Here is a 114,117-nt window from a genome sequence, read left to right as displayed (position 1 = left end):
CTGCGGGGTGCGGCGATGGCGGGCCGGGGCGAAGGGATCGAGCAGCTGCGCACCGCCCAGGGTGCGCTGGGCGGACTGGTCGCGCAGCACCAGGCGATCACCGTGCACCCCGTGCAAAGGCGCATTGAGCACCAGTTGCGCCAGGGCCGTGGCACCCGGGGCGAGGCTGTCCCCTTCCAGCAGGGCGACGCGCCCGGTGAGATCCTGGGCGCCCAGGTGCACGTGCACCGGCGTCCAGTGCGTCAGGTTGCGCGCCTCGCCCGGCAGGAGGCGCAGTTCGACATCGATGCGGGTGGTGGGCGAGTGCAGCGCCTCGGCCACCAGCCAGTCGCCGCGGGCGAGGCTGTCGGTGCTCAGGCGCTCGCCCGCCAGATTGAGCGATACGCGCTGACCGGCCTGGGCGGTTTCTGCCGCGCGATTCTGCGCATGCAGCCCCCGCACCCGCAGGCGCTGGCCGCGCGGGGTGAGGATGAGCTCGTCGCCAACGGCCACCTGGCCGGCGAAGGCGGTGCCGGTGACCACCACCCCGGCCCCGGCGACGCTGAACACCCGGTCCACCGCCAGGCGAAAGCCACCGCGGACGTTGCGCTGGCGCACCTGGTCCAGGGCCGCGAGCAAGGCGGCGCGCAACGCGGGGATACCGGCGCCGCTGGGGCTGGCCACCGGATACAGCGGCGCCCCGGCGAAGGGCCCGGCAGCCAGCAGCGCACTGACCTCCTGACCCACCTGCGCCAGCCGCTCGGCGTCCACCCGATCGGCCTTGGTCAGGGCCACCCGCAGCCGGGGAATGCCGAGCAATTCGAGGATCGCCAGGTGCTCGCGGGTCTGCGGCATGACGCCATCGTCGGCCGCCACCACCAGCAGGGCCAGATCCAGGCCGCTGGCGCCGGCCAGCATGTTGTGCACGAAGCGCTCGTGGCCGGGCACGTCGATGAAGCCGGTGAGGCCGCCGTCGCCCAGATCGGCATAGACATAGCCCAGGTCGATGGTGATGCCACGCGCCTGCTCTTCACGGCGGCGGTCACCGGCGACTCCGGTGAGGGCCTGGATCAGCGCGGTCTTGCCATGGTCGATGTGGCCGGCGGTGCCGATGATCATGGGGACGGTACCAGGCGGGAGAACAGGGGCGTCATAGGGGCTCCAGGCGGCGGACTGGCGCTCAGGGTAGCGGCGCCCCGCGCGCCCGCCTAGCCGTGATGCTCGCGCAGGAAGGCCACGAAGGCGCGCAGCGGGGCTGGCAGCTGGCGGCGATCCGCGTAGTAGAGCCGCGGACCGGGAAAGGATGTGGACCAGTCCGCCAGCACTTCCACCAGGCGGCCGTCGGCCAGGGGCGCAGCCAGGTAGTCGGCGAAGGAATAGATGAGGCCGACGCCGTCGAGGGCGGCCTGCAGTTCCAGGTCGAGTGCCGAAGCCAGCAGGCGACTACCCGGCGCGACGTTGATGACCTCGCTGCCGCGCTCGAAGCTCCACTGCGCCACCAGGCCACTGGCGAAGCGATGCCCGATGCAGGAATGCCGGACCAGGTCGGCGGGATGCGCCGGTACGCCATGCTGTTCCAGGTAGGCCGGAGTTCCGGCCACGGCGAATCTCTGGGTGACCGGGCCCAGCCGCACGCTGATCATGTCGGCTTCCAGGTGCTCGTCGTAGCGCACCCCGGCATCGAAGCCAGCGGCGAGCACGTCGATCAGCCGGTCCTCGGCCACCACCTCCAGGCGAATGCCCGGATACCGGGCCAGGAAGGGGCCGATCAGCGGTGGCAGCAGCACCCGGGCGACGATGGTGGGCACATTGAGTCTCAGGCTGCCCACCGGGCTTTCGCCCTCGGCATTGATGGCGTCCAGCGCGCCACGCACCTCGCGCAGGGCCGGGGCCAGGCGTTCCAGCAGGCGCTGGCCGGCCGCGGTGGGCGTCACACTGCGGGTGGTGCGGTGCAGCAGCCGCACATCCAGTTCCCGCTCCAGCCGCCGCACCGCATCGCTCAGCGAAGAGGCGGCCACGCCACGCACATAGGCGGCGCCGCGAAAGCTGCGGGCCTCGGCCACGGCGGCGAAGGCCGCCAGGTCATCCAGATTCAAGGCGCCTCCATTGTACGGCTAGGCGAACAGGTCGTTGTGTCAGGACCGGATTATCGCACGGCACCCTGGCGACTAGAGTGAAGCCTCATCCATCTGACGAGGAATCCCTCATGCAACAGCGTCGCTTGGGCCAGCAGGGCCCCTTGGTATCCACGCTCGGTCTGGGCTGCATGGGCATGTCCGATCTCTATGGCGCCGCCGACCGTGACGAGGCCATCGCCACCGTCCAGGCCGCCCTCGAACGCGGCGTCACCCTGTTCGACACCGGTGACTTCTATGGCATGGGCCACAACGAACTGCTGCTGGGCGAAGCCCTGCGCGGTCGGCGGGAGCAGGCGCTGATCAGCGTCAAGTTCGGCGCCCTGCGCGGTCCGGGCGGCGAGTGGCTGGGCTACGACGCCAGGCCGGCGGCGATCAAGAATTTCGTCGCCTACAGCCTCAAGCGCCTGGGCGTGGACCACATCGACATCTATCGCCCGGCGCGGCTGGATCGCCAGGTGCCCATCGAGGACACCATGGGCGCCCTCGCCGAGCTGGTCCAGGCGGGCTACATCCGCCACATCGGCCTCTCGGAGGTGGGCGCCCAGACCCTGCGGCGAGCGGCCGCGGTGCACCCGGTCTGCGACCTGCAGATCGAGTATTCGCTGGTCTCGCGCGGCATCGAGGCCGAGATCCTGCCGACCTGCCGCGACCTGGGCATCGGCATCACCGCCTATGGCGTGCTCTCCCGCGGCCTGCTCAGCGGTCACTGGCGCCAACCCTCGGGCAGCGGCGACTTTCGCGCCCTCAGTCCGCGCTTCCAGCCGGGTAACGTGGAGCGCAACCTGGCGCTGGTAGAAGGCCTGAAGCAATTCGCCGAACGCCGCGGCACCACCCCGGCCCGGCTGGCGGTGGCCTGGGTCGCCGCCCAGGGCGAGGACATCGTGCCTTTAATCGGAGCCCGCCGCCGCGCTCAGCTCGACGAATCCCTCGGTGCGCTGGAGGTGACGCTGAGCGATGCGGATCGCGCCGAATTGGAACGCCTGCTACCGCCAGGCGCGGTGGCCGGCGATCGCTACGGCGAACATCAGCTGCGCGATCTCGATAGCGAACGCTGAACCACCCCCGGCAACAACGGCCCGCCTTGCGCGGGCCTTTGCGTTTCAGCGCTCGGCCGGACGCTCCTGCATCAGCACCCAGGGCGCCACCACCACCGCCCACAGCGCCACCTCGGGCGCCTCCAGCCGGCGCCGCGCGCGCGCTTCGTCGACCTTGGCCAGCTGACCCTGCTGCAGCCACAGACCCACCCGGGCGGCATCGTCCTGGGTCACGGCGATGGCCGCCTCGATCAGGTCCAGCTCGGGGGCCACTTCCAGCAGCACGCCCCGCGCAAAATGCGGTTGCAATTCTTCCCAGCCGATGGCGGCCGTCTGCCCGAGCAGGGTGGCGTAGCGCGTTGCGTGATCGGTCATGGTGCGGGCCTCGCGAAAAGGGCGGATTCTACCGTTGCCCTCCCCGCTTGCCGAGCGCCCGGACGCACGGTCGACAAGTCCGACAAGTTGTCGTCGCCAGCTTTCCAAGACGAACAGACGGTGATTAAACTGCGCGGCGCGTCATAAAGAACAAAATCGGCACATTTTCGCTTCCAACTGCCTCATTAATAAAAGCATTCCGAGTGGAGCACTCATGAAAAAGGCAACTCTGCGTTTCTCCCGCTTGGTCGCGGCCCTGGCCCTGGCCGGCATGGCCAGCCACACCCTGGCAGCCGACACCCTGAAGATCGGTCTGGCCGGCCCCAAGACCGGTCCGGTCGCCCAGTACGGTGACATGGAGTTCATTGGTGCCCAGATGGCCATCGAGCAGATCAACAAGGCCGGCGGCGTCAAGGGCAAGCAGCTCGAAGGCGTGATCTACGACGACGCCTGCGATCCCAAGCAGGCCGTGGCGGTTGCCAACAAGATCGTCAACGATGGCGTCAAGTTCGTCGTCGGCCACCTCTGCTCCAGCTCCACCCAGCCTGCCTCCGACATCTATGAGGACGAAGGCATCCTGATGGTGACCCCGGCGGCCACCAGCCCCGACATCACCAACCGTGGCTACAAGCTGATCTTCCGCACCATCGGCCTGGACAACATGCAGGGCCCGACCGCCGGCAAGTTCATCGTCGAGCACGTCAAGCCGAAGATCGTCGCGGTCATCCACGACAAGCAGCAGTACGGCGAAGGCATCGCCACCGCGGTCAAGCAGACCCTGGACAAGGCCGGCGTCAAGGTCGCCGTGTTCGAGGGCATCAACTCCGGCGACAAGGACTTCTCCTCGCTGATCGCCAAGCTCAAGCAGGCCAACGTCGACTTCGTCTACTACGGCGGCTACCACCCCGAGCTGGGCCTGATCCTGCGTCAGGCGGCCGAGAAGGGCCTAACCGCCAAGTTCATGGGTCCGGAAGGCGTGGGCAACAGCTCCATCTCCGCCATCGCCGGCAAGGCCTCCGAAGGCCTGCTGGTCACCCTGCCGCGCTCCTTCGACCAGGATCCCAAGAACCAGGCCCTGGTGCAGGCGTTCAAGGACAAGAAGCAGGATCCGAGCGGTCCCTTCGTGTTCCCCTCCTACGCCGCCGTTCAGGTCATCGCCGAAGGCATCGCCAAGGCGGGCGACGAGAAGCCCGAGGACGTGGCCAAGGCGCTGCGCAGCAACACCTTCAACACCCCCACCGGCGAGCTGGCGTTCGACGAAAAAGGCGACCTGAAGAACTTCGAGTTCGTGGTCTACGAATGGCACGCCGACGGCACCAAGACTGAAGCCAAGTAAGCCCTGCCTGTAACACCGGAGCCCACCGCCCACGGCGGTGGGCTTCGTTTATCCGCCTCCATCCGAGGCCTGGGACCTGCACCAGAAGTGCACTTGGGTCCCCTGGAGACACCCATGCCCGAGTTCTACCACTACCTGCAACAGCTGGTGAACGGCCTAACGGTCGGCAGCACCTATGCCCTGATCGCCATCGGCTACACCATGGTCTACGGCATCATCGGCATGATCAACTTCGCCCATGGCGAGGTGTACATGATCGGCTCCTACGTGGCTTTCATCGCCATCGCCGGCCTCGCCATGCTGGGCATCCACAGCCTGCCCATCGTCATGCTCGCCGCCTTCGGCGCCAGCATCATCATCGCCAGTGCTTACGGCTACAGCATCGAACGCATCGCCTATCGCCCCCTGCGCGGCGGTAACCGGCTGATCCCGCTGATCTCGGCGATCGGCATGTCGATCTTCCTGCAGAACTGGGTGCTGCTGGCCCAGGACTCCAAGGACAAGTCGATCCCCAACCTGCTGCCGGGCAACTTCATCATCGGCACCGACGCCATGAACGGCGTGGTGATCTCCTATGTGCAGGTGCTGATCTTCATCGTCACCCTGCTCACCATGTTCGGCCTGACCTGGTTCATCTCCCGCTCCCGCCTGGGCCGCGCCTGCCGCGCCTGCGCCGAGGACATCAAGATGGCCAACCTGCTGGGCATCAACACCAACGGCATCATCGCCCTGACCTTCGTCATCGGCGCCACCCTGGCCGCCGTGGCCGCGGTGCTGCTGGGCATCCAGTACGGCGTGATCAACCCGAGCCTGGGTTTCCTGGCCGGCATCAAGGCCTTTACCGCCGCCGTGCTCGGCGGCATCGGCAGCATCCCCGGCGCCATGCTCGGCGGCCTGGTGCTGGGCGTGGCCGAGGCCTTTGGCGCCGACGTCTTCGGTGACCAGTACAAGGACGTGGTGGCCTTCAGCCTGCTGGTGCTGGTGCTGCTGTTCCGCCCCACCGGCATCCTCGGTCGTCCAGAGGTGGAAAAGGTATGAGTGCCCGTCTGCGAACCGCCTTCTTCAGCGCCCTGCTGGTGCTGGCCGTCGCCTATCCCATCCTCGGCCTCAAGCTGGAGACGGTGGGCGTCAACCTCGAAGTGCACGGCGCCACGCCGCGCACCCTCTGGATCGTGGCCCTGGCCGCGGTGCTGATGTTCGTCTGGCAACTGGTGCGTGACCAGGTCACCGCCGGCTGGCGCCGCAGCGGCGGCCTGCCGTTGCCGGCCACCGGCCTGGGCACCAAGCTGACCGAACCCAAGACCCAGCGCTGGGTGATCCTCGGCCTGGTGCTGGTCGCCCTGGTGTGGCCCTTCTATGGCTCGCGCGGCGCGGTGGACATCGCCACCCTGATCCTGATCTACGTGATGCTCGGCCTCGGCCTGAACATCGTGGTGGGCCTGGCCGGTCTGCTCGACCTGGGCTACGTCGGCTTCTATGCCGTCGGCGCCTACACCTACGCCATGCTCTCCCACTACTATGGCCTGGGCTTCTGGGTGTGCCTGCCGCTGGCGGGGCTGATGGCGGCGCTGTTCGGCTTCCTGCTCGGCTTCCCGGTGCTGCGCCTGCGCGGCGACTACCTGGCCATCGTCACCCTGGGCTTCGGCGAGATCATCCGCATCCTCTTGCGCAACCTCACCGAATGGACCGGCGGTCCCAACGGCATCAGCGGCATCGACAAGCCGACCCTGTTCGGCCTGACCTTCGAACGCCGCGCACCCGAGGGCATGACGCCCTTCCACGAGTACTTCGGCATCCCCTACAACTCCGAATACAAGGTGATCTTCCTCTACCTGATCGCCCTGCTGCTGGTGCTGCTGACCCTGTTCGTGATCAATCGCCTCCTGCGCATGCCCATCGGTCGCGCCTGGGAAGCCCTGCGCGAAGACGAGATCGCCTGCCGCGCCCTGGGGCTGAACCCCACGCTGATCAAGCTCTCGGCCTTTACCCTAGGCGCCTGCTTCGCCGGTTTCGCCGGCAGCTTCTTCGCCGCCCGCCAGGGCCTGGTGTCGCCGGAATCCTTCACCTTCATCGAATCGGCCATCATCCTGGCCATCGTGGTGCTGGGCGGCATGGGTTCCCAGCTCGGCGTGATCCTCGCGGCCATCGTGATGATCCTCTTGCCGGAGCTGATGCGCGAATTCAGCGAATACCGCATGTTGATGTTCGGCCTGCTGATGGTCGTGATGATGATCTGGCGTCCGCAAGGCCTGCTCCCGATGCAACGCCCGCACCTGGAGTTGCGCAAATGAGCCAAGCCCTTCTCGATGTCTCCGGCCTGTCCATGAGGTTCGGCGGCCTGCTGGCCGTCAACGGCGTCAACATCCGTGTGGAACAGGGCCAGGTGGTCTCGCTGATCGGTCCCAACGGTGCCGGCAAGACCACGGTGTTCAACTGCCTGACCGGCTTCTACCGGCCCAGCGGCGGCGAGATCCTCCTGCGCGGCGAGGCCATCCAGGGCCTGCCCGGGCACAAGATCGCCCGCAAGGGCGTGGTGCGGACCTTCCAGAACGTCCGCCTGTTCAAGGAAATGACCGCGGTGGAGAACCTGCTGGTGGCCCAGCATCGCCACCTCAACACCGGCTTCCTGGCCGGTCTGTTCAAGACCCCGGCCTTTCGCAAGAGCGAAGCCGAGGCCATGGACTACGCGCGCTTCTGGCTGGAGCAGGTCAACCTCACCGAGTTCGCCAACCGTAACGCCGGCAACCTCGCCTACGGCCAGCAGCGCCGCCTGGAAATCGCCCGCTGCATGATGACCCGCCCGCAGATCCTCATGCTCGACGAGCCGGCCGCCGGTCTCAACCCGCGCGAGACCGAGGACCTCAAGGCGCTCATCGCCCTGCTGCGCGCCGAGCACGGCGTCACCGTGCTCTTGATCGAGCACGACATGCACCTGGTAATGAGCATTTCCGACCACATCGTGGTGATCAACCAGGGTACCCCCCTGGCCGACGGGACGCCGGAGCAGATCCGCAACAACCCCGACGTGATCAAGGCCTACCTGGGCGAATCCTGATGGAGACCTCCATGCTGCAGTTCGACAACGTCTCCACCTTCTACGGCAAGATCCAGGCGCTGCATGGCGTCAGCGTGCAGGTGAACCGGGGCGAGATCGTCACCCTGATCGGCGCCAACGGCGCCGGCAAGTCCACCCTGCTGATGACCCTCTGCGGCACCCCGCGCGCCCATGGCGGCAGCATCCGCTACGAAGGCGAGGAACTGGTCGGCCAGGAAACCGCGCAGATCATGCGCAAGGGCATCGCCGTGGTGCCGGAAGGCCGCCGGGTGTTCGCCCGCCTGACCGTGGAAGAGAACCTGGCCATGGGCGGCTTCTTCACCGACAAGCACGCCTATGACCGCCAGCTGGAGAAGGTCCTCGGCCTCTTCCCGCGACTCAAGGAGCGCTATGCCCAGCGCGCCGGCACCATGTCCGGCGGCGAGCAGCAGATGCTCGCCATCGGCCGGGCGATGATGAGCGAGCCGCGCCTGCTGCTGCTCGACGAGCCCTCCCTGGGCCTGGCACCCATCATCATCCAGCAGATCTTCGAGATCATCGAGCAACTGCGCCAGGATGGGGTGACGGTGTTCCTGGTCGAGCAGAACGCCAACCAGGCGCTCAAGCTGGCCGACCGCGGCTATGTGCTGGAGAACGGCCGCATCGTCATGCAGGACAGCGGCGCCGAATTGCTGGCCAACCCGGACGTGCGCAAGGCCTATCTGGGCGGTTGAGCATGTCCTCGCTGCCCGACACGCTTCAACCTCGGCGCAGCGAAGCCCAACGGTGCCGTAGCGTGGCAAACGGCGCAGCCTTTCCACTGGGGCTTCACAGCGAAGCGCGCCCTCACCCCAGCCCTCTCCCGCAGGGAGAGGGGGCTATCCATGCAACGCGTAGGTTGGGTTGAGACAGCTACACTGTCGAAGCCCAACGGTGCCGTAGCGTGGAAAACGGCGCAGCCTTTTCCACTGGGGGCTTCACAGCGAAGCGCGCCCTCACCCCAGCCCTCTCCCGCAGGGAGAAGGGGCTTTCAACGCGTAGGTTGGGTTGAGACGGCTCCACCGTCGAAGCCCAACGGGGCCGTAGCGTGGAAAACGGCGCAGCCTTTTCCACTGGGGGCTCCGCGGCGAAGCGCGCCCTCACCCCAGCCCTCTCCCACAGGGAGAGGGGGCGATCCATGCAGCGCGTAGGTTGGGTTGAGACGGCTCCACCGTCGAAGCCCAACGGGGCCGTAGCGTGGAAAACGGCGCAGCCTTTTCCACCGGGGGCTTCACGGTGAAGGGTGCCGTCACCCCAGCCCTCTCCCGCAGGGAGAGGGGGCTTTCCGCGCAGGCGTTGAGCTCCATCAACCTCGCTACCCCAACGCCTCCAACCGCTGCCGACTGCGCTCGAACCAGTCGCTCAGGGCTTCCGCCACCACTCTGGTGCGCTTCGGCAACCCACCTTGGTAGGGATGGACCAGAAACAGCGGCTGGCTAGGGGTGCGCCATTCCCGGAGCAGCCAGACCAGGGCGCCGCTGGCCAACTCTTCGTGCACCATGAATGACGGCAGCCGGGCGATGCCCTGCCCGGCCAGGGCCGCCTGCTTGAGCAGGCTGTAGTGGTTGCAGGAAAGACTGGGCTCCACCTGGACGCGGCTGAGCTGATGCTCACGGTGATAGAGCCAGACGTCGCCCTCGGCATAGTGACTGTTCACCAGGCAGCGATGGCCGAGCAGATCCTCGGGCACCCGGGGAACCTCGACCCCAGCCAGATAGGCCGGTGCCGCGCAGGTCACCTCCTGCATGGCGAACAGCGGCCGGGCGACCAGGCGTTCGTCCGGCTCCAGCCGGGCGCGGATCGCCAGGTCGAAGCCCTCGGCCACCAGGTCGCGGTAGCCGTTGTCCAGCACCAGGTCCAGCTGGATGGCGGGATGGGCGGCGCGACAGGCCAGTAGCACCTCGAAAAAGGTGTAGCCCAGGGACACCGGCACGGTCAGGCGCACCGGGCCGACGGCTTGCTCCTGCAGCCGGGCCACGCTCTGCAGGGCCCGCTCGCGCTGGCGCACCAGGGCCTGGGCCTCCGGCAGCAGGGCACGACCGGCGGGAGTGGGATCGAGGCGTCGGGTGGTACGGTGCAGCAGCTGGGTCTCCAGGCGCATCTCCAGCGCCCGGATGCGCTTGGACAGCTGGCCCTTGCTGCAGCCCAGGCGCTCGGCCGCACGGGTGAAGCTACCGCTGTCACAGAGGACGGCGAAGGCGGCGAGATCGGCGAAGTCGTCCTGCATCGTTTCCCCCTGGAAACACTGGATTGCCATTCAGGCGATTTATCCGGGCAATGGGCCATTCTAGGCTGAGGACTCCTTTCCCTTCACGGAGCCACCCCATGAAAATCATCCTCGTCGGCGCCAGCGGCACCCTGGGCAGCGCCATCGCCGAACGCCTGGGCAGCCGCCATGACCTGATCCGCGTCGGCCGCCGATCCGGCGACCTGCAGGTCGACATCACCCAACCCGAGTCCATCCGTGCCCTCTTCGCCCAGGTGGGTCGTTTCGACGCCCTGGTCAGCGCGGTGGGTTCGGTGACCTTCGCCCCCTTCACCGAGATGACGCCCGAGGCGTACCAGAAAGGCCTGCAGGACAAGCTCATGGGCCAGGTCAATCTGGTGCTGCTCGGCCAGCAGCAGGCCGCCGAGGGCGCCTCCTTCACCCTGACCACCGGCATCCTCAGCGAACAGCCCATCGCCCAGGGCAGCTCGGCGGCCATGGTCAACGCGGCGCTGGAAGGCTTCGTGCGCGGTGCGGCCATCGAGTTGCCCCACGGTCAGCGCCTCAACGCGGTCAGCCCGACGGTGCTGCAGGAGTCCCTGGGCCACTACGGTGATTTCTTCCGCGGTTTCAAGGCGGTCAGCGGCGCCGAGGCCGCGCTGGCCTACGAACGCAGTGTGGAAGGACGAGAAACCGGCAAGACGTATCGCGTCTGGTAAGTCCTTGAGCTCGCGGCGCTGTCTGAGTAACGTGTGCCCACCTCAGTCGGAGTCCTGCGATGCCAGCGCCGCGTGCCATCTTTCCCCTAGCCCTGCTCGGCCTCCTCGGCGGCTGCAGCCTGTTCCAGAGCGACGACACCCCGCGTGCACCGGGCGGCGAGCGCCTGCAGGGCGATCTGCGCTGGAGCGGAGACCAGCTGCTGTTCCGCCCCTGCCAGGAACAGCGTTTCTTCGACGTCACCGACGCCAACAACACCGCCATCCTGCGCGATGCCCACGAACTGGCCGCCGACAGCGGCGCCGCTTCGCTGTTCGCCGACCTGCGCGGCAAACTCAAGTCCGGCGGCCGCGATGGTGCCCAGGGCGTGTTCGCCGTCACCGATGTCTACCGCGTGCAATACAGCGGACCGGGTTGCAGCGATCCCAACTTCAAGCGCACCGCCATGAACGCCGGTGGCCATGGACCGGACTGGAGCGTCCAGGTCAGCAACCAGGGCATGCTGGTCAGCACCGCCGGCCAGCAGCGCCGCGCCCTGCCCTTCGTGCAGGAAGAATTGCCGGGCGGCATGCGCGCCCTGTCCAGCGAAGCCAATGGCGAGAAGGTCGAGCTGTGGATCAATCCGCGCCGCTGCGTGGACGGTCGCACCGGCACCGTGCAGTCACTGCAGGCCGAACTGCGCATCAATGGCCAGACCTGGCAGGGCTGCGCCTTCTATGGCGGAGCCGGCAACCCCACCTAACTCGGGCGTTCGCGCGATGCTTAGCGCGATCCCCTTGGCATCTCCCGCTTTACGTTTAGCGTCGCGCGCCCCAAGGGGCTAGTCTAGCGACGGCAAGGTTTCATCCGCTTCGCTTGGTCACTTCCGGGTTCCACCAGGCGAAGGCACAGGAACGCTCATCCAGCCAGGGTCCAGGCATGCCAACATCCCCAGCGTCTCGCAGCGCGCCTCCGCGCCGACGGGGCCATACCGTTCTCCTGCGGCTGTTCCCCGCGCTCTGCGTGCTGCTCCTGGGTCTCATCGGCCTGGGTTGCTATCTGCTGGTCGACAATGCCGTGCGCCAGGATGCCACCGTCGCCCAGCATACCGAGCGCGCCGTTGGCCGCACCTTCACGCGCCTCGACGAAGAGGTCGCCCGCAACCTGATCGACTACAGCAAATGGGACGAAGCCTATCGCCGCCTGCACCAGACACTGGACAGCGACTGGGCCTTCGAACAGGGCAATCTGGGCGAGTCCCTGTTCCAGGTCTATGGCTACGAGGGAGTGCTGGTGTTCGACGGTCAGGATCGGGCCCGCTATCGCCTGCTCGACGGCCAGCTCGCCGATCCCGCTGCCCCTTGGCTGCAGGGCGACATCGCCGGCCTGCTGGCCGCGGCGCGCAGCGCCGACGCCCGCGCCGGCAGCGTGTCCGGCGTGCTGACCGTGGCCGGGATGCCGGCGCTGGTGGCCGCCGCCGCCATCACCCCGGGCGACCAGGCCGGCGTTCGCCCCCAGGACGCGCCGGCCTCGGTACTGGTCTTCGTCAATGTGCTCAGTCCGGCGCGGCTGGCGGCCCTGAGCGAAGCCAACAACCTGCCGCCGCTGAGCATCAGCGCCAACGGCGCCGGCAGCCGCGCCAGCTGGCAACTGCCGGGTTCCAGCTATCAGCTGACCTGGCGCCCACCGCGTCCGGGGCTGTGGCTGATGCAACAGACCCTGCCGCTGTTCGGCGGTGGGGTGCTGATCCTGCTGCTGGGGCTGATCTGGCTGTTTCGCCAGGCGCTGATCGCGATGCGCCAGCTGGATGCCCAGTACGATGACCTGCTGGCCAGCCGCAGCGAACTGGCCATCGGCGAGCGGCGCTTCCGCGACATCGCCGAGGCCACCTCGGACTGGCTGTGGGAGGTAGACGCCACGCTGCGCCTGGTCTATGTCTCGGATCGCTTCGCCGAGGTCACCGGGGAAGCCACCGAACGCTGGCTGGGCCGGCCGCTCGCCGAACTGCTCACCCCCCATGCCGACACCCTGGCGCACTGGCTCGCCGGCCAGGCCCACGACCGCAAGCCGCGCCCGCCGCTGGTCTGTCACTACCTGGACGGCAACGGGCGCGAACGCACCTGCCGGGTCGCCGCCCGGGCCATTCCCGAAGGCGGCTATCGCGGCACCGTCACCGATCTCACCGACGAGATCGAGGCCCTGGCCCAGGTCCAGCACCTGTCCTGGCACGATCCCCTGACCGGCCTGCCCAACCGCCATCGCCTGCACCAGTTTCTCGCCACCCATCTGGAAGGCCCGGAGCCCCGCCCCCTGGCGCTGATCAGCCTGGACCTGGATAGATTCAAGACGGTCAACGACGCCCTCGGCCATGCCGCCGGCGATCAGGTCCTGCAGGAAGCGGCGCAGCGCCTGCGGCAGAACGTGACCGCCACCGACCTGGTGGCGCGCCTGGGCGGCGACGAATTCTGCGTGGTGCTCAGCGGCGATCGCGACCCCGCTGCCATCGCCGACCTCTGCCGGCGCCTGGTGGAACAATTGCGCCAGCCCTTCCGCCTCGGCGAGCAGCGGGTCTTCATCGGCAGCAGCCTGGGCGTGGCCCTGGCGCCGCGGGATACCGGCATCCCGGCGGAATTGCTGCGCCTGGCCGACATCGCCCTGTACCAGGCCAAGGCCGCTGGCCGCGGCACCTGGCGCTTCCACGAACCGGCCATGAACGAGCAGGTGCTCCTGCGCCGGCAGCTGGAACAGGATCTGCGCCAGGCCCTGCGCGATGATCGGCTCAGTCTCTACTACCAGCCACGCCGTTGCCTGGCCGATGGCAGCCTGTGCGGCTTCGAGGCGCTGGTGCGCTGGGAGCACCCGACCCAGGGCCTGCTGGAGCCGCTGGATTTCCTGGCCCTGGCCGAAGACGCCGGCCTCGGGCAGCGCCTGGGGCGCTGGGTGCTGGAGACCGCCTGCCACGACGCCCAGGGCTGGCCGGAACGCCTCTCGGTGTCGGTCAATCTGTCGCCGCAGCAATTCCACGCCAACGAAGATCCGGTGCAGACCGTGGCCGAGGCGCTCTACCAGAGCGGCCTGGCGGCCTCGCGCCTGGAGCTGGAACTCACCGAGCGCACCCTGCTGGATCCCGCCGCCGATGTGGCCAACACCCTGGGCGCGCTCAAGGGCCTGGGCGTGCGCCTGTGCCTGGACGACTTCGGGTCCGGCCTGTGCTCCCTGGCCTACCTGCGCCGCTATCCGCTGGACGGCATCCGCCTCGACCGCAGCTTGATCGCGCGGCACCGGCAAGCGCCGGAAGACAGCGCCCTGGTGCGGGCCATGATCGATCTCGGCCGCTCGCTGGGGCTGAGGGTGACCCTCAAGGGCGTGGAAGACGCCGAGCACCTGCGCCAGCTGCAGCACCTGCCGGCGGACGAGATCCAGGGCTTCCACTGCGGCGCGCCGCTACCGGCCGATCGGCTGGGCGCCTGGCTGGACGAAGGGGTGGCGGAGCCGTTGAGCTGAAGGGGTGCGCCGGGCGCCTAGCGCTCGGCCACCATGCTGCCCTCGCCCGCCGCACCGCGTCGCTGGTTGCGGTCGTCGCGAGGAGTGACGCCAAAGAAGTTGCGATAGGCGCTGGAGAAGTGCGGCCCCGACGAGAAGCCGCAGGACAGGCCGATCTGGATGATCGATTTGCTGGTCTGGGTGAGCATCTTGCGTGCCCGATTCAGCCGTAGCTCCAGGTAGTACTGGCTGGGCACCCGCGCCAGGTACTGCTTGAAGATCCGCTCCAGTTGCCGCCGGGAGACGCAGACGTGCTGGGCGATCTCGTCGGTGGTGAGGGGCTCTTCGATGTTGGCCTCCATCAGCATCACCGCCTGGGTCAGCTTGGGATGACTCGACCCCAGGCGATTCTTCAGCGGAATGCGCTGCCGCTCGCTGCCTTCGCGCAGCCGCTCGACGATCAGCTCCTCGGCGATGGTGCCCGCCTGTTCGGCGTCGCGGTCACGGCCGATCATGGCCAGCAGCAGATCGAGGATGGCCAGGCCGCCGCAGGCGGTCAGGCGATCGCGGTCCCACTCGTAGAGGTGGTGGGTGGCGATGACCTTGGGAAACTGCTCGCTGAATTCCTCCAGCCAGCGCCAGTGCACGGCGGCGCGATGCCCGTCGAGCAGACCGAGCTGGGCGAGGATGTGCACCCCGGCGGAAAAGCCTCCCATCACCACCCCGGCCCGGGCGGTCTGGCGCAGGGCCGCGGCCAGGGGCGGCGGCAGCGCGGGCGAGGGTTCGTCGGCCAGCACGAAGAGGCGATCCAGGCGTTCCAGCTGCCCTTCCCAGTGGCCACCCGGCAGACGCGGCTGCAACTCGCTGCCAGCCTGCAGAAAGCGCACCTCGTAGGGCGTATCGCTCGAATGGCGAGCGGCGAGTTCCAGCGCTTCCTCGACCAGGCCCACGGTCAGCGGACGAACGTCGGGCCACAGCAGAAAGGCGATGCGGATGGTCATCTAACGTCTGGCTTCCTGTCGAGAGCGGCGGGGGCGACCGATCCGGGGCCCGCGCGCCATGAAACCCTTGTGGGGTGGCACGCATGGTACGCCGGAGCGCTGCCCCTGTCCCGGCCTTTGCCCGGGGTAGCGGACCGGTGTGCCCTCCGGTCCGCCGGCTGGCGCGATTCTAGCGCCAGCGCAACGGCCAGGGCTTTTACCCTGGCGACAACTCCTTACAGGACCGCCAAAAACAAACCGCCCGCTACCGGGACGATAGCGGGCGGTTGGCGAAGCCGTCGAATCAGGCGACGGCCTGGCTCATCTGCTGGTGGGTGCCGACCAGATGCTGCACCACGCCCGGATCGGCCAGGGTGGAGATGTCGCCAAGGGCGTCGTATTCACCCACGGCGATCTTGCGCAGGATACGCCGCATGATCTTGCCGGAGCGGGTCTTGGGCAGCCCCGGCGCCCACTGGATGACATCGGGCGTGGCGATCGGACCGATCTCCTTGCGCACCCACTGCTTGAGCTCCTGGCGCAGGGCTTCGTTGCCCTCCTCGCCCTGGTTGAGGGTCACGTAGACATAGATGCCCTGGCCCTTGAGGTCATGGGGCATGCCCACCACCGCGGCCTCGGCCACCTTGGGATGGGCCACCAGGGCGCTCTCGATCTCGGCGGTGCCCATGCGGTGGCCGGAGACGTTGAGCACGTCGTCGACGCGACCGGTGATCCAGTAGTAGCCGTCTTCGTCGCGGCGGGCGCCGTCACCGGTGAAGTACATGCCCTTGAAGGTCTTGAAGTAGGTGTCGACGAAGCGGTCGTGGTCGCCATAGATGGAGCGCGACTGGCCCGGCCAGGAATCGAGGATCACCAGGTTGCCTTCCACGGCGCCGTCGAGCAGGTTGCCTTCGTTGTCCACCAGCGCCGGCTGGATGCCAAAGAACGGACGGGTCGCCGAACCGGGTTTCTGGCCGATGGCGCCGGGCAGCGGGCTGATGAGGATGCCGCCGGTCTCGGTCTGCCACCAGGTGTCGACGATGGGGCAGCGCTCCTGGCCCACGGTCTTGTAGTACCAGTGCCAGGCCTCGGGGTTGATCGGCTCGCCCACCGAACCGAGCAGGCGCAGGCTGCTGCCATCGACGCCGCGCATGGCCGCGTCGCCCTGGGCCATCATGGCGCGGATGGCGGTGGGCGCGGTGTAGAGGACGTTGACCTGGTGCTTGTCCACCACCTGGCCCATGCGGGTGACGTCCGGGTAGTTGGGCACGCCCTCGAACAGCAGGGTGGTGGCGCCATTGGCCAGGGGGCCGTAGACGATGTAGCTGTGGCCGGTGATCCAGCCGACGTCGGCGGTGCACCAGTAGACCTCGCCCGGGCGATAGTCGAAGACCCGCTCGTGGGTCAGGGCGGCATAGGTCAGGTAGCCACCGGTGGTGTGCAGGATGCCCTTGGGCTTGCCGGTGGAACCGGAGGTATAGAGGATGAACAGCGGCGCCTCGGCGGACATCTCCTTGGGCTCGCAGTGTTCCGGGGCCACCGAAGTGATGTCCTCGTACCAGACGTCGCGGTGACGATGCCAGGCGATGTCGGCGCCGGTGCGCTTGCAGACGATCACCTTGCGCACCGAATAGGTGGCCGGATTGGTCAGGGCCTCGTCGACGTTGGCCTTGAGCGGGATCTTGCGGCCGCCGCGCACGCCTTCGTCGGCGGTGATCACCAGCTTGGACTGGCAGTCGCTGATGCGGCCGGCCAGGGATTCGGGAGAGAAGCCGCCGAACACCACCGAGTGCACCGCGCCGATGCGGGCGCAGGCCAGCATGGCCACCACGGCCTCGGGGATCATCGGCATGTAGATGGTCACCACGTCGCCGCGGTGGATGTCCTGGCCGCGCAGCGCGTTGGCCAGCTGGCAGACCTCGCGATGCAGCTCGCGGTAGGTGATGTGGCGGCTGTCGGCCGGATCGTCGCCTTCCCAGATGATGGCGGTCTGGTCGCCGCGGGTTTCCAGGTGGCGATCCAGGCAGTTGTAGGAGGCGTTCAGGGTGCCATCGGCGAACCACTGGATGTCGACGCGATGATCGTCGAAGGAGGTCTGCTTGACCCGGCTGAAGGGCTTGATCCAGTCCAGGCGCTGGGCCTGCTCGCGCCAGAAGCCATCGGGGTTGAGGATGGACTGCTGGTACAGCCGGCGATAGGTGACTTCATCGGTCAGGGTCTGGGAAGCGACTTCCGCGCGGACCGGGTAGAAAGCGGCACTCATGGGACGATCTCCTCGGCGGGAAACTGTTGTTCTTGTTGTGTTCCGTTGTACGGCGCGCACCGGTTTCGGACCATTCGACCATGGTCGGACGGGACGCCGGGAGCTGACCGGCGGGTCTGTTACCCTGCCCTTTCGTGACTTTCTTTCCCCAAGGAGCGCCCCATGGCCGATCTCGCCCACTCCCATTGCGTCCCCTGCCGCTCCAGCGAGCCTGCCCTGAGCGAGGCCGCCAGCAACGAATTACTCAAGGCCGTCCCGGGGTGGACGCTGGTCGAGCGCGAAGGAATTCCACGGCTGGAACGCCGCTATGCCTTCGGCAACTTTCTGGAAGCGCTGGACTTCACCAACCGCGTCGGCCGCGAGGCGCAGGATGAGGATCACCACCCGGCCCTGCTCACCGAATGGGGCGCGGTGACGGTGAGCTGGTGGACCCACAACATCGGCGGCCTGCACCGCAACGACTTCATCATGGCCGCCCGTACCGATGCGGTCGCCCTGGCGGCCAACGTCTGAGCGCCGGAATACCGGAGCGCCGGGCCGCCGGATCGCCGGCCGCCGGATTGCCGGGCCACACGCTAGTCGCAGGCGGCGGCGAGTCCCTCGGCATGCACGAAGCACAGCTTGTTGCCTTCCGGATCCCGGCAGTAGGCGGCGTAGAAGTCCGCGCCATAGTCCGGCCGGATGCCGGGAGCGCCCTCGTCATTGCCGCCCAGTTGCAGGGCGCGGTGCCAGGCCGCCTCGACGGCCGCCGGCGACGGCGCGGCGAAGCTCACCTGGACGCCATTGCCCCAGGAGGCCGGCAGGCCATTGAAGGGCAGCTGTACATAGAATTGCGGCCACGCTCGCCCTGGCCGCTGCCAGCCACACCCGGGCGGGCCACCATCGTCTTCGGCCGGCATCCGCACCAGACCGAGCTCGTGCAACACGCCGTCGTAAAAATCGATCAGGCGCTCCAGATCACGCGCGCCTACCTGTACATGGCTGAACATGGGCTCTCTCCCGCTTGCCAGGGGCCATCAGGCCACGTTAGACCAGTCCGCTGCGGCTGCCTATCGGCTCGACAAGCCCGGTCCGGGCGGTTAGCGTGGCGGCCTTTGCCTGTGACGACATAGCCATGAATCTGCGCACCCTCCCCCGCCTGACCAAGATCGGTCTGGTCTTCTTCATCCTCGGCCTGCTGGGCGTGGCCTTCGCCCTCTATGGCCTCTACCAGGGTCCGCGTCCCTCCGAACCCGGCGCCATGCGCAGCCTGCTGTTCGCGGCAGGCTTGCAGCTGACCGGCTACGTGCTGCTCAACCGCAATCGCTTCCGCATGCTGTCCGGCCGGCGCAAGGACTGACCATGACTCTCCAGTGGAGCTGCCGCGCCGCACCGGCGCTGACCACCGCCGAGCTCTATGCCGCCCTGGTGCTGCGCGCCCGGGTCTTCGTGGTGGAGCAGCAGTGCATCTATCCCGACGCCGATGGCCTGGACCTGGCGGAAGACGTCTGGCACCTGTTCGGCTGGCGCGACGACCAGTTGCACGCCTACCTGCGCCTGCTCGGCGCGGTACGCGAGGAAGTGGTGATCGGCCGGGTGATCGTCGCCCCCGAGGGCCGCGGCAGCGGCCTGGGGCATCTGCTGCTGGCGGAAGCCCTGCGCGTCTGCGCCGAGCGCTGGCCCGGGCGCCCGCTGTTCCTCTCCGCCCAGGCCCATTTGCAGGCCTACTATGGCCGCTATGGCTTCACGCCCTGCTCAGCGGTCTATGACGAAGACGGCATTGCCCATATCGACATGCGTCGCCTGGCGGACTAACGGCAGCGCAGCGGATCGAGCAGCGGCTTGAGGCCGTTGTGGTCGATCTCCTGCATCAGCGCCAGCAAGCGGCCCAGCTCGCCAGGCGGAAAGCCGCTGCGGGCGAACCAGTTGAGGTAGTGGCCCGGCAGGTCGGCCAGCAGGCGGCCGGCGTACTTGCCATAGGGCATGGTCCAGGTCACCAGGGCTTCCAGATCCGCGGGTTGCATCTCTTGTCTCCTCTACACGGCCTGGCGATTATGCCATGCCCTCAGGGGCCAACCGTCGGCCGCGGGGAGCGCCAGCCGTCCGCGACGATCCCAGCTACACCAGGTCTGCAGAGGATTTCAGCATGAGCAACGTTTCCCGGCCGCTGGCCGCCGTCACCGGTGCCTCCAGCGGCATCGGCTTCGAACTGGCCAAGCAGCTGGCCCGCCACGGCCATGATCTGCTGCTGGTCTCCCGCGGCGACGGGCTGGACGCCGCCGAGCGCGAATTGCGTGCCCTGGGGGTCAAGGTCTGGAGCCATGCGGCCGACCTGCGCACCGCCGTGGGTGTGGAAGAGACCTTTAGATTCCTGCGTCGCCAGGGCCGCCCGCTGGACGTCGTGGTGCTCAACGCCGGCGTCGGCCTGGGCGGCGCCTTCGTCGGCCAGACGCGCCTGGAAGACGAGCTGGCATTGATCCAGCTCAATGTGATGGCCACCGTGCACCTGGCCAAGCTGGTGTTGCCGGAGATGGTCGCCGCCGGCCGCGGCCGGGTGCTCTTCACCTCCTCCATCTCGGCCACCGCGCCGATTCCCTTCGAGGCCGTCTACGGCGCCTCCAAGGCCTTCATCAATTCCTTCGCCTTCGCCCTGCGCAACGAGCTGAAGGACAGCGGCGTGACCCTGACGGTGCTCATGCCCGGCCAGACCGACACCAACTTCTTCCACCGCGCCGGCGAAGACGACACCAGCGTCGGCGCCGGGCCCAAGCACGATCCGGTGCAGGTGGCCGCCCAGGGTTATGCCGCCCTGATGCAGGGCCTCGACCATGTCTATGGCGGCGGTCCCGAGGTCCAGCACGAGGGCGAGGTGCTCAATCGGGTGGAAAGCGAGGCTCAGAAGGCCGAACGGCACCGCGCCTGGTCGGAGCCGGGATCGGCGGAAAAAAAGGACTAGCTGCGCTTACGCCAGGCGAGGTGTCAGGCCCCTGCCTGACGTCCGCCCGACAGCCTCTAGTTGACCGGCGTGGCCCCGGGCGTGCCGCACTTGGCAAACTTGCCCTTGGCATCCTTGCATTGCACCGCCTTGGTCTTGGTCGTGTCGCATTTGACGAACTTGCCGTGGGCATCCCGGCAGGGCGCCGCCTGGACGCTGGCGGATGCGAAAAGGGTCAGGGCTAGCGCGGCGAACAGTGCTTTGAGCATGACGATCACCTCCAGGGCCGGGAGTGGCCTCTCGAAGCGTAGCTTGCATGCCAGGGCGCTGCCACGGGCGCTAGCTAGCGACACAAAAGCTCGTATCCAGGCACTGGAGGGAAGACCGTGAGGCTTGCTCGATGTGTGTCGAGGCCGCTCCCCAACGCTCGTTGACGTCATCCGCAGGCTGTCTCATCTTCCGCAGGCTCGTATGGACGAGAAAGTCTTGCCGCCCCCAATTAATGTACATACGATAAATCCATGGACATCACCTTCGACCCGGCCAAGAACGCCCTCAACATCGCTGCTCGCGGATTGAGCTTCGAAGGGGTTGCCAACTTCGATTTCGAAACGGCGCTGATCTGGGTCGACGACCGCAGGATCTATCCGGAAGTACGGTATTCGGCCCTGGGCCTGGTTGCGGGCCGAGTGCATGCCGTGGTGTTCACCGAAACCGCTACCGGCATTCGGGTCATCAGCTTCCGCAAGGCAAACAATCGCCAGGTAAAACGCTATGAGCAAGCCACTCAACCCTGAATTGATCGACGCGGAAAACCCTGAGTGGACCGACGAGAAGGTCGAGCAATCGGTGCGTATCGGTGCGTTGCCGGTGACCTTGCAAGCCAAGCTGCGTCGCGGCCGACCCCAAGCGAGCGTCACCAAGGAGCGCATCACCATTCGGCTTTCCCCGGACGTTGTCGACGCCTTCCGCGCGACGGGTTCAGGCTGGCAAACCCGCATGGATGCCGCGCTCAAGGACTGGCTGAAAACGCATTCGCCGTCCTGATCGTGCTCCGCCTTGCCCTGACACTGGGCGTCCATCTCCAAGCTGGATAAATCAGGAGTCGCGCTCTCCAGACCTGCCGCTAGAGGCCCAGGGCAGTATCCGCCGATTCCCCTCGACGTTCTTGCGGCCGACCAGGCTGCTCACTGTACCGCCCGATCTCTGCCTCACTGATCCTCGCGCACAGCGGGAACGGGCGCCAAGATGCCCATTCGCCAATCACCATGGGAACGACCATGCGCACCCTGGGCCTGCTGGGCGGCATGAGCTGGGAGAGTTCGGCTCACTACTATCGCATCCTCAACGAAGAGGTCCGGCGGCGACTGGGTGGCAGTCATTCGGCGGCCTGCCTGCTGCTGTCGGTGGACTTCGCCGAGATCGCTGCCCTGCAGCATGCCGGCGACTGGGCGACGCTGGGTCTACGTCTGCAGGCGCATGCGCGACAACTGGCGGCCGGCGGTGCCGAGGCATTGGTGCTCTGTACCAACACCATGCATTGCCTGGCGGACGAGATCGAGGCAGCCACGGCCCTGCAGTTGTTGCACATCGCCGATCCCACCGGGGCGGCGATCCAAGCGAAGGGCCTGCGGACCGTCGGCCTGCTGGGCACCGCCTTCACCATGGAGCAGGCCTTCTATCGCGAGCGGCTGACGGCGCGCTTCGGCCTGGAGGTGCTGGTGCCTGAAGCGACCGCGCGCCAGACCGTGCACCGCATCATCTATGAAGAGCTGGTGCGCGGCGAGGTGCGCGCCGAATCGCGGGCCGCCTATCGCGCCATCATCGCCGAGCTGGTCGCCCGGGGCGCCGAGGGCATCGTGCTCGGCTGCACCGAGATCATGCTGCTGGTGGACCAGAGCGACAGTGCGGTGCCGCTGTTCGACACCACGCGACTGCACGCCCTGGCCGCCGTGGACTGGGCCCTGGACGAGCCCCGGGACTAGCCCTGCAGTTGCTGCGCCACCTCGGCCAGCAGCGGACGGGCATCGAGCGCGGGCTGCTGGCACTCCGCGGCCAGGGCCGCCAGTGCCGGATCGACCGGCTCGCTGCACCGCGCCAGCCACTCCTCCAGCAGGATGCCGAAGGCGCGACTCTCGAAGCGTTGCAGGCGCGCCGCCTGAATCTCGTCCTCGGGCAGCAGCGAGGCACCGCCGAAATCCCCCAGCAGGCAGCGGGCGCCACCGTCCCAGAGGATGTTGTGGGCATAGAAATCACCGTGGACCAGGCCGTGCCCGTGCAGGTGCGCCAGGGCACTGGCCATGCCGCCAGCCATGCTGCGCACGGCGCTGGCGGTGAAGCGGGTGCCCTCGGGATAGACGTCGCGGCTGCAGGTGGTGAAGCTGGGCGGACCGGCCAGGTTGCCGAAGGCCGGCTCCACCAGCTCCAGCACCAGGCCGCTGCGCTGCTCGGGATGCTCGGCCAGGTCACCGAGAGCACCGATCAGCCAGGGATGGGTGCCGGCGCTGAGGCTGGCGGCGCTTTCGCTTTCCGGGGTGCCATCGCTGGTCATGCTGCCCTTGAACAGCTTGACGGCGACCTCGCGCGACCCGGTGGGCGATTGCCAGCGCGCCTGATGGATGATGCCGGAGGCGCCCTCCCCCAGCCGCTCGCCAAGCTGCAGATCACCCCAGGCGATGCGCTGCTGGCGGGCGGCCTGAGCTCGCACCGCGCGCTCGCGCTCGGCGCCCAGGGGATTGTCGCCATAGGCTAGCCAGGTCAGCCGTGGCAACTCCAGGATGGCCGGCGGCAGCGCGGCGAAGCGATTCGCCGACAGCCGCAGCAGTTCCAGCTGGTGCAGGTCGGCCATGGACGCCGGCAGATGCTGCAAGCGGTTACCGGCCAGCATCAGCTTTTGCAGGGCGGGCCGCTCGCCCAGGGCGGCGGGCACCTCGGCGATGCGGTTGTCGGTAAGGATCAGCCAGCGCAGGCGTGGCGGCAGGGCCGCGGCGCCTACCCGCTCCAGCTGGCAGGCCTTGAAGCCGATCATCTCCAGCCTGGGCAGCGTGCCCAGCACCTCGGGCAGCTCGGTGAAGGGATTGCCCGAGCAGAAGAGAATGCGCAGCTGGTGCAACCGACCCAGGTCGGCGGGCAAGCGGGTCAGCCGATTGCCCGACAGGTCGAGGATTTCCAGGCTGTCGGCCAAGCCATAGATCTCTTCGGGGAATTCGGTCAGGTCGGCGCGCAGGGTCAGGCGCGTGGCCCCGGCCAGTTCGCCGGCACGCAGCCGGGCAAGGGTATCCGTCATGGGAAAGCGACTCTCACTGTCTGGAAAAACCGGCACCCGCCGGTGATGGCGCGGACGTTAGCACGCCGGGGCAACTAGCCGCGGCCCTCGTGCGCCAGAATGCGCGCCACTGCCTCTTGCAGCGTGCCGGCGGTCACCTGGGGCGGCGCCAGAGGATTGGCCACCTGGTCGGGACGCCGCTGCAGCAGGGCACCCTTGAACCCGGCGGCCTGGGCGCCGGCGATGTCCCAGGCATGGACGGCGATCAGCCACAGGTCTTCGGCGGGTTGACCCAGGCTGCTGGCGGCCTGGCGATAGGTGGCCGTAACCGGCTTGCTGGCGCCGGCGTCCTCGGCCGAGAGGATATCGGCGAAGGCGTCGCTCAGGCCGGCGTATTCCAGCTGCGCCCGGGTCGCGGCGCGCGCATTGTTGGAAAAGGCGATGCAGCGCACGCCCTGTGCCCGGGCGAAATCGAGGCCCGCGCGGACATCGGCATGGGCGGGCAGCCGCTTGAGGGCGTCCGCGACGCGCTGCTTGTCGGCGGCGGTGAGCGTTCGCCCGAACCGTGCGCCGATCATCTCCAGCGCCGCCTGACCCTGGGTCTCGAAGGGCGCGTGCCGGCCACAGAGCTCGGCGCTCATGGCGTTCTGCAAGGTCTGGGCGAACCATAGCGTGCGGCTCTGAGGGTCACCGAACAGGTCGGTGAACAGGCCATCCAGCGCGGACAGGTCCAGCACGGTCTCGTTGATGTCGAACAGGCAGGTCAGGGTCATGGTCGCTACTCGGCAGGGGATATCCCTTCGACCAGGGCTCGCGATCGACGTGCAGCCGCGCTAAGGTTCCAGACTGGCAGGCGAGACGAAACGGCTAAAGTCTTATGATTTCTCGCCGATACTTCCGCAGACCTGCCTCTCGTTTGCTGCACTCGCCTGGCTCGGGTCGCGGCAGTTCTTCCAGGATGGGCTTGTTGCTCGAGCAAGGCTCATCGATATTCCCGAGATAGCCTGATGGCCGATTCACTGAAGTACGAAGATGACCGCCTCAACGCCCTGCACGCCCTGGAGTTGCTGGATTCGGCGCCGGCGGAGGAATTCGATCGCCTCTGCGAACTGGTCGCCAGCAGCTTCAATGTGCCGACCGCGCTGATCAGCCTGGTGGATCGCGATCGCCAGTGGTTCAAGGCCCGCGTCGGCTTCGACCTGGCGCAGATGCCCATCGAGGACGCCTTCTGCGCCCACACCATCCAGGCCGAGGATGGCCGGATGGAGATCAACGATGCCTGCTGCGATACCCGCTTCAGCCATAACCCCCTGGTGGTACGCGCCCCCCATGTGCGTTTCTATGCCGGCTCGACCCTGGTCACCGAGGGCGGCTATGCCATCGGCAGTCTGTGCATCCTCGACAGCCAGCCGCGCGAACTGACGGCCGCGGAACGCAAGCGCCTGGACGATTTCGCCGCTCAGGTGATGAGCCTCATAGGCCTGCGCCAGCACCTGCGCCGCCGTGATCCGGTCAGCGGCCTGCCCAATCGCCAGCAGTTCCACGCCGATGTCGCCCAGCTGGCCGAACTCCAGCCCGACGAGGGGCGCCTGCTGGTGCTGGTGGATCCCCTGGAGACCCACTGGAAGGAGCAACTGATTCTGGCCCAGGGCATGTGGCCCTTCGAGACCTTCCTGCGCAGCCTGGCCTTGCGCCTGTGCGACGCCCTGAGCGAGCGGGCAAAGGTCTATCACGTGGACACCAAGAGATTCGCCTTCCTGCTGCCGGAGGACTGCGATTATCCGCCGCTGCTCGACGCGCTCATCGCCCAGTTGCGGATGCCGGTCCAGGCCGACCGCATTCCCATCGATCCGCCGGTCAAGGCCGGTGTGGTGCCCTTCCTGCTCGACGCGGGCGAAGTCCGCGACCTGCTGCGCAAGGCCATGGTGGCGGTCGATCAGGCGGCGCTGAGCAGTCGTCACTGGGTGGTCTACGAACGCCCCCGGGACGAGGCCTTCCAGCGGATCTTCCAGCTGGTCCGGCAGATTCCCGAAGGCCTCGAACGCGGCGACTTCAGCCTGGCCTTCCAGCCGCGCCTGGCCCTGCCCGAGCGCCGGCTGTGCAGCGCCGAAGCCCTGCTGCGCTGGACCCATCCGCAACTCGGCCCCATCGCTCCGGGCGATTTCATTCCGGCGATCGAGAAGACCGCGCTGATCCACAGCGTCACCCGCTGGGTGATCCGTACCGCCATCGGCCAGCTGGCGCACTGGGACACTCGCTATCAGGGGCGACTGTCGCTCAACCTGTCGCCACGGGATTTCGACGAAGGCGATCTGGTCGAGTTGCTGCGCGAGACCTGCCAGCGCCAGGGTGTCGATCCGCGGCGGCTGGAAGTGGAGATCACCGAAGGCGAATGGCTGAAACGCAATCCCGAGGCCATCGCCCAGCTGCATGCCCTGCGCGAGCTGGGCCTGGAGATCGCCATCGACGACTTCGGCAGTGGCTACAGCAACTTCGCCTATCTCTACGAATTGCCGGTCACCAGCGTCAAGCTCGACCGCTCGCTGATCCATGACCTGCCCGAGGATCCACGCAAGCAGGAGGTCGTCAGGGCGCTGCTGGCGCTGATCGGCAAGCTCGGCTATCGCAGCGTCGCCGAGGGCATAGAGACGCCCGAGGTGCTGGCCTTCCTGCAGCAAGCCGGCTGCGACGAGGTCCAGGGCTATCTGCTGGCCCGGCCCATGGCCCTGCCCGCTTTCGAGGCCTGGTACGCCGAACAGGGTTAAGCCGAACGGATGAGGTCATTTGACTGACAAATTCATTCCAGGCTCTACACTGGTTCAGGTCGTAGTTTCCCGGGAGTGAGGACATGAGGGAATCAGGTACCGAGTTGTTGGAGGTGGTTGGCCTGGATACCGGCAACCTGAGCAGCCAGGGCTGCATCGACAAGGTGCTGCACGCACTGCGCATCCACCTGGACATGGACGTGGCCTTTCTGGCCGAATTTCGCCAGCAGGATCGGGTCTTTCGCAACGTCGATGCGGCGCCCGATGCGCCGCTCAAAGCCGGCGATGCCCTGCCGCTCAGCCAGGGCTATTGTCAGCAGGTGGTGACCGGCCACCTGCCCGAACTCATCCCCGACACCCGCGCCGTCGGCGCTACCCGGCTGATCCCGGAAACCCGCAGCGTGCCCATCGGCGCTCACGTCAGCGTGCCGGTGCGGCTCAGCGATGGCGAACTCTATGGCACCTTCTGCTGCTTCAAGTACCAGCCCGATCCGACCCTGAGTCCCCGTGACCTGGAGTTGGTGCGGACCTTTGCCGAACTGGTGGCCGATCGCCTCAGCCTGGACGTCTCCAGTCGCCGCGGCCAGGTGGAGATGCGCGAGCGCATCCAGGGCGCGGTGGCCGCCCACCAGCCGAGCATCGTCTACCAGCCGATCTATCACCTGACGGATCTGCGCATCGCCGGCTGGGAATCCCTGTCGCGCTTCCACTGCCCGCCGCAGCGCAGCCCGGACCTGTGGTTTTCCGAAGCCAGCGCCGTCGGTCTCGGCGACGAACTGGAAGAAAGCGCCATGCGCTTCGCCCTACAGGGACTGCAGAGTCTGCCCGACGACAGCTACCTGACCATGAACTGTTCGCCGCAGACCATCCTGGGCGGGCGCCTGCCAGCGCTGCTGGCCGGCAATCCTCCCGGACGCCTGGTGCTGGAGATCACCGAACATGCCGAGGTCGACGACTACGACGCCCTGCATGCCCAGCTGCAACCGCTGCGGGCCCAGGGCGTGCGCCTGGCCATCGACGATGCCGGCGCCGGCTATTCGAGTCTGAGGCACATCCTTCGACTGCGGCCGGACATGATCAAGCTGGACATGAGCCTGGTGCGCGACATCGATCGCGACGCCGAACGCCGGGCGCTGGCCTCGGCGATCATCGCCTTCGCCCGCGAGACCCACAAGGAGGTGATCGCCGAGGGGGTGGAAACCCTCGCCGAGCTGGAAGCGCTCAAGGCGCTGCAGGTGGACAAGGTGCAGGGCAACCTGCTGAGTCGCCCGCTGCCGCGCGACGACGCCCTGCGCCTGCCCCGGCAGCGCCAGCTGGAAGGCCAGGCGGACCGCTGAACCGGGAAGGATCGGCGGCCATTCAAGTCGTCGATCCTTTGGCCGATACGCAGAGGCGAATGATCCCTTCCTCTGACGCCAGAACTATTCTCGGCCGATCTTTGCCCTGCAGGAGTTACCGGTGCGCTCCATCCTGGTCATCGAAGACAGCCCCATGGTCCTCAAGATTCTGGCGCACCTCTTTCGTCAGCAGCGTGACTTCGAGCCGGTATTCTGCGCCACCCTGGCCGAAGCCGAGCTGATGCTGGAAACCTCGGCCAATCTGTTCTTCGCCGCCCTGGTGGACCTCAACCTGCCCGATGCGCCCAATGGCGAAAGCGTCGATCTGGTGCTGCGCTATCGTCTGCCCTGCATCGTCCTCAGCGGTTCCTACGACGAGCGCCGGCGCGACGACCTGCTCACCAAGGGCGTGGTCGACTATGTGCTCAAGGAAAGCCAGTACTCCTACGAATTCGCCTTCCGGCTGCTGCGCCGGCTAGACAGCAATACCGCGGTCAAGATCCTCATCGCCGAGGACTCCGACGCCACCCGCAACTACATCCGCCATGTGCTGACGCCCCACCGCTACCAGCTGCTGGACGCCTGCGACGGCAACGAGGCCCTGCGCCTGCTGCAGGAGCAGCCGGACATCGACCTGCTGGTGGTGGACCACAGCATGCCCGGCCTCAGCGGCTTCGAACTGGTGCAGATGTTGCGGCAGAAGCTGCGCCGCCACGACCTCAGCATCATCGGCCTGTCGGCCGACGAAAAGGGTTCGCTCAGCGCCAAGTTCATCAAGCAGGGGGCCGACGACTTCCTGCGCAAGCCCTTCTGCCCCGAGGAGCTCAATTGCCGCGTGGTCTCGACCCTGGAACGGCGGGATCTCATGCGCGCCCTCACCCACGCCGCCCAGTACGATTCCCTCACCGGGCTGCGCAACAGGCGCGCCTTTCAGGATCAGGCCCAGGAGCTGTTCCGCCAGGCCGAACGCGAGGGCCACGCCCTGAGCGTGGCCATGCTCGACCTGGATCACTTCAAGCGCATCAACGACGAACACGGCCATGCCAGCGGTGACAGTGCCCTGGTGGTCTTCGCCCAGGCCTTGGCCCGGACCCTGCCCCAGGATCTCACCGGTCGCCTGGGTGGCGAGGAATTCGCCCTGGTCAGCCGGATGCCACCGGAGCAGCTGCTGCAGGCGCTGGACCTGCTGCGCCGCTACTGCCACGCCCAGAGCTATGCCCCCGGCGCCCCGCCGCTGTCGTTCAGCGCCGGCGTCTTCAGCGGCCTCGCCGACGACCTCGAAGGCTTTCTCCACGAAGCCGACCGGCGCCTCTATCAGGCCAAACGCCAGGGCCGCGGTCGGACCTGCCTGGTGCTCGAGGCCGACTAGGCCCGTGCCCCGGTTGGCGCCATCCATCACAAGACATATGATGTCATATGATTAACCTGCCGATGCAGGTTGATCCGCATTGCCTCGTCTGAACAATAACAATCAAGGACCTGCACCATGCATGACTCCCTCCCGGGCCTCGCCCGGCTATTGTCACGTCGCCAGTTGCTCCAGAGCGGCCTGGTCTGCGGCGCCGCCCTCGCCCTGCCCGGTCTCGCCCGCGCCGGGGAACCCCTGAGCCAACGCTATCCCGATCCGCTGATCGAGATCCTCGACGACCGCTTCCTCGAGCTGCGGCTGTTCAACGCCAGTGTCGAACGCCTGGCCACCGGCCTGCGCTGGGCCGAAGGCCCGGTGTGGATCGGCGATGGCAACTACCTGCTGATGAGCGACATCCCCAACAACCGCATCGTACGCTGGGATGAGGTCAGCGGCCGGCTGGACACCTACCGCACCCAGTCGAATTTCGCCAACGGCCTGACCCGTGATCGCCAGGGTCGGCTGATCGCCTGTGAAGGCTCCACCACTCACGGCCTCGGGCGGCGGGTCACCCGCACCGAGCACGATGGGCGTATCACGGTGCTGGCCGATAGCTTCGACGGCAAGCCGTTCAATTCGCCCAATGACGTGGTGGTCAAGCGTGACGGCTCCATCTGGTTCAGCGACCCGCCGTTCCAGGCCAACAGTGACTACGAGGGTCATAGGGTCAAGACCGAGCAACCTGATGGGGTCTATCGCATCGACGGCGAGAGCCTGGCGGTGACCCGGGTGATCGGTGATCTCAACGGCCCCAACGGCCTGGCCTTCTCGCCGGACGAAAAGCTGCTCTACGTGGTCGAGGGCCGCGCCAAGCCCAATCGCCTGGTGTGGGCCTATACGGTCAGGGACGACGGCAGCCTGGGCGAGCGCCGCAAGCACATCGAGGCGCTGGAATACGGCGCCCTGGACGGCATCAAGTGCGACGTGGCGGGCAATCTCTGGTGCGGCTGGGGTAGCAGTGGCGCGCCGGCGGCCAAGCCCGAGGCGCTCGATGGCGTGCGGGTCTTCGATCCCAGCGGCAAGGCGCTGGGGCACATCCACCTGCCGGAACGCTGCCCCAACCTCTGCTTTGGCGGCCCGGAAGGCAACCGCCTGTTCATGGCCGGTTCCCACTCGCTGTACAGCCTCTACGTCAACATCCGCGGTGCCGGCCTCTAGCGGCTAGCGGGACTCGGGCGGCGACTGCTCGGCCAGGACGGTCAGGGAGTCGAGCACGCTGTCCAGGGCGTAGGCCGCTTCGAAGCGCGCCAGATTCTGGGTGAGGTCGGCCAGGCTGGTGGTGATCCCCAGCCAGTTGCCCAGGCCGATCTGGCGCGCCGCTTCCGGCAGCGAACAACCGCCATCGCGGCGTTCCAGCCAGGCCAGCACCAGTTCCGGCGGGGTATCGGCTTCGAGGCCCAGGGTGCGCAGCAGTCGCAGGGCCTTGGCCTGTTCGCGGGGTGGCAGCCGATGGCGGGCCGTGGGAGTGGGCTGGTCGACGATCAGCGTCAACCGGGAGCCGGGGGTATCGGTCATCTGGACCTCTAGGGACTACACCAGAACCGTACGGCGCGAGGCCGCTTCATCGCCCCATGTTAGGCGAATAGTCTGGCCAATTGCCATCCCCGGGCCCGACCCTCGTCACCTGGAAAACGCCGTTCGGCCCCCTGCTCCCTTCAGCGCGCGGCGCGGCCCCGGCAGCGCTGCCAGCGTTCCTCCACCCGCTGGGCGAACCAGGCGGTGGTGAGGGTGCGGGTGATCTTGGGACTTTCCAGGGTGATGCCCGGCAGGATGGCGCGCGGCAGGCTGCGACCGGCCTTGCGCTCGGCCAGGGCATAGACCTTGGCATAGAGATCGGTCTTGGCGAAGTCCTCGGATTCGCCCGCTTCCAGGTCATGGCGGATGGCGATGTCGCTCATGCCCAGGGCCGGCGCCAGGCGATTGACCGCCCGCTCGGTCTCGCCCTGGGTCCGCGAACCGGGCACCACCAGATCGCCGTCCAGCGCCAGCTTCATCCCCGTGGCCCGGCTTACCGCACGCTGGAAGGCGGCATTGCGACTGGCGTACCAGCCGGCGTTGAAATCGGCGAAGCGATACAGCGGCGTGGCATAGTCCGCGGGATAGCCCAGCAGGTGCGCGGTGCCGAAATAGAGACCGCCCCGCCGGCTGAACACCTCATGGCGGATGGAACCCTCGCGCTCATAGGGATAGCCGCGGGCATGAGCCTCGGCGAAGTCGATGCTCACCTGCATGGGGCCGCCGGTGCGCACCGGATTGAAGCGCCCGAACAGCTGGCCTCCCAGGGGCACCATGGCGATGAAGTCCTCGAAGATCAGACTCAGCTCGCGCTCGGTTCGGGCACTGTCCAGGCGCTGGGCGTAGGTCTTGCCGGAGGGCGACCTGAGGTTGAGCGCGGTGCGCACCAGCAGCTGGGGCACATAGGCCCGCGCCGCACGTCTGTCGATCTCTTCCCAGGCGATCCGCCCCAGTCCCGGCACCGGCGGATCGACCTGGTAGGTGGATTCCTGCTCCGCCACCGCCAGCACGGCGCAGAGGTTGTCCGTCGAGGGCTCGAGGCCCTGGGCGCTGAACGCGGTCTGGATATCGCTGGCCCAGCCCTGCCGATCCGCGACGCTGGCCGGCAGCAGCCGCAGGAGCTCGGCGCGCACCTCGGCCGGCGAACGGGTCGGACCCTGGGAGCTGGGCGTCAGGCTGCAACCGGCCAGCACCAGGGCAGCGGCCAGGGCGGTCCAGCCGCGCAATCGCGACAGGGTAGGCAAGGCGGGAACAGACGGCACGGCAGCAGCGGACACGGCGACTCCAGGGGATTCCTTTGGCCGCTTTGACCACGCCCTCGGCCAAACGGCTGTCCTGAATGCTAGATAACTTCTGGCTATATCGATGTAACCCTTTCATTGAACCAGAGCTGCCGGGTGGCTGGGATTCCCAGGCAAGTCCTACTAAAATGGTCGGACTTTAGTTCGAAACTACCGGAACCATGATGCAGCAGACCTCTATCCTTTCCTCTCCTCGCCTGCCCTGGGCGGCCCTGTGGGCGACCTGCCTGCTCGCCCTGGGCATGGTCTTTCTAGGCCAGGCCGTGGGCGGCCGTCAGGCGCTCCTGCTGCTGCTCGGCGGCGCCCTCGGCCTGACCCTCTACCACGCCGCCTTCGGCTTCACCTCGGCCTGGCGGGTGTTCATCCTCGACCGCCGCGGCGCCGGCCTGCGCGCCCAGATGGTGATGCTGGCCCTGGCGGTGCTGCTGTTCTTTCCCGCCCTGGGCGCCGGCAGCCTGTTCGGCGAGGCGGTGCGCGGCAACGTCTCGCCGCTGTCCACCTCGGTGGTGGTCGGCGCCTTCCTGTTCGGCATCGGCATGCAACTGGGCGGTGGCTGCGCCTCCGGCACCCTGTTCACCGCCGGCGGCGGCAATGCGCGGATGCTGGTGACCCTGCTGTTCTTCGTCATCGGTTCGCTGATCGCCACCCAGCACCTCGGCTGGTGGTTCGCCCTGCCCAGTCTGCCGCCGACCTCCCTGGTGACCCGCCTGGGCGTGCTGCCCGGCATCCTGGTCAGCCTGGCGGCCTTCGCCCTGATCGCCGGGGTCTCGGTGGTACTGGAGCGCCGTCGCCACGGCTCGCTGGAAGTCACGGTGCCCGGTGAACACCAGGGCGCGGCGCGCCTGCTGCGCGGCAGCTGGCCGCTGGTCTGGGGCGCCATCGCCCTGGCCATACTGAACTTCGTCACCCTGGCCCTGGCCGGTCGCCCCTGGGGCGTCACCTCGGCCTTCGCCCTCTGGGGCGCCAAGGGTGCCGGTCTGCTCGGGCTGGACGTCTCCGGCTGGGCCTTCTGGCAGCAACCGGCCAATGCCCGGGCGCTGGCCGAGCCCTTCTGGTTCGACGTCACCAGCGTGATGAATCTCGGCATCATGCTGGGCGCCCTGGCCGCCGCGGGCCTTGCCGGGCGCTTCGCCCCCAGCCTGCGCATTCCCGCGCGGTCGCTGATGGCGGCGGTGCTTGGCGGCCTGCTGCTGGGCTACGGCGCGCGGCTGGCCTATGGTTGCAACATCGGCGCCTACTTCAGCGGCATCGCTTCGGGCAGCCTGCACGGCTGGCTGTGGCTGGTGGCCGCCTTCTTCGGCAACAGCCTGGGCGTGCGCCTGCGCCCCTTCTTCTTTCCCGGCGAACGCCGCGTCGAACGCCTGACCGGCTGCTAGACCGGCAGGACCTGGCGACCGGGCGGTAGCGCTCCCGGTCGCTCCGGCAGGCTGATCACCCCGTACTGAGGCGCGCCGTGGTAGGTCTTCAGCGCCTGCATGACGAAGAGCAGGGCCGCGGTGCCCTGGTATTCGAACAGTCCCTGCAGCGGCCAGATGGTCATGAAGGCGAGGAATACCGCCAGGGTGAATTCCAGGTCGCGGCTCAGCTTGCGCGCCACCAGGTAGTGGACCGCCAGGCCGATGGGAATCACCAGGATCGACAGGAAGCCGAAGCGGAACACGGTGCCGAAGATGCCGACGTCGGAAAGGAAGAAGTAGTCGCCGAAGATCGGCTTGAAGCCGTCGTTCCACATCAGGCTGAGGCTGCCGCTGGGCAGGCCGTTGTACAGCTGCAGGTGGTTGATGATCTGGGAAATGGTGTTTTCCCGGACGTTGTCGGTAGGGCCTTCCTGCACCGAGCGCGCATAGAAATCCAGGTTGAAGCCGAGGGTTTCCAGGAGGTGCGGATAGAGGATCAGCGGCGCGATGATGATGGCGCCGAACAGCGCCGGGCCGACCAGGCGCGCGCGCAGGGCGAGGATGGTGAACACCAGGCAGACCACGATCAGCTGGCGAGTCTGCAACACCACCACGATGGTCGCCAGAAAGAACAGCGCCAGCAGGCCGTGCCTCAGCTTGGGCCGCAACTGGCCGTCGATGAAGGAACGCCCGCGACCGGCGAAGTAGATGCAGATGAAGTAGCCGAAGAAGATGGCGCCCGCCCCCGTGGAGGCCCGTCCGGGACGGCTGAGGTCCTTCACCTCCTCGCGCAGGTCCGGCAGCATCTTGAAGTAGGACAGCCAGCACAGCAGCGCCGAGAGCAGCCCGACCAGGATGATCAGATTCTCGAACTGTACGGCATTGAGTCGCTTGGCCAGGTAGAGCACCAGGAAGGCGCTGAAGCAGTAGAGCACCCGCCGCTCCTCGATGAGGCCGTAGACCAGCGGCTGGCCCCAGAACAGCTGGGCGAACACCGCCGGCAGGCCGACGAACACCGCCGTGGAAAACAGGCAGAAGCCCATCAGCAGCCGATAGTCGCGCTGCGGCCGATGCCAGGTGCTCAGGGTGAAGAGCGCGAAGAAACCCAGGCAGATCGCCAGGTACAGCTCGCCCACGTAGCGGATGCCCACCGGATTGGTCGGGCTCTGTTCGAAGACGCCGAACTGCAGGACCATCAGGCCACCCAGGGCCAGAAAACTCAGTCGATTGATCAGCGTACCCGGCATACCCGGTTTCCTCGCAGCACGTTCATGGATGGGGCGTTCATTGCAGGCGCCAGTCACCCTCGACCTTGGCGTAGGTCAGTTGGCGACCGTCCGCCAGACTCAGGCGGGCGCGGGTGTATTCGGGCAGGTCGACGCGGAAATCCCGGCCTTCCAGATAGAGTCCGCCACAGGCCCCCGGCTCGCCGTGGTAGTCCAGCGGCTGGCGCTGCAATTCGTGGATGCTGCGGTGGAACAGCAGGTTGGCGTAGCCGCGCACCGTCATGTCGGTGGAGATGAGGGTGCAGTCCAGCGCGACCTGGCCTTTCACCAGCCCGACCAGGACCTGGTTCTGCCGGTCGATGGCGCCCCAGCCGGCATAGCCGGCGAGGTCCTGGCGATAGGTCTGGCCGTTCTGCAGGGCCGCGGCCACCAGCACCACGGCGAGCACGGCACGCCCCGGGGTCTTCAGGGCCAGAAAGGCCAGGCCGAGCAGCAGCGCGGCGGGAAAGATGAATTTGAGGCGATCGAAGGAAAACTGGGTGGCATGCTGCAGCAGCAGCAGATTTTCCAGCAGCGGCACGCTGGCGGCGACCAGCAGCAGCGTGGTGCTGCGCGGCCAGTTCAGGCTCTTGCGCTTCCAGACCAGTACCCCCAGGGCGATGGCCACCGCGGCCAGGAACAGGCCGAAGGACAGCCCGTAGCCGGCGAAGAAGTCGGTCAGGTGGGCATTGTTCGGACTGCGGGCGAGAAAGCGCCGGGCAAAGGCCTTGAGCGTCGGCAACAGGCCCGCCGCCAGGCTGTAGTGCAGCAGCACCAGCAATCCGGCCAGCGCCGTGGCGAAGGCCAGGCGCCAGGCCATCCGCTGGCCTTCCGGCAATTGCCGGCGCTGCAGCCAGAACAGCGCGACCAGCCCGCCGCCGAAGACGTAGCCGGTCCATTCGGTCAGGGCGCCGAAGCAGACCAGGCCGGCCAGCAGCCAGCCCAGCCGCTGGCGCTGGCCGGCAGGCGCCTGCAGGTAGTGGAAGAGCGTCAGCAGACTGGCCAGCAGCAGCACCTGGTAGAAACTCTGCACCCAGTAGAGCAGGCCCTGGGACAGCAGCGCCTCGCGGCTGAACACCGCGATCAGGCAGCCCAGCACCGCGCTCGTGGCGCCCAGGCCGCGGCTGGCGCCGTGACTGCGCAGCACCAGGTAGAGCAGGCGGAACAGCAGCAGCGCCGTGAGGGCGCCGAGGGCGGCGTTGAACAGCGCGAGGCTGTGCAGCGAAGGCGTCAGCCCCGCGGCCTTGAGGCCGAGATAGGGCGCGAGGAAGCCGTAGCTGCTGAAGCTGGTGTAGACATAGTCGCCACTGTGGGTGGGGATGGTCGCGCCCCAGGACACCTGCTTGTCGTGACTGCCGCCCAGGGTCACCGTGGGCAGCCACCAGTGGCGGGTCACGCCGGATTCGTCCAGGGCATTGAGACTGAGCAGGACGTGATAGCTGGCTTCGAGATTCTGCGCCCCGGTGCCGTCGCGAAAATCCGGCAGGCGCCAGAGCAGCGCCAGCAGCAACAGCAGACCGACTACCAGACCGCCCAGCCAGAACGGCCACCGTCCTACCCGGACCCCGGGATGGGTCACGTCAGATACCACGCTCATTGTCCTGTCTCCTGACAGCCATGCAGTCGAGAACGCCGTCCAGGGCAGTGAAGAACCAGGCGCCATCCTCCGCAGGCCTGGTACAACCGGTGCAAGACCGCCCACGCAGGCCAAGAGGCGCGTGGGCGGGTAACCGGGCTTCAACCGCTGACTACATTCAAGAAGCCGTCAGGAACACGCCGTTGCCAGGGGCCGCGGCGTTTGCATCTGCTACCTGGGGTGCCTTCGCCAGCAAGGGCACGGGCACGAGCGACCCCGGAACACCAGGCGCTGGCCATGGCTTGTCGTCCGGAGACACGACAGGTCGCGAAGAAGACTGCCTTAGCACCTTGACGCTGCCAAGCGGGCATCCGTCGCGTTCTGCACGGAGTGTCACATTTTTGGCTTTTGCTTTCGCTTAGAGTCGACGCAGCACTCCAGCCGACAAGGCGCGGATCCCCGATCCAGCGCCTGGCGTTCCCAGCTGTGCCCTGCCTGGTGTGACGATTTCGACCCCGGTTCGCCGCGCGCTGCCCTCTCGCCAGCGTGCGGTTGCGACGGCTGTCCTTTCTCGTACCTGCCCCAAGGCCCGCTCCTGCATGGACAAGTCGCGTCAGACGCTCCCCGCCGCCACCCAGGCCGCGGACATAGGTTTCGCCCGTTACTGCGCCGCGCTCTGGCGCCATCGTCGCAGCCTGCTCGTCTGCATCGTCCTCTGCACCCTGGTGGGCGTGGCCTATGCGCAACTGGCCGCGCCGCGCTATCAGGCGGTGGCGACGGTGCAGATCGAATACCAGCGCGGCATCGTGCGGCTGGACGAAGCCGACAACGGCCGACCGCTGCCGCCGCCGGAAGCCATCACCGAGATGCAGCTGCTCACCTCGCGGCGGGTGGTCGGCGAGGTGGTGGACGCCGAGGGCCTGGACCTGAGCGTCACCCCGCGGCGCTTGCCGCTGCTGGGCGACTGGCTGGCGCGCCGCCACGAACGCGCGGGCACCGGGGTGGCCCCGCCGCTGTTCGGCCTCGCGCGCTTCGCCTGGGGCGGCGAACAGCTGACCATCGCCAGGCTGAGCGTGCCCGACGCCCTCTATGGCCAGCCGCTGACCCTCACCGCCGAGGCCCCGGATCGCTTCCTACTGAGCGATGCCCAGGGCAAGCGCCTGCTGGAAGGTCGGCTGGGCCAGCCGGCCAGCGCCGGCGAGCTGCAGCTGGACATCGCCCAGCTGCACGCCTATCCGGGCACCGAATTCATCCTCGTCAAGCAACGCCGCGGCGTGGCCATCCAGGCGCTGCAGGAGCGGCTGATGGTCAGCGAGCGCGGCAAGCGCTCGGGCATCCTCTCGATCCAGCTGCAGGACACCGATCCGCAGCGGGCGCAACGCATCCTGCGCGGCATCACCGAGGCCTATGTGCGCCAGGACGTGACCCGCAACGCCGACGAATCCACCCAGCAACTGGCCTTCCTGCGCCAGGAGTTGCCGCGGGTGAATCAGCGCCTGGCCGACGGCCGCCAGGCGCTGGACCGCTATCAGCGCCGCCAGGGCTCCATCGCCATCGGCGAAGAGGGACGCAGCCTGCTGCGCCAGGCGGTGGACCTCGATGGCCAGCTGTCGGCCCTGGAGATGGAGCGTCTCGGACTGGCCCTGCGCTTCACCACCACCCACCCGCTGTACCAGACCCTGCTGGCGCGCCGCCAGGTGCTCAACGGCGAGCGCCAGGCCGTGCAGCAGCGCCTGGCCAAGCTGCCCCAGACCCAGCAGGAGGTCCTGCGCCTGCAGCGCGACGTCGAGGCGGCGGACAAGCTCTATGCGCTGATGAGCAAGCGCATCCAGGAATTGTCGGTGGTGCGCGCCGGCACGGTGAGCGATGTGCGCATCATCGACAGCGCCTATACCCAGATTGCCCCGGTCTATCCCAAGAAGCCCCTGCTGATCCTCAGCGCCCTGCTCTTCGGCTGCCTGGCCGGGATGGCCTGGGTCTATCTGCGCGCCAGCCTGGAGCGCGGCATCGAAGACGCCGAGGGCCTGGAAAATCTGGGCCTGCCGGTGCTGGCGCAATTGCCGCTGGCGCCGAGCCGCCAACTCGGCGGCCCGCTGCAGACCTCACTCGACAGCGGCTACCAGGAGGCCCTGCGGATCCTGCGCACCAGCCTGGCCTTCGCCCGCACCGAGGCGCGCAACGACCTGCTGCTGATCACCAGCGCCAGCCCCGGCGCCGGCAAGTCCTCGGTGGCCATGCAACTGGCGCGGGTGCTGGCCGAAGGCGGGACGCGGGTGCTGCTGGTGGATGCCGACCTGCGGCGCGGACGCCTGCACCGGCGCCTGCAACTGGCCCGCCGCCCGGGTCTGGCCGAGGTGCTGGCGGGGCTGGCGACGCCCGAGCAGACGATCCAGCCCTCGGCGATCCCCGGCCTGGATTGCCTGGTGGGCGGCGTCCGCCCGCCCAATCCGGCCGAATTGCTGATGAGTGCGCGCTGTACCGAGTTGCTGCGCGGCCTGCAGCAGGACTACGAACTGATCATCCTCGACACCCCGCCGGTGCTGGCGGTGACCGATGCCGTGCTGCTCGCCGCCCAGGCCGGCACCTGCCTGCTGGTGTCGCGCCATGGCTGCAACACCGCCAAGGAAATCGAGGCCACCCAGCGCCAGTTCGCCCACAGCGGTCTGGTGCTCCAGGGTGCGGTGCTAAACGCCGTGCCGCCCCCGCCGTTCACCCGCGCCGCCCTGGGGGTCCTGACCGGCTGACGCCCACCTGGCCAGGCCCGGCGCTATGCTGGCGCCTGGCCAGCTCCTGTCATCAAAGCTCAACACGGAGCCCCTAGGCTGCATCGACCTCCCGAGAACGGATTCGTATCGATGTCGTCCGCTCCCCTGCCCTCCGCGCGTGCCGCCTCCCGCCCCAGCCAACGCTGCGCCCTCGACCTCTGCACCCAGTGGCCCGCCGTCGAGGCCGAGCACACCAACGCCATGGTCATGGACCTGTTCAACGAACGCCGCGAGATCACCAGTCTCGCGGTAGTCGAGCACGACCGCCCGATCGGCCTGATCAACCGCGACATCTTTCTCTCACAGATGAGCAAGCCGTATCACCGCGAAGTCTACGATCGCAAGAGCTGCATCGCCTTCATGGACAAGGAGCCGCTGGTGGTGGATGCCGGTCTGTCCATCGAGGAGCTGACCCGGCGCACCGTCGAGGTGGGCGAAAAGGCCCTGGCCGATGGCTTCATCGTCACCCGCGAAGGGCGCTTCGCCGGGCTCGGCCTGGGCGTGCAGCTGATGCGCATCGTCTCAGACCTGCAGGCCGAGAAGAATCGCCAGATCATGCACAGCATCGAATACGCCAGCGTCATCCAGCGCGCCATGCTGCGCAGCTCGCGCGAAGCCCTGGCGGTGATGGAACAGGACGCCACCCTGGTCTGGCAGCCGCGCGACGTGGTCGGTGGCGACTTCTACCACTTCGCCCAGCACGCAGACGGCTGGTTCGGTGCCATCGCCGACTGCACCGGCCACGGCGTACCCGGTGCCTTCATGACCCTGATCGCCTCGGCGTCCCTGACCCAGGCCCTGCAACAGCTGGGACCGCGCGATCCCTCGGCGTTGCTCTCGGCGATCAACGCCAGCGTCAAGGCCATGCTGGGGCAGTCCGGCGGCATCTCCGAATCCAACGACGGCCTGGACCTGGCCTGCTTCTGGGTGGACAGAGGCAGCCACAGCCTGACCTACGCCGGCGCCCGCATGCCGCTCCACCTGCTGGCGCCCGACGCCGCGGACGTCCTGACCCTGGCGCCGCTGCGCCTGGGGATCGGCTACGCCGACAGTCCGCTCGACCAGTGCTGGCCGACCACCACCCTGCCGTTGCCGCCGGGCAGCCTGCTATTCGCCACCACCGATGGCCTGATCGACCAGATCGGCGGCCCGCGGTGCACCTCCTTTGGCAAGCGCCGCGCCCTGACCCGGCTGAGCGAATCGCGTGCGCTGCCCACCGCGGCCTTCTGTGAGCAACTCAGCGCGGACCTCGCCCACTGGCAAGGCGACGAACTGCGTCGCGACGACCTCACCTTCCTTTGCATCCGCGTGGCCTGACCGACATGACCGCCTCCTTTCCCGCGAACGGCGCCTTTCTCGACATCGCCCAGCAGCAGCACGTGATCTTCTATCACCGCGGTTATTTCTCCCATGGCATCGTCGCCGCCATGGCCGAGGTGGTGAAGCTGCAACTGGAGTTCGAAGGCATCAGCGGCGCCACCCGGCGCAAGCTGTTTTCCTCCTTCATCGAATTGTCACAGAACGTGCTGCATTATTCCGCCGATGCGCTGCCGCCGGATGCCCTGGCGGACACCAAGCTGGGCCAGGGCTCGGTCTGTATCACCCGCCAGGACGGCAACTACCAGATGCTCTGCGCCAACCCCATCGCCAGCGACAAGGTCGACGCCCTGCGCGAGCGGCTCGAGCCGCTGTGCAGCATGTCGCTGGAACAGATCAAGCAGGCCTATCGCGAATCCCTGCGCGCCGAGACCCCGGCCGACAGCAAGGGCGCCGGCCTCGGCTTCCTGACCATGGCGCGCGATGCGAGTGCACCCCTGGAATTTGCCTTCCATCCCTCGACGCAGACGCCGGGCACCACCCTGTTCTGCCTGAAAGCCATCATCTGACAGGGACCCCTACCTCGTATGGACACCATGTTCATCGCTCCCACCGCCACCTCTCCGGAGGTGGATTTCCGTTTCGCCGAGGACGAACTCTGGCTCAAGGGCGAATCCTTTCCGGAAAACGCCGCGGCCTTCTATCTGCCGGTGATCGAGTCGCTGCGGGCCTACCTCGACCAGTGTCGGGACGCCCGCATCCGGGTGCACGTGGCCCTGGCCTACTTCAACAGCTCCAGCACCAAGATGCTGTTCACCCTGTTCGACGCCCTGGACCAGGCGGCCCAGGCCGGCAACCGGGTGGAGCTGCACTGGTACTACGATGCCGAGGACGAGACCATCCAGGAATTTGGCGAAGAACTGCGACTGGACTTCCAGGCGCTGACGTTCATCGAACATCCCGAGCTGCCGGCATGACCGCCAGCGTCAGGCGCTACAGCCCCGCCGAGGCGGGCCCCGACCTGTTCGAGCAGGAAGCCGGGGTGCTGCAGGCGGCGCGCGCCCTCTATGGGGCCGACGACGCCGATGCCGAGCGCTACCGAGCCGCCCTGGGCGACCTGACGCTGCACTTCGAACGCCTGATGCGCGAGACCCGCCGGCTGATCGCCCGCAGCGATCGCGCCGAACGCGAGATGAATGCCCTCAACCAGCAATTGCAGACCCTCAGCCAGCAGCTGGAGTACCGCGCCACCCACGACGCCCTCACCGGGATGCTCAATCGCGGCGCGGTGATCGACCAGGCCGGCCAGGCCCTGCGGCAACGGGGTGGGGCCATGATCGTGCTGGACATCGACCACTTCAAACGCATCAACGACGAGTTCGGCCATCCCGCCGGCGATCGGGTGATCCAGGCCATCGCCCGCTGCCTGCAGGAGCTGGTCCAGGCGCCGGCCATCGTCGGTCGGGTGGGTGGCGAGGAATTCACCGTGCTGCTGCCGACCCTGGCGCGGGACGAGGCCCTGGCCATGACCGAACGCCTGCGTCTGCGCATCGCCCGGGAGGCGACCGGTACAGCGCCGGTGACGGCCAGCTTCGGCCTCAGCCTCAACCTGCCGGGCACCGACTTCGAGCTCGCCTACGGCCTGGCCGACGCGGCGCTCTACCGGGCCAAGCGCGCGGGGCGCAACCAGGTGGTGCTGGCCGACTGACCACCGCGATCAGTCAGCCCCACGCCCTTCTTCCGGGCACAAAAAAGCCGCTGCGCCGGGGAGGCACAGCGGCTTTTTGCTGACCGCTTAGGACTGTTTCCAGTCCGGATAGCGGCGCTTATCGGCGGCTGGCGGGAAGTACTGGTACAGCCAAGTTTCACTCAGGGCGCGATCCTGGGTGCGGATGAAGGCACGCATCTGCACCGGATCGGCCTTGTCGCTGGTGGGGTACCAGTCGAAGATCACCCGGTAGCCGCCGATCTCGTCGATCTTGAGCACGTGGAAATCCTGCACCTTGCCGTCGGTGACGGTGACCACCGGCTCGATGCCGGTACCCTCGGGTAGGAACGACAGGCCGCCGCCGTTGAAATCGATGGCGAAGCGCCGCGCCCAGACCTTGGGCCAGTGCTCACCGGGCGCCCAGCCCTCGGGGAAGCCGCCGATGCCGGAACGGGTGGCATAGACCCGCGCCAGCGGCGTGCTCACCGGCGGCAGCGCACTCCAGTGCAGCTTGTAGCCATAGTGCAGCGACTTGCCGGCGGTGATGGTCTCGGCCGGCGCCCAGAAGGCCACGATGTTGTCCAGGGTCTCGCCGGTGGTGGGGATCTCCAGCAACTGGATGGCACCCTCGCCCCAGGCGGAGGTGGGCTCGACCCACAGACTCGGCCGGCGGTCGTAGCGGACCATGACGTCCTGGTAGCTTTCGAATTCGTGATCGGTCTGCACCAGGCCGAAGCCCTTGGGACTGTCGTCCTTGAAGGCGTTGAACTGCAGCTTGGGCGGATTGTTCAGCGGACGGCAGATCCACTCGCCGTTGCCCTTCCACATGGCCAGGCGATCGGAGTCGTGGATCTGCGGGTGGTAGGTGTTGCAGGTCTGGCGCTCGTGGGTGCCGCAGCCGAACATGCTGGTCATGGGCGCGATGCCCAGTTGCTTGATGTCGCGGCGGGCGTTGACGTTGGCGTCCACGTCCATCACCACGCGGTCGTTCAGGCAGTCGATATCGAAGCGATAGGCGCCGGTGGCGCTGGGCGAATCCAGCAGCGCATAGACCACGAAGCGGGTGCTGTTCTTGTTCGGGGTGACGAACCAGAACTTGGTGAAGTCGGGGAATTCCTCGGGGCGATCGGCATAGGTGTCGATGGCCAGACCGCGGGCCGAGAGGCCGTACTGGCGGGTCTTGTCCACGGCGCGGAAGTAGCTGGCGCCAAGGAAGGAGACGATGTCGTACTGGGCCAGGTGCGGCGCCTTGAACAGCTTGAAGCCGGCGAAGCCCAGGTCGCCCTTGAGCTGGCTCTTGTCGACGCCGCTGTCGTTGTAGTTGAACAGCTCGGGGCGGAAGTGGACTTCCTTGGCCTCGTTGGTCTTGGGGTCCACCGAAAACATCCGCACCGGGGTCTTGAAGCCCATGCCGACGTGGAAGAACTGCACGTCCAGCTGGCCCTTGAGGTCGTGCCAGAGCGAATGCTTGGCATCGTAGCCGATGGCGTTGAACTGCTGCGGCGTCATGTTCGCCAGGGTGTCGGGCAGTTTCTGGGCGGTGGGCTGGTAGGCCTGGCCGGCCAGCTCCTTGGCGTGCTGCTTGAGCCAGTCGAAATCGAAGGCCTGGCCATCGCCGTTGGCCGGATTGGCAAAGGCCTGGAGGGCAAACAGCCCGGTGGAGGGAATGCCGGTGTAGGCCGCCAGGGCCAGGGACGCTTTGAGCAGGTGTCTACGCTGCATGGATCAACCTTGGTCACTAAGGATGAAAGATTCGGCCCAGCCGAACCGCCAGAAAGGAAAAAGAATGCACGATACCCGGATAGGTTCGCCATCGCACCGGTGAACTGCAGCCTAGCGCACGCTCTGGCCTGCCAGAGGGGTTACCAAAGCTTTCCGGATCACAGTTCCGGTTGCCGGGCCTCCCGGAAAGCGCATCATCGACCTTCCCTTGCCGCTTCCCTGGAGACCCTCATGGCCGCTGCCGCCATCGCCTTCGGGCAACCCAGCCCCATCCTGCGCATCTTCGATGACGAAAAGGCACGTGAATTCTACTGCCACTTCCTGGGTTTCCACCTGGTCTGGGAACACCGCTTCGAACCGGGGCTGCCGCTGTACGCGGAAGTCGAACGCGCCGGCCTGCGCCTGCATCTCTCCGGCCACCACGGCGATGCCTGCCCCGGCTCGACGGTCTTCGTCCGCCTGACCGGCATCCGCGCCTTCCAGGCCGAATTGCTGGCCAGGGACTACGGCTTCGCCCGCCCGGGTATCGAGGAATTGCCCTGGGGCCTGGTGATGGAGATCGCCGATCCCTTCGGTAACAGGCTGAGGTTTTGCGAGGAGACGCCGGAGGCCTAAGCAACGGCTGGACGGTGATCGCGGCCATGGGCCGCTCCTACAGGCTCGATGACGGAGATGACCGCCTGCGCGGATGGCTCCCTCTCCCCTCGGGAGAGCGTTGGGGTGAGGGCGCCCTCGCCACGAAGTCCTCAGTGGAAAAGGCTGCGCCGTTTTCCACGCTACGGCTCTACACCTGGTGCCCCCCTATAACGGCCAAGACAGTTGCTCCTACGGGCTCGATGTAATCGTAGGAGCGGCCCATGGCCGCGATAGTCTTCAAGCCGGCGCTGGTTCGCCCGTGGGCACCACCCCCTCCTCCACCTGCCACCAGCTCGGCAGCAGCGCCCTGACCTCGGGCTGGGTGAATCTGTCGTCGATGAGATAGAGGCAGCCGCGGTCCTGCACGGTGCGGATCACCCGGCCGGCGGCCTGGATGACCTTTTGCAACCCAGGATAGAGGTAGGCATAGCGATAGCCGTCGCCGAAGCGCCGCTGCAGGCGCTGGCGCAGCTGTTCGTTGACCGGATTCAGCTGGGGCAGGCCCAGGGTGGCGACGAAGGCGCCGATCAGGCGGTCGCCGGGCAGGTCGATGCCCTCGCCAAAGCTGCCGCCGAGCACGGCGAAGCCGATGCCGCGGCCGTCGGCCTGGAAACGCTCGAGAAACGCCTGGCGGGCGGCTTCGTCCATGCCGCGGGACTGGCGCCACTGGGGCACGTCGGGCGCCAGCTCGGCCAGCGCCTCGGCCACCTGGTCGAGGTAGTCGAAGCTGCTGAAGAAGGCCAGGTAGTTGCCCGGGCGCTGGCGATAGCGACTGGCGATCAGGGCGGCGATGGGCGCGCGGGAAGCGGCGCGGTCGGCGTAGCGGGTGGACAGCCGCACCAGGCGCACCTCCAGCTGCTCGGCGGCGAAGGGCGAGGCGACGTCGACCCAGGCGCTGCCGGCCGGGACCCCGAGCAGGTCGCGGTGGAAATGCTGGGGAATCAGGGTGGCGGAGAACAGGGTGCAGCTGTGCGCCGCCGCCAGCCGCGGACCGACGAAGGGCGCCGGCACCAGGTTGCGCAGGTTGAGTTGCGACTGCGCCTTGCCGCGACCCTTGAGCAGGGTGACATCGAACAGCGAGTGATCGCCGAAGGTCTCGCCCAGGCGCATGAACTGCAGCAGGTCGAAGAACAGCGTCTGCAACTCCGGGGCCGGCGGCTGCCCGGATTCGCCGAAGTGCTCGGTGAGCAGACCCACCACCCGTTGCAGGGCGGTCAGGAAGGCGGCGGGCAAGTCCGGCTGCACCTGGTAGTCGACCTGCTGCTCCTTGTGCAGGCGATTCCATTCGCGATTGAGCGCCTGCAGGCCCTTGGCGATGGCCGGTGGCGCTACCGTCTTGCCCGCCGCCAGGCGGCGCTGGTCGAGGCTGGCGCTGTACATCCCACGGGCGCGGTCGAGCAGGTTGTGGGCTTCGTCCACCAGCACCCCGACCCGCCACTCCTGGGTCTGGGCCAGGGCGTGGAGCATGGCGCTGCCGTCGAAGTAATAGTTGTAGTCGCCCACCACCACGTCGCTCCAGCGCGCCAGTTCCTGGGCCAGGTAATAGGGGCAGACCTCATGGGCCAGGGCCGTCTCCCGCACCCGCGCCCGGGTCAACTGCGTGGGTTCGGCCAGGGCGGCGGCGCGGGCTGCCGGCAGGCGGTCATAGAAGCCGCGGGCCAGCGGGCAGGACTCGCCATGGCAGGCCAGCTCCGGGTGCTCGCAGGCCTTGTCCCGCGCCACCAGTTCCAGCACCCGCACCGGCGCGGCCAGGGACTCCAGGCCATGCAGGGCCAGGGCGCGGCCAGGGGTCTTGGCGGCGAGGAAGAACAGTCGGTCCAGGTTCTGCCGCGGCATGGCCTTGAGCAGCGGGAACAGGGTACCCACCGTCTTGCCGATACCGGTGGGTGCCTGGGCCAGCAGGCAGCAGCCGACGCTGGCGGCCTTGTAGACGGCTTCCGCCAGGGGCCGCTGGCCGTGGCGAAAGTCGGGATGGGGAAAGGCCAGGGTCGCCAGCGCCGCATCCCGCGTGGCGCGATGGGCCAGCTCCTGGCGCGCCCAGGCGAGAAAGCGCGAACACTGGAGTTCGAAATGCGCGGCCAGGTCCGCCGCCGTCCACTGCTCGGTGAAGACGGTCTCGGCACCCGTGCCGATGTCGAAATAGACCAGCGCCAGGGTCAGCTCAGGCAGCTCGCGGCTCTGGCAGAGCAGATGGCCATAGACCTTGGCCTGGGCCCAGTGCAGGTGGCGATGGTTGCCCGGCTGGCGCTCCAGACTGCCCCTGTGGGTCTTGATCTCTTCCAGACGCTGGGCAGCGGCGTCGAAGCCGTCGGCACGGCCGCGCACCTGCAGGTCTTCGAAGTCGCCCTGCAGACTGACCTCGCGCTCATAGCCGGGGCCGCGCCGCGCGGCCACCCGCTGGTGGCCCTCGATGCCTTCCAGGGCGGTGGGCGACGGGGTGAATCTGAGATCCAGATCGCCGGCCTTGGCGGTGAATTCGCAGAGGGCGCGAACGGCGATGCGATAGCTCATGCGGAGGTCGCGGCCACCTGCCACTGCACGTGGCAGACGCTGACCGGGATGTCATGGGCGGCGAAGAAATCCAGCCAGCGGCGCTGATTGTCCTGCAGGCGGTCGCCCGGACCCTTGACCTCGATCATCCGGTAGCGGCCTTCCGCCGGCCAGAACTGGATCAGATCCGGCAAGCCGGTGCGGTTGTTTTCCGGATCTTCCAGCAGCCGTTCGAAGCACAGCCGCAGGTGCCGCGCCGGCAGGCAGGCCAGGGCCTGGTCGAGCAGGTCGCTGCCGAGGATGCCCCAGGCGACGAAGGGCGAGGCCAGGCCGCGCTTGCTGGCGAAGCGCTCGCGGATCACGCTCGGATAGGAGCCGTCGTCCAGGCGCGCCAGGCAGGCGGCGAAGGCCTCGGCCCGCCGCTCGCGAAAGCCCGGCAGACGCAGGTCGGCCGGTTCGCGCTGATAGGGGTGGAAGAAGGCGCCGGGGATGGCGAGGAAGATAGCGTCCCAGCACAGCAGCCCGAACAGGCTGGTGAGCAGGGTGTTTTCCACGTAGTGCACCGGCGCCTCGTCGCGGCCCAGGTGCTCGCGCACCAGCCACTCGACCCGGCGCAGGCCATCGTTGACCAGTTCGAAATCGAGGCGCTCCACCGGGCTGGCCGGGCGGCGCTTGTTGGGTGGCCCGCCCTGCTTGCGCACCAGCCGCGGCAGGATGCGCGCCACCTGCTGGCGTTCGGCGTCATGGGCCGGGGCGGCGACGATGGCTTCCGCCAGCGCCTGGGCAGCGGGCCAGTCCTCCAGCCGTTCGAGCATGCGCAGGGCGCGGATGCGCGATTCGGGGTGCGCCGAGGCGGCGTAGAGCGCCTGGGCCTGGGCCAGCTCGCCGAGGCGTTCGTGGTGCTGCGCCAGTTCATGCAGCAGCTTGCCACGGCGCAATTCCAGCCAGGTGTTGGCGAAGCGCTCGGCCGGCAGCAGCGGCAGCAACTCGGCGGCCGGCAGCCCATCGCGCAGCGCCTGGCGGCAGCGCTGGATGTGGAGGTAGGCGTCCACCTCGTGGCGCTGGCCGAAGGCGCGGGATTCGGCGCTGAAGGCCACCGTCTCGTATTGGAAGATACCCAGATCGGCCAGCACGAAGTCGGTCCAGTCCTGGTGCAGGTTGCCAAAGAACAGCAGACGCAGGCGATCGCAGAGGTCCATCAGCGTCAGCCGCCAGACGCCCTCCGCCACCAGCTCGGGCACGCTGCCGGTCCAGCCGCTGAAGGCCAGGGGCGTGGCCTGCTCGGCCTCCAGCCGCGCCAGCCAGTCTTCCTTGCGCCCGGCCTTGGGCAGGCGATTGCCAAAGCAGCCGAGCAGCTCTTCCTTGCGCAGCAGGGCGAAGAGTTCGATCAGGTGCAATTCCGGATCGGCCAGCAGCCAGCCGAGCTCCACCAGCGGACTCGCCGCGGCGCGGGGGCAGCCGATCTCGCCATAGACCAGCTTGCTGGCACGGAACACCTCGCCCTTGCGCATCACCAGGCGCACCAGCAGAGCCCGCGAGGGCTGCGGCAGCTCGGCGAAGGCGGTGATGAAGGCCTGCTCGCGGTCGTCGAGCAGATCGGGATAGCGCAGGGCGACCCAGTCCAGTACCCGCTGGAAGTTGTGCAGATAGTAGAGGGGATCTTCGAGCGGAGCTTTCATGCGAAAGGTGCGAATAGGGTGGCGGCTGGCTATTTATCCAGCCCCGACCGGAGCGGGCAACCCCGATGCGATATGCGGTCATCCCGCCGGGGTCATGGCACTTCTTTCAGTTGAAGATCCCGACCGGTAGTCATACGATGACTGACAAAGACCACCACAACTACAAGTCCAGGAGTCTGAGCGTGAAGATCAAACGGATCACCGTCACCCCCATCGCCTTTCGCGATGCCCCGCTGCTCAACGCCAGCGGCATCCACGAACCCTATGCGCTGAGATCCATCATCGAGGTGGAAGGCGACAACGGCCACATCGGCCTCGGCGAGAGCTATGGCGACGCCCCGGTGCTGGCGGTGTTGAAGGCCATGGAAAGCAGCCTGGTCGGCCTCTCCGCCTGGGACCTCAACGGCCTGCGCGCCCGGGTGGTGGAGACCGTCGCCGGCCTCGCCGGCGGCGTGGTGGCCGGTGCCGAACTGGCGCCTGGCTCCCATCCGAGCAAGCAGGTGGCCAACGCCTATTCCGCCTTCGAGGTGGCCTTCCTCGATCTGCAGGCGCGTTCCCTGGGCATTCCCCTGGTCGAATTGCTGGGCGGTGCGGTGCGCCGCGAGGTGCCCTTCAGCGCCTACCTGTTCCTCAAGTACGCCGAGCATATCGATGCGCCCTACCCGCCCGATCGCTGGGGCGAGGCCATCAGCCCCGAGCAGGTGGTGGCCCAGGCGGCGCGGATGATCGAGGAGAACGGCTTCCAGAGCATCAAGCTCAAGGCGGGCACCCTGCTCGGTCCGGATCACGAGGCGGCCTGCATCAAGGCCCTGCGCCAGGCCTTCCCGCAGGCGCCGCTGCGTATCGACCCCAACGGCAACTGGTCGCTGGAAACGTCGCTGCGCATCGCCGAGGTGCTGAAGGACGACCTGCAGTACTACGAGGATCCGACTCCGGGCCTGGACAGCATGGCCGAACTGCACCGGCGCACCGGCATACCCCTGGCCACCAACATGGTGGTCACCGATTTCGACGAATTCCGCCGCAGCGTGGCCCAGAACAGCGTGCAGATCGTGCTCGCCGACCACCACTACTGGGGCGGCCTCCGGGACACCCAGATCCTCGCGCGGCTGTGCGACACCTTTGGCCTGGGCGTCTCCATGCACTCCAACTCGCACCTGGGCATCAGCCTCATGGCCATGACGCAAGTGGCCGCCGCGGTGCCCAACCTGGCCTATGCCTGCGACACCCACTATCCCTGGCAGGAAGAGGACGAAGAGGTCATCCGGGGCGGCAAGCTGCCGATCCGCAATGGCTGCGTGGCGATCACCGATGCGCCCGGCCTGGGCGTGGAGCTGGACCAGGATCAGCTCGCCAAGCTGCACGAGCAGTTCCTCGCCATCGACATCCGCAGCCGCGACGACGTGCGCCAGATGCGCAAGTACCAGCCGGACTGGGAAACCCGCAAGCCGCGTTTCTAGGTCTTCGCCTCCTCTCCCAGGCCCCTGACGACCGGCTCGCCCGCCGGCCGTCAACGGCTCCGCTTCCCGGCGTCACGGTTGTACAATCCCCTCGGCACAAGGGTGCCCAAGAACAACGAGAAAGTACGCACAGGGAATTGGGGGACGATGTTGAACGCACCACGCCTCACCGCACTCATGCTCGGCCTGGGACTGGCGGTCAGCGCCACCCTCGCCCCGGCGCAGGACAGGGATCCGGCACGCGCCTACGTCGACGCCCTGCTGGCGAAGATGACCCTGGAGGAAAAGATCGGCCAGCTCAATCTGGTGAGCGTCGGGCCGGACTATCCCAAGGAAGCCATCATGGCGGACATCCGCGCCGGCAAGGTGGGCGCCATGTTCAACACCGTGACCCGCCCCGATATCCGCCAGATGCAGGACCAGGTCGCCCACAGCCGGCTGAAGATCCCGCTGTTCTATGCCTATGACGTCATCCACGGCATGCGCACCATCTTCCCCATCAACCTGGGCCTGGCCAGCACCTGGAATCTCGACGCCATCGCCACCAGCGGGCGCATCTCCGCCCTGGAAGCGGCGGCCGATGGCCTCAACCTGACCTTTTCCCCCACCGTCGACGTGACCCGCGAGCCGCGCTGGGGCCGTGCCTCGGAAACCTTTGGCGAAGACACCTGGCTGACCTCGCGCATCGGCGCCACCCTGGTGCACGCCTACCAGGGCAGGGACTTGCGCGCCCCCGACAGCCTCATGGCCAGCATCAAGCACTTCGGTGGCTACGGCGCCGTGGAAGCCGGGCGTGACTACAGCAACGTCGACATGAGTCCGCAGCGACTCATGCAGGACTACCTGCCGCCCTATCGCGCCGCCGCCGAGGCCGGTGCCGGGGCGGTGATGGTGGCGCTCAACAGCATCAACGGCGTCCCGGCCACGGCCAATCGCTGGCTGCTGCAGGACCTGCTGCGCAAGGACTGGAACTACCAGGGCCTGCTGATCAGCGACCACGGCGCCATCAACGAGCTGGTGCTGCACGGGGTGGCCAAGGACACCCGCGACGCCGCCGAACAGGCGCTCAAGGCCGGCGTCGAGCTGAACATGCACGACGACGTCTACGGCAAGCAGCTGCCCGCCCTGCTGGCCGCCGGCAAGGTGACCCAGGCCGAGATCGACCAGGCCGTGCGCGACATGCTCTTGACCAAGTACCGCATGGGCCTGTTCGACGATCCCTATCGCCGGCTGCAGGGCCAGGATCCGGCCGACACCAACGCCGAATCGCGGCTGCACCGCGCCGAGGCGCGTCAGGTGGCCCGCGAGAGCCTGGTGCTGCTGAAGAACGAAAAGGCCGTGCTGCCACTGCGCAAGGGCGCCACCCTGGCGGTGGTCGGCCCGCTGGCCGACAGTCCGCGCGACGTCATGGGCAACTGGTCCGCCGCCGGCGTGGCCGCCCAGGCCGTCTCCATCCGCCGCGGCCTGGAAAACGCCGTGGCCGGTCAGGGCAAGGTGCTTTATGCCAAGGGCGCCAACCTGCTGGACGACCGCGATGTGCTGGCCTACCTGAACTCCTACGAACCGGCGGTCGCGGTGGATCCGCGCAGCGCCAGCGAACTGATCGCCGAAGCCGTGGCCACCGCGCGCCAGGCCGAGGTGGTGGTGGCCGTGGTCGGCGAATCCCAGGGCATGGCCCACGAGGCCTCCAGCCGCGCCCGCATCAGCGTGCCCGACACCCAGCGCGAGCTGATCAAGGCACTCAAGGCCACCGGCAAGCCGCTGGTGCTGGTGCTGATGAACGGCCGCCCGCTGGCGCTGGAATGGGAGCAGGAACAGGCCAACGCCCTGCTGGAAGCCTGGTTCCCCGGCACCGAAGGCGGCAACGCCGTGGCCGATGTGCTGTTCGGCGACCACAACCCCTCCGGCAAGCTGACCATGACCTTTCCCCGGGAAGTGGGCCAGGTGCCGCTGTACTACAACCACCTGAGCAGCGGTCGCCCCTTCGATGCGGCCAAGCCGAACAAGTACACCTCGCGCTATTTCGACATCGTCAACGGTCCGCTCTACCCCTTCGGCTACGGCCTGAGCTACACCTCCTTCGAGGTCTCGGCGCCGCAGCTGTCCAGCGCCACCCTGAAGAAGGGCGACACCCTGACCGCTAGGGTCACGGTCAAGAACACCGGCAGCCGCGCCGGCGCCACCGTGGTGCAGCTCTATCTGCACGACGTGACCGCCTCCCTGGCGCGACCGGTCAAGGAGCTCAAGGGTTTCCAGAAGGTGATGCTGCAACCGGGCGAGAGTCGCGAGCTGGACTTCCCCATCACCGAGGCGGACCTGCGCTTCTACAACAACGACCTCAAGCTGGTCTCGGAGCCGGGCGAGTTCAAGGTGATGGTCGGCCTGGATTCGGAGCGGGTGCGTGAGGGGAGTTTCACGCTGCTCTGAGGGGGCTCAGCCCTCACCCCAGCCCTCTCCCAGAGGGAGAGGGGGTATAGGCGCGCAGCTCGATGCGGCCTTGCCTTCCTGCGGGCCCTCACCCCAACCCTCTCCCAAGGGGATAGGGGGGTAAAGCCTGCTGATAGATGCCACCGCCTCCCTTCGCACCTTTGCCGCCCCCTCTCCCTCCGGGAGAGGGTTGGGGTGAGGGACAGGATGCGCGCCCTGAGTCCGACCCGTTGGGCTTCGCTGGCGCTCAACCCAACCTGCAGGACCCGTAGGTTGGATTGAGGCAGCTCTATCGCCGAAGCCCAACGAACCACGCCTCGTAGCGGCAGGCTCGCGGCCGATCAAGCCCCGCTCCTATTACAGTCCGTTATACGCAAGCAACGACTTGCTCTAGGCTAGAGCCCTCGGGATCAACAATAAGCAACCGCGGTATAACAGTCGGTCAATGAAGCAGCTCGCCAGCCTCAACGCCATCATGTCGCGCCTGCACGCCAAGCAGCTGCGCCTGCTCATCGCCCTGGCGGAAAAGGGTTCGCTGCTCAATGCCGCGGAAGGCCTGGGGCTCACCCAGCCGGGCGCCAGCAAGGCGCTCAAGGAGCTGGAGTCCGCCCTGGGAGTCGAGTTGTTCCTGCGCACCAATCGCGGCCTGCTGCCGACCCCGGCGGGTACCTGCGCCATTCGCTTCGCCCGGCTGATCCAGGCCGACCTGGACAATCTGCGCCTCGAACTCCACGCCATCGCCAGCGGCTCCGGCGGCAAGCTGGCCATCGGCACCATCATGGGCGCCGTGCCCCTGCTCACCCATGCCATCTCGCGGCTGCTGGACTTGCAGCCACGGCTGTCCATCGAGGTGGTGGAAGACACCAGCACGACCCTGCTCGGCCTGATCGACCAGGGACGGCTGGACGCGGCCATCTGTCGCCTGTCGGTCAGCGAGCGGCCGGAAAGCTACGACGCCCTGGTCATCAAGGACGAGTCCCTGGCGGTCATCGCCCACGCCGCCCATCCGGCCGCCCAGCGCGAGCGGGTCGAGTTGCGGGATCTCTCGGACAGTCGCTGGGTGGTCTATCGAGCCAACATGCCCATGAGACGCACCCTGGAACACGAATTCTTCGAGGCGCAGCTGCCCTTTCCGCTGCACCTGATCGAGACCACCTCGGCGCTGACCACCCTTTCGCTGTTGAGCCGCAATCCCCGGCTGGTGGCCCTGGTCTCGGTCGAGGTGGCGGACTATGTCTGCCAGCATGGCCTGGTCAGCCGCCTGCCGCTGGAGCTGCGGTCGCACAGCGAGCCCTATGAGCTGGTCTCGCGGCACAGCGCCCAGCAGAATCCGGCGTTCGCGCTGCTGGTGGAATCGCTCTACGCCATCCAGCGGGAAGACTGAGCCGTCCCGCAGCTCAGGACGTGCGACTCGTCTCCGCGGTCTCCGCCCGGGCCGCCTTCGCCACCGCGGTGATGGCATCGCCGGCATGCGTGGCGCAGCAGTCCTCCTGCCAGCGATGGCGCCGCGTCAGCTGCCCGATGCCCGGATTGAAGGCGTTGGTCGGATCGAGCTGGCGATAGTGCCGCTCCAGTTCCGGCGCCGCGGCATAGAGGTGACCGACATTGTGCTCGGCGGGATAACGGGCGCCGCGGGCCTCCAGCAGGGCCAGCAGGCGACGCTTGAGCGCCGCGCAGTCCCGGCCCTTCTTCACCAGGTATTCCTGGTGCAGCACGTGGCAGAAGAAGTGCCCGCAATACATGGTCACCTCGATCTGCTCCGCCAGCTCCGGCGGCAGGGTCTCGAACCAGTCCTGGGTGTTGCGCGGCAGGGCGATGTCCAGGGCGAGGATTTCCTCCACGGTGTCCCGGTGCACCGCCCGGTAGCGATTCATGGCATTGCCGACCGCGAAGCGATTGAGGAAGGCGGCGTTGCCCTCCTCCGCGTCGCACTCGATGAAGTCCGCGTCGGCGCTGGGCAGCCAGGACTGCAGATAGGCGCGGGCCTCGTCGATGCCGTCTTCCCCCATCTTCAGCAGCAGATGGTGCTCGAAGCGCGCGGCAAAGGCGTTGAGGCGCGCCGGCAGGTGCTCCGGCAAGGGCGCCGCCAGACGTTGCAGCAGGCGATCGCCAAGCTGGGCACCCAGGCCCAGGCGTTCGCTCAGGGCATCGAAGCGGGTCTTCCAGGCAAAGGCCTGGGGCACCCGTTGCGCACCACAGCGCTGGATGAAGAGGAACAGGTCCTTGCCGTAGGTACGACTGAGTTCGTAGGCCGTGCGGTGCATGTATTCGCCGGCGATGGGCAGCTGGGCGAAGTTGACCAGGATGTGCCGGCGGATGGCTTCCAGATCGGCGGCCCGATTGGAGCCGATGTAGAACACCCGGGTGTTGCGATCGGCGACGAAGGTATCCAGGCGCAGGGCGAACACGGCGATCTTGCCCGCCGAACCCGAGGCTTCGTACAGCCGCCGCGGATCGGCGTTGTAGCGCGCCGGGGTGGCCGAGGCCACATCGCGGACATGGCGGGCGTATTCGCGATCTGAGGCCATGGCACCGGCCGGATCCTGCACGACGCTGTCGTCGAAGCGCCCCTCGTCGAGTCGGCTGAGGATCTCCTCGGGGGTGTCGCCCAAGGCCAGGCCCAGGTGGTTGACCAGTTGCAGCTGCCCGGCTTCGTCGATGCGGGCGAACAGCGACAGCTGGGTGAAGGCCGGTCCGCGGCGGATCAGCGAGCCGCCGGAGTTGTTGCAGACGCCACCGGTGACGGAGGCGCCGATGCAGGTCGAGCCGATCACCGAGTGCGGCTCGCGCCCCAGGGGTTTCAGTGTCGTCTCCAGCTGGCTCAGGGTCACACCCGGCTGGGACAGCACCTGCTCGCCCTGGCGCAGCAGGGCCAGGCGGGTCAGGCGCAGGGTGTTGATCAGCACCACCGGCCGGTCGTAGCCCTCGGCCACCGGGGTGGAGCCGCCGGTCAGGCCGGTGTTGGCCGCCTGGCAGATGATGATGGTGCCGGCGCTGTGGCAGCGCTGCAGCACGCGCCACATCTCCAGCAGGCTGCCGGGCCGCACCACGGCGAGCACCGCCCCGCCACCATAGCGGATGCCCAGGCGGAAGCGTCGGGTCGCCGCGTCGCCCTGCAGGACATGGCGCCGCCCGACGATGGTGTGCAACTCGCTGACCAGATCCATGACGTCCTCTTCACTGACAGGGAAAGCGGCAGCGAAGGATAGTCGCTTCCGCTCGAAAGGCGCGGCTGGCGCGGCGTGGCTACTCGGCCAGCAGCCCGGTAGTCGACGGCGCGGGCCGGCGGGTCACCCACAGCATCAGCGCCGCGCACCCCAGCAGGCAACCCCCGAGCAGCATCAGCCCCACCTGCGCCGAGCCGAACAGCGTGGTCAGCAACCCCAGCAGATAGGGCCCGGCGAAGCCGCCGAGATTGCCGAAGGAGTTGATGATGGCGATGCCGGCCGCGGCGGCGGCGCCCTGCAGAAAGGCGCCGGGCAGCCCCCAGAACAGGGCGATGGCGCTCAGGCTGCCACCCACGGCGAAGGCGACACCGAGGATCATCAGCAGCAGGTGCTGGGGAAAGGCCGCGCAGAGGATCAGGCCGATCCCGGCCAGCACCGACATCAGGGCGCCATAGGCGCGCTGGTTACCCGTGCGCTGGGCCTGGCGGGTGACCCAGACCATGGTCGCCGCGCCGAACACATAGGGGATGGCGGTGATGAGGCCGATGTCCAGGACCGAGGCCACCCCGGCGTTCTTGATGATGGTCGGCACCCAGAAATTGATGCCGTAGTTGCCGAGCATCAGCAGGACGTAGATGACCGTGAGCAGCCAGATGATGGGCAGGGCATACAGCCGCTTGAGGGCGATGCGCGGCTTTTCCGCGGCCTCCAGGGCCAGACGCCGGGTGAGTTCGGCCTTTTCCTGCTGGTTCAGCCACCGGGCGTCCTGGATGCCGTTGTCCAGCAGCCAGAGCACCACCACCCCGACCACCACGGCCGGCACCGCCTCGATGACGAACATCCACTGCCAGCCCGCCAGCAGGCCGTTGCTGCCCATGTAGTACATGATGGCGCCGCTGAGCGGACCACCAAAGATGAAGGACACCGGATTGCCGAGGATGACGATGGCCATCATGCGGCTGTGCAGCGCCGCGGGAAACCAGTAGGTCAGGTAGAGGATGACCCCGGGAAAGAAGCCCGCCTCGCAGACGCCGAGCAGGAATCTCAGGCCATAGAAGGTCAGTTCGTGGCTGATGCCCAGCAACTGGGCGATGGGCCCGGTGAAGGCCATCAGCGACGAGACCAGGCCCCAGGTGATCATGATGCGGGCGATCCACAGCTTGGCGCCGACGCGATGCAGCATCAGGTTGCTGGGGACCTCGAAGAGGAAGTAGCCGATGAAGAAGATGCCGGCGCCCAGGCCATAGGCCGCGTCGGACATGCCGAGGTCGCTGAGCATGGCGAGCTTGGCGAAGCCGACGTTGACCCGATCGAGATAGGCGATGATGTAACCGAGCAGCAGCAGCGGCAACACGCGCCAGGCGACCTTGCGATAGAGCGGATCGAATTGCACCGGGGATGCGGCGGTACTGGGATGGGCCATGATGTTTCGCGTCCTTTAATTGTTGTGATTGTCGCGAGGGTCTTGCAGAACGGCTGGCGGTCATCCGCAGCCCACTACCCGCCCGGAACGAGTCGAGGCGCAGGGCAGGACGGCGGATGGCACTGCAGCGGAAGGGCTTGCCGCTACACAAGCCAGGGCCTCAGAACGAGGCCTGGATCAGCTGGGCATAGTCTTCCGCCGAGGCTTCCCGGGGATTGGTCCGGTGGCTGTGATCGGCCAGGGCGCCGGTGACGATGCGCGGGATGAGTCCCTTGTCGACCCCCATCTGCGCCAGCCCCGTCGGCAGCCGCAGGGCTTCGGCCTTGCGCGCCAGCGCCTGCTCCACCGACAGCCGCGGCGGCAGTTCCATGGCCTGGGCGAGGCGTTCGAGCTTCTCGTCGCGGATCACCGATTCGGCGCTCCGGTTGAAGGCCACCACGGCCGGCAGCAGGACCGCGTTGAGGGTGCCATGGTGCAGCCGCGGATCGATGCCGCCCAGTGAGTGACTCAGACTGTGCACGCAGCCCAGCCCCTTCTGGAAGGCCAGCGCCCCCTGCAGCGAGGCGCTGAGCATCTGGGTACGGGCTTCCAGGTTGGTGGGCTCGTTGAACGCCAGTTCCAGATGGCGCCAGGCCCGGCGCAGGCCGTCCAGGGCGATGCCCTCGGCCGGCGGATTGAAGCCGGGCGCGAGAAAGGTCTCGATGCAGTGGGCCACCGCGTCCATGCCCGTGGCGGCGGTCAGGTGCGGCGGCAGGCTGAGCGTCAGCAGCGGATCGCAGATGGCCACCCGCGGGATGACATGGGGCGAGAGGATGCCGACCTTGCGGCCATCGTCGAGGATGATGATGGCGCCGCGTCCCACCTCGCTGCCGGTGCCGGCCGTGGTCGGAATGGCCACGATGGGCACCGTCGCCGCGGTGATCCGCGTCAGGCCGCCTTCGATGAGGGCGAATTGTTTCAGCGGTCCGGGATGGCGCGCGGACATGGCGATGGCCTTGGCCAGGTCGATGGGCGAACCCCCACCGACGGCGATGATGCCGTCGCAGTCCGCATCCCGGAAACAGGCGACGCCCTCGCGGGTGGCGGCCTCGGTGGGATTGGCCGGGGTGGCGTCGAACACCTGGTAGGCGGCCAGGGGATTCTGCTCCACCAGCTGCTCGATGAGACCGGCGGCCACCACGCCCCGATCGGTGACGATCAGTGGCCGCTGGAAGCCCAGCCGGGCGTTGACGTCGGCCAGTTCGGCCGCACAGCCGGCGCCGAAGCGGATCTCCGTTACATAGTTGATTATCGCCATGACCCGTCCTGTTATTCTTGAAATTGATAGACGGCCCGACTATAGCGAGGCGCCTCCCGGCCAAATACTGAGAGGTAGCGATAGCGGTATAACCGGGAGGCAACCCAGCCTGTTCAGCTAAAGCCGGCATAGCCCTGCCTCCCCTGCCGGACGCCCTCCCCATAGCGATGGCCGGGCCCGCTCTCCCGGGCGCTGCCGCTTTCCCTGGAGTCCCGATGCCCACCCCTACCCTGGCCGCCGCCCAATCCGTTTCGCTCGCCGGCGACCTCGCCGCCAATCTGCGCACCCATCTCGACTTCATCACCGCGGCTGCCGACGTCGGGGTGGAGCTCCTGCTGTTTCCGGAACTGTCCCTGACCGGCTATGAGCCGACCCTGGCGGCAGGGCTGACGCTGGAAAGCAGCGATGCGCGCCTGCTGCCGCTGCGAGACGCCTGCCGCGCGGTCGGGCTGACGGCCGTGGTCGGAGCGCCCGTGCGGGGCGTGGCGGGATTGCAGATCGGCGCGCTGATCCTGGGCGCCGATGGCCGCTGTCATGTCCATACCAAGGAGTACCTGCATCCGGGCGAGGCGCCGCCCTTCGTGCCCGGCGATGGCGGGGACTTGCTGGAGGTGCGCGGGCTGAAGGCCGCCCTGGCCATCTGCGCCGACAGCAATCACGAGGCCCATGCCGATGGCGCCCATGCCCGCGGCGCCGATCTCTACCTGGCCTCGGCGGTGATAGGTCCGACCGGCTATCCCGCCGACAGCGCGCGCCTGGCCGGCCATGCCCGACGCCTGGGCATGCTGGTGCTCCTGGCCAATCACGGCGCGCCCACCGGCGGCTATGCCTGCGTGGGCCGCAGCGCCTTCTGGCAGGCCGATGGCGGGTGCCTGGTCGCGGCGCCAGGCGACGGTCCCTGCCTGGTGATCGTCCGGCAGGTCGCCGGTGCCTGGCAGGGCGAAATCCGCACCGTGCGACCCTGATCGCCGCACGGCGCAATCCTCTGACCGGAAAGCGGCTGCCAGGTCACGGCGCGACTGGATTCGCGTCCCGATATCCCGCGCCTCCTGCGACTAAAGGTCACACGTCAGACGCCGATAAGGCTCTGACATCCTCGTTCAGAACACCGCCAAGGATGCCTTTCGCAGCGTGAACGACGCTGTAACCGCAGGAGCGACACCATGGCCTTGAACACCATTCGGACCCGCTACACCCTGATCTTCCTCGGCTTCATCGGCGCGACCCTCGCGGCCACCGTCATCGGCATTCGCCTGTGGGTGACGCCGGACCTGGTCGCCGCCGGTGAATCCGCCGTGCTCACCCGCGTCAACGAGGTGGGCACCCGCATCTATCGCGAACTCAACCAGATCCAGGCGCAGCAGCGCTCCATCACCCAGACCGTGCCGCTGCTGGACAGCGCCGCCATCGACCGGGTGCTGCCCGGCCTGGTGGACCAGTACGGCGATGCCAAGGTGTTCGGCGGCGGCATCTGGCCGCTGCCCAACCAGCGCGAGCAGGGTCGCGACAAGTTCAGCACCTTCTATCACCGCGATGCCGGCGGAAAGCTGATCGTCAACACGCACTGGAACTCCCCCGAGTCGCTCAACTACTGGGAGCAACCCTGGTTCCAGGCTGGCCTCAAGGCTCCCGCCGGCCAGTGCGTCTGGGCCGCCGCCTACAAGGACGCCGCCAGCGCCGAGCCGCGCACCAACTGCGCCATGGCCATCCAGCGCGACGGCAAGGCCTTTGGCGTCTCGACCATCGACCTCACCCTGGGCTTCTTCAACCCCCTGGTGGACAGCCTGCGCAAGGAACTCGACGACACCGACATGATGATCGTCGAGGCCGACGGCAAGATCCTCAGCAACCTCAGCGAACTCGGCGATTCGCAGATCCTGAACAACGTCTCGGCCTATGCCACCCGTTCGCCCTTCGTCGCCGCCATCCAGCAGAACCTCGGCAAGCTCAAGGGCGAGGCCGTGGTGCGCGACACCTATGTCGACGAGCACGGCACGCCCCACACCTTCTTCCTGCGCCCGCTGGCCGGCACCCCCTGGCTGCTGGCCACGGCGCTGCCCACCTCGCTCATCGCGGCGACCAACACCGGTATCCTCAAGACCCTGGCGGCGATCCAGCTGCCGCTGGTCCTGCTGCTGGTAGGCATCATGGTGCTGGCGCTCGGCAAGCTGATGGGTCGCCTGGGCCTGCTGCAACGCAACATCGAATCCCTGTCCGCCGGCGACGCCGACCTGACCCGGCGCATCCCGGTGCACGGCCAGGACGAGGTGGACGCGGTGGCCGGCGCGGTCAACGGCTTCATCGGCTATCTGCAGCGGCTGATCGGCGAGGTGGGCGATGCCACCGACCGCATCGACACCGGTCTCAAGCAACTGCACGGCCAGGCCCAGCAGAACGGTGCCATCCTGGCCCGGCATGCCAGCGAAACCGACCAGGCGGTGACCGCCATCACCGAGATGAGCGCCACCTCCGACTCCGTGGCCCGCAGCGCCAGCGATACCGCTACCCTCACCCAGGCCGCCAACGGCCAGGCCGAGCGTTCCCGCGCGGTGGTCCAGCAGGCCTCGGCCAGCGTGCTGGCCCTGGTGGATCAGGTGGAAGACGCCACCCTCAAGGTGCAGGCCATGCAGAGCGATGCCCAGCGCATCAACGACGTGCTCGGGGTGATCGGCGGGATTGCCGGCCAGACCAACCTGCTGGCGCTCAACGCGGCCATCGAGGCGGCCCGGGCCGGCGAACAGGGTCGCGGCTTCGCGGTGGTGGCCGACGAGGTCCGCGCCCTGGCCGGCCGTACCCAGCAGAGCACCGCCGAGATCAACGAGATGCTCAACCGGTTGCAGCAGGGGGTGAGTTCCGCGGTCGCGGCCATGGAAATGACCAAGGCCAGTTGCCAGAGCACTGCCGAGCGCACCCGCGAGGTCACCGAAGGCCTGGACGAGATGAGCGGTTCGGTGGTGCGCATCAGCGATCTCTCGACCCAGATCGCCGCCGCGGCCGAAGAGCAGAGCGTGGTGGCCGGCGAGATCAACCAGAACATGGTTGCCGTGCGCCATATCGTCGACGACCTGGTCACCAGCGGTCAGCGCACCGCCGAGAGTACCGCGGCGGTGCAGTCGTCCAACGAGCAGCTGATCGCGGTGGTGCGGCGCTTCCGGGTGAGGTGACCCGAGCGCCGCGACAGGAAAAAGCCGGGCACTGCGCCCGGCTTTTTCGTTTCAGAACCTGTTCACGATCTCGCGAGCTAGAGACAAACAAGGCAAAAACGCCTGAGGAAGCGGAGTTTACAAGTGGTAAATGAGCATTCCGAAGGCGTTTTTAACGCAGTTTGGCCGACGCGCAGCAGATCGTGGATAGGTTCTCAGCCCACCAGATGCAGAAAATGCATATGGCGCTCGTACTGGTCGAGGATGTCGCCGATGACGTCCTCGCGGGACCAGCCCATGACGTCATGGTCCTGACCGCCTTCACGCAGATAGACCTGGGCGCGGAAGTACTTGCGCTCCTCCCCCGGCTCGCTGCCCATGACGAAACTGGGCATGGCGTAGGCGTGGGGTCTGACCTGGTAGACGAACTCGGGCTGCTCGGCCGGACCGACATACAGCCGCACCCCGCCATCCTCGCGGTCTTCCACGCCACAGACATAGCCCTGCTTGCGCCATTCCTCGGCCACCGCGAGGCAGGCCGGCTTGGCCACCTCGCCGATGAAGCGCACCACGTGGCTGCGCCGCGGAAACATCGCCAGTCCGCGCAGGCGGCGCTGCCAGCCGCCCGGCGTACGGCTGGTGGGCGGGGTGAGACTCAGCGATTGATGGCGCAGGCCGCGCTTGGTGGCGTCCAGCTTCAGGGCCTTGAGCAGGCCATGCATGCTGAACAGCAGGGCGAGGGTGAACGGCAGGGCACTGGCGATGGTGGCGGTCTGCAGGGCCTTGAGGCCATCGGCCAGCAGCAGCGCGATGGCCACCAGCCCCATGCTGGCGCCCCAGAACACCCGCTGCCAGACCGGCGTCTGGTCCTGGCCGCCGGAGGCCAGCATGTCCACCACCATGGCGCCGGAATCGGCGGAGGTGACAAAGAACACCACCACCATGACGATGGCGATCAGCGAGATCACGCTGGCGAAGGGGAAGTGCTCGAGGAAGGCGAACAGCGCCAGGGAGCTGTCCTGGGATACCGCGGCGGCCAGATCGGTGATGCCCTCGGTGAGGATCATGTGGATCGCCGTGTTGCCGAACACCGTCATCCACAGCAGGGTGAAGCCGGCCGGCACCAGCAGCACGCCGGAGACGAATTCGCGGATGGTCCGCCCGCGCGAGATGCGCGCGATGAACAGCCCGACGAAGGGCGACCAGGCCAGCCACCAGCCCCAGTAGAACAGCGTCCAGCCGCCGATCCAGTCGGTGGGTCGATAGGCGTTGAGGTTGAGGGTGCGGCTGACGATCTCGCTGAGATAGCCGCCGGTGTTCTCGACGAAGGTCTGCAGGATCAGCACCGTGGGGCCGAGGATGACCACGGTCAGCATCAGCAGCACCGCCAGGCCCAGGTTGAGCTCCGACAGCCGCCGGACGCCCTTGTCCAGCCCCGAGACCACCGAGAGGGTGGCCAGCGCCGTGGTGACGACGATCAGGCCGATCTGCACCGGGGTGGACACCGGCACGCCGAACAGCACGTTGAGCCCGGTGTTGATCTGCGAGACGCCGAAGCCCAGGGAGGTGGCGACGCCCAGCACCGTACCGATGATGGCGAAGATGTCCACGGCATGGCCGATGGGGCCATGGATGCGCTCGCCGATCAGCGGATAGAGCGCCGATCTCAGGGTCAGCGGCAGGCCGTGGCGATAGCTGAAGTAGGCCAGGATCAGGGCGACGATGGCATAGATCGACCAGGCGTGCAGGCCCCAGTGGAAGAAGGTGATGCGCATGGCCTGGCGCGCGGCGTCCACCGTCTGGCCATCGGCATAGGGCGGGTTGAGAAAGTGCATCACCGGCTCGGCGACGCCAAAGAACATAAGACCGATGCCCATGCCGGCGGAAAACAGCATGGCGAACCAGGTGGTGTTGGCGTAGTCCGGCTCGCTGTGGTCCGGGCCGAGCTTGATGTCGCCATAGCGACTCATGCCGAGAAACACCACGGTGCCGAGGATGATGGCCACGGCGAGGATGTAGAACCAGCTGAGGTTGGTGATGATCCAGCCCTGGATGGCGGCGAACAGCCACTGGGCGTTGGCCTGGAACAGGCTGGCATAGAGCACCAGCACGAGTAGCAGCAAGGTCGAGGTCCAGAAGACCGGAGGACTGAAGGTGGGACGAGCGGCGGATTCTCCCTGGCCGGTCATAAAAGGGCTCCTGTTCATGAAGTGCGCACAGGTTGACTGCCCTCGCCCGTGATCGTTTCGCTGGCGACGCTGCGGGAACGGCGCATGCCGCTGTGTGCTACCGCACCAATCGCTGGGGCGCTAAAGGGTCGGATACGCCAGCCAGCACAGTGGCGCCGCGTGCTCCCGCCAGCCCGCGAAACCAGCGCGCCGGCGCCACGCCGAAGGTCTGGCGGAAATGTTTCGTCATATGACTCTGGTCATAGAAGCCGGCGGCAACGGCCGCCTCGGCCAGCCCCCGACCGAGGCGCACCTGCAGCCGTACCTGGTCGAGACGGCGCAAGGTCAGGTAGCGATGGGGACTGGTGCCGAAGTAGGCACGGAAATCCCGGGTCAGACTCCAGCGATCCCGACCGGCGCAACGGGCCAGGTCGTCGAGGGTGACCGCCTGGTCCAGATGATCCTCCAGGTATTCCCGCGCACGCAGCGCGGCGGCGAAGTCCACCCGTCCGCGACTGGGCCAGGCCTGGCAGACCTCGGCCAGGGTCGCGACCAGGCCATAGAGGGCGTCGTCGCGAGCCAGGACATCGGATTGCGCGTCGAGGGCGGCGAACACCGCCTCTGTGGCCTGTGCCAGGCGCGGGTCAAGGGAAACGCCCTCCCGGTGGAAGGGCAAGGGCCGTCCACCCAGGATGTCCTGCACCAGGGTCGGCGGCAGATAGACCATGCGATAGCGAAAGCCATCGGCGGCGCCGGCACGCCCGTCATGGACCTCGTCCGGATGCAGGATCATGGTCTCGCCGGGCAGGCTGTTGGTCCGGGCGCCGCGATAGGAAAAGCTCTGCACCCCGGCCAGGGTACGGCCGATGGCATAGGTGGCATGGCGATGGGGGTCGAAGGCATGGCCACTGAAGAAGGCCTCGATGGACTCCAGCTCGGCATGGGCTGGGGCGTGCCTCACCCAATCCGTGGCACCGGGCAATTCGATCTGGCTGCTCATGGCGACTCCTCCGGCGCTCAGCCTAGCAGACCGCGCCAGGCGTCGTGGAACAACAGCAGGGCGCAGCCAACCAGACTCAGGCCCAGCAGCCGATTCACCGCGCGAAAGCCGCGTCCCCGCACCAGGTAGCGCCCGAGCAGCGCCCCGAGCAAGGCGTAGCTCGCCGGGGCGCCGCAGGCCGACAGCGCCAGGGGCAGCGACCAGAGGGCGATCTTGCCCCCGGTCACCTGGGCCGCCGGAAACATCACCGTGGCGATGGGCAGCACCGCCAGCCACGCCTTGGGATTGAGGCCCTGGATCAGCAGGCCGCTGGCAAAGGTCAGCCGCGTGGCGGCGCCCTCCCCCTCGGCCGTCGGCGGCGCGGCCCGGGCGATGCGATAGCCGAGGTACAGGCAATAGCCACCGCCGAGGAGCGCCAGCCATGGCAGCAGCGCCCCCGAGACCACGACCGCCCCGACATAGCCCAGCGCCAGAAAGAGCACCAGCATGGCGCAGCCCACCCCGGCATAGAAGCCCAGCGCCCGGCGGGCCTGGCCGCGCAGACCGGCATTGAGGCCCAGGGCGTTTACCGGGCCAGGGCTGTAGATGACGCTGAAGGCATAGAGGACGATTTCCAAGGGGCACCTGCCAGGCTTCGAGACGGAGACCCAGGCTAGCCAGCGCGCCCGGGGTCTGGCTTGTACGTCTGTGGCTGGTCTGCCTTGAGAGTCATCGTATGACTCGGCAGAATCAGGCTTTCCTCTCCTGTCGCGGAGTCGCTCTTGTCCGGTGATCGCAACACCTCGCCCTGGCCTGGCCGCCCCGATGGCAAGCCGCCGACCCTCAAGGACGTGGCGCGCCTGGCTGGGGTCTCACCGATCACGGTCTCGCGCACCCTCAACCAGCCGGAGATCGTCCGCCCGGCATTGCGTGAGAAAGTCTTTCGCGCGGTGCGCGAGAGCGGCTACCAGCCGGCCATGCTCACCACTGGCAGCGCGCCCCAGGAGAGTCGGCTGATCGCCATCCTGGTGCCCACCATCGTCAATTCCATCTTCGCCGACACCGTGCAGGCGCTCATGCAGACCCTGACCGAGGCCGGCCACCAGACCCTGCTGGGCCTGACCGACTATTCCACCGAACGCGAGGAGCAGCTGCTTGATGCCCTGTTGCGCCGCCGCCCCGATGCCATGGTGCTGACCGGCACCCTGCACACGGCCGCCAGCCGACTACGCCTGTCCCAGGCCGGCATTCCGCTGGTGGAGTGCTGGGACCAGGGCGAGCGGCCGCTCGACATGCTGGTGGGCTTTTCCCATGTCGCGGTAGGCCAGGCCGTCGCCCGGGCGCTGTTGGCGCGCGGCTATCGCCACTTCGCCAGCCTGACCCTGGACGATCCCCGCGGACGGCTGCGCCGCGATGCCTTACGCGACGAACTGGCCATCCAGGGCCTGGCCGCGCCAGCCGATGTCAGCCTGCCACCGCCGGCCACCCCGGCACTGGGTCGCCAGGGCCTGGCCCGCCTGCTCGACGTTGGCGCCTGCCCCGAGGTGGTGGTCTGCAGCTCCGATACCCTCGCCCACGGGGCGTTGGCCGAAGCCCATGCGCGCGGCCTGCGGGTCCCGGAGGAGCTGGCCGTGATGGGCTTCGGCAACCTGGCCAGCGCCGCCCATCTGATCCCGGCGCTGAGCACCGTGGACGTGCGCGGAGCCGAGATGGGCACCCAGGCCGCGGAGGCCCTGCTCGCCCGGCTGGCAGGCGCGGAGACACGGCTGCGACGGGATACCGGCTTCGAACTGGTCATGCGCGAGAGCACGCGCTGACGCTTGAATGATTGCGTAATCAGCTTAGCGTCCTCCTGCAGGTGCCGGCCTCGCCGCCGGCTTTGCCCGCTGAAAAGGACAATAACAATGCGCAACCCCACCGCTCCGTCGCGGCGGACCCACGTCCGCTATCTGGTCCTGGCGATGATTTTCCTGGTCACGGTATTCAACTACGTCGACCGCGCCACCCTCTCCATCGCCGCACCGGCCATGCGTCACGACCTCGGTTTCGACGCCGTGGCCATGGGTCTTGCCTTCTCGGCCTTTGGCTGGGCCTATACCGCCATGCAGATTCCCGGCGGCATCGTGCTCGATCGCTTCGGCTCGCGCCTGGTGCTGGGCGCCAGCCTGATTCTCTGGTCGGCGCTGACCTTCCTGCAGGGCTACGTCGAATTCTTCTCCTCGGCACTACTGGCTCTGTTCGTGCTGCGCTTTCTGATGGGGGTGGCGGAGTCGCCGGCCTTTCCGGCCAACAATCGCCTCACGGTGATGTGGTTCCCGCGCCAGGAGCGCGGCCTGGCCACCGCCATCTTCCAGTCGGCGCAGTATTTCGCCCTGGCGGTGTTCACGCCGCTGATGGTGATCCTGCTCAACCAGTTCGGCTGGGAGCACGTATTCTTCTGGACGGGCGGCGCCGGCATCCTCATCGGCCTGCTGTGGTTCGCCACCGTGCAGGAGCCCCGGCACGACGAAAGGGTCAGCCAGAGCGAGCTGGACCACATCGAGGCCGGCGGCGGTCTGCCCGACCTGGGCGACACCCGGGCGCCCTTCAGCTGGCGCACCTTCAAGGCCATCAGCGGCAATCGCATGATGCTGGGCATCTACCTGGGGCAGTTCTGCCTGACCACCATCACCTGGTTCTTCCTCACCTGGTTTCCCACCTACCTGGTCGAGGCCAAGGGCCTGACAATGCTCAAGGTCGGCCTGATCGCCGCCATCCCGCCGGTGGCCGGCTGCCTGGGCGGCGTTCTCGGCGGACTCTGGTCGGACGGCATGCTGCGCCGCGGCTACAGCCTCACCGCCGCGCGCAAGACGCCGATCATCGTCGGCCTGCTGCTCTCCAGCAGCATCGTGGTGGCCAACTACACCCAGTCCATCGCCCTGGTCACCCTGGTGATGTCCATCGCCTTCTTCGCCAAGGGCGTGGGCAACCTCGGCTGGTGCATCGTCGGCGACGTCTCGCCCAAGCGCGCCATGGGCGTGAGCGGGGCCATCTTCAACTTCTGCGGCAACATCGCCAGCATCGTCACCCCGCTGGCCATCGGCCTGATGATCAACCAGCTCGGCTCCTTCGACGTGGCCCTCACCTACGTCGCCGCCATGGGCCTGCTCGGCGCCTTCTCCTACCTGGTCATCGTCGGCCCGCTCAAGCGCCTGGACCTGGGCGAGCTCAACGACGAGCCATCCGCCACCACAGACACCGCCCTGCCTGCCACCCGCCCCTGATCCCTCACCCCGGAGACTTTCCCCATGACCGACACCTCCTACAGCGCCGACCAGGACCGCATCGCCTGGGTCCGTGTGGCTTCCGTGTTCCTGCCGCTGGCCACCCCCATCAGCGACGCCAAGGTGCTCACCGGCCGGCAGAAGCCGATGACCGAGATCGCCATCCTCTTCGTCGAGATCGAGACCCGCGACGGCCAGCGTGGCCTGGGCTTCAGCTATTCCAAGCGCGCCGGTGGCCCGGGCCAGTTCGCCCACGCCCGGGAAATCGCCCCGGTGCTGCTCGACGAGAATCCCAGCGACATCCAGAAACTCTGGACCAAGCTCTGCTGGGCCGGCGCCTCGGTGGGTCGCAGCGGCCTCGCCACCCAGGCCATCGGCGCCTTCGACGTGGCCCTCTGGGACCTCAAGGCCCGTCGCGCCAACCTTTCCCTGGCGCGCCTGCTGGGCGCCCAGCGCGACTCGGTGCGTTGCTACAACACCTCCGGCGGCTTCCTGCACACGCCACTGGAGCAGTTGCTGGTGAACACCGATCTTTCCCGGGAAAAAGGCATCGGCGGCATCAAGCTCAAGGTCGGCCAGCCCGACTGCGCCCTGGACCTTGAGCGCGTCGCCCGCGTGCGCCGCCACCTGGGCGAAAGCTTCCCGCTGATGGTCGACGCCAACCAGCAATGGGACCGACCCACCGCCCAGCGGATGTGCCGGCGCTTCGAGGAATTCAACCTGATCTGGATCGAGGAACCGCTGGACTGCTACGACGCCGAGGGCCACGCCGCCCTGGCCGCGGCCTTCGATACCCCCATCGCCACCGGCGAGATGCTCACCAGCATTGCCGAACACCAGGAATTCATTCGTCTGCGCGGTGCCGACTTCCTGATGCCCGACGCGCCAAGGGTGGGCGGTATCACGCCCTTCCTCAAGGTGGCTGCGCTGGCCGAGCAGGCCGGCGTGATGCTGGCGCCGCACTTCGCCATGGAATTGCATGTGCACCTGGCCGCCACCTACCCCACCGAGCCCTGGGTGGAACACTTCGAATGGCTGGAGCCGCTGTTCAACGAACGCCTGGAAACCCGTGACGGGCGGATGCTGGTGCCGACCCGCCCGGGCCTGGGGCTGTCGCTTAGCGACAGGGTCGCCGGCTGGACCGCGCAGGAAGCCGAATTCGGCCGGCGCGGCTGACACCCGCTCTGCGCCGCGAACTCCACACGGGTGTGGCACTCTATCCAGGCCAAGGCCTGGAAGAGAAAGCCCATGTTCGGATCGCTGCGCAGTCGCCTGATTGCCCTGCTGCTGATGCTCGGCGGCATGGCCGTCGGGGTCGGCTGGCTGATGATCCTGCTCTTGCGCCAGTCGGAAAGCGCCCAGCTCGGCCAGGCCACGGTGGAAGCCGAGCAGGCCTGCCAGGCCATCGCCAGCAGCTATCGCTTCTACAGCAATGGCTGGTCCGGCCCTACCGCGGGCCTCGCCGACCCGGCGCTGCAGCGCAGTCTCGGGGGCGTGGCCAGTGTCGCCCTGCTGCGTTATCGCGGCATGGCCGGGGGCCTCTGGCAGGAACAGGCGGGACTGCTGGCCGATGCCAGTCCCTTCCCCCTGACCGCCGCCGAACGCCAGCACCTGGCCGATCTCGCCGCCGCGACCCTGGCCGAGGCACGCAGCCTGAGCGACAGCTTCAGCGCGGACGGCGCCACGGTGCTGGTAGCCGCCTGCCCGCTGTCCGGGCCCATTGCCGATCTCGCCGCCTGGACCCTGACCCGCCTGACCTTCGCCGAGGGCAGCGGGCAGCGCCAGCTGAAACTGGGCCTGGGCCTGATACTGCTGGCCATGCTCGCCGCCACCCTGCTGCTCGGCCGACTCACCTGGCAGTGGTCGCGCCATGTCGCGCGGGTCGAGCGCGATCTGGGCGCCAATGCCAGCCACGACCTACCCACCCTCGCCCTGACTGGCGAACGCGAGCTGGACCGGGTGCTGGCGGCGCTCAACCAGGCCGGGCAGCGCCTGACCCAGGCCCGGGACGAGGCCCAGCGACTGACCACCCAGGTCCACGCCAGTGAACGGCTGGCCGCCCTCGGTCGGGTGGCCGCCGGGGTCGCCCACGAGATCCGCAACCCCCTGGCCGCCATGCGCCTCAAGGCCGAGAACGCCCTGGCCGGCGACAGCGGCCGGCAGCAGAAGGCGCTGGACGCCATCCTCACCCAGGTCACCCGGCTGGACCGCCTGTTGCGCCGCCTGCTCGACCTCACCCAGCCGCTGCACCTGCAACCCACTGTCATCGCGCTGCCGGCCTTTTGCCGCGAGGTGCTGGCCGGTCACGAAGACCAGGCCGTCCAGCGCGGCATCCGCCTGACCGCCCGGGTGGCCGTCGATGAGGGCTGGTTCGATCGCGACGCCCTGGCCCGCGCCCTGGACAACCTGCTGCTCAACGCCCTCCAGGCCGCCCCGGCAGACAGCGAAATCCGTCTCGATGCCAGCCGGCGCGGCGACTGGCTGGTGCTGGCGGTGGAAGACGAAGGCCAGGGGCCACCCGCCGAGTTGCGCGCCCAGCTCTTCGAGCCCTTCGTCACCGGTCGCCCGGAGGGCACCGGCCTGGGCCTGGCCCTGGTCCGCGAGACCGCCCGCGCCCACGGCGGCGAGGCGCGACTGATCGATCCCTCCCTTCCCACGCGCTTCGAGATCCTCCTGCCATGCCAACCCTGCTGATCATCGATGACGACGCCGGTCTGCGCGACGCCCTGGCGGAAACCGCCGCGGACCAGGGCTACCGGGTGCTGCAGGCCGACGGGGGCGAAGCGGGCTTGCAGCTCCTGACGCAGGAGGCGGTGGACGCCGTGCTACTCGACCTGCGCATGCCCGGGCTGGATGGCCTGGAGGTGCTGGCGCGCATTCGCGCCCTCCCCGAACCACCGGCGGTCACGGTGCTGACCGCCTTCGCCAGTGCCGGCAACACCATCGAGGCCATGCGCCTGGGCGCCTTCGATCATCTCACCAAGCCCATCGGCCGTGACGAGCTGATCCGGGTACTGGCCGGCATGACCGCCCAGCGCGGTCCGGCCAGCGCGCCACCGGCGGCGGTCGAGGGCCATACCCTGGTGGGCGGCAGCGACGCCCTGCGCCAGGTGCAGAAGACCATCGGCCGCCTGGTGGACAGCGAGGCCACGGTGCTGGTCACCGGCGAGACCGGCACCGGCAAGGAACTGGTGGCCCGGGCCATCCACGAGCATGGCAAGAGACGCGGGGCGCCCTTCGTCGCGGTCAACTGCGCGGCCATCCCGCCGGATCTGCTGGAAAGCGAACTCTTCGGCCATGTGCGCGGCGCCTTCAGCGGGGCCACCACCAATCGCCTCGGCGCCTTTCGCGAAGCCCAGGGCGGCACCCTCTTTCTCGACGAGATCGGCGACATGCCGCTGCCGATGCAGGCCAAGATCCTGCGCGCCCTGCAGGAACGCGAGGTGACGCCGGTGGGCGGCGCGCCGGTGCGCCTGGACGTGCGCCTGGTGGCCGCCACCCACCGCGACCTGGCCCAGCGGGTCGCCAGCGGCGACTTCCGCGAAGACCTCTTCTATCGCCTGCACGTGGTACCCATCCACCTGCCGGCGCTGCGCGAGCGGCGGGCCGACATCCTGCCGCTGGCCGAACACTTCCTCGCCCCCAGCGGCCGCGTCCTGGCGGACGATGCCGCCGCCCTGCTCTTGCGCCACCCCTGGCCGGGCAACGTGCGCGAATTGCGCAATGCCATCCAGCGCGCCGCGACCCTGGCCCAGGGCGAACGCATCGTCGCCGCCGACCTGGCCTTCCTGCAGGGCGAGACCCCGGATGAGGTGGCCATCGACGCCAGCTGGCCGGAGGAGACCCTGGCCGAAGCCACCGCGCGCCTGGAACGCCTGCTGATCGAGCGCGCCCTGCAGCGCAGCGGCGGCAATCGCGCCGAAGCGGCCCGCCGCCTGGGCATCCATCGCCAGCTGCTCTACACCAAGCTGAGTCGGCTGGGCCTGGGTGTCGGCGCAGACGACAGTCCCGCTTAGAGCCTATTCAAAGTCTCGCGAGCTAGAGACAAACAAGGCGAAAATGACTGAGGAAGCGGAGTTTACGAGTGGTAAATGAGCATTCCGAAGCCATTTTCAACGCCGTTTGGCCGACGCGCAGCAGACTTTGGACAGGCTCTTAGGCTGTCCGCTTTGCCGACAGGTATGTCCGCCAGCCGGACGCAATGCCTGGCTCGAACGGTCTCCATAAATCGCAAGGTATTGATTTATATAGAAAATAAAAGTTGGCACAGGCCCTGCAATATCCTGATCGTCAACCACCGCAGGAGTCATCCATGCCTACCAAGACCCAAACCCTCGTGATCGGGACCTTCGCCCTGCTGTCCGTCAGCGGCCTCGTCCTGGCACAAACCGCACCCGCCGGCAGCACCGCCTCCACCACCGCGGCCAGCGCCCAGATCCCTACCCAGCAGGGCCAGCTCAAGCAGTTCCTGCTCAATCCCCGCGGCGATATCGACGGCCTGATCCTGGCCGACGGCACCGAGGTCAACACCCCGCCGCACCTGTCCGAGCAACTGGCCGCCACCTTCAAGCCGGGTGACAGCATCAACGTCGCCGGTCTGCGCGCCGCCAGCCTGCCGCTGGTCCAGGCGGTGTCCCTGACCAACGTCCAGACCGGCAAGACGGTCACCGACGAAGGCCCCGATCGCGTGGCTGGTCGCCGTCCGCCGGCACCCCCGGCACCGGGCACCGAGCGCGATGGCGACAGTCTCCAGGGCCAGATCGTCCAGTTGCTGCACGGTCCCCGTGGCGACGTGAACGGCGCCCTGCTGCAGGACGGTACCGCCCTGCGCCTGCCGCCCCATGAAGCCCTGCGCCTGCAAGCGCTGCTCAAGCCCGGTCAGACCGTAGCCGTCCGCGGCGAGCTGGTGGCCAATGCCCAGGGCCGTGCCTTCCGGGTCAGCGCCCTCGGCGCCGATGCCAACTCGCTGCAGACCCTGGATACCCCGCCGGCCGGCTGATCAGGCCAGCAGCCGCCGGGTCGCTTCGGCGATCCGGCGGCAGGCTTCCTCCAGCACCTCGCGCGAGGTGGCGTAGGAAACCCGGAAGTAAGGCGCCAGGCCAAAGGCCGAGCCTGGCACCACCGCCACCCCGCCCTCGTCCATGAGGTAGCGGGCAAAGGCCGTATCGCTGTCGATCAGCTCCCCGCCCGGCGTCCGCCGACCCAAGACCCCCGCGCAACTGGCGTAGACATAGAAGGCCCCCTCGGGCCGCCGCGCCGACAGGCCCGGCACCGCGTTCAGCGCGTCCACCACCAGATCCCGCCGCTGGCGAAACAGCTCGCAGCGCTCGCGCACGATGTCCTGCGGCCCATCCAGGGCGGCGATGGCCGCGGCCTGGCTGACCGAGCAGGGGCAGGAGGTCACCTGGCTCTGCACACTGGCCATGGCCTGGATCAGCGCCTTGGGTCCGCCGGCATAGCCCAGGCGCCAACCGGTCATGGCATAGGCCTTGGAGACGCCGTTGATGGTCAGGGTCCGCTCGCGCACCCGTGGCTCCAGCGCGGCCGGAGTGACGAAGCGAAAGCCGTCGTAGAGGATGTGCTCGTACATGTCGTCGACCATCAGCCAGACCTGCGGATGGCGCAGCAGCACCTCCAGCAGCGGGCGATAGTGTTCCTCGCCATAGGCCGCCCCCGAGGGGTTGGAGGGCGAGTTGAGCATCACCCAGCGGGTGCGCGGGGTGATGGCCGCCTCCAGGGCTTCGGCGGTCAGGCGGAAGCCATCCTCCTCACGGCACGGCAGCACCACCGGCGTGCCGCCGAGGATGGTGACGATGTCGGCATAGGTCACCCAGAAGGGCGCGGGGATGATCACCTCGTCGCCCGGGTCCAGGGTCGCCATCATGGCGTTGAAGATCACCTGCTTGGCCCCGGCCGAGGCGGTCACCTCGTCCTGGGCGAACACCAGATCGTTCTCCCGGGCGAACTTGCGGCGAATGGCCTCCTTGAGCGCCGGGCTGCCGTCGAGCACCGTGTACTTCGTCTGGCCGGCGCGGATGGCCTGGATCGTCGCCTCCTTGATGTGCTCCGGGGTATCGAAGTCCGGCTCGCCCGCCCCCAGCACGAGCAGATCGACGCCCTGGCGGCGCAGGGCATTGGCGCGTTCGGTGATCTTGAGGATCTCGGAGACGCCCACGGAGGCGAGGCAGTGGGCGAGGTGCAGGGTCGAATCGGCGGCCATGACAGGGCTCCAGACAGGCGAAAAGAGGTGCCGGAAGCGTCCGGCAGGGATCGTCTCGCACTATCGAACCGCGGCCGCCCGCCTTCAAACGCTATAAAGGACTCACGTCATTCCGCCGGGGCATGGTCTGGCGTCAACACGGAGACTAGAGTGGCGACCATGACCACCGCACCCTCCCCCCTCGCCGCCTACCACCACGCCCTGGCCCAGGGCGAACGCCTGCCCGATGCCGCCCAGGAGGCCGCTGTCCTGCGCCTGGAAGCCTGCCACGCGGCGCTGCTGGCGGGTCGGCCGACGCGCGGCCTCTATCTCTGGGGGCCGGTCGGGCGCGGCAAGACCTGGCTGCTGGACCTGTTCCACGCCAGTCTGCAGGTGCCCGCCCGCCGGCAGCACTTCCACCACTTCATGCGTTGGGTGCACCAGCGTCAGTTCCAGCTTGCCGGCACCCGCGATCCCCTGCAGGTGCTGGCCCGGGAGCTGGCCGCCGAGGTGCGGGTGCTGTGCTTTGACGAACTCTTCGTCAGCGACATCGGCGATGCCATCCTGGTGGGCGGCCTGCTGCGCGCCCTGCTGGACCAAGGTCTGGTGCTGGTAATCACCTCCAACCAGCCGCCGGAGCAGCTCTATGCCGGCGGCTTCAATCGCGAGCGCCTGCTGCCCGCCATCGCCGCCCTGCAGGCACACCTGGAAGTGCTGGAGGTGGACGGCGGCCAGGACCACCGCCTGCACCAAGGCCAAGCCGAACCGCGCTTCTGTGTGGACGATCCCACCGCCCTCGCCACGACCTTTGCCCGCCTCACCGCGGGGGAAGCCGTGACGACCGCGCCCCTGATCCTCGGCGAGCGCCCGCTGCCCGTGGTGCAGCGGGCCTCCAGCGCGATCTGGCTGGATTTCGCCGTGCTCTGCCAGGGCGCCTGGGCCACCACCGACTACATGGATCTCTGCACCCGCTTCCCCGCCCTGTTGCTGAGCGGCGTGCCCTGCCTGTCCGGCGATCCCCGTGCGGGCCGCATCGCCCGCGGCACCGAAGACGGCGCGACGCGGGTCCTGGCCGGCGACCGCGAACTGCCCCGCCTGGCGCCCCAGGACGACGCCGTGCGCCGCTTCATCGCCCTGGTCGACGAAGCCTACGACCGCCGCCGCCCGCTCTACCTGGAGGCCGCCGTGCCCCTGGATCAGCTGTACACCCGCGGCTTTCTGGAATTCCCCTTCCGCCGCACCCTGAGTCGCTTGAAGGAGATGCAGCAGGCGCGGTACTAGGCATCGCGCTTTGCCCCGCGCTTGAGCACATAACGCGGTCGCCGCTTGGTCTCGATATAGATGCGACCGATGTACTCACCCAGTACACCGATGCCGATCAGTTGGACACCACCAAAGAACAGGATGGCGGTCATCAACGAGGGATAGCCGGGTACCCGGTTGCCAAAGGCCAGTTTCTCGAAGATCAGATAGCCGGCGTAGGCCAGGGACACCAGGGCGACGAAACCTCCCAGGTAGGTCCAGAGTCGCAGCGGCACGGTGCTGAAGGAGGTGAAGCCCTCCAGCGCCAGGTTCCACAGTTTCCAGCCGTTGAACTTGCTCGAGCCGGCACTGCGCGGCGCGCGCTCATATTCCACCACCCGGGTGTCGAAACCCACCCAGGAGAGAATGCCCTTCATGAACAGGTTGCGCTCGGGCAGTTCGCGGATGGCGTCTACCACCTCGCGACTCATCAGCCGGAAATCGCCGACGTTCTCTTCGATGGGCGTCTGCGCGATGCGATTGTGCAGGCGATAGAAGCCCTCGGCGGTCAGCCGCTTGAGCGGGCTGTCGCTGCTGCGATTGACGCGCTTGGCCAGCACCACGTCGGCGCCCTGCTGCCACTGTTCGAGCAACCGCGGGATGACGTCCAGAGGGTCCTGCAGATCTACGTCCAGCGGTATCACCACGTCACCCTTGGCGTGCTCGATGCCGGCGAACAGCGCCGCCTCCTTGCCGAAATTGCGCGACAGCTGCAGCAGCACCACGCGCGGATCTTCTCGTTGCAGGCGCTCCAGCACTCGGGCGCTGCCGTCGCGGCTGCCATCGTCAACGAACAACAGCTCCAGGTCGTGCCGCGACAGCTCGGGATGGATGCAGACTGCCTGGTAAAAAAGCGCGATAGCCAGCTCTTCATTGAAGACCGGCACCACCAGGGAAAGCTTCACGGCATCGCTCATCGGAACACCCACAGGGACGACAGCAGATAGCTGAATACCGGCACCAGGGCGGTGGCGGCAAGGAGCGCATAGAGGACCGGCACACCGCAGGCAAGCAAGCCGGTCAGCAGCAAATTGTTGAGGCCAAAGCCGGCCAGCGCCACCAGCAGGAAGCGCCAGGGCGAGCCGGCACGGGCGAAGGTCAGATAGCGATGACCCAGATAGGAAACGCCGAAAGCGACCAGAAAGGCGCCCAGGTTGGCGATATAGGCTGGCCAATTCCATCCCCCCAACAGCAGGGCAGCGACGGCCATGTGTACTCCAGTGGCCGCAGCACCGACGAGGGCGAATCGCAGGGGCCGCGCCGCCGACTTGGCCAGGGATCCGGATGTAGACACGCTTGACCTCGATGCAGCGGCGATTGACCGGCGAACGTTACCTCGGAGGTATCGAAACATCCTGTTGCATCCGTTGCAATTCCGTTGCCGGGCGACGAACGGTCTGCGGTAGTCCATACGGGCTGCGGCGTCGAGGCACGCCGCGGAGCGGCGGAGCCCCGTGGTAAGGTGGGACATCCCACAGCTTGACGAGGCCCGGTCATGACTCCGCGCATCGAACCCTTCTTCGACGCCACCACGTCCACCTTCACCTATGTGATCTACGAAGCCCCCGGCAGTCGCTGCGCCATCATCGACTCGGTGCTGGACTACGATCCGCATTCGGGCCGCACCGCCACCCTGTCGGCGGATCGCGTCGCCCGCTTCGTGCGCGATCAGGGGCTGACGGTGGAGTGGCTGCTGGAGACCCATGCCCACGCCGACCACCTCTCCGCCGCGCCCTATCTGCGGCGGCAACTGGGCGGGCACATCGCCATCGGCGAGGGCATCCGCCGGGTCCAGGGCGCCTTCAAGGACGTCTTCAACCTGGAGCCGGAATTCCGCCTCGACGGCTCCCAGTTCGATCACCTGTTCCAGCCCGACGAGGTCTTCCACATCGGCGCCCTGACCGCCCGCGCCTTGCACGTGCCCGGCCACACTCCGGCCGACATGGCCTACCAGGTGGAAGAGGAGCATGTCTTCGTCGGCGACACCCTGTTCATGCCCGATGTCGGCTCGGCGCGCTGCGACTTCCCCGGCGGCAGCGCTCGCGACCTCTATCGTTCGATCCGCCGGCTGCTGACCCTGCCCGAGGCCACGCGCCTCTATCTGTGCCACGACTATCCGCCCGCCGGCCGCGAAGCGCGCCACGAGACCACCGTGGGTGAAGAGCGCGCCCTCAACGTGCATGTCCGCGACGGAGTGGACGAAGACGCCTTCGTCGCCCTGCGCACCCGCCGTGATGCCACCCTGTCCATGCCGACGCTGATCCTGCCGGCGATCCAGGTGAACATCCGCGCCGGCACCCTGCCGCCCGCCGAGGCCAATGGTCGCCGTTACCTGAAGATTCCCATCGACGGTTTCTAGAATCGTTGCCACCCGTCGTACAAGGTAAGAGCCACAGGCATTGGACGCAGCGGCGCCGCTGCGTCCAGGCTTTTTCACTTCGCACAGCTTCTCTGCTCCGTCCAACCCAGCGGCAAGGTTGGACAGCGCCTCGGCCGAATTTAGATACAGACCTGGTAGTGGCCCATGGCCTGCGACCACCCATCCCCTGGCCGGGAAACCTCGCCGCGTCCGCTCCTCAATACCAGGGCAGGCAATGTGTTCTGCACTACATTCCCAAAAGAGGTAGAGCGACCATGACCACCAAGAATTCGAACTCCAATCCCGGCAACTTCGCCAATGATCGCGAAAAGGCTGCCGAGGCCGGGCGCAAGGGCGGCCAGAACAGCGGGGGCAACTTTGCCAACGATCGCGAGAAAGCCTCCGAAGCCGGACGCAAGGGTGGTAGCCGCTAGGCGCTTCCCTCCTTGTAGCGGAGCCACGTCCGGGTGGACCCGGCTCCTTCGTCCCACGATCAAGAGGAATTCACGATGAGCACCAACAACTCCAATCCCGGCAACTTCGCCAACGATCGCGAAAAGGCCGCCGAAGCCGGCAGCAAAGGTGGGCAGAACAGCGGGGGCAACTTCGCCAACGATCCCGAGCGCGCCGCCGAGGCGGGCAGCAAGGGCGGACAGAACAGTGGTGGCAACTTCGCCAATGACCCCGAGCGCGCCGCCGAAGCCGGGCGCAAGGGCGGCGAGAACAGTGGCGGCAACTTCGCCAATGACCGTGAGAAAGCCTCCGAGGCCGGCCGCAAGGGCGGTCAGAACAGCGGCGGTGGCGGCCAGCAGTAATCCGGCCTGATCCAGGCCAGGGCGAAGGGCAGGCTCATCCTGCCCTTCCTGCTTTCACGTCCGGTCACTTTTCTTCCGGCTCGGGTATCACCGAGATCTGGCCGTTCTTTTCCAGCACCGCGAAGCGGATCTGCTCCAGCCGTTCCAGCCCCTGACTCTGCCGCGCCGCCTCGAGGATGTCTTCCTCGGTGAGGCGGGCCTTGCGCAGTCGCTCCGTCAACGGCTTGCCGTACTCCACCACGATCAGCGGCACCCCGTCGAGAAAGCGCCCGACCCGGGGCGAACGCTCCTTGAACAGCGACAGCAGGATGTCGATCAGCACCAGGGTGGCGATCACCACGAAGGCATTGATCACCGAGAAATCGTCGCCTAGCAGCGCCTGCTGGGTCGCCTCACCGATCACCAGCAACAGGACGAAATCGAAGGTGGTGATCTCCGACAGCGCCCGCCGTCCGGTGATGCGAAACAGCACCAGCAGAAAGGCGTAGAGGGCGGCGGCGCGCAGGACGGATTCCATGGCAATTCCCTAGGGATAGATGAAGGCGGAGAGTGCCAGCGGTGGCTGGCCGGCTCGCAGAATGCGCCAGTCGACGGTGCCCAGGCGGTCCGGGCGCAAGGCGAGGTGCAGTCGACTCGACCCCGTTCCCGGTGCCAGATCGAGCCAGAGCACCCCGTCGCTGCTGGTCATGCGCAGCGGCTGGGGATAGAGGGCTTCCACCGTCCAGTCGGCCACCAGGCGTTCATCCAGGCCGATGCGGTCGAGGCCGGGTGCCAGTTCCAGGGTCAGGGTCGCCGGCGCACCGCGGCGCTGGAAGCGCTCGTATTCGACCCGGAGCTGGCCATCCGCGCTGACCCGGGTCGCCGTGGCCCAGGGCCCGCCGCTGGCAAACAGGCCGGCCAGGGCCAGGGCGACGAACAGGCCCAGCAACACCCAGCCCAGCCGCTCGCAGCGCCAGATCCAGCGTTGCAGGCCCGGCTCCTCGCGGATTGGCAGAGGCTTTTCCACCCGTGGCGTCATGGCGGTCGCTCCGCAATTCGATAGAGCTTGGAGCCCGACCGGAGGTCGCCGGTTCGACCGCTTCGCCCACCCACTGGGGCATACTGCGCCCCCTTTTTCCTGGAGTCCTGTCGATGCCCGTCTGGTGGCTGCTCGTCCTGCCCTTCATCGCCGGTGCCTGCCTGCCGCTGCAGGCCGGCATCAACGGTCAACTCGCCCGGCACCTCGGCAGCGTCTTCGCCGCGGCGTCCATTTCCTTCATGGTCGGTCTCGTCGCCCTGCTGGGCCTGACCCTCTGGCAGCGTGGTGTCCCTACCCTGGGTGTCCTGCGCGACCTGCACTGGTGGCACTGGTGCGGCGGCCTGCTGGGCATGTTCTTTATCGCCATGGCCGCCTTCGCCGGGCCGCGCATCGGCGCCACCCTGTTCATGGCGCTGGTGATCGCCGGGCAGCTGGCCATGTCGCTGAGCCTGGATCACTTCGGCTGGGCCGGCTTTCGCCAAGATCCGGTCACCCTCGGCAAGCTGGCCGGCGTGGCGCTGATCGGTGCTGGCGTCTGGTGCATCGCCCGGGCCTAGGCCTAGTAGAGATCGCGACGGTAGCGCTGTTCGTCGGTCAGCCGCTGGACCTCGGCCTCGCCGAGCAGCGCCGCCAGGGTCGCCTGGACACTGCGCCCCAGGCCCGGCAGGCTGCCGCAGACCATGATCACGGCATCCGCCGCCAGCCAGTCCAGCAGCCGCTTGCGCTGCTCACGCAGGCGGTCCTGCACATAGCCGTCGCCGTCCCGCGAGAACACCCGGTCCAGACGGGCCAGCTCGCCCCGCGCCTGCCAGGCATCCAGCTCCGCCCCATAGAAATCGTCGTGGGCCGCCGTGCGTTCGCCGAACAGTAGCCAGTTGCGCCGGTACCCGGCGGCGATACGCGCAGCCAGCAGCGGGCGCACCCCGGCCAGTCCGGTACCGGCAGCGATCAGGATCAGCGGGCGCTGGTCCAGCGGCGGTCTGAAGCCCGGATGGGCGCGGAGCCGCGCCTGCACCGCATCGCCCGGCCTCAGCCCTGAGGTCAGCCAGCCGGAGGCGATGCCCAGGCGACCGTCCGCCTTGCGCTGCTGGCGCACCAGCAATCGCAGCGCGCCTTCATCGGGCAACGAGGCGATGGAGTACTGGCGCACGGCGAGTGGCACCAGAGCGTCGAGTAGCGCCTGGGCGTCCAGGCCCGCCAGCGCGGCCTGGTCTTTCGGCAACAGGCGGGTGTCCAGGGCCGCGGCGAGGGTCTGGCTGACGCCGTCGCCCACCACCACGCTGTCCGCGGCCAGCCCCAGGGGCGACAACCAGGCCGCCACGCGCTCGGCGCCCTGGCGCGGCGCAATTTCGAGGATATCGCCGGGTGCCCAACTGCTCTCGGGCGGCGGCAACAGCTGCAGCTCGAAGACGGCTCCACCGGGGCTGCCGGCATTGAGCGGCTGCACCGCTAGCAGCGGCCAGGCCCGCAGTGGCCGCTCGACCGCTGGCTCGATGGCCACGGCGCCCAGGGCCTGGAGTCGACCCTGCCAGAGCGCGAGCGCCCGAGCGTCGCCATTGTCCACCTCCACCGGGGCGAACAGCGGCCGCGCGCCCTGCCTGGCGAGCCAGGCATCCAGCCGCCGGGCGAAGGCGCAATAGGCCGGGTAGCGGCGGTCGCCCAGGGCCAGCACCCCGAAGTTCAGATTCGGCAGCGCGGTCTGGGTCAGCATCCGTCGTTCGAAGCCACGGGCGGCGTCCGGTGCCTCGCCATCGCCGTGGGTGGCGACGACGAACAGCGCCTGGGTGGCCTGCTGCAGGCGCTCGACCGAGAGCCGTCCGAGTGCGACCACTTCGGCGCTGAGTCCCGCCGCCTGCAACTGGCCGGCGGCCTGCCAGGCCAGCGCCTCGCCCTGGCCGCTCTGGCTGGCATAGCCGATCAGCCAGTCGGCGGCGCCCGGCGTGGCCGGCAGCAGGCCGCGCCGGGCCTGGTGCGCCTGGCGACGCTTGCGGCGGCGGTCCAGATAGAGCCAGAGGCCGGTCACCATGAACAGCGGCATGGCCAGGCTGGCGAGCGCCAGGGCCACCCGTCCGGCCAGACCGAAATACTCGCCCGAATGCAGCGCATAGACGCTGAGCAGCAGCCGAGCGCCGAGCGGCTGTTCGCTGTAGCGGCGGTGATCGAACACCCGTCCCGCACCATCGAAGACGATGCGATTGAGGGCACGGACATGCTCGGCCTCGTCGGGCAGGTACCAGAGGGTCGGCTGACTGACCTTGCGCGCCGGATTGGGCAGCAGCAGGCCATAGCCCTCGACCTGTCCGCCGGTTTCCTGCCGAAAGCTCTGCCAGAGCGCATCCAGGTCCACGTCCTGGCGCGCCACCACGCCGCTGATCCGGGGCTCCGGCGCCTCCCCCAGCAATCGCTCGCTGGCCTGGCGATACCAGTCATAGGACCAGTACAGACCGGTCAGCGCCGCCAGCAGATAGACCAGCAGGCACCAGGTGCCCGCCACGGCGTGCAGGTCCCAGTGGAAACTCCGCCCCCGGCGCGCCCAGTCGAGGGTCAGCCAGGTGCGCCAGCGCCCTGCCTGGCGCGGCCAGCGCAGATAGAGGCCGGACAGGCAGAGCACCAGCAGGATCAGGGTGGCGGCCCCGGTCAGGGCCTTGCCTACCGGTCCCAGGGCCAGGGAGCGGTGCAGGTCCAGGACCAGGCGAAAGAATCCCTGGCCGCGCGGCGCCTTCAGCACCTCGCCGGTGTAGCGATCGAACAGCAGCACCTCGCCACGGCCCTGGCCGCTCGCCGGCGCCAGGCCGAGCAGGCCGTAGCCCTCCCCCGCCATGCTGGAGACGAAGCTCAGCTCCCGGTCCGGCGGCACGAGGCGCTGCCGCACTTCCGGCAGTGTCAGCGGGCGCTGGTCCGGCGTCGCGGCGGTGGGCGGCGGATTGAGCAGTTCCAGCAACTCCAGCTGAAAGCTGTAGAGCGCCCCCGTCACCCCCAGCACCACCAGCACCAGGCCCGCCGCCAGCCCGAGCAGGCTGTGCAGCTGGAACAGACCCCCGCGGATCAGGGCTGGGCCCACAGCCGCAGGAGGTTGTGATAGACACCGGTCAGCTGCAGGCAGGCCTCGTGGCCCTGCCCCAGCTCGGCCGCCGCCCGCTGGATACCCTGGTCCAGTTCGAACAGCTGGCCGCGCTGGCCGGCGTCGCGCACCAGGCTCTGGATCCAGAAGAAGGAACACAGCCGGGTACCGCGGGTGACCGGCAGCACCCGGTGCAGGCTACTGGCCGGATAGAGGATCAGATCGCCTGCCGCCAGCTTGACGCTGTGGGCGCCATAGGTGTCTTCCACTACCAGCTCGCCACCGTCGTATTCGTCCGGCTCGGAGAAGAACAGCGTGGCCGACAGATCGGTGCGCAGGTAGCCGCTGCCATCCGGTAGCGGCCGCAGGGCATTGTCCACGTGCAGGCCAAAGGACTGGCCGCCCTGGTAGCGATTGAACAGCGGCGGAAACACCCGTGCCGGCAGCGCCGCGGCGACGAACAGCGGATGCCGTGCCAGCGCCTGCTGGATCAGCTCGCCCACCGCGCGCGCCGCCGGCTCGTCCGCCGGCAGCTGCAGATTGTCCTTGGCCATGGCCGACTGGAAACCGGCCGTGTGCCGGCCATCGGCCCAGGCGGCCGCCTCCAGCCGCTCCCGGCATTCCCTTACCTGCTCGGGCGTCAGCACGCCCGGAACGCTGATCATCATGGTGATTCCCCTCTAACGCCGAAAGCCCTGCGCAGGCAGGGCTTCGGTTGCTGCAGGCGACCTCAGAAGCTGTAGGTCGCGGTCAGGATGGCGGAACGGGCATCGCCGTATTCGATGGCCGACGACCGGGTGCTTACGCCCAGTTGCGAGCGCACCCGCTCCACATAGTCCTTGTCGAAGACGTTGTTGACGTTGAGCTGCAGGTCGACGTTGCGATTGACGCGATAGCCGACCATGGCGTTGTGCAGCCAGTAGTCGTCGAGCTTGGCGCCGTCGTTGCTGGAGGTGACGTTGCGCTCGCTGACGTAGCGGGCGCCATAGCCCACCCGCCAGCCGGCCGGCAGCTCATAGGTGGTCCAGAGATTGAGCGAACGCGGCGGAGTGTTGGCCAGCGCCTGGCCTTCACGATTGCGGCCGTCCAGGGTGTCGGCGGCCTTGAGCGTCTCGCTGTCGAGGAAGGTGAAGTTGGCGTAGACGTTCCACTGCGGAGTGATCCGTCCGGTGGCGCCCAGCTCGATGCCCTGCACGCGCTGCTTGCCGGCCAGGGCGGTGCTGCCGTCGACCAGGGTTTCCCGCGCATTGCTCTTCTCGACGCGGAACAGCGCGCCGTCCAGCTCCAGGCGCTTGTCGAGGAATTCCCACTTGGTGCCCAGCTCCCAGGTCTTGTTCTTTTCCGGACCCAGATCCTGGTTGGCGGCGCTCAACCCGGCGCCGGTGGAGGTCAGGCTTTCCGCCGAGGGATTGAAGGAGGTGCCATAGGCCACGTAGACCCGGCCGTTCGGAGCCGGCTTGAACACCAGGCCGGCGCGCCCGCTCAACTTGGCGTCATCGGAACTGAGCTTGGTCTTGGCGCCGCGCACGCCGTTGGCGACCGGGGTGGTGTCGCTGTCGCCATCGAACCAGTCGTAGCGCAGGCCCAGGTTCAGATCCCAGTAGTCGTTGAGGGCAATGGTGTCGAAGGCATAGAGCGCCTTGTCGGTCAGCACGTTGTTGGCGATGGCCGAGGTCTGCTTGTCGGTCGCGCCGTCATAGCGCTCCGGCGGCGCAGCCAGGGAATAGCCGGCGGCCGGGAAGGTCAGGCCATAGCTGTAGGTGTCGCGGTCGTAGTCCTCGCGGGAGAACTCGGCGCCCAGCACGAAGGAATGACCCAGGCCGAAGGTATCGACATTGCCGGTCAGGTTGGTCTGGTTGATCCACATCTCCGAGGTCACGTCGCGGCCATAGCCCTGGGGACCGGCCGGGCGATAGCGACCCGCGGCCACGCCACCCAGGTTGACGTGGGACGCCGAGATCACCACGTCGCGCTCGATGCGGCTGTAGCGGGTCAGGTTCTGCAGACTCAGGTTGTCGTTGAAGCGGTGCTCCAGCTCCACGGTGAAGACATTGTTGTTGATGTCTTCCTTGTCGATGTTCTTGAAGCCGAAATAGGCATCGCGATCCACCCCGCCCAGGCGCTTGCCGTTGAGCGCCGGCACCCCGTAGTCGGGCTGGTTGTTGTCGGTCTGATGGAAGTAGCTCAGGGTCAGGCGGGTATCGTCCGACAGGCCCAGGGCCAGCGACGGCGCGATGCCCCAGCGCTCGCGATCGATCTGGTCGCGGCCGGGCACGTCGTTCTCGTGCGCCATCAGATTCAGGCGGAAGGCGCTGTCGGTACCCACGCCCTGCAACGGCTGGTTGGTGTCCAGGGTCAGGCGGCGATAGCTGTCGGTGCCCAGGCCCGCGCCGATGCGGGTGAACTGGCGCTCCTGGGGCTTCTTGCTGATCAGGTTGATGGAGCCACCGGTGGTGCCGGCGCCGCCGAACACCGAGTTGGGGCCCTTGATGACCTCGACCGACTCCAGGTTGAAGGTGTCGGTACGGTTGGTCTGGGTGCTGTCGCGCAGGCCATCGATCTGGATGTTCGAGTTGGCGCTGAAGCCGCGGATATTGATGCTGTCGCCGGAGCCACCACCGCCCTCGCCGGCGTTGAAGGTGATGCCGGACACGTTGGACAGCACCGATCTCAGACTCAGGGCCTGCTGGTCCTGGATGACCTGCGCCGGCACCACGGTGACGGTCTGGGGGGTGTCCAGCAGGGGCGCGGTGTACTTGCGCGAGGCGGACTGCTCGGCCTTGAAGCCTTCCTGCTGCGCCTGACCTTCGATGGTCAGACTTTCCAATCGGGTCACCGGCTCCTTGGCGTCCTGGGCCTGAGCCCCGAGGGACAGCGAAGCGACGGCGACACTGAAGGTAGAAACCAGCAAACGGCGCTGGGACAGCGAGGACATTTCCTTGGACATGATGGCGGGCCGCCTCCTTATGTGAATGCGGCGCGATTCTATTTGCAAACGATTATCAAATCCATAGCGAATGTAAATTATTCTTAACAATCCGGAAAACCGCCTGACACAGGGCTTTTCCACAGGCATGAAAAAGCCCGCGTCCCTGATGGGACGCGGGCTCGACTACCGCGGGAAGACCTTAGAGGTAGAAGGCCTTCAGCGGCGGGAAGCCGTTAAATTCCACCGCGCTGTAGCTGGTGGTGTAGGCACCGGTGGACAGCCAGTACAGGCGGTCACCGCTGGCCAGGTTCAGCGGCAGGCCGTACTTGTAGTGCTCGTACATGATGTCGGCGCTGTCGCAGGTCGGCCCGGCGATGACGACTTCTTCCATCTCGCCCTTCTTCTCGGTCCAGATCGGGAACTTGATGGATTCGTCCATGGTTTCGATCAGGCCGGAGAACTTGCCCACGTCGGTGTAGACCCAGCGCTCGACGGCGGTACGCGACTTGCGCGCCACCAGCACCACTTCGCTGACCAGGATGCCGGCGTTGGATATCAGCGAACGACCCGGCTCCAGGATGATTTCCGGCAGTTCGTCGCCGAAGTCTTCCTTGAGGAAGCGGATGATCTCCTCGGCATAGGTCTCCAGGCTGTTGGTGCGCTGGATGTAGTTGGCCGGGAAGCCACCGCCCATGTTGATCATCTTCAGGGTGATGCCGTCTTCTTCCTTGAGGCGCTCGAAGATCACCTTGACCTTGGCGATGGCGGCGTCCCAGACGTCGATGTCGCGCTGCTGGCTGCCGACGTGGAAGGAGATGCCGTAGGGCTCCAGGCCCAGCTGGCGGGCCAGGATCAGCAGATCCAGGGCCATGTCGGGCTGGCAGCCGAACTTGCGCGACAGCGGCCAATCGGCGGAGTTGGAGCCTTCGGTGAGGATCCGCACATAGATGCGCGAGCCCGGGGCGGCCTTGGCGATGTTGCGCAGGTCGGCCTCGGAGTCGGTGGCGAACATGCGCACGCCCTTCTCGTAGAAGTAGCGGATGTCCTTGGATTTCTTGATGGTGTTGCCGTAGCTGATACGCTCCGGCTCGACCCCGGTGGACAACACTTTGTCCAGCTCGTAGATGGAGGCGATGTCGAAGTTCGAGCCCTTGTCGCGCAGCAACTCGGTGATCTCGATGGCCGGGTTGGCCTTGACCGCGTAATAGATCTTGGCGAACGGGAAGTTGCCAACGAGATCGTCATAGGCCCGGCCGATGGTGGCGGTGTCGATGACGACGAAGGGGGTTTCCTGCTGGTCGGCGAAGGCCTTCATCTTCTGGAAGGTTTCGCGAGAATAGTAATCTTCGACCTTGATGGACATGCGTCGGACTCCCGATGGGCAGAACAAATTGAAGGAGGGGGTGTTCTGAACGCCTAATCCGTTTCCCCACTTTGGTTCGCCTACTTCCCAAGGCACATCGCCGAAAGCAAAAAGGTCAACGCGTACTGGCGTTGACCTCGCTGTCTCGTCGTCGGTACTTGAGCCGGATGGATCGTTTCCAGCATGGACGTTCGGGCGCGAACTTTAGGGCCAGACGCCTCAGAGATCAATGTTAAATCCATGATCTTTACCGAACGGTGACGCGCACGGACTCACCCCTCTCCTGCAACCGACCGGAGCGGGCGCCGAGATGTTCCTGGGGGGCGATGACAGGAGGTTTCCACGCGGGGAATCAAGAGGCCGGACAGCGCCATCGTCGGGCTTTGACGGTAGCGCTGGGCGATCACGGCCATGGGCCGCTCCTACAGGCACGAAAGCAACCGTAGCATCGGCCGCATTGGCGGACCGCCATGATCGCGATCAGTCCCTTGCCACCGTAGCGTGGAAAACGGCGCAGCCTTTTCCACTGAGACTTTCGATGCCGAGGCGTGCCCTCACCCCAGCCCTCTCCCAGAGAGAGAGGGGGCCATCCGCGCGACTCTGGACCAATCGAGCTGGGGCTCATCGCCTTACCATAAGTCTGGTTGAGCGCAGCGAAGCCCAACAGGCCCAACCTCAACCCTTACCGGAACGGCGGCTCGTCGAAGCTACGCAGCTTACGCGAGTGCAGGGAGTCGAGCTGGGTGCGCAACTGGTCCAGGGCAGCGATGCCGATCGCCAGGTGCTGGCTCACCGCGCGGGCATAGAAGGCGTTGGCCGAGCCCGGCAGCTTGATCTCGCTGTGCAGGGGCTTGTCGGAGACGCACAGCAGGGTGCCGTAGGGCACCCGCAGGCGATAGCCCTGGGCGGCGATGGTGCCGCTTTCCATGTCCACCGCCACGGCGCGCGCCAGGTTGATCAGCGGGCGTTCCTGGGCCCAGCGCAGCTCCCAGTTGCGGTCGTCGTAGGTCAGCACGGTGCCGGTGCGCAGGCGGCGCTTGAGCGCCTCGCCGCGTTCGCCGGTGACGCTGGCGGCGGCTTCCTGCAGCGCCACCTGCACCTCGGCCAGGGCCGGGATGGGGATGTGCGGCGGCACCACACGGTCGAGGATGCCGTCGCGTCTCATGTAGGCGTGGGCCAGCACATAGTCGCCGATGGTCTGCGACTGCCGCAGGCCGCCACAGTGGCCGATCATCAGCCAGCAGTGCGGACGCAGCACCGCCAGGTGGTCGGTGATGTTCTTGGCGTTGGACGGGCCGACGCCGATGTTGACCAGGGTGACGCCATGGCCGTCGCCGGCGATCAGGTGGTAGGCCGGCATCTGGAAGCGGTGCCAGGCGATGGCGGCGATGACCGCCTGGGCCTCGGTCGGGTCCATGTCGCGTTCGATGATGACGTTGCCCGGCAGCACCAGGCGCTCGAAGCGCGGATCGCTGCGCAGCTGCTCCAGGCCGTGCTGGATGAACTGGTCGACGTAGCGATGGTAGTTGGTCAGCAGGATCCAGGGCTGCACGTGGCGCCAGTCGCTGCCGGTGTAGTGGACGATGCGGCGCAGCGAGAAGTCGGTGCGGGCGGCGTCGAACAGCGCCAATGGCAGCGGATCGATGCGCTCCCAGTCGTAGTGGCCGTCGGCGATGTCATCGTGGGCGGCGGAGAGATCGGTGCTGGGAAAGACCCGCGCCAGCTCGGCCGCGGTCACGCCACTGCCGGCCAGTTCGTCGCCCTGCTCCACCACATAGGGATAGGGGATGTCCTGGCGACTGCGACCGATCTCGACCTGGACGTCATAGTCGCGCATCAGCGGTTCGAGCTGTTCCAGCAGATAGCCGCGAAAGGCCGCCGGATGGGTCACGGTGGCCACATAGGTGCCGGGTAGCTGGATCTTGGCGTAGGCGCGGGTGGTGGCCGGCGGCACGCCGGGGGCGCGATAGCGGATGCGGATCTCGGGATAGCGGAACAACTCGCGCTCGGCCGCGCTGGGCTCGACGCGATCCTTGAGATAGCGCTTGAGGGCGGCATCCAGGGCCTGGGTGGCCTCCTGATGCAGCGCCGCGAGACGGTCCACCGCCTCGCTGGCGGTGGCAACGACGGTGAAATCCTCGGGTACGGAGGTCATGCAAGTTTCCTTGTTGGGGCACTGCTATAGCTGACACCCTAACACCCCTGCATGACAACGGCTTCCCCCGCTAAAGCGTCTTTTCCCCCTGGGCGTGCTGCTCCCACAGGCGCCGATAGTGGCCGTCAGGCCGCTGCAGCAAGGCCTCGTGACTGCCCTCCTCCACCTTGCGCCCATCGCGCAGCACCAGGATGCGATCGGCATGGCGGATGGTGGAGAGCCGGTGCGCCACCACGATCAGGGTGACCTGGCCGCGCAACTCGTCCAGCGCCCCCTGCAGCCGTGCCTCGGTGGCGCTGTCGATGCTGGCGGTGGCCTCGTCGAGCAAGAGCACCTTGGGTTCGCGCAAGAGCGCCCGCGCCAGCGCCAGCAGCTGCCGCTCGCCAGTGGACAGGGTGAAGCCGCGCTCGCCCAGCAGGGTATCCAGGCCCTCCGGCAGACGCGCCACCAGGTCGTCCAGGTGGGCGGCGGCCAGGGCTTCGCGCAGGCGCGCGTCCGGCACCTGGCTGCCGAGCAAGAGGTTGTCCCTCAGGCTGCTGGAGCGGATGAAGGGTTCCTGGGGCACGCTGGCCAGGGCCGCGCCCAGCACCTCCGGGGTCAGACTGCCCAGGTCGCGGCCGTCCAGGCAGAGGTGGCCGCCGGTGACCGGCTGCAGCCCGGCGAGCAGGTCGAGCAGGGTCGACTTGCCGCTGCCGGTGGGCCCGACGATACCGAGAAAGGTGCCCGGAGGGATGTCCAGGTCGATGCCGTGCAGGGTGTCATGCCCGGCGCCGGCATGGCGGAAGCGCACGGCGTCGAGGTGGAAGTGCGCGGTCGCGATGGGCCGGTCGTCTTCGCCGCTCAGTGCCGGCTTCTCTTCCAGCAGGTGCAGCAGGCGGGTACCGGCCACCGTGGCCTGCTGGAACAGGTTGAATCTCTGGGTGATGTCCATCAGCGGCTCGGTCACCCGCCCCAGGTAGGTGACGAAGGCATAGAGCACGCCAATCTCGGCGCCGCCCTGCAGATGGCCCATCCCGTAGACCAGCAGCAGCACCGCCAGCACCGCCACGCTGACCAGATCCAGGGCTGAACGCAGCAGGAGTCCGGAGACGCGGATGGTGCGCATGCGGGCGCCGTACTGCGCCTGGTTGAGCCGCTGGAAATCCTGGCGGAAGCGCTCGGTCTGGTTGAAGGCCTGCAACAGGCCCATGCCACCAATGGCCTCGCCCAGGCGGGCGCTCTGCTCGGCGCGCAGCATCCTGACCTCCATGGCCGCCGCCCCGCTGTATCGCTGATAGGCCCAGACGATCAGCATGGCCGCCGGGATCAGCAGCACGGCGATGGCCATCAGCCGTACGTCGAGCAGGGCCATGGCCACCAGGATGCCGATCAGCAGCACGATGTTGCCGACCATGTTGCCGAGAAAGGCCACATAGAGTTCACGCAGGGCGTCGGTGTCGTTGGTGACCCGCGCCACCAGCTCGCCGGTGGCGGTGCGGTCGTGGAAGCTCTGCGGCAGGCTCAGCACGTGGCGGAACAGCCGGCGCCGCTGCAGGAGCACCACGTCCATGGCGATCTCGGCGAATCTGAGCGATTGCAGGTAGCGACCGTAGGCGGCCAGGCCCTGGGAGACCACATAGGCCGCCACCAGGCCCACCAGCGGCCAGAGTCGCAGGTCGTGGGGCACCAGGTAGTTGTCCAGGTAGTGCTTGGTCAGCCAGGGCCCCAGCACATCGAACAGGGTCGCCATGACCAGGATCGCCAGGGTGCCGGCCAGCTTGCGCGGATTGGCCAGTACCGGCTTGAGCAGTAGCGAGAGGACGCGGGTCTTGGTCATTGGTTGGCCTCCTCCGCCTGCTGCAGCGTCCAGAGTCGGGCATAGAGCCCGCCCGCGGCGAGCAACTCGGCGTGCCGGCCCCGCTCCACCAGGCTGCCCTGGTCGAGCACTATGATCTCGTCGGCCTGCTGCACGGCGGAGAGCCGGTGGCTGACGATCAGGGTGGTGCGCCCCTGCAGCCCGGCCAGCGTCTTCAGCAGGCGGGCTTCGGTGGCGGTATCCACCGCCGAGAGGGTGTCGTCCAGCAGCAGGATGGGCGCCGGCGAGAGCAGCGCCCGGGCCAGGGCCACCCGCTGGCGCTGGCCACCGGAAAGGGTCAGGCCGCGCTCGCCCACCGGGGTGTCCAGGCCTTGCGGCAAGGCCGCCAGGTCGGTGCCGAAGGCGGCGGCGTCCAGGGCTTCGCGGATCTCCCCGGCGGTGGCGTCGGGACGACTGAGGGCGACGTTCTCGCCCAGGGTGCGGGCGAACAGGAAGGGATCCTGGGGCACATAGGCCAACTGGGCGCGCAGATCGCCCAGGCGATACTCCTCCAGCGGCACCCCGCCCAGGCGGATGCAGCCCTGCTCCAGCGGGAATTGGCGCAAGAGCAGGCGCAGCAGGGTGCTCTTGCCGCTGCCGGTGGCGCCGACGATGCCCAGGGTATCGCCGGCGGGCAGGTCGATGACCACGTCCTGCAAGGCCGGCTGGCGCGCCTGGGGATAGGTGAAGGCCGGGATGTAGACCGACAGATCGGCCTGGTCCGGTGGCGTCTGGGTGCCCTCGTCGCGGATGCGCTCGGTGACGGCGAACACCTCTTCCAGCCTACGCGCTCCAGCCTCACCACGCTGCAAGAGGTTGAAGCACCAGCCAATGGCGAACATCGGCCAGATCAGCTGCACCAGATAGAGGCTGAAGCTGGTCAGCTGGCCGAGGGTGATATGGCCGTCGAGATAGCGCCAGCTGCCCATGACCAGGGTCAGCAGGGTGGCGAGGCTCAGGGCGACAAAGATGATCGGCTCGTAGCGCGCCTCGGTGCGCTGCACCTGGTAGTCGGCCTTGGCCACGCTGCGGGCGCGGGCGTCGAAGTCGTCCAGCTCGGCTTCGATCAGGGCGTGCTGGCGCAGCATGCGCAGACCGCTCAAGGCTTCCTGGGTACGGTCGTTGAGGGCGGAAAAGCCGGCCAGCGCCAGGCCGAAGCGCTGCTGCACCCGCCGCGCCACGCGATAGAAGCCCCAGGCCATGAAGGGAAAGGGCAACAGCGCCAGGGCGGCCAGGGGCGCGTCGATGCCGATGAACATGGCCAGCAGCACCAGCAGCAGGGTCAGCATGCCGTCGAAACTGGCCAGCACCCCTTCGCCGGCGGCAGTCTCCACGGCGTCGATGTCCTGGGTGGCGCGGGCCAGCAGATCACCGGTGCGACTGGACTGGAAGAATCCGGGATCCAGCCGCGCCAGCTTGGCGAAGAAGGCGTCGCGCAATTCCACCCCGACCTGGTAGGAGGTGCCGAACAGCCGCACCCGCCACTGATAGCGGAGCACATAGAGGCCACAGCCGACCGCCACGATCAGGGCGACGCGCCAGAGCAGCCCGGTCTGATCCAGCTCGCCGGCGCGCAAGGCGTCGATGGCCTTGCCGATCCACCAGGGCAGGGTCAGGTTGAGCAGGCCGACGCCCAGCAGGCAGAGGATGGCAGTCCCGTAGGCACGCCGTTGGCGCAGGAAGAAATCACGCAACAACCGCCACAACGCCATAGAACCGCCTTACCCGAGCAAAGGTGCAGTATATCGGCTACCCAACCGGCAGCGGAGTTCCTTCGTCCCGATGCGGGTCCCATGTCAACGGGTGGCGCGGGGCGCGAGGTCGTTGTAGGGTGCCACTCCCTGCGGCGCCCGGCCGCTGCGCCCCTTTTTCCTTTGCTAGGCTGACGTCCATGACCCTCGAACCCCAACGTCCCGTCGTCCTCTGCCTGTCCGGCCACGATCCGAGTGGCGGCGCCGGCCTGCAGGCCGACATCGAAGCCCTGCTCGCCCAGGGTTGCCATGCCGCCCCGGCGGTCACTGCCCTGACCGTGCAGGACACCGTCGACGTGCGCGACTTCCGGGTGCTGGATCGCGAGTGGGTGCTGGCCCAGGCCCGGGCGATCATCGCCGACCTGCCGGTGGCGGCGGTCAAGCTGGGCATGCTCGGTTCGGTGGAGATGGTCGAGACGGTGCTGGAGATCATGGAAGCCCTGCCCGGCGTACCCCTGGTCTGCGATCCGGTGCTGCGCGCCGGTGGCGGCGGCGCCCTGGGCAAGGACGAGGTCGGCTATGCCATCCGCGAACGGCTGCTGCCGCGCGCCACCATCGCCACCCCCAACCTGCCCGAGGCACGCATCCTCGCCGAGTTGCCCGAAGGCACCCCGGAGCAGTGCGCCGAGCGCCTGCTGCCCTTCTGCGCCCACCTGCTGATCACCGGCGGCCATGGCGAGGAACACGAGGTGCACAACCGCCTTTATGACCGTGCCGGTGGCTGCGAGACCCACGTCTGCCAGCGCCTGCCCGGCAGCTACCACGGCTCCGGCTGCACCCTGGCCAGTACCCTGGCCGGGCGCCTGGCTCTGGGCGAAGCCTTGCCCAGCGCGGTGCGCAGCGCCCTGGACTACACCTGGCGCACCCTGAGAGACGCCGAGCGCCCCGGTCGCGGCCAGTACGTGCCGCGCCGCCTGCCACTGGACTTCTGCTCATGAGCCCCTTGCGCGGCCTCTATGCTATCACCGACAGCGCCCTGCTCGCCGAGGGTCGCTTGCTGCCCTATGTGGAGGCCGCCCTGCAAGGCGGCGCCCGGCTGGTGCAGTACCGCGACAAGTCAGGGGATGCCAGTCGCCGCCAGGACGAAGCCGCCGCCCTGGCCGAGCTCTGCCGCCAGCACGGTGCCCAGCTAATCATCAATGACGACCTCGCCCTGGCCCGCCGGCTGGGCGTGGGCCTGCACCTGGGCCAGGAAGACGGTTCCCTGGCCGCGGCCCGTGCCGACCTGGGGGCGGACGCTATTCTTGGCGGTACCTGCCACGCCAGCCTGGAACTGGCCGAGGCCGCGGCCCAGGCCGGCGTCAGCTACCTGGCCTTTGGCCGCTTCTTCGCCTCCAGTACCAAGCCAGATGCCCCGCCGGCGCCCCTGGAATTGCTCGACCAGGCTCGCAGCCGCTTCGCCTTGCCGGTCTGCGCCATCGGCGGTGTCACCCTGGACAACGCCCCGCTTCTGCTCGATCACGGCGTCGATCTGCTCGCCGTCGTCCACAGCCTGTTTTCCGCCGCCAGCGCGGGCGAGGTGGAGCGCCGTGCGCGCGCCTTCGCCCAGCTGTTCGCGGCCTGATCCCATTCAAGGAGACCCCTATGTCCCGCTCCGCGCAACTCTTCGACCAGGCCCAGCGCCACATCCCCGGCGGCGTCAACTCGCCGGTCCGCGCCTTCAAGAGCGTCGGCGGCACGCCGCTGTTCTTCAAGCACGCCCAGGGCGCCTACATCGTCGACGAGGATGACAAGCGCTATGTCGACTACGTCGGTTCCTGGGGTCCGATGATCCTCGGCCACAGCCATCCGGACGTGCTCGACGCCGTGCGCCGGCAACTGGAACACGGCCTCTCCTATGGCGCCCCGACTGCCCTGGAAACCACCATGGCCGACGTCATCTGCGAGCTCGTGCCGTCCATGGAAATGGTGCGCATGGTCAGCTCCGGCACCGAAGCCACCATGAGCGCCATCCGCCTGGCGCGCGGCTACACCGGGCGCGACACCATCATCAAGTTCGAGGGCTGCTACCACGGCCACTCCGACAGCCTGCTGGTCAAGGCCGGCTCCGGCGCCCTGACCCTGGGCGTGCCCAGCTCCCCCGGCGTGCCGGCGGCCTTCGCCCAGCACACCCTGACCCTGGCCTACAACGACCTGGGCGAAGTGGAAGAAACCCTGGCCAAGGTCGGCGACCAGATCGCCTGCATCATCGTCGAGCCGGTGGCCGGCAACATGAATTGCGTGCCGCCGGCGCCGGGCTTCCTGGAAGGACTGCGTAGCCTCTGCGACCAGTACGGCGTGGTGCTGATCTTCGATGAGGTCATGACCGGCTTCCGCGTCGCCCTGGGCGGCGCCCAGGCGCACTACGGCATCCGCCCCGACCTCACCACCTTCGGCAAGATCGTCGGCGGCGGCATGCCGGTGGGCTGCTTTGGCGGCAAGCGCGAGATCATGGAAAAGATCGCCCCGCTCGGCCCGGTCTACCAGGCCGGCACCCTCTCGGGCAATCCGCTGGCCATGGCCGCCGGCCTCACCACCCTGCAGCTGATCCGCCGCCCCGGCTTCCATGCCGAGCTGACCGACTACACCACGCGCATGCTGCAGGGCCTGCAGGACCGCGCCGATGCCGCCGGCGTGCCCTTCGTCACCACTCAGGCGGGCGGGATGTTCGGTCTCTACTTCAGCGGCGCCGAAGACATCGTCACCTTCAGCGATGTCATGGCCAGCGACAGCGAGAGATTCAAGCGCTTCTTCCACCTGATGCTGGACGGTGGCGTCTACCTGGCACCCAGCGCCTTCGAGGCCGGCTTCACCTCCATCGCCCATGGCGACGAGGAATTGCGCATCACCCTGGACGCCGCCGAGCGCGCCTTCGCCACCTTCAAGGACTAGGTGTCATTCGTCTCGCTTGCGGAACCTCTCTGCCCTGCCGGCCTCACACCTAGTTGAGTGGCCGGCGTCACAGGTAAAAAAGTTCCGCCGTTGCGCGTAAAGGTTTTGAAAGCGTGCGTCGGCTTGACCCATAATGAGACGTCGGCGCGTTTCGCCGACCGGGTTCTCCGAACCTGCCTCGCTTGTGGAGGCGCTTCATGCACCGCGCTGGTCGTACCCTGTGCGCAGCCCTAATCCTGATGCCCCTGGTCGCCCTGGCCGGAGGCAATTCGCTGCTCGTCCCCAGCACCAGCCGTTGCAACCTGAATCTGGCCAACGAAGCCCTGGCGCAGGCGATCGCCCGTTGCCAGCAGATCGCCCATGACGGCGATTCCCAGGCGCAGTACGAACTCGGTGACTTCTACTACGAAGGCAAGCAGACGCCCAAGGATCTCAACCAGGCGCGTCAGTGGTTCGAGCAGGCCTCGCTCAAGGGCAATGCCGATGCGCAGAATCGCCTCGGCAACATGTTCTTTCGCGGCGAGGGCGTACCGCCCAACAATATCCAGGCCTACATCGTGCTGAAGATGGCCGCCATCAATGGCAACGACGAAGCCATGGACACCGCCGACCTGGTCAGCGCCCAGATGCGCCGGGACGAGCTGGAGATGGCCACCCAGGTGCTGGGGCAGATCTTCCGCGACTATCTGCAGGACATGCAGACCGCGGGCAACCTCAATCCCTTCCAGCCGCCGCAGAACTGACTGCGAGCCCGGTCAGGGCTTGTCGGGCATGGGCATGGGAAACGGCATGACATTGGTGCCGCCCTTGGCTTCGCTGATCTTGGGCTGGCCCAGGCGCTCCACCTCGTCGATGCGGATGATCGAGTGCATGGGCACGAAGCTGCGCACCACGCCTTCGAATTGCGCCTTGAGCTTTTCCTCGCTCGGATCCACCACCACCTGGGTGCGTTCGCCGAACACCAGCTCCTCGATCTCCAGGAAGCCCCAGAGATCGCTCTGGAAGATCTGCTTGGCGTAGATCTCGAAGACCTGACCCTGGTTGACGAAGATGACCTTGTAGATGGCCGGCTTGCTGGGGGATGAGCTCATGGTGGACGCGGGGTTCGCCGAGAAAAAAGGGGGCGGCGAGCATAGCATGTCGTCCCCGGCTGCCGTCAGGGCTCGCCCGGGGTTTCCAGCCAGGCCCGCTCGGCCACCAGGGCCGTCACCCAGTCGATGAAGACCCGCAACTTGGCGCTGACGTGACGGTTGGGCGCGAAGGCCAGATACAGCGGCATGGGGGCCACCCGCCAGTCCGCGAACAGCCTGACCAGTTCGCCGCGGGCGACAGACTCCGCCGCCAGATAGTGCGGCAGGCAGACCACGCCGAGCCCGGCCTGCCCCGCGGCCAGGCAGGCATTGCCGTCGTCCACTTCCAGACGGTGCCGGCTCTGCAATTCCAGGCGCTCGTCCCCGCGCCGCAGGGCATAGGGAAAGCCCTTGCCCGCCCCCCAGAGGAACCGCACCACCCGGTGCGGTGCCTCGGCCAGTTCGGCGGGATGAAGCGGCACACCCTGGGCGGCGAGATAGGCCGGCGCGGCATAGCACCCCAGTTGCAGCGCCCCGAGCGGTCGGGCCACCAGATACTGCTCGCGGATGCGCCCGCCGCGGATCACGCAATCGACGTTGTCGCCGATCAGATCCACCTGGCGATCGCTGACGCCCAGTTCGAGCTGGATGTCCGGATAGCGCTGGAAGAAGTCCGGCAGGGCCGGGATCAGGATCAGCCGCGCCAACGGACTGGGCACGTCTGCCCGCAGGCGGCCACGGGGCGTGCGGGTGGCCACCGACAGCCCCGTCTCGGCATCGTCCACCGCCGCCAGCACGCCCAGGCAGCGGTCGTAGTAGGCGGCGCCGTCGGCGGTGACCTGCACCTGCCGGGTGGTGCGATTGAGCAGGCGCACCTGCAGGTGCGCTTCCAGCTGCTGCACCTGCTGGGTGACGCGGGTGCGGCTGCTGCCGAGGGTCTCGGCCGCGCGGGTGAAGCTGCCCGCTTCCACCACCCGCACGAAGGTCTGCATCGCGGCGAACAGATCCATGCCGATTCCTCACCAGGAGATTGTTTGGATTGTACAAACAATGCTGACCGCCAGGCCGGGTTTATCCCCTGGCAGGCGACGCCTAAGGTGGCCTCATCCATCCCTACCGGAGCCTTACCATGATCCGCGACGTCGTCTTTCCCGCCCAGCGCCATGCCCTCTACGAACAGCACCGCTATTCGCCGGCCATTCGCTCCAACGGCTTTCTCTTTGTCTCCGGGCAGGTCGGCAGCCGCGCCGATGGCTCGCCCGAGCCGGAGCTGGAAGATCAGGTCCGCCTGGCCTTCGCCAATCTCGACGCCGTCCTCACCGCGGCAGGCGCCTCCTTCGCCGACGTGGTGGACGTCACCCTGTTCATGGTCGATGCCGAAGCCAGCTTCGAACGCATCTGGCCGGTGCTGTTGGAGCACTGGGGCACGGCGCCCTACCCCACGGTGACCGCGGTCGGCGCCACCTGGCTGGCCGGCTTTCGCTTCGAGATCAAGGTCATCGCCCGGTTGCCGGAGGGCGCTGCCCAGGCCTAGACCGACCGCCTTCCGGGCGGCTCTTCCCCGTCCGGAAGGCCATCATTATAATGCGCGGTCCACTCGCCACCGACTCCCTGCCGCGCATGTCCAAGAAGCTCTATATCGAAACCCATGGCTGCCAGATGAACGAATACGATTCGTCGCGCATGGTCGACCTGCTCGGCGAACGGGAGCCGCTGGAAGTCACCCAGAATCCGGCCGAGGCCGATGTCATTCTGCTCAACACCTGCTCGATCCGCGAGAAGGCGCAGGAAAAGGTGTTTTCCCAGCTCGGTCGCTGGCGCGAACTCAAGCTGGAGAATCCCGACCTGGTGATCGGCGTCGGCGGTTGCGTAGCCAGCCAGGAAGGCGCCGCCATCCGCGATCGCGCGCCCTATGTCGACGTGGTCTTCGGCCCGCAGACCCTGCATCGCCTGCCGGAGATGATCGACGCCGCGCGCACCACCCGGGCGCCCCAGGTGGACATCTCCTTCCCCGAGATCGAGAAGTTCGACCGGCTGCCCGAGCCGCGCATCGACGGCCCCAGCGCCTTCGTCTCCATCATGGAAGGCTGCAGCAAGTACTGCACCTTCTGCGTGGTGCCCTATACCCGCGGTGAAGAGGTCAGCCGGCCGCTGGACGACGTCCTTGCCGAGATCATCCACCTCGCCGAACACGGCGTGCGCGAGGTGACCCTGCTGGGCCAGAACGTCAACGGCTATCGCGGCGCTACCGGCGACGGCCGCATCGCCGACTTCGCCGAGCTGCTCTATGTGGTGGCGGCGGTGGACGGCATCGACCGCATCCGCTACACCACCTCGCACCCGCTGGAATTCTCCGACGCCCTGATCCAGGCCCACGCCGAGATCCCGGAACTGGTGAAATTCGTCCACCTGCCGGTGCAGGCCGGTTCGGATCGCATCCTGGCGGCCATGAAGCGCAACCACACGGCGCTGGAGTACAAGTCGCGCATCCGCAAGCTCAAGGCTGCGGTGCCCGACATCTGCATCAGCTCGGACTTCATCGTCGGCTTCCCCGGCGAGACCGAGAAGGACTTCGAGCAGACCATGAAGCTGATCGAGGACGTCGGTTTCGACTTCTCCTTCTCCTTCATCTACAGCGCCCGCCCCGGCACCCCGGCGGCGGATCTGGTCGACGACACCCCCGACGAAATCAAGAAGCAGCGCCTGCAGATCCTGCAGACGCGCATCCACCAGCAGGGCTTCGAGATCAGCCGGCGCATGGCTGGCAGCGTCCAGACCATCCTGGTGAGCGACTTCTCCAAGCGCGATCCCGGCATGCTGCAGGGCCGCACCGAGAACAATCGAATCGTCAACTTCCGCTGCAGCGACGCCAGCCTGATCGGCCAGTTCGTCCAGGTGCACATCGACGAGGCCCTGCCGCACTCCCTGCGCGGCACCCTGCTGGCCCCCGTCGCCAGCGGTGCGCGCCCGCCCGTCGCCGTCGCGCTGGCCTGATGGATGGTCGCACGCGCCCTTTGCCAAGGGCGCGACGCAGGTTACTCTCAAGCTACGTCAAGTTTTCGTAAAGCCAATCCAAAGGGTTTCCCAGCACACCTTGAATACCCCCCAGACGCTCCAGCATTTCACCCTCGAACCCTTCGATGCCGACCGTTTCGCCAACCTGTGCGGCCAGCTCGATGAAAATCTGCGCCAGATCGAAGGCCGTCTCGGCATCGAGATCCGCAATCGCGGCAACCAGTTCGAACTGGTCGGCGATCCCGAGCGCACCCGCGCGGCCCAGAACCTCCTGCAGCGCCTCTACCGCGAGACCGCCAGCGGCACCGCGGTGGCCCCGGAACTGGTGCACCTCTATCTGCAGGAATCCGGTCTGGAAGCCCTGCAGCACGAGCACCGCGGCGGCGGCGACACCAGCGTGGCCCTGCGCACCAAGAAGGGCATGATCCGCCCGCGCGGCGCCAACCAGCAGCGCTACGTCAAGTCGATCCTCGATCACGACATCAACTTCGGCATAGGCCCGGCCGGTACCGGCAAGACCTATCTGGCCGTGGCCTGCGCCGTGGACGCCCTGGAGCGCGAGCAGATCCGCCGCATCCTGCTGGTGCGCCCGGCGGTGGAAGCCGGCGAGAAGCTCGGCTTCCTGCCCGGCGACCTGGCGCAGAAGATCGACCCCTATCTGCGCCCGCTGTACGACGCCCTCTACGAGATGCTCGGCTTCGAGCAGGTGGCCAAGCTCATCGAGCGCCAGGTCATCGAGGTCGCGCCGCTGGCCTACATGCGTGGCCGCACCCTCAACAATAGCTTCATCATTCTCGACGAAAGTCAGAACACCACCCTCGAGCAGATGAAGATGTTCCTGACCCGGATCGGTTTCGGCTCCACCGCGGTGATCACCGGTGACGTCACCCAGGTCGACCTGCCGCGCGGCACCAAGTCGGGTCTCAAGCACGTCATCGAGGTCCTGCGCGACGTGCCCGGCATCGGCTTCACCCACTTCGAGTCCAAGGACGTGGTGCGACACCCGCTGGTGCAGCGCATCGTCGAGGCCTACGACCGCTTCGAGGCGCTGCAGGACAAGCCGCGCGCTCATGGAGAGGATCGCCATGGCGATTGAGCTGGACGTCCAGGTCGCCAGCGAGGCGGCCGACCTCCCCGAGGAGCCGGACTTACGTCGCTGGTGTGAACTGGCCCTGCGCGCCCGCCAGGGCGACTCGGAACTCACCATCCGCCTGGTGGACGAAGACGAAGGCCGCGAGCTCAACCGCACCTGGCGGCACAAGGACTACGCCACCAACGTGCTGTCCTTTCCGGCCGACGTGCCGGACGAATTCCTCGATATCCCCCTGCTCGGCGATCTGGTGATCTGCGCCCCCGTGGTGGCGCGCGAGGCCGCCGAGCAAGGCAAGCCCGCCAAGGCGCACTGGGCGCATCTGGTCATCCATGGCTGCCTGCACCTGCTCGGCTACGATCATCTGGAGGATGACGAAGCCGAGGAGATGGAAGAACTGGAACGCCAATTGCTCGCTGAACTGGGCTACCCCGATCCCTACGGTGAATGACACACACATGAACGAAGATCGATCAGGCACTGGGCATCGTTCCTGGCTGGAACGCATCGTCCAGGCCTTTGCCCATGAACCCAAGAGTCGCCAGGAACTGCTGGAACTGCTGCGCGAGGCGCATGAGAACAAGGTGCTCGACAGCGAAGCCCTGTCCATCGTCGAGGGCGCCATCTCGGTGGCCGACCTGCAGGTACGCGACATCATGGTGCCGCGCTCGCAGATCATCAGCATCCGCGCCCACCAGACCCCGGCGGAATTCCTGCCGGCGGTGATCGAGGCCGCCCACTCCCGCTATCCGGTGATCGGCGACGGCCCCGACGACGTCCTCGGCCTGCTGCTGGCCAAGGACCTGCTGCCGCTGCTGCTCGACCACGAGCGCACCTTCGACCTCAAGGCGGTGCTGCGCCCGGCCACCTTCGTGCCCGAGTCCAAGCGGCTCAACGTGCTGCTGCGGGAATTCCGTTCGACCCACAGCCACATGGCCATCGTGGTGGACGAATACGGCGGCGTCGCCGGCCTGGTCACCATCGAGGACGTGCTCGAGCAGATCGTCGGCGAGATCGAGGACGAGCACGACGTGGAGGAAGAGAGCTTCATCAAGTCGCTGCCCAATGGCGACTTCGTGGTCAAGGCGCTCACCCCCATCGAGACCCTCAACGAAACCCTGGAAACCCGTTTCGCCGATGCCGAGGCCGACACCGCCGGTGGCCTGGTGATGAATCGCCTGGGTCACCTGCCCAAGCGCAACGAGGAAACGGTGATCGACGACTTCCGCTTCCGCGTGCTCAACGCCGACGGCCGCCGCATCCACCTGCTGCGCGTCACCCCGGTCAACCGGTAGCGCCTTTACCCCCTCTCCCTCTGGGAGAGGGCTGGGGTGAGGGCCAAGCGCTCTATCCATTCAATCGCGGCCATGGCGGTCCGCCGATGCGGACGCTCCTACCATCCCGTAGGAGCGGCCCATGGCCGCGATAGCCCAAGTCAGGGCGGCCGTAGCAACGGACCGCCATGGCCGCGATAGCTTCTCCCCTCTCCCGACTGCGATCTGCCTCGCTCCCCGCACACGCCTTTGGCACTCCCCCGCGGCGGCGAGTAAGCTTGCGCAGCCTCGATCGGACCAAGGATTTTCGATGCGCTGGATCTCTCAACCCGGCTGGAAGGGCAACCTTCTGGCGCTCTTCGCTGGTGCCCTCACGCCCCTGGCGCTGGCCCCCTTCAACATCTGGCCGCTGGCGCTGCTGTCCGCCGGCCTGTTCTACCTGGGCCTCAAGGGCCTCGGTGCCTGGCGCGCCCTGCTGCGCGGCTGGTGCTACGGCTTCGGCGCCTTTCTCGCCGGCACCAGCTGGATCTACGTCAGCATCCACACCTACGGCGCCGCGCCGGTACCCCTGGCGCTGTTTCTCACCGTGGGCTTCTGCGCCGGTATCGCGCTGTTCTTCGCCCTGCCGGCCGCGCTCTGGGCGCTGTGCCTGAGACGCAACCAGGCGCCCCTGGGCGACGCTCTGACCTTTGCCGGCCTCTGGTTCGCCCTGGAACTGTTCCGCAGCTGGGCGCTGACCGGCTTTCCCTGGCTGCTGCTCGGCTACAGCCAGCTCAACGGCCCCCTGCAGGGCCTGGCGCCGCTGGGTGGCGTCTGGCTGATCTCCGCCGCGCTGGCCTTTACCGCGGCGCTGCTGGTCAACGCCCCGCGCCTGATCAGGCGGCCGCTCGCCCTGGTCGCAGGCCTGGTGCTGGTGGCCCTGCCCTGGGTGGCCGGCGACGTCTTCAAGGGCCAGGTCTGGACGCAACCCGCCGGCGCGCCGCTCAAGGTCGCCGGGGTCCAGGGCAACATCGCCCAGGAACTCAAGTGGAATCCCGACCACGCCCGCGCCACCCTGGCGCTCTATCGCGACCGCACCGCCGAGCAGACCGATGCCGACCTCGTGGTCTGGCCGGAAAACGCCATTCCCGTGCTGCGCGAATACGTCAGTGACTTCCTCGCCGCCGAAGGCGCCCAGGTGGCGGCCCATGGCGGCGCCCTGGTGACCGGCCTGCCGGCGCGGGAACGCGACGCCGACGGCGATTCGCGCTATTTCAACAGCATCACCGCGGTCGGCAACGGCTCGGGCACCTACTACAAGCAGAAGCTGGTGCCCTTCGGCGAATACGTGCCGCTGCAGGACTACCTGCGCGGCCTGATCGGCTTCTTCGACCTGCCCATGTCCGACTTCGTCCGCGGCCCCGAGCAGCAGGAACCGCTGCTGGTGAAGGGCTATCGCGTGGCGCCCTACATCTGCTACGAGGTGGTCTATCCGGAATTCGTCGCCAGCATGGCGGCCCAGAGTCAGCTGCTGCTCACCATCAGCAACGACACCTGGTTCGGCAAGTCCATCGGTCCGCAGCAGCACCTGCAGATGGCGCAGATGCGCGCCCTGGAAAGCGGGCGCTGGCTGGTACGGGTCACCAACGACGGCATTACCGCCCTGGTCGATCCCTTCGGTCGCATCAGCCGGCAGATCCCGGCCTTCGAGGTCGGCGTGCTGCAGGGCACCGTGATGCCCATGGACGGCCTGACGCCCTATCTGCACTACCGCCTCTGGCCGCTGGGGATCTTTTCCGCCCTGGTGCTGCTCTGGGGTCTGCTAATGCGTCGGCAGGATCGCCCGGAAGAGACGCCGCTGGTGGTCACCCAGAGCTAGGCGCGCGTCAGCGATAGGCGAGCGGATAGAGAAGTAGTCCGGCAGCCTCATTGAGCAACTGGGCGGTCTGCTCGACCGCCTTGGCTTCCGGTAGCCAGCCACCGAAGGGCCGGGCATTGACGACGCCGATAAAGCCCATGGGCGCGGCCACCACGGCGAAGCCCTGCCGTTCGAAACACCAGCGCGAACGGGCCATGTGATAGGCCTGGGTCACCAGCACCACCCGCTTGACCCCGGCCTCGCGCAGCAGCGGCGCACTCAGGGTGGCGTTTTCCCAGGTGGTGCGACTGCCCCCTTCCTGCCAGCGCACCGGCACCCCCAGGTCGCGTTCCATCACCTCGGTCATCAGCGCCGCCTCGCTCAGTGGACGGTCATGGGGCGAGCCCCCGGTGATCAGCACCGGCAGGCCGCTGGCCTTGGCCAGCCGCGCCGCATAGCGCAGCCGCTCCACCGCCAGGTGGCTGGCGGCATCGCCCGCCCAGCCCGGATCGTCCACTTCGCGACCGGCGCCCAGCACCACGATGGCGTCGGCCTGCTGCGCAAGGTCCGCCCAGCGCGCCTCGGGCAGGGCGGCATCACGCTCCAGCAGGCGCCCGCCGGTCTCCACCACGACCGGCAGGGTACTGGCCCAGAGGCCCAGCAGACCGCCCAGGAAGCAGACCAGCCCCAGGCGCGGATAGCGACGACGCAACCACCAGCCCAGCAACAGGAGCAGCAGCAGGCCGCCCGGTGGCAGCAGCAGTTGCTTGAAGAAATAGCGCAGACCCATGGTCCCTCCGGTCGGGGGCGACCTCCGGGTCGCGGCGGCGCCTAGTGTAGGGGAGCACCGACCGGGGCAGAAGGACTCTCGACCAGCAGTCGTCGGCCCTGACACCGCGGGCAGAAGGCACCCGCCGGCTGGACCCGGCCACAGCCCAGGCAGCAGGCCATGGCGGCGTCGGCCGCCTGATGGCGCGCCAGCCAGCGCTTGACCAGGGCATATTCGGCCGGACTCAGGCCCTGCACCTCGACTTCCTCATCGGCTTTGTCATAGAGGCGCTCCTGGGTAGCCGCCTCATCCAGCGCCAGCGCCAGGCGCCGTTGCAGGCGCACGTCGACGGGCAGCTTTTCGGACTCGCGTCGAAACTTTCCCATGATGGCGATCATCCTCCCGAATAATTGAACGGACGTTTGAACAGCCTAGTACGGCCCTTCCAACCCTGCCTCCCCCGGAGTGCGAAACAAGCGGCGGACCGGGACATTTCCCCGCGCTCGGGGGGTCATGTATGCTTGGCGGCTCGATCAAACGCCTCTGCAGCCCTCGACACGCCCATGCACGAACACTATCAGCCCCGCGAAATAGAAGCCGCCGCCCAGTCCTTCTGGGACCAGAATCTGTCCTTCAAGGCCACCATGCGCCCGGGCCAGGAGAAGTTCTACTGCCTGTCGATGTTCCCCTACCCCAGCGGCAAGCTGCACATGGGGCACGTGCGCAACTACACCATCGGCGACGTCATCGCCCGCTACCAGCGGATGCTGGGCAAGAACGTCCTGCAGCCCATGGGCTGGGACGCCTTCGGCATGCCCGCGGAAAACGCCGCCATGAAGAACGGCGTGGCCCCCGCCAAGTGGACCTACGAGAACATCGCCTACATGAAGTCCCAGCTGCAGAGCCTGGGCCTGGCGATCGACTGGTCCCGCGAGGTCACCACCTGCAAGCCCGACTACTATCGCTGGGAGCAGTGGCTGTTCACCCAGTTGTTCGAGAAGGGCATCATCTACCGCAAGAACGGCACGGTGAACTGGGACCCGGTGGACCAGACCGTCCTGGCCAACGAGCAGGTCATCGACGGCCGCGGCTGGCGCAGCGGTGCGCTGATCGAGAAGCGCGAGATCCCCATGTACTACTTCCGCATCACCGACTATGCGGAAGAGCTGCTGACCTCCCTCGACGGCCTGCCCGGCTGGCCAGAGCAGGTCAAGACCATGCAGCGCAACTGGATCGGCAAGTCCCGCGGCATGGAGGTGCAATTCCCCTATGACCAGGACAGCATCGGCGCCGAAGGTACCCTGAAGGTCTTCACCACCCGCCCCGACACCCTGCTCGGCGCCACCTATGTCGCCGTGGCCGCGGAACACCCGCTGGCCACCCAGGCCGCCCAGGGCAATGCCGAGCTGCAGGCCTTCATCGACGAGTGCAAGCGCGGCGGCGTCGCCGAAGCCGACATCGCCACCCAGGAGAAGAAGGGCCTGGACACCGGCCTGTTCGTCCGTCATCCGCTGACCGACGCCCGCCTGCCGGTATGGGTCGCCAACTATGTGCTGATGCACTACGGCGACGGCGCGGTCATGGCCGTGCCCGGTCACGACGAGCGTGACTTCGAATTCGCCAACAAGTACCAGTTGCCCATCGTCCAGGTGGTGGATACCGCCGAGGCCACCCAGGTGCTGGCCAATCCGGACGACTACAGCCCCGAGGAATACGAGCGCTACCAGTTCGACCCGGTGCAGTGGAAGGACTGGTACGGCAGCAAGGAAGGCTTCCTGATCAATTCCGGTGCCTACGACAACCTCGCCTACGACGCCGCCTTCGACGCCATCGGCGCCGATCTGCAGGCCAAGGGCCTGGGCCAGCCGCGCACCCAGTTCCGCCTGCGCGACTGGGGCATCAGCCGCCAGCGCTACTGGGGCTGCCCGATCCCCATCATCCACGGCGACGATGGCGTCGATATTCCGGTGCCGGCCGACCTGCTGCCGGTGGTGCTGCCCGAGGACGTGGTGCCGGACGGCGCCGGCTCGCCCCTGGCGCGCATGCCGGAATTCTACGAGACCGTCGATCCGCGCAACGGCCAGCCGGCCCGTCGCGAAACCGACACCATGGACACCTTCGTCGAGAGCTCCTGGTACTTCGCCCGCTATGCCTCGCCGAATTTCACCGGCGGCATGCTGGACAAGGAAGAAGCCAACTACTGGCTGCCCGTCGACCAGTACATCGGCGGCATCGAGCACGCCATCCTGCACCTGCTCTACTCGCGCTTCTTCCACAAGCTGATGCGCGACCAGGGCCTGATCGATTCCGACGAGCCCTTCGAGAATCTGCTGACCCAGGGCATGGTGGTGGCCGAGACCTACTACCGCACCAATCCCAACGGCAGCAAGGACTGGTTCAACCCGGCCGATGTCGAGGTGGAACGCGATGCCAAGGCCAAGGTGATCGGGGCGCGCCTGAAGAGCGATGGCCAGCCGGTGGAAATCGGTGGCGTCGAGAAGATGTCCAAGTCGAAGAACAATGGCGTCGATCCCCAGGCGATGATCGACCAGTACGGCGCCGACACCTGCCGCCTGTTCATGATGTTCGCCTCGCCGCCGGACATGAGCCTGGAGTGGTCCGATTCCGGCGTCGAGGGTGCGAGCCGCTTCCTGCGCCGCGTCTGGCGTCTGGCCCAGGCCCACGTGAGCCAGGGCCTGCCGAGTGCCGGCGCCCTCGACGAGCTGTCGCCCGCCCAGAAGGACGTCCGCCGTGCCATCCACCTGGCCATCCGCCAGGCCAGCCAGGATATCGGTCAGCATCACAAGTTCAACACCGCCATCGCCGCGGTCATGACCCTGATGAACGTGCTGGAAAAGACCGCCCAGGACAGCGACACCGATCGCCGTCTGCTGCAGGAAGGCCTGGAGGCCGTCACCCTGCTGCTGGCGCCCATCACCCCGCACATCGCCCACGGTCTCTGGCAGCAACTGGGCCACAGCGACGCGGTCATCGACGCCCGCTGGCCGCAGGTGGACGAGAGCGCCCTGGTGCAGGACAGCCTGCAGATCGTCATCCAGGTGAACGGCAAGCTGCGCGGCCAGATCGAAGTACCGGCCGATGCCAGCCGCGAGGCCATCGAGGCCGCCGCCCGCGCCAACGAGAACGTGGCACGCTTCACCGAGGGTCTGACCATCCGCAAGGTCGTCGTGGTCCCGGGTAAACTGGTCAACATCGTCGCCAACTAAGACACGCGAACGGAGCAGACAACAGATGAAGAAACGGATTCTCCCCGGCCTTGCGGTAGTCGGCCTGGCGACCCTGCTGACCGCCTGCGGCTTCCAGCTGCGTGGCACCGGCGAAACCCGCCTGAGCCTCACCGAGCTGAACCTGACGGCGCGCGACGCCTATGGTCAGACCGTCAAGGACGTCCGCGACATGCTGGACGACGCCCATGTGCGGGTCACCTCGGGCGCGCCCTACACCCTGGATCTGGGCGGCGAAGCCCAGAGCGAGCGCACCGCCAGCTATACCAGCGGCGCCCGCAGTGCCGAGGTGGAGCTGACCACCCGTCAGCCCTACAGCATCATTGGCAAGAACCAGGCGGTGCTGGTCAGCGACTACCTGGAAACCCAGCGCTACTACGTGACCGACCAGAACAACATCGTCGGTTCCGAACAGCAGAAGGACCAGCTGCGCCGCGAGATGCGTCGCGAACTGGTGCAACAGCTGGCCGCCCGCCTGCAGGCCGTGACGCCGGAGCGCCTGGAGAAGCTGCAGCGCGACGCCGATGCCCGTGCCGCCGCCAAGGCCGAAGCCGACCGCCGCGCCCGCGAGTCCGCCCCGCCGCAGCAGTCGCCGATCGACATCCCCACCCCCGCGCGCTAAGCGCCGCATCCGGAGCCGCAAGGCTCCGGTTTGCCCTTCCGGTTCAGCATGAAACTCAACGCCAACCAGCTCGGCAAGCAGCTCCAGGGCTCGCTGGCCGCCGTCTATGCCGTCAGCGGCGACGAGCCCCTGCTCTGTCAGGAAGCCAGCGATGCCATTCGCGGCGCGGCCCGCGCCCAGGGCTTCGACGAGCGCGAGGTCTTCGACGTCGATGCCGGTTTCGACTGGGGGCGTCTCTATGAGGCCGGTGCCAGCCTCTCGCTGTTCGCCCAGAAGCGCATCCTCGAATTGCGCCTGCCCACCGGCAAGCCGGGCGACAAGGGCTCCGCCGCCCTGCTCGACTACCTGGCCCGCCCCGCCGAAGACACCCTGCTGCTGATCAGCCTGCCGCGCCTGGATGCCGCCGCCCAGAAGACCAAGTGGGCCAAGGCCCTGCTGGAGCACCCGCAGGCGCAATTCGTGCAGATCTGGCCGGTGGAACTGGCGCAGCTGCCGCAGTGGATCAACCAGCGCCTGTCGCGCCTGGGCCTGGCCGCCACCCCCGAGGCGGTCGAACTGATCGCCGAACGGGTGGAAGGCAATCTGCTGGCCGCAGCCCAGGAGATCGAAAAGCTCCGCCTGCTCATCGAAGGCTCCCAGGTGGATGCCGAGACCGTGCGCGCCTCGGTGGCCGACAGTGCCCGCTACGACGTCTTCGGCCTGCTGGACGCCGCCCTGGCCGGCGATGCGGAACATGCCCTGCGCATCCTCGAAGGCCTGCGCGGCGAAGGCGTGGAAGCCGCCGTGGTGCTCTGGGCCCTGGCCCGGGAACTGCGCCTGCTGGCCAACCTCGCCCATCTGCAGGAAAGCGGCACGCCGCTGGAGCGCGCCTTCACCCAGGTCAAACCGCCGGTGTGGGACAAGCGGCGGCCGCTGGTCAGTCGGGCCCTGCAGCGCCAGGGTGCGCGCCGCCTGGAAGCCCTGCTGCGCGAAGCCCAGGTCGCCGACGAACAGATCAAGGGCCAGGCACCCGGCGAGGTCTGGCTGACCCTCGCCAGCCTGGCGCTGATGCTCGCCGGCAAGCGGCTGGCCCTGCCCAGGTCCTGACGCTCGCCGGCACTTGTAATGCCCGGCCCTTGCAATAGACTGGCGCGCCACCATCAAGGGGGAGTCCCCAACCCCCGGAGCACGCACCCCATGGCCAAGAAATACAGCCGTGGCCCCAACAAGGCCAAGGTCCTCGTCAGCGATCCCCGATATCGCGCCCGTCAGGAAAAGCCCGCCAAGGGCAAAGGCAGCTACCGCCGCGAAGCCTTCTCGTTGCAAGACGAGAAGGCTTCGGTCTTTCTGGCCGCCTGAAAGCCGCGTCCAGACGCCAGCACCCGGGCCGTGCTAAGGTGAGTCTTCCTGCCTAGACGTCCGGTGGAGACAGATGCAATTCGGGAAAACCCGCGGATTCAAGACCGGCGGCCTCCTCGCCGGAACCCTGGTCACCCTGCTGACCGCCGCCCTGGCCGCCTGCGCCCAGACTCAGACGACGCCCTCCGCGGCGCCCTCTTCACCCTCCTCGTCCAAACCCGCGCCCGCGGCCAATGCCCCCGCCTCGGCGGCCGAGGCCATGCCGCAGCCGGACGAAAGCTTCGAGCAATGGCGCAGTCGCTTTCGCACCCTGGCCCTGGGCCGGGGCATCTCGGCCGCCACCTTCGACCAGGCCTTCGCCGGCGTGCAACCCGATCCGGCGGTGATCGCCGCCGACCGCAGCCAGCCGGAATTCACCAAGCCGGTCTGGGAATACCTGGAATCCGCCGTGTCGCCGCTGCGGGTGCGCAACGGCAAGAGCCTGCTGATCCAGCAGGCCGGGCTGCTGGCCTCGCTGGAGGCCCGCTATGGCATCGAGCCCGCGCGCCTAGTGGCCTTCTGGGGCATGGAAAGCAACTACGGCAACAACATGGGCAACAAGGGCGTCATCCGTTCCCTGGCCACCCTCGCCTACGAAGGTCGCCGCCCGGACTTCGCCCAGGACCAGCTCATCGCCGCCCTCGGCATCCTGCAGCACGGCGACGTCACCGCCGACCGCATGATCGGCTCCTGGGCCGGCGCCATGGGCCAGACCCAGTTCATCCCCACCACCTACGACCAGTACGCGGTGGACTTCGACGGCGACGGTCGCCGCGACATCTGGGGCTCCACCGCCGATGCCCTGGCCTCCACCGCCAACTACCTCAAGGCCTCCGGCTGGCAGGACGGCAAGCCCTGGGGCTACGAGGTCCGAGTACCGGCCAATTTCGACTACAGCCTGGCCGACATGGGCGTGCGCAAGAGCCTGGCCGAGTGGAACGCCCTGGGCATCCAGGGCCTCGGCCTGCCGCAACCGGCCGCCCAGCCGAGCGACAGCGCCTCGCTGCTGCTGCCCGCCGGGCATCGCGGCCCGGCCTTCCTGGTGTTCAACAACTTCCGCACCATCCTCAAGTACAACAACTCCAGCTCCTATGCCCTGGGCGTGGCGCTGCTCTCGGAGCGCTATCGCGACGCCGGCCAGATCGCCGGCAGCTGGCCTACCGACGACCTGCCGCTGAGCCGCAGCGAGCGTGTGGAGCTGCAACAGCGCCTGGCCGCCCTGGGGCTCGACCCGGGCAGCGCCGACGGCATCATCGGCGCCAACACCCGCAAGGCCATCCGCGCCTACCAGCAGTCTCAGGGCTGGCCCGCCGACGGCTATCCCAATCATCAGTTGCTGGACAAGCTGCGCGGTTGATATCCCGTTCCGATCGGCGGTCTCAGCGTGCACGGATCGGCATTCTGAGGATCGCCCCTCGGGCGAACTGAGCAAACTGCGATCGCCAAGGTCGAACGCGAGTCGCGTCGCCCGGGGTACTCGAAACGCCCGGGCTCCATTCAAGCCAAGGAACCCGAGATGAGTATTGCCGCCAATGCAGGACGCCTTCCCGACGAGAACACCCTGACCCACCTGCCGCGCCTGGTGGCACGCTACTACAGCGATCGCCCCGACCCCAGCGATCCGGGTCAGCAGGTCGCCTTCGGCACCTCCGGGCACCGCGGTTCCTCGCTCAAGGGCAGCTTCAACGAGTGGCACATTCTCGCCATCACCCAGGCCATCTGCGAATACCGCAAGGCCCAGGGCGTCGATGGCCCGCTGTTCATGGGCATGGACACCCACGCGCTGTCCGAACCGGCCTTCATCTCCGCCTTGGAAGTGCTCGCCGCCAACGGCGTGGAGGTCCGTATCGACGCCGGCTGCGCCGAGACCCACGGCGAACCGGGCTATACCCCTACCCCGGCACTGTCCAACGCCATCCTCGAATACAACGCCGGCCGTAGCTCGGGCCTGGCCGACGGCATCGTCATCACCCCGTCGCACAATCCGCCGGCCGATGGCGGCTTCAAGTACAACCCCACCAATGGCGGCCCGGCCGACACCAACGTCACCAAGAGTATCCAGGACCGCGCCAATGCCCTGTTGGTGGCCGGTCTCGACGGCGTCAAGCGGATGGACTACCGCCAGGCGCTCAAGGCCGCCACCACCCACAAATTCGATTTCCTCGACAGCTACGTGAGCGGCCTGGGCCAGGTCATCGACCTGGACGCCATCCGCGGCTCCGGCCTGACCTTTGGCGTCGATCCCCTGGGCGGCGCCGGGGTGCACTACTGGCCGCGCATCGCCGAGCGCTATGGCCTGCCGCTGGAGGTGCTGTCGACCCGCGTCGACCAGACCTTCCGCTTCATGCGTCTGGACTGGGACGGCAAGATCCGCATGGACTGCAGCTCGCCCCACGCCATGGCCGGCCTGATCGAGAACAAGGACAGATTCGACGTCTCCTTCGCCTGCGACACCGACCATGACCGCCACGGCATCGTCGCCCGCTCGGTGGGGCTGCTCAATCCCAACCACTACCTGGCGGTGGCCATCGAATACCTCTTCACCCATCGTCCGCAGTGGAGCCAGCAGGCCGGCATCGGCAAGACCCTGGTGTCCTCCTCGATGATCGACCGCGTGGCCCAGGGCATTGGCCGCCAGGTGGTGGAAGTGCCGGTAGGCTTCAAGTGGTTCGTCGACGGCCTGCTGGATGGCAGCCTGGGCTTTGGTGGCGAGGAATCCGCCGGGGCCTCCTTCCTGCGCAAGGCCGGTGGCGCCTGGTCCACCGACAAGGACGGCATCATCCTCGGCCTGCTGGCCGCGGAAATCACCGCCGTGACCGGCAAGGATCCGGGCGAGCGCTACCAGGCCCTGACCGAGCGCTTCGGCGCTCCGGTCTACCAGCGCATCGACGCCGCCGCCGACCGCGAGCAGAAGGCCCGGCTGAGCAAGCTCTCCGCCGCCCAGGTCACCGCCAAGGAGCTGGCCGGCCAGCCGATCACCGCCATTCTCACCGAGGCCCCCGGCAACGGCGCCGCCATCGGTGGCCTCAAGGTGGTCACCGAAAACGGCTGGTTCGCCGCTCGCCCCTCCGGTACCGAGGACGTCTACAAGATCTACGCCGAAAGCTTCGAGGGCGAAGCCCACCTGGGGCGTATCCAGGAAGAAGCCAAGGCGCTGGTGGATGGCGTGCTGCGCGGGTAACGGGACTCTCCCCTCACCCCAACCCTCTCCCGAAGGGAGAGGGGGCTAGACGCGGATCGGAGTGGGGCTAGAGATTCCGCCTCCAACATGAAAAAGGGCAGCCACGGGGCTGCCCTTTTTCATGACGACGCCAGGATCAGTTGATCTTGGTGCCGTGCGCCTGCTGGTCGGCGTGGTAGGACGAACGTACCAGGGGACCGGAGGCGACGTTCTTGAAGCCCATCTTGGCGCCTTCCTCGGCGTACCAGGCGAAGGTATCCGGGTGGACGAAGCGCTGCACCGGCAGGTGGTTGCGCGAGGGCTGCAGGTACTGGCCGAGGGTCAGCATGTCGATCTCGTGCTCGCGCATGCGCTGCATGACCTCGATGACTTCCTCGTCGGTCTCGCCCAGGCCCAGCATCAGACCGGACTTGGTCGGCACATGGGGCACGCGCTTCTTGAAGTTCTGCAGCAGGTCCAGCGACCACTCGAAGTCCGAACCCGGGCGCGCGGCCTTGTACAGGCGCGGGACGGTCTCCAGGTTGTGGTTGAAGACATCCGGCGGCTCTTGCTCGGTGATGGCCAGAGCGACATCCATGCGACCGCGATAGTCCGGCACCAGGGTCTCCAGCTGGATGCCGGGGGTCAGCTTGCGGATCTCGCGCAGGCAGTCGACGAAGTGCTGGGCACCGCCGTCACGCAGGTCGTCGCGGTCCACCGAGGTGATCACCACGTACTTCAGACCCAGGTCGGCGATGGCCACCGCCAGGTTCTTCGGCTCGTCCACGTCCAGCGGCTTCGGCCGACCGTGGCCGACGTCGCAGAAGGGGCAGCGACGGGTGCAAATGTCACCCATGATCATGAAGGTGGCGGTGCCACCGGAGAAGCACTCGCCCAGATTGGGGCAGGACGCCTCTTCGCAGACACTGTGCAGCTTGTGCTTGCGCAGCAGCTGCTTGATGCGCTCGACCTCGGGGGTGACCGGGATGCGCACGCGGATCCAGTCCGGCTTGCGCGGCAGCTCTTCGGTGGGAATGATCTTTACCGGGAT

At 67.6% G+C, this 114,117-nt stretch carries 98 protein-coding genes and 3 pseudogenes (1 of these 101 only partly in view); 60 read left to right on the top strand and 41 right to left on the bottom strand.

The genetic code is table 11. The annotated features are described in order from the left end of the window. Positions 1-1,098 carry the 5' portion of a selenocysteine-specific translation elongation factor gene (gene selB, locus DBY63_RS03255; protein WP_108581263.1) on the bottom strand. 816 nt of this gene lie to the left of the window's left edge, so 1,098 of the gene's 1,914 nt are visible here — the first part of the coding sequence; it begins with the start codon at positions 1,096-1,098; the stop codon falls past the left edge of the window. 89 nt (positions 1,099-1,187) lie between these two features. After that, entirely contained in the window at positions 1,188-2,075 is an 888-nt protein-coding gene (locus tag DBY63_RS03250; RefSeq protein ID WP_108581262.1) for a LysR family transcriptional regulator, read from the bottom strand. Between the two features lie 110 nt (positions 2,076-2,185). Here DBY63_RS03250 and DBY63_RS03245 point away from each other — a divergent pair, with 110 nt between their 5' ends. Then, positions 2,186-3,172 (top strand): aldo/keto reductase, encoded by a 987-nt coding sequence (locus DBY63_RS03245; protein WP_108581261.1) that lies wholly within the window; start codon positions 2,186-2,188, stop codon positions 3,170-3,172. Positions 3,173-3,217: 45 nt separating this feature from the next. Here the strand turns inward: DBY63_RS03245 and DBY63_RS03240 are convergent, their stop codons facing one another. Further along, a complete protein-coding gene (locus DBY63_RS03240) occupies positions 3,218-3,526 on the bottom strand; it encodes a DUF2288 domain-containing protein (RefSeq protein ID WP_044341462.1) in 309 nt (102 codons plus the stop codon). A gap of 214 nt (positions 3,527-3,740) precedes the next feature. Between DBY63_RS03240 and DBY63_RS03235 the strand changes: the two genes are divergently transcribed. The 5 genes from DBY63_RS03235 to DBY63_RS03215 all read left to right on the top strand — a co-directional run bounded on the left by DBY63_RS03235 (position 3,741) and on the right by DBY63_RS03215 (position 8,630). Further along, complete coding sequence (locus DBY63_RS03235; protein WP_007159570.1) at positions 3,741-4,862, top strand: branched-chain amino acid ABC transporter substrate-binding protein; 1,122 nt, start codon at positions 3,741-3,743, stop codon at positions 4,860-4,862. A 114-nt stretch (positions 4,863-4,976) separates the two neighbouring features. After that, positions 4,977-5,900: a high-affinity branched-chain amino acid ABC transporter permease LivH gene (livH, locus tag DBY63_RS03230; RefSeq protein WP_007159571.1), complete on the top strand. Its 924-nt coding sequence runs from the start codon at positions 4,977-4,979 to the stop codon at positions 5,898-5,900. Next, positions 5,897-7,153 (top strand): high-affinity branched-chain amino acid ABC transporter permease LivM, encoded by a 1,257-nt coding sequence (locus tag DBY63_RS03225; RefSeq protein ID WP_007159572.1) that lies wholly within the window; start codon positions 5,897-5,899, stop codon positions 7,151-7,153. Before livH ends, DBY63_RS03225 begins: the two co-directional genes overlap by 4 nt. Then, positions 7,150-7,917 carry a high-affinity branched-chain amino acid ABC transporter ATP-binding protein LivG gene (gene livG / locus DBY63_RS03220; RefSeq protein ID WP_007159573.1) on the top strand — a complete coding sequence of 256 codons (768 nt, stop codon included), beginning with the start codon at positions 7,150-7,152 and terminating at the stop codon, positions 7,915-7,917. Before DBY63_RS03225 ends, livG begins: the two co-directional genes overlap by 4 nt. Positions 7,918-7,928: 11 nt before the next feature. Beyond that, complete coding sequence (locus tag DBY63_RS03215; RefSeq protein WP_007159574.1) at positions 7,929-8,630, top strand: ATP-binding cassette domain-containing protein; 702 nt, start codon at positions 7,929-7,931, stop codon at positions 8,628-8,630. Positions 8,631-9,250: 620 nt separating this feature from the next. Here the strand turns inward: DBY63_RS03215 and DBY63_RS03210 are convergent. Then, positions 9,251-10,162, bottom strand: coding sequence for a LysR family transcriptional regulator (locus DBY63_RS03210; RefSeq protein WP_077171841.1), 912 nt, complete (start codon positions 10,160-10,162; stop codon positions 9,251-9,253). Positions 10,163-10,260: 98 nt separating this feature from the next. Between DBY63_RS03210 and DBY63_RS03205 the strand changes: the two genes are divergently transcribed. From DBY63_RS03205 to DBY63_RS03195, 3 genes are all read left to right on the top strand, one after another. Beyond that, positions 10,261-10,860: a short chain dehydrogenase gene (locus DBY63_RS03205; RefSeq protein WP_027597128.1), complete on the top strand. Its 600-nt coding sequence runs from the start codon at positions 10,261-10,263 to the stop codon at positions 10,858-10,860. Positions 10,861-10,919: 59 nt separating this feature from the next. Next, the gene (locus tag DBY63_RS03200; RefSeq protein ID WP_027602537.1) at positions 10,920-11,600 is read left to right on the top strand and encodes a membrane protein; all 681 of its coding nucleotides are present in this window, start codon (positions 10,920-10,922) and stop codon (positions 11,598-11,600) included. 176 nt (positions 11,601-11,776) lie between these two features. Next, positions 11,777-14,341 carry an EAL domain-containing protein gene (locus DBY63_RS03195; protein ID WP_177411423.1) on the top strand — a complete coding sequence of 855 codons (2,565 nt, stop codon included), beginning with the start codon at positions 11,777-11,779 and terminating at the stop codon, positions 14,339-14,341. 17 nt (positions 14,342-14,358) lie between these two features. Here the strand turns inward: DBY63_RS03195 and DBY63_RS03190 are convergent, their stop codons facing one another. Next, on the bottom strand, positions 14,359-15,321 hold the full coding sequence (locus DBY63_RS03190) for a GlxA family transcriptional regulator (RefSeq protein WP_007159579.1): 963 nt from the start codon (positions 15,319-15,321) through the stop codon (positions 14,359-14,361). A gap of 283 nt (positions 15,322-15,604) precedes the next feature. Beyond that, on the bottom strand, positions 15,605-17,563 hold the full coding sequence (acs, locus tag DBY63_RS03185) for an acetate--CoA ligase (RefSeq protein ID WP_027602536.1): 1,959 nt from the start codon (positions 17,561-17,563) through the stop codon (positions 15,605-15,607). A 162-nt stretch (positions 17,564-17,725) separates the two neighbouring features. Between acs and DBY63_RS03180 the strand changes: the two genes are divergently transcribed. Beyond that, a complete protein-coding gene (locus DBY63_RS03180; protein WP_007159581.1) occupies positions 17,726-18,076 on the top strand; it encodes a 4a-hydroxytetrahydrobiopterin dehydratase in 351 nt (116 codons plus the stop codon). A gap of 62 nt (positions 18,077-18,138) precedes the next feature. On the opposite strand, the gene DBY63_RS03175 is transcribed toward DBY63_RS03180, so the two are convergent. Beyond that, the gene (locus DBY63_RS03175) at positions 18,139-18,552 is read right to left on the bottom strand and encodes a VOC family protein (RefSeq protein WP_027597131.1); all 414 of its coding nucleotides are present in this window, start codon (positions 18,550-18,552) and stop codon (positions 18,139-18,141) included. A gap of 125 nt (positions 18,553-18,677) precedes the next feature. Between DBY63_RS03175 and DBY63_RS03170 the strand changes: the two genes are divergently transcribed. Continuing rightward, complete coding sequence (locus DBY63_RS03170) at positions 18,678-18,902, top strand: hypothetical protein (RefSeq protein ID WP_007159583.1); 225 nt, start codon at positions 18,678-18,680, stop codon at positions 18,900-18,902. A gap of 2 nt (positions 18,903-18,904) precedes the next feature. Then, positions 18,905-19,357, top strand: a complete 453-nt coding sequence (locus DBY63_RS03165; RefSeq protein ID WP_027602534.1) for a GNAT family N-acetyltransferase — start codon at positions 18,905-18,907, stop codon at positions 19,355-19,357. On the opposite strand, the gene DBY63_RS03160 is transcribed toward DBY63_RS03165, so the two are convergent. Then, positions 19,354-19,566 (bottom strand): DUF3820 family protein, encoded by a 213-nt coding sequence (locus DBY63_RS03160; protein ID WP_027602533.1) that lies wholly within the window; start codon positions 19,564-19,566, stop codon positions 19,354-19,356. The two genes, DBY63_RS03165 and DBY63_RS03160, sit on opposite strands and share 4 nt — an antisense overlap. A gap of 122 nt (positions 19,567-19,688) precedes the next feature. Between DBY63_RS03160 and DBY63_RS03155 the strand changes: the two genes are divergently transcribed. Then, positions 19,689-20,498: an SDR family NAD(P)-dependent oxidoreductase gene (locus tag DBY63_RS03155; protein ID WP_108581259.1), complete on the top strand. Its 810-nt coding sequence runs from the start codon at positions 19,689-19,691 to the stop codon at positions 20,496-20,498. Positions 20,499-20,554: 56 nt separating this feature from the next. Here the strand turns inward: DBY63_RS03155 and DBY63_RS03150 are convergent, their stop codons facing one another. Beyond that, positions 20,555-20,746: a hypothetical protein gene (locus DBY63_RS03150; protein ID WP_007159587.1), complete on the bottom strand. Its 192-nt coding sequence runs from the start codon at positions 20,744-20,746 to the stop codon at positions 20,555-20,557. A 252-nt stretch (positions 20,747-20,998) separates the two neighbouring features. Here DBY63_RS03150 and DBY63_RS03145 point away from each other — a divergent pair, with 252 nt between their 5' ends. The 3 genes from DBY63_RS03145 to DBY63_RS03135 all read left to right on the top strand — a co-directional run bounded on the left by DBY63_RS03145 (position 20,999) and on the right by DBY63_RS03135 (position 22,462). Continuing rightward, the gene (locus tag DBY63_RS03145) at positions 20,999-21,274 is read left to right on the top strand and encodes a BrnT family toxin (protein WP_108581258.1); all 276 of its coding nucleotides are present in this window, start codon (positions 20,999-21,001) and stop codon (positions 21,272-21,274) included. After that, positions 21,252-21,524, top strand: a complete 273-nt coding sequence (locus DBY63_RS03140; protein WP_027597134.1) for a BrnA antitoxin family protein — start codon at positions 21,252-21,254, stop codon at positions 21,522-21,524. Before DBY63_RS03145 ends, DBY63_RS03140 begins: the two co-directional genes overlap by 23 nt. A 233-nt stretch (positions 21,525-21,757) precedes the next feature. Next, complete coding sequence (locus DBY63_RS03135) at positions 21,758-22,462, top strand: aspartate/glutamate racemase family protein (RefSeq protein ID WP_042136142.1); 705 nt, start codon at positions 21,758-21,760, stop codon at positions 22,460-22,462. Here the strand turns inward: DBY63_RS03135 and DBY63_RS03130 are convergent. Both DBY63_RS03130 and DBY63_RS03125 read right to left on the bottom strand, forming a co-directional pair. Continuing rightward, positions 22,459-23,763, bottom strand: a complete 1,305-nt coding sequence (locus DBY63_RS03130; RefSeq protein WP_108581257.1) for a leucine-rich repeat-containing protein kinase family protein — start codon at positions 23,761-23,763, stop codon at positions 22,459-22,461. The genes DBY63_RS03135 and DBY63_RS03130 overlap by 4 nt on opposite strands. A 74-nt stretch (positions 23,764-23,837) precedes the next feature. Continuing rightward, positions 23,838-24,515 (bottom strand): haloacid dehalogenase type II, encoded by a 678-nt coding sequence (locus DBY63_RS03125; RefSeq protein ID WP_108581256.1) that lies wholly within the window; start codon positions 24,513-24,515, stop codon positions 23,838-23,840. Between the two features lie 234 nt (positions 24,516-24,749). Here DBY63_RS03125 and DBY63_RS03120 point away from each other — a divergent pair, with 234 nt between their 5' ends. The 4 genes from DBY63_RS03120 (at position 24,750) to DBY63_RS03105 (ending at position 30,410) form a co-directional block, all read left to right on the top strand. Continuing rightward, on the top strand, positions 24,750-26,507 hold the full coding sequence (locus tag DBY63_RS03120) for an EAL domain-containing protein (RefSeq protein WP_256594343.1): 1,758 nt from the start codon (positions 24,750-24,752) through the stop codon (positions 26,505-26,507). Positions 26,508-26,590: 83 nt separating this feature from the next. Continuing rightward, a complete protein-coding gene (locus DBY63_RS03115) occupies positions 26,591-27,844 on the top strand; it encodes an EAL domain-containing protein (RefSeq protein WP_027602526.1) in 1,254 nt (417 codons plus the stop codon). A 121-nt stretch (positions 27,845-27,965) separates the two neighbouring features. Continuing rightward, positions 27,966-29,213 (top strand): diguanylate cyclase, encoded by a 1,248-nt coding sequence (locus DBY63_RS03110; protein WP_027602525.1) that lies wholly within the window; start codon positions 27,966-27,968, stop codon positions 29,211-29,213. A 117-nt stretch (positions 29,214-29,330) separates the two neighbouring features. Next, on the top strand, positions 29,331-30,410 hold the full coding sequence (locus DBY63_RS03105; RefSeq protein ID WP_108581255.1) for an SMP-30/gluconolactonase/LRE family protein: 1,080 nt from the start codon (positions 29,331-29,333) through the stop codon (positions 30,408-30,410). 3 nt (positions 30,411-30,413) lie between these two features. Here the strand turns inward: DBY63_RS03105 and DBY63_RS03100 are convergent, their stop codons facing one another. Beyond that, positions 30,414-30,767: a hypothetical protein gene (locus DBY63_RS03100; protein ID WP_007159597.1), complete on the bottom strand. Its 354-nt coding sequence runs from the start codon at positions 30,765-30,767 to the stop codon at positions 30,414-30,416. A 140-nt stretch (positions 30,768-30,907) separates the two neighbouring features. Then, complete coding sequence (locus DBY63_RS03095) at positions 30,908-32,002, bottom strand: DUF1615 domain-containing protein (protein ID WP_146750239.1); 1,095 nt, start codon at positions 32,000-32,002, stop codon at positions 30,908-30,910. A gap of 230 nt (positions 32,003-32,232) precedes the next feature. On the opposite strand from DBY63_RS03095, the gene DBY63_RS03090 reads away from it, so the two are divergent. Next, a complete protein-coding gene (locus DBY63_RS03090) occupies positions 32,233-33,444 on the top strand; it encodes a YeeE/YedE family protein (RefSeq protein ID WP_108581254.1) in 1,212 nt (403 codons plus the stop codon). On the opposite strand, the gene DBY63_RS03085 is transcribed toward DBY63_RS03090, so the two are convergent. Both DBY63_RS03085 and DBY63_RS03080 read right to left on the bottom strand, forming a co-directional pair. Next, a complete protein-coding gene (locus tag DBY63_RS03085; protein ID WP_027597144.1) occupies positions 33,441-34,712 on the bottom strand; it encodes a hypothetical protein in 1,272 nt (423 codons plus the stop codon). The two genes, DBY63_RS03090 and DBY63_RS03085, sit on opposite strands and share 4 nt — an antisense overlap. 37 nt (positions 34,713-34,749) lie before the next feature. Further along, complete coding sequence (locus DBY63_RS03080; protein WP_108581253.1) at positions 34,750-36,327, bottom strand: hypothetical protein; 1,578 nt, start codon at positions 36,325-36,327, stop codon at positions 34,750-34,752. 578 nt (positions 36,328-36,905) lie between these two features. Here DBY63_RS03080 and DBY63_RS03075 point away from each other — a divergent pair. From DBY63_RS03075 to DBY63_RS03055, 5 genes are all read left to right on the top strand, one after another. Continuing rightward, positions 36,906-39,050 (top strand): polysaccharide biosynthesis tyrosine autokinase, encoded by a 2,145-nt coding sequence (locus DBY63_RS03075; protein WP_108581252.1) that lies wholly within the window; start codon positions 36,906-36,908, stop codon positions 39,048-39,050. 111 nt (positions 39,051-39,161) lie between these two features. Next, positions 39,162-40,388, top strand: a complete 1,227-nt coding sequence (locus DBY63_RS03070; RefSeq protein ID WP_108581251.1) for a SpoIIE family protein phosphatase — start codon at positions 39,162-39,164, stop codon at positions 40,386-40,388. Between the two features lie 5 nt (positions 40,389-40,393). Then, positions 40,394-40,957, top strand: a complete 564-nt coding sequence (locus DBY63_RS03065; protein ID WP_007159604.1) for a SiaB family protein kinase — start codon at positions 40,394-40,396, stop codon at positions 40,955-40,957. Between the two features lie 18 nt (positions 40,958-40,975). Further along, positions 40,976-41,365: a DUF1987 domain-containing protein gene (locus tag DBY63_RS03060; RefSeq protein ID WP_108581250.1), complete on the top strand. Its 390-nt coding sequence runs from the start codon at positions 40,976-40,978 to the stop codon at positions 41,363-41,365. Beyond that, positions 41,362-42,096 carry a GGDEF domain-containing protein gene (locus DBY63_RS03055; protein ID WP_108581249.1) on the top strand — a complete coding sequence of 245 codons (735 nt, stop codon included), beginning with the start codon at positions 41,362-41,364 and terminating at the stop codon, positions 42,094-42,096. Before DBY63_RS03060 ends, DBY63_RS03055 begins: the two co-directional genes overlap by 4 nt. Positions 42,097-42,183: 87 nt before the next feature. On the opposite strand, the gene DBY63_RS03050 is transcribed toward DBY63_RS03055, so the two are convergent. Further along, positions 42,184-43,818, bottom strand: coding sequence for a glucan biosynthesis protein D (locus DBY63_RS03050; protein WP_027602518.1), 1,635 nt, complete (start codon positions 43,816-43,818; stop codon positions 42,184-42,186). Positions 43,819-44,049: 231 nt separating this feature from the next. Here DBY63_RS03050 and DBY63_RS03045 point away from each other — a divergent pair, with 231 nt between their 5' ends. Continuing rightward, positions 44,050-44,433 carry a glyoxalase superfamily protein gene (locus DBY63_RS03045; protein WP_108581248.1) on the top strand — a complete coding sequence of 128 codons (384 nt, stop codon included), beginning with the start codon at positions 44,050-44,052 and terminating at the stop codon, positions 44,431-44,433. 258 nt (positions 44,434-44,691) lie between these two features. Here the strand turns inward: DBY63_RS03045 and DBY63_RS03040 are convergent, their stop codons facing one another. Both DBY63_RS03040 and DBY63_RS03035 read right to left on the bottom strand, forming a co-directional pair. Beyond that, positions 44,692-46,965, bottom strand: coding sequence for an ATP-dependent DNA helicase (locus tag DBY63_RS03040; RefSeq protein WP_108581247.1), 2,274 nt, complete (start codon positions 46,963-46,965; stop codon positions 44,692-44,694). Beyond that, positions 46,962-48,623 (bottom strand): VRR-NUC domain-containing protein, encoded by a 1,662-nt coding sequence (locus DBY63_RS03035; RefSeq protein ID WP_108581246.1) that lies wholly within the window; start codon positions 48,621-48,623, stop codon positions 46,962-46,964. The genes DBY63_RS03040 and DBY63_RS03035 overlap by 4 nt, the downstream gene beginning before the upstream one ends. A 182-nt stretch (positions 48,624-48,805) precedes the next feature. On the opposite strand from DBY63_RS03035, the gene DBY63_RS03030 reads away from it, so the two are divergent. From DBY63_RS03030 to DBY63_RS03020, 3 genes are all read left to right on the top strand, one after another. Beyond that, positions 48,806-50,083, top strand: a complete 1,278-nt coding sequence (locus DBY63_RS03030; RefSeq protein WP_108581245.1) for a glucarate dehydratase family protein — start codon at positions 48,806-48,808, stop codon at positions 50,081-50,083. Between the two features lie 147 nt (positions 50,084-50,230). Next, complete coding sequence (gene bglX / locus DBY63_RS03025) at positions 50,231-52,510, top strand: beta-glucosidase BglX (protein ID WP_027602513.1); 2,280 nt, start codon at positions 50,231-50,233, stop codon at positions 52,508-52,510. A 445-nt stretch (positions 52,511-52,955) separates the two neighbouring features. Beyond that, complete coding sequence (locus tag DBY63_RS03020) at positions 52,956-53,894, top strand: LysR family transcriptional regulator (protein ID WP_108581244.1); 939 nt, start codon at positions 52,956-52,958, stop codon at positions 53,892-53,894. Positions 53,895-53,907: 13 nt separating this feature from the next. Here the strand turns inward: DBY63_RS03020 and dld are convergent, their stop codons facing one another. From dld to DBY63_RS03005, 3 genes are all read right to left on the bottom strand, one after another. Beyond that, a complete protein-coding gene (gene dld, locus DBY63_RS03015) occupies positions 53,908-55,677 on the bottom strand; it encodes a D-lactate dehydrogenase (protein WP_108581243.1) in 1,770 nt (589 codons plus the stop codon). A 79-nt stretch (positions 55,678-55,756) separates the two neighbouring features. After that, positions 55,757-57,100, bottom strand: a complete 1,344-nt coding sequence (locus tag DBY63_RS03010) for an MFS transporter (RefSeq protein ID WP_042136225.1) — start codon at positions 57,098-57,100, stop codon at positions 55,757-55,759. Positions 57,101-57,260: 160 nt separating this feature from the next. Next, positions 57,261-58,397: an iron-containing alcohol dehydrogenase gene (locus tag DBY63_RS03005; RefSeq protein ID WP_108581242.1), complete on the bottom strand. Its 1,137-nt coding sequence runs from the start codon at positions 58,395-58,397 to the stop codon at positions 57,261-57,263. Positions 58,398-58,612: 215 nt separating this feature from the next. Between DBY63_RS03005 and DBY63_RS03000 the strand changes: the two genes are divergently transcribed. Together DBY63_RS03000 and DBY63_RS02995 are read left to right on the top strand one after the other, a co-directional pair. Continuing rightward, positions 58,613-59,362 (top strand): carbon-nitrogen hydrolase family protein, encoded by a 750-nt coding sequence (locus DBY63_RS03000; RefSeq protein ID WP_108581241.1) that lies wholly within the window; start codon positions 58,613-58,615, stop codon positions 59,360-59,362. A gap of 198 nt (positions 59,363-59,560) precedes the next feature. Continuing rightward, on the top strand, positions 59,561-61,561 hold the full coding sequence (locus DBY63_RS02995; protein ID WP_027597161.1) for a methyl-accepting chemotaxis protein: 2,001 nt from the start codon (positions 59,561-59,563) through the stop codon (positions 61,559-61,561). A 194-nt stretch (positions 61,562-61,755) separates the two neighbouring features. Here DBY63_RS02995 and betT read toward each other — a convergent pair whose 3' ends face one another. The 3 genes from betT to DBY63_RS02980 form a co-directional block, all read right to left on the bottom strand. Next, a complete protein-coding gene (gene betT, locus DBY63_RS02990) occupies positions 61,756-63,729 on the bottom strand; it encodes a choline BCCT transporter BetT (RefSeq protein ID WP_027602507.1) in 1,974 nt (657 codons plus the stop codon). A gap of 97 nt (positions 63,730-63,826) precedes the next feature. After that, entirely contained in the window at positions 63,827-64,708 is an 882-nt protein-coding gene (locus DBY63_RS02985) for an AraC family transcriptional regulator (protein ID WP_256594341.1), read from the bottom strand. Between the two features lie 17 nt (positions 64,709-64,725). Continuing rightward, positions 64,726-65,325 (bottom strand): LysE family transporter, encoded by a 600-nt coding sequence (locus DBY63_RS02980; protein WP_108581240.1) that lies wholly within the window; start codon positions 65,323-65,325, stop codon positions 64,726-64,728. Positions 65,326-65,469: 144 nt separating this feature from the next. Here DBY63_RS02980 and DBY63_RS02975 point away from each other — a divergent pair, with 144 nt between their 5' ends. The 6 genes from DBY63_RS02975 to DBY63_RS02950 all read left to right on the top strand — a co-directional run bounded on the left by DBY63_RS02975 (position 65,470) and on the right by DBY63_RS02950 (position 72,949). Further along, positions 65,470-66,504, top strand: a complete 1,035-nt coding sequence (locus DBY63_RS02975; RefSeq protein WP_042136235.1) for a LacI family DNA-binding transcriptional regulator — start codon at positions 65,470-65,472, stop codon at positions 66,502-66,504. Between the two features lie 87 nt (positions 66,505-66,591). Beyond that, the gene (locus DBY63_RS02970; protein ID WP_108581239.1) at positions 66,592-67,950 is read left to right on the top strand and encodes an MFS transporter; all 1,359 of its coding nucleotides are present in this window, start codon (positions 66,592-66,594) and stop codon (positions 67,948-67,950) included. Positions 67,951-67,974: 24 nt separating this feature from the next. Then, positions 67,975-69,126, top strand: a complete 1,152-nt coding sequence (locus DBY63_RS02965; RefSeq protein WP_108581238.1) for a mandelate racemase/muconate lactonizing enzyme family protein — start codon at positions 67,975-67,977, stop codon at positions 69,124-69,126. 72 nt (positions 69,127-69,198) lie between these two features. Then, positions 69,199-70,644 (top strand): ATP-binding protein, encoded by a 1,446-nt coding sequence (locus DBY63_RS02960; protein WP_108581237.1) that lies wholly within the window; start codon positions 69,199-69,201, stop codon positions 70,642-70,644. After that, on the top strand, positions 70,629-71,966 hold the full coding sequence (locus DBY63_RS02955; protein WP_108581236.1) for a sigma-54 dependent transcriptional regulator: 1,338 nt from the start codon (positions 70,629-70,631) through the stop codon (positions 71,964-71,966). Before DBY63_RS02960 ends, DBY63_RS02955 begins: the two co-directional genes overlap by 16 nt. Before the next feature lie 296 nt (positions 71,967-72,262). Then, the gene (locus DBY63_RS02950; RefSeq protein ID WP_177411422.1) at positions 72,263-72,949 is read left to right on the top strand and encodes a hypothetical protein; all 687 of its coding nucleotides are present in this window, start codon (positions 72,263-72,265) and stop codon (positions 72,947-72,949) included. On the opposite strand, the gene DBY63_RS02945 is transcribed toward DBY63_RS02950, so the two are convergent. Next, a complete protein-coding gene (locus DBY63_RS02945) occupies positions 72,950-74,170 on the bottom strand; it encodes a pyridoxal phosphate-dependent aminotransferase (RefSeq protein ID WP_108581235.1) in 1,221 nt (406 codons plus the stop codon). It lies immediately after the preceding gene. A gap of 159 nt (positions 74,171-74,329) precedes the next feature. Here DBY63_RS02945 and zapE point away from each other — a divergent pair, with 159 nt between their 5' ends. Next, positions 74,330-75,430, top strand: a complete 1,101-nt coding sequence (gene zapE / locus DBY63_RS02940; protein WP_108581234.1) for a cell division protein ZapE — start codon at positions 74,330-74,332, stop codon at positions 75,428-75,430. On the opposite strand, the gene DBY63_RS02935 is transcribed toward zapE, so the two are convergent. Further along, complete coding sequence (locus tag DBY63_RS02935; protein WP_108581428.1) at positions 75,427-76,356, bottom strand: glycosyltransferase family 2 protein; 930 nt, start codon at positions 76,354-76,356, stop codon at positions 75,427-75,429. The two genes, zapE and DBY63_RS02935, sit on opposite strands and share 4 nt — an antisense overlap. Before the next feature lie 8 nt (positions 76,357-76,364). Continuing rightward, on the bottom strand, positions 76,365-76,805 hold the full coding sequence (locus DBY63_RS24855) for a GtrA family protein (RefSeq protein ID WP_223855411.1): 441 nt from the start codon (positions 76,803-76,805) through the stop codon (positions 76,365-76,367). A gap of 141 nt (positions 76,806-76,946) precedes the next feature. On the opposite strand from DBY63_RS24855, the gene DBY63_RS02925 reads away from it, so the two are divergent. The 4 genes and pseudogenes from DBY63_RS02925 to DBY63_RS25140 all read left to right on the top strand — a co-directional run. Next, on the top strand, positions 76,947-77,810 hold the full coding sequence (locus tag DBY63_RS02925) for an MBL fold metallo-hydrolase (RefSeq protein WP_108581232.1): 864 nt from the start codon (positions 76,947-76,949) through the stop codon (positions 77,808-77,810). Between the two features lie 299 nt (positions 77,811-78,109). Further along, positions 78,110-78,244: pseudogene (locus DBY63_RS25145) on the top strand (general stress protein); the annotation flags it as partial. 68 nt (positions 78,245-78,312) lie between these two features. Beyond that, positions 78,313-78,405, top strand: a pseudogene (locus DBY63_RS25365) (hypothetical protein); the annotation flags it as partial. Beyond that, positions 78,389-78,625: pseudogene (locus DBY63_RS25140) on the top strand (general stress protein); the annotation flags it as partial. The pseudogenes DBY63_RS25365 and DBY63_RS25140, both read left to right, overlap by 17 nt. A 64-nt stretch (positions 78,626-78,689) precedes the next feature. Here DBY63_RS25140 and DBY63_RS02910 read toward each other — a convergent pair. Both DBY63_RS02910 and DBY63_RS02905 read right to left on the bottom strand, forming a co-directional pair. Further along, a complete protein-coding gene (locus tag DBY63_RS02910) occupies positions 78,690-79,142 on the bottom strand; it encodes a YetF domain-containing protein (protein WP_108581231.1) in 453 nt (150 codons plus the stop codon). Between the two features lie 9 nt (positions 79,143-79,151). Continuing rightward, on the bottom strand, positions 79,152-79,643 hold the full coding sequence (locus tag DBY63_RS02905) for a hypothetical protein (RefSeq protein ID WP_108581230.1): 492 nt from the start codon (positions 79,641-79,643) through the stop codon (positions 79,152-79,154). Between the two features lie 107 nt (positions 79,644-79,750). On the opposite strand from DBY63_RS02905, the gene DBY63_RS02900 reads away from it, so the two are divergent. Further along, on the top strand, positions 79,751-80,200 hold the full coding sequence (locus DBY63_RS02900) for a DMT family transporter (RefSeq protein ID WP_255211831.1): 450 nt from the start codon (positions 79,751-79,753) through the stop codon (positions 80,198-80,200). A 2-nt stretch (positions 80,201-80,202) separates the two neighbouring features. Here DBY63_RS02900 and DBY63_RS02895 read toward each other — a convergent pair whose 3' ends face one another. The 7 genes from DBY63_RS02895 to DBY63_RS02865 form a co-directional block, all read right to left on the bottom strand. Next, the gene (locus DBY63_RS02895; RefSeq protein ID WP_256594353.1) at positions 80,203-82,689 is read right to left on the bottom strand and encodes a sulfite reductase flavoprotein subunit alpha; all 2,487 of its coding nucleotides are present in this window, start codon (positions 82,687-82,689) and stop codon (positions 80,203-80,205) included. Continuing rightward, positions 82,689-83,372 carry a Fe2+-dependent dioxygenase gene (locus tag DBY63_RS02890; RefSeq protein ID WP_044343107.1) on the bottom strand — a complete coding sequence of 228 codons (684 nt, stop codon included), beginning with the start codon at positions 83,370-83,372 and terminating at the stop codon, positions 82,689-82,691. Before DBY63_RS02890 ends, DBY63_RS02895 begins: the two co-directional genes overlap by 1 nt. A gap of 62 nt (positions 83,373-83,434) precedes the next feature. Next, positions 83,435-85,651, bottom strand: coding sequence for a TonB-dependent siderophore receptor (locus DBY63_RS02885; RefSeq protein WP_108581228.1), 2,217 nt, complete (start codon positions 85,649-85,651; stop codon positions 83,435-83,437). A gap of 181 nt (positions 85,652-85,832) precedes the next feature. Continuing rightward, on the bottom strand, positions 85,833-86,996 hold the full coding sequence (locus DBY63_RS02880; RefSeq protein ID WP_007159636.1) for a type III PLP-dependent enzyme: 1,164 nt from the start codon (positions 86,994-86,996) through the stop codon (positions 85,833-85,835). 682 nt (positions 86,997-87,678) lie between these two features. Continuing rightward, a complete protein-coding gene (gene amn / locus DBY63_RS02875; protein ID WP_027597180.1) occupies positions 87,679-89,151 on the bottom strand; it encodes an AMP nucleosidase in 1,473 nt (490 codons plus the stop codon). A gap of 70 nt (positions 89,152-89,221) precedes the next feature. Next, positions 89,222-90,967, bottom strand: a complete 1,746-nt coding sequence (locus tag DBY63_RS02870) for an ABC transporter transmembrane domain-containing protein (RefSeq protein ID WP_108581227.1) — start codon at positions 90,965-90,967, stop codon at positions 89,222-89,224. Beyond that, positions 90,964-92,697 (bottom strand): ABC transporter transmembrane domain-containing protein, encoded by a 1,734-nt coding sequence (locus tag DBY63_RS02865; protein ID WP_108581226.1) that lies wholly within the window; start codon positions 92,695-92,697, stop codon positions 90,964-90,966. Before DBY63_RS02865 ends, DBY63_RS02870 begins: the two co-directional genes overlap by 4 nt. A 179-nt stretch (positions 92,698-92,876) precedes the next feature. Between DBY63_RS02865 and DBY63_RS02860 the strand changes: the two genes are divergently transcribed. The 4 genes from DBY63_RS02860 to DBY63_RS02845 all read left to right on the top strand — a co-directional run bounded on the left by DBY63_RS02860 (position 92,877) and on the right by DBY63_RS02845 (position 96,350). After that, entirely contained in the window at positions 92,877-93,674 is a 798-nt protein-coding gene (locus DBY63_RS02860) for a hydroxymethylpyrimidine/phosphomethylpyrimidine kinase (RefSeq protein WP_042136259.1), read from the top strand. Then, complete coding sequence (gene thiE, locus DBY63_RS02855; RefSeq protein WP_027597183.1) at positions 93,671-94,300, top strand: thiamine phosphate synthase; 630 nt, start codon at positions 93,671-93,673, stop codon at positions 94,298-94,300. Before DBY63_RS02860 ends, thiE begins: the two co-directional genes overlap by 4 nt. A gap of 20 nt (positions 94,301-94,320) precedes the next feature. Next, positions 94,321-95,607, top strand: a complete 1,287-nt coding sequence (gene hemL, locus DBY63_RS02850; RefSeq protein ID WP_108581225.1) for a glutamate-1-semialdehyde 2,1-aminomutase — start codon at positions 94,321-94,323, stop codon at positions 95,605-95,607. Positions 95,608-95,804: 197 nt separating this feature from the next. Continuing rightward, on the top strand, positions 95,805-96,350 hold the full coding sequence (locus DBY63_RS02845) for a tetratricopeptide repeat protein (protein WP_027597185.1): 546 nt from the start codon (positions 95,805-95,807) through the stop codon (positions 96,348-96,350). A gap of 12 nt (positions 96,351-96,362) precedes the next feature. Here DBY63_RS02845 and DBY63_RS02840 read toward each other — a convergent pair whose 3' ends face one another. Together DBY63_RS02840 and DBY63_RS02835 are read right to left on the bottom strand one after the other, a co-directional pair. Further along, a complete protein-coding gene (locus DBY63_RS02840; RefSeq protein WP_007159644.1) occupies positions 96,363-96,698 on the bottom strand; it encodes a DUF1820 family protein in 336 nt (111 codons plus the stop codon). 65 nt (positions 96,699-96,763) lie between these two features. Further along, the gene (locus DBY63_RS02835) at positions 96,764-97,687 is read right to left on the bottom strand and encodes a LysR family transcriptional regulator (RefSeq protein ID WP_108581224.1); all 924 of its coding nucleotides are present in this window, start codon (positions 97,685-97,687) and stop codon (positions 96,764-96,766) included. Positions 97,688-97,806: 119 nt separating this feature from the next. Here DBY63_RS02835 and DBY63_RS02830 point away from each other — a divergent pair, with 119 nt between their 5' ends. The 6 genes from DBY63_RS02830 to lnt all read left to right on the top strand — a co-directional run bounded on the left by DBY63_RS02830 (position 97,807) and on the right by lnt (position 103,914). Continuing rightward, a complete protein-coding gene (locus DBY63_RS02830; RefSeq protein WP_108581223.1) occupies positions 97,807-98,211 on the top strand; it encodes a RidA family protein in 405 nt (134 codons plus the stop codon). Between the two features lie 86 nt (positions 98,212-98,297). After that, positions 98,298-99,671 (top strand): tRNA (N6-isopentenyl adenosine(37)-C2)-methylthiotransferase MiaB, encoded by a 1,374-nt coding sequence (miaB, locus tag DBY63_RS02825; protein ID WP_108581427.1) that lies wholly within the window; start codon positions 98,298-98,300, stop codon positions 99,669-99,671. Positions 99,672-99,771: 100 nt separating this feature from the next. After that, on the top strand, positions 99,772-100,788 hold the full coding sequence (locus tag DBY63_RS02820; RefSeq protein WP_108581222.1) for a PhoH family protein: 1,017 nt from the start codon (positions 99,772-99,774) through the stop codon (positions 100,786-100,788). Beyond that, on the top strand, positions 100,778-101,233 hold the full coding sequence (ybeY, locus tag DBY63_RS02815; protein ID WP_027602488.1) for an rRNA maturation RNase YbeY: 456 nt from the start codon (positions 100,778-100,780) through the stop codon (positions 101,231-101,233). The genes DBY63_RS02820 and ybeY overlap by 11 nt, the downstream gene beginning before the upstream one ends. A 7-nt stretch (positions 101,234-101,240) precedes the next feature. Further along, positions 101,241-102,077 (top strand): transporter associated domain-containing protein, encoded by an 837-nt coding sequence (locus tag DBY63_RS02810; RefSeq protein ID WP_007159650.1) that lies wholly within the window; start codon positions 101,241-101,243, stop codon positions 102,075-102,077. Between the two features lie 289 nt (positions 102,078-102,366). Beyond that, the gene (lnt, locus tag DBY63_RS02805) at positions 102,367-103,914 is read left to right on the top strand and encodes an apolipoprotein N-acyltransferase (protein ID WP_108581221.1); all 1,548 of its coding nucleotides are present in this window, start codon (positions 102,367-102,369) and stop codon (positions 103,912-103,914) included. A 7-nt stretch (positions 103,915-103,921) separates the two neighbouring features. Here the strand turns inward: lnt and DBY63_RS02800 are convergent, their stop codons facing one another. Both DBY63_RS02800 and DBY63_RS02795 read right to left on the bottom strand, forming a co-directional pair. Further along, positions 103,922-104,683, bottom strand: coding sequence for a YdcF family protein (locus DBY63_RS02800; RefSeq protein WP_108581220.1), 762 nt, complete (start codon positions 104,681-104,683; stop codon positions 103,922-103,924). Positions 104,684-104,724: 41 nt separating this feature from the next. Then, complete coding sequence (locus tag DBY63_RS02795; protein ID WP_231501056.1) at positions 104,725-105,048, bottom strand: hypothetical protein; 324 nt, start codon at positions 105,046-105,048, stop codon at positions 104,725-104,727. A gap of 177 nt (positions 105,049-105,225) precedes the next feature. Between DBY63_RS02795 and leuS the strand changes: the two genes are divergently transcribed. From leuS to pgm, 6 genes are all read left to right on the top strand, one after another. Beyond that, a complete protein-coding gene (gene leuS / locus DBY63_RS02790; protein ID WP_108581219.1) occupies positions 105,226-107,889 on the top strand; it encodes a leucine--tRNA ligase in 2,664 nt (887 codons plus the stop codon). A 25-nt stretch (positions 107,890-107,914) separates the two neighbouring features. After that, on the top strand, positions 107,915-108,529 hold the full coding sequence (gene lptE / locus DBY63_RS02785) for an LPS assembly lipoprotein LptE (RefSeq protein ID WP_027597194.1): 615 nt from the start codon (positions 107,915-107,917) through the stop codon (positions 108,527-108,529). 48 nt (positions 108,530-108,577) lie between these two features. Then, positions 108,578-109,615, top strand: a complete 1,038-nt coding sequence (holA, locus tag DBY63_RS02780; RefSeq protein ID WP_108581218.1) for a DNA polymerase III subunit delta — start codon at positions 108,578-108,580, stop codon at positions 109,613-109,615. Positions 109,616-109,705: 90 nt separating this feature from the next. Further along, positions 109,706-109,867, top strand: coding sequence for an alternative ribosome rescue factor ArfA (arfA, locus tag DBY63_RS02775; RefSeq protein WP_007159657.1), 162 nt, complete (start codon positions 109,706-109,708; stop codon positions 109,865-109,867). Between the two features lie 73 nt (positions 109,868-109,940). Further along, positions 109,941-111,263: a lytic murein transglycosylase gene (locus DBY63_RS02770; protein WP_042136280.1), complete on the top strand. Its 1,323-nt coding sequence runs from the start codon at positions 109,941-109,943 to the stop codon at positions 111,261-111,263. Positions 111,264-111,422: 159 nt separating this feature from the next. Then, positions 111,423-113,087: a phosphoglucomutase (alpha-D-glucose-1,6-bisphosphate-dependent) gene (gene pgm / locus DBY63_RS02765; RefSeq protein ID WP_027597197.1), complete on the top strand. Its 1,665-nt coding sequence runs from the start codon at positions 111,423-111,425 to the stop codon at positions 113,085-113,087. 136 nt (positions 113,088-113,223) lie between these two features. Here pgm and lipA read toward each other — a convergent pair. Further along, positions 113,224-114,117: lipoyl synthase (gene lipA / locus DBY63_RS02760; protein WP_112298112.1), on the bottom strand; the 894-nt coding region annotated here is incomplete at its 5' end.

It is taken from the genome of Pseudomonas sp. RIT411 (assembly GCF_003057735.2).
Classification (GTDB): Bacteria; Pseudomonadota; Gammaproteobacteria; order Pseudomonadales; family Pseudomonadaceae; genus Chryseomonas; species Chryseomonas oryzihabitans.
The sequence above is the reverse complement of the archived record's forward strand: the minus strand, read 5'-3'. Positions and strand labels throughout refer to the sequence as shown.

Bases quoted from the DNA above. Each gene is read 5' to 3' on its own strand.
- DBY63_RS02865 (WP_108581226.1), bottom strand. From the start codon at position 92,697: ATGGCGTTGTGGCGGTTGTTGCGTGATTTCTTCCTGCGCCAACGGCGT.
- DBY63_RS02880 (WP_007159636.1), bottom strand. From the start codon at position 86,996: ATGTCCATCAAGGTCGAAGATTACTATTCTCGCGAAACCTTCCAGAAG.
- DBY63_RS03050 (WP_027602518.1), bottom strand. From the start codon at position 43,818: ATGCAGCGTAGACACCTGCTCAAAGCGTCCCTGGCCCTGGCGGCCTAC.
- DBY63_RS03175 (WP_027597131.1), bottom strand. From the start codon at position 18,552: ATGTTCAGCCATGTACAGGTAGGCGCGCGTGATCTGGAGCGCCTGATC.
- DBY63_RS03200 (WP_027602537.1), top strand. From the start codon at position 10,920: ATGCCAGCGCCGCGTGCCATCTTTCCCCTAGCCCTGCTCGGCCTCCTC.
- arfA (WP_007159657.1), top strand. From the start codon at position 109,706: ATGGCCAAGAAATACAGCCGTGGCCCCAACAAGGCCAAGGTCCTCGTC.
- DBY63_RS03075 (WP_108581252.1), top strand. From the start codon at position 36,906: ATGGACAAGTCGCGTCAGACGCTCCCCGCCGCCACCCAGGCCGCGGAC.
- DBY63_RS24855 (WP_223855411.1), bottom strand. From the start codon at position 76,805: ATGTTTCGATACCTCCGAGGTAACGTTCGCCGGTCAATCGCCGCTGCA.
- DBY63_RS02925 (WP_108581232.1), top strand. From the start codon at position 76,947: ATGACTCCGCGCATCGAACCCTTCTTCGACGCCACCACGTCCACCTTC.
- DBY63_RS02955 (WP_108581236.1), top strand. From the start codon at position 70,629: ATGCCAACCCTGCTGATCATCGATGACGACGCCGGTCTGCGCGACGCC.
- DBY63_RS02970 (WP_108581239.1), top strand. From the start codon at position 66,592: ATGCGCAACCCCACCGCTCCGTCGCGGCGGACCCACGTCCGCTATCTG.
- DBY63_RS03055 (WP_108581249.1), top strand. From the start codon at position 41,362: ATGACCGCCAGCGTCAGGCGCTACAGCCCCGCCGAGGCGGGCCCCGAC.
- DBY63_RS02995 (WP_027597161.1), top strand. From the start codon at position 59,561: ATGGCCTTGAACACCATTCGGACCCGCTACACCCTGATCTTCCTCGGC.
- DBY63_RS02890 (WP_044343107.1), bottom strand. From the start codon at position 83,372: ATGATGATCAGCGTTCCGGGCGTGCTGACGCCCGAGCAGGTAAGGGAA.
- DBY63_RS02905 (WP_108581230.1), bottom strand. From the start codon at position 79,643: ATGACGCCACGGGTGGAAAAGCCTCTGCCAATCCGCGAGGAGCCGGGC.
- thiE (WP_027597183.1), top strand. From the start codon at position 93,671: ATGAGCCCCTTGCGCGGCCTCTATGCTATCACCGACAGCGCCCTGCTC.
- DBY63_RS03045 (WP_108581248.1), top strand. From the start codon at position 44,050: ATGGCCGCTGCCGCCATCGCCTTCGGGCAACCCAGCCCCATCCTGCGC.
- DBY63_RS03130 (WP_108581257.1), bottom strand. From the start codon at position 23,763: ATGACGGATACCCTTGCCCGGCTGCGTGCCGGCGAACTGGCCGGGGCC.
- DBY63_RS03125 (WP_108581256.1), bottom strand. From the start codon at position 24,515: ATGACCCTGACCTGCCTGTTCGACATCAACGAGACCGTGCTGGACCTG.
- DBY63_RS03010 (WP_042136225.1), bottom strand. From the start codon at position 57,100: ATGGCCCATCCCAGTACCGCCGCATCCCCGGTGCAATTCGATCCGCTC.
- DBY63_RS02910 (WP_108581231.1), bottom strand. From the start codon at position 79,142: ATGGAATCCGTCCTGCGCGCCGCCGCCCTCTACGCCTTTCTGCTGGTG.
- DBY63_RS03155 (WP_108581259.1), top strand. From the start codon at position 19,689: ATGAGCAACGTTTCCCGGCCGCTGGCCGCCGTCACCGGTGCCTCCAGC.
- DBY63_RS03150 (WP_007159587.1), bottom strand. From the start codon at position 20,746: ATGCTCAAAGCACTGTTCGCCGCGCTAGCCCTGACCCTTTTCGCATCC.
- DBY63_RS03235 (WP_007159570.1), top strand. From the start codon at position 3,741: ATGAAAAAGGCAACTCTGCGTTTCTCCCGCTTGGTCGCGGCCCTGGCC.
- DBY63_RS03035 (WP_108581246.1), bottom strand. From the start codon at position 48,623: ATGAAAGCTCCGCTCGAAGATCCCCTCTACTATCTGCACAACTTCCAG.
- DBY63_RS02960 (WP_108581237.1), top strand. From the start codon at position 69,199: ATGTTCGGATCGCTGCGCAGTCGCCTGATTGCCCTGCTGCTGATGCTC.
- DBY63_RS03210 (WP_077171841.1), bottom strand. From the start codon at position 10,162: ATGCAGGACGACTTCGCCGATCTCGCCGCCTTCGCCGTCCTCTGTGAC.
- dld (WP_108581243.1), bottom strand. From the start codon at position 55,677: ATGGATCTGGTCAGCGAGTTGCACACCATCGTCGGGCGGCGCCATGTC.
- DBY63_RS03085 (WP_027597144.1), bottom strand. From the start codon at position 34,712: ATGCCGGGTACGCTGATCAATCGACTGAGTTTTCTGGCCCTGGGTGGC.
- DBY63_RS02950 (WP_177411422.1), top strand. From the start codon at position 72,263: ATGCCTACCAAGACCCAAACCCTCGTGATCGGGACCTTCGCCCTGCTG.
- DBY63_RS03115 (WP_027602526.1), top strand. From the start codon at position 26,591: ATGAGGGAATCAGGTACCGAGTTGTTGGAGGTGGTTGGCCTGGATACC.
- DBY63_RS02835 (WP_108581224.1), bottom strand. From the start codon at position 97,687: ATGGATCTGTTCGCCGCGATGCAGACCTTCGTGCGGGTGGTGGAAGCG.
- DBY63_RS03080 (WP_108581253.1), bottom strand. From the start codon at position 36,327: ATGAGCGTGGTATCTGACGTGACCCATCCCGGGGTCCGGGTAGGACGG.
- DBY63_RS03160 (WP_027602533.1), bottom strand. From the start codon at position 19,566: ATGCAACCCGCGGATCTGGAAGCCCTGGTGACCTGGACCATGCCCTAT.
- DBY63_RS03065 (WP_007159604.1), top strand. From the start codon at position 40,394: ATGACCGCCTCCTTTCCCGCGAACGGCGCCTTTCTCGACATCGCCCAG.
- DBY63_RS03180 (WP_007159581.1), top strand. From the start codon at position 17,726: ATGGCCGATCTCGCCCACTCCCATTGCGTCCCCTGCCGCTCCAGCGAG.
- DBY63_RS03120 (WP_256594343.1), top strand. From the start codon at position 24,750: ATGGCCGATTCACTGAAGTACGAAGATGACCGCCTCAACGCCCTGCAC.
- DBY63_RS03000 (WP_108581241.1), top strand. From the start codon at position 58,613: ATGCCCACCCCTACCCTGGCCGCCGCCCAATCCGTTTCGCTCGCCGGC.
- bglX (WP_027602513.1), top strand. From the start codon at position 50,231: ATGTTGAACGCACCACGCCTCACCGCACTCATGCTCGGCCTGGGACTG.
- hemL (WP_108581225.1), top strand. From the start codon at position 94,321: ATGTCCCGCTCCGCGCAACTCTTCGACCAGGCCCAGCGCCACATCCCC.
- DBY63_RS02770 (WP_042136280.1), top strand. From the start codon at position 109,941: ATGCAATTCGGGAAAACCCGCGGATTCAAGACCGGCGGCCTCCTCGCC.
- holA (WP_108581218.1), top strand. From the start codon at position 108,578: ATGAAACTCAACGCCAACCAGCTCGGCAAGCAGCTCCAGGGCTCGCTG.
- DBY63_RS02840 (WP_007159644.1), bottom strand. From the start codon at position 96,698: ATGAGCTCATCCCCCAGCAAGCCGGCCATCTACAAGGTCATCTTCGTC.
- acs (WP_027602536.1), bottom strand. From the start codon at position 17,563: ATGAGTGCCGCTTTCTACCCGGTCCGCGCGGAAGTCGCTTCCCAGACC.
- DBY63_RS02945 (WP_108581235.1), bottom strand. From the start codon at position 74,170: ATGGCCGCCGATTCGACCCTGCACCTCGCCCACTGCCTCGCCTCCGTG.
- DBY63_RS02830 (WP_108581223.1), top strand. From the start codon at position 97,807: ATGATCCGCGACGTCGTCTTTCCCGCCCAGCGCCATGCCCTCTACGAA.
- livH (WP_007159571.1), top strand. From the start codon at position 4,977: ATGCCCGAGTTCTACCACTACCTGCAACAGCTGGTGAACGGCCTAACG.
- DBY63_RS03070 (WP_108581251.1), top strand. From the start codon at position 39,162: ATGTCGTCCGCTCCCCTGCCCTCCGCGCGTGCCGCCTCCCGCCCCAGC.
- DBY63_RS03195 (WP_177411423.1), top strand. From the start codon at position 11,777: ATGCCAACATCCCCAGCGTCTCGCAGCGCGCCTCCGCGCCGACGGGGC.
- DBY63_RS02845 (WP_027597185.1), top strand. From the start codon at position 95,805: ATGCACCGCGCTGGTCGTACCCTGTGCGCAGCCCTAATCCTGATGCCC.
- DBY63_RS02885 (WP_108581228.1), bottom strand. From the start codon at position 85,651: ATGTCCAAGGAAATGTCCTCGCTGTCCCAGCGCCGTTTGCTGGTTTCT.
- DBY63_RS03005 (WP_108581242.1), bottom strand. From the start codon at position 58,397: ATGGCGATAATCAACTATGTAACGGAGATCCGCTTCGGCGCCGGCTGT.
- DBY63_RS03190 (WP_007159579.1), bottom strand. From the start codon at position 15,321: ATGACCATCCGCATCGCCTTTCTGCTGTGGCCCGACGTTCGTCCGCTG.
- DBY63_RS02795 (WP_231501056.1), bottom strand. From the start codon at position 105,048: ATGGGAAAGTTTCGACGCGAGTCCGAAAAGCTGCCCGTCGACGTGCGC.
- amn (WP_027597180.1), bottom strand. From the start codon at position 89,151: ATGACCTCCGTACCCGAGGATTTCACCGTCGTTGCCACCGCCAGCGAG.
- DBY63_RS03040 (WP_108581247.1), bottom strand. From the start codon at position 46,965: ATGAGCTATCGCATCGCCGTTCGCGCCCTCTGCGAATTCACCGCCAAG.
- DBY63_RS02985 (WP_256594341.1), bottom strand. From the start codon at position 64,708: ATGAGCAGCCAGATCGAATTGCCCGGTGCCACGGATTGGGTGAGGCAC.
- lnt (WP_108581221.1), top strand. From the start codon at position 102,367: ATGCGCTGGATCTCTCAACCCGGCTGGAAGGGCAACCTTCTGGCGCTC.
- DBY63_RS02965 (WP_108581238.1), top strand. From the start codon at position 67,975: ATGACCGACACCTCCTACAGCGCCGACCAGGACCGCATCGCCTGGGTC.
- zapE (WP_108581234.1), top strand. From the start codon at position 74,330: ATGACCACCGCACCCTCCCCCCTCGCCGCCTACCACCACGCCCTGGCC.
- DBY63_RS03170 (WP_007159583.1), top strand. From the start codon at position 18,678: ATGAATCTGCGCACCCTCCCCCGCCTGACCAAGATCGGTCTGGTCTTC.
- betT (WP_027602507.1), bottom strand. From the start codon at position 63,729: ATGACCGGCCAGGGAGAATCCGCCGCTCGTCCCACCTTCAGTCCTCCG.
- DBY63_RS03090 (WP_108581254.1), top strand. From the start codon at position 32,233: ATGCAGCAGACCTCTATCCTTTCCTCTCCTCGCCTGCCCTGGGCGGCC.
- DBY63_RS03215 (WP_007159574.1), top strand. From the start codon at position 7,929: ATGCTGCAGTTCGACAACGTCTCCACCTTCTACGGCAAGATCCAGGCG.
- DBY63_RS03245 (WP_108581261.1), top strand. From the start codon at position 2,186: ATGCAACAGCGTCGCTTGGGCCAGCAGGGCCCCTTGGTATCCACGCTC.
- leuS (WP_108581219.1), top strand. From the start codon at position 105,226: ATGCACGAACACTATCAGCCCCGCGAAATAGAAGCCGCCGCCCAGTCC.
- DBY63_RS03105 (WP_108581255.1), top strand. From the start codon at position 29,331: ATGCATGACTCCCTCCCGGGCCTCGCCCGGCTATTGTCACGTCGCCAG.
- lptE (WP_027597194.1), top strand. From the start codon at position 107,915: ATGAAGAAACGGATTCTCCCCGGCCTTGCGGTAGTCGGCCTGGCGACC.
- DBY63_RS02800 (WP_108581220.1), bottom strand. From the start codon at position 104,683: ATGGGTCTGCGCTATTTCTTCAAGCAACTGCTGCTGCCACCGGGCGGC.
- DBY63_RS03240 (WP_044341462.1), bottom strand. From the start codon at position 3,526: ATGACCGATCACGCAACGCGCTACGCCACCCTGCTCGGGCAGACGGCC.
- DBY63_RS03165 (WP_027602534.1), top strand. From the start codon at position 18,905: ATGACTCTCCAGTGGAGCTGCCGCGCCGCACCGGCGCTGACCACCGCC.
- DBY63_RS03020 (WP_108581244.1), top strand. From the start codon at position 52,956: ATGAAGCAGCTCGCCAGCCTCAACGCCATCATGTCGCGCCTGCACGCC.
- pgm (WP_027597197.1), top strand. From the start codon at position 111,423: ATGAGTATTGCCGCCAATGCAGGACGCCTTCCCGACGAGAACACCCTG.
- ybeY (WP_027602488.1), top strand. From the start codon at position 100,778: ATGGCGATTGAGCTGGACGTCCAGGTCGCCAGCGAGGCGGCCGACCTC.
- DBY63_RS03135 (WP_042136142.1), top strand. From the start codon at position 21,758: ATGCGCACCCTGGGCCTGCTGGGCGGCATGAGCTGGGAGAGTTCGGCT.
- DBY63_RS03145 (WP_108581258.1), top strand. From the start codon at position 20,999: ATGGACATCACCTTCGACCCGGCCAAGAACGCCCTCAACATCGCTGCT.
- DBY63_RS02860 (WP_042136259.1), top strand. From the start codon at position 92,877: ATGACCCTCGAACCCCAACGTCCCGTCGTCCTCTGCCTGTCCGGCCAC.
- miaB (WP_108581427.1), top strand. From the start codon at position 98,298: ATGTCCAAGAAGCTCTATATCGAAACCCATGGCTGCCAGATGAACGAA.
- DBY63_RS03205 (WP_027597128.1), top strand. From the start codon at position 10,261: ATGAAAATCATCCTCGTCGGCGCCAGCGGCACCCTGGGCAGCGCCATC.
- DBY63_RS03140 (WP_027597134.1), top strand. From the start codon at position 21,252: ATGAGCAAGCCACTCAACCCTGAATTGATCGACGCGGAAAACCCTGAG.
- DBY63_RS03060 (WP_108581250.1), top strand. From the start codon at position 40,976: ATGGACACCATGTTCATCGCTCCCACCGCCACCTCTCCGGAGGTGGAT.
- DBY63_RS02810 (WP_007159650.1), top strand. From the start codon at position 101,241: ATGAACGAAGATCGATCAGGCACTGGGCATCGTTCCTGGCTGGAACGC.
- DBY63_RS02870 (WP_108581227.1), bottom strand. From the start codon at position 90,967: ATGACCAAGACCCGCGTCCTCTCGCTACTGCTCAAGCCGGTACTGGCC.
- DBY63_RS03225 (WP_007159572.1), top strand. From the start codon at position 5,897: ATGAGTGCCCGTCTGCGAACCGCCTTCTTCAGCGCCCTGCTGGTGCTG.
- DBY63_RS03100 (WP_007159597.1), bottom strand. From the start codon at position 30,767: ATGACCGATACCCCCGGCTCCCGGTTGACGCTGATCGTCGACCAGCCC.
- livG (WP_007159573.1), top strand. From the start codon at position 7,150: ATGAGCCAAGCCCTTCTCGATGTCTCCGGCCTGTCCATGAGGTTCGGC.